Genomic DNA, 107,099 nt, shown 5'->3' on the forward strand with positions numbered 1-107,099 from the left:
GGTGGCCACGTTGCAGATGGTCAGCGTGTGCAACATGCCCAGGGACTGCGCATGGCGCAGCGCGGCCAGCGTGTCGGCCGTCTCGCCCGACTGGCTGATGGTGACCACCAACGTGCGCGGGTTGGGCACGCTGGTGCGGTAGCGGTATTCGCTGGCCACTTCCACTTGCGTGGGGATGCCGGCGATTTCTTCGAGCCAGTATTTGGCGGTGCAGCCGCTGTAGTAGCTGGTGCCGCAGGCCAGGATGAGGACGCTGTCGATCTCCTTGAACACGCGCCAGGCGGCGGCGCCGGGCTCGCCGTGCAGGCCTGCACCGTCGAACAGCTCGGGCACGATGCCTTCCACGCCTTCGAGCGTGTCGGCAATGGCGCGCGGCTGCTCGAAGATTTCCTTTTGCATGTAGTGGCGGTACGGGCCCAGCTCGGCCGCGCCGCTGTGGGCCTGCACGGTGCGCACGGGGCGCTGCGCGGGGGTGAGCGCGGTGCGGTCCTTGCCAACGATCCAGTAGCGGCCCAGTTGCAGGTCCACCAGGTCGCCCTCTTCCAGGTACACGATCTGGTCGGTGACGCCGGCCAGGGCCATGGCGTCGCTGGCCAGGAAGTGCTCGCCCGCCACCGAGCCCGCAGTCCCGGAGCCCACGCCCAGGATCAGCGGCGAGCCGGCGCGCGCGCCCACCACGCGGTGCGGCTCGTCGCGGTGGATCACGGCGATGGCGTAGGCGCCATGCAGCTCGGCCACGGTGGCCTGCACGGCCTCGAACAGGTCGCCGCTGTAGTGGCTGTCCACCAGGTGGGCGATGACCTCGGTGTCGGTCTGGCTGGCAAACACGTAGCCGCGGGCCTGCAGCGCGCGGCGCAGTTCTTCGTGGTTTTCGATGATGCCGTTGTGCACCAGGGCCACGCGGCCAGCGCTGTGGGCGTGGGCGTCAGCCCCCGTGCCGTGGCTGAAGTGCGGGTGGGCGTTGTGCACCACGGGCGCGCCGTGGGTGGCCCAGCGGGTGTGGGCGATGCCGGTGGCGCCGTCCAGGTGGTCGGTCTGCACCTGCTCCAGCAGTTCGGCCACGCGGGCGGTGCTGCGGGCACGCTGCAGGCCGCCGCGCTCGGTGCCGTGGCGGGCAGGGTCCAGGCTGGCGCCGTGCACGGCCACGCCGCAGGAGTCATAGCCCCGGTATTCCAGCCGCTGCAGGCCTTGCACGAGGATGGGAACGATGTTGCGCGTGGAGACTGCGCCGACGATGCCGCACATGGAGATGCCTTTGTGTGAAACGGATGAGGGATGGTAGGCACGCTCCAAAACAATTTCTCATCGATATTTTCACCGTTATGAACTTAAATTTCACCAACCCACCAATGTGAATTTAAGTTTCATAATTGCGGGCAATATGGAATCCATAACACTCGATGCCACCGACCTGCAGCTGCTGAACCTGCTGCAAACCGACTCCGCCCAAAGCAACCAGTCGCTGGCCGAGCAGGTGCATGTGTCCCCACCCACCTGCCTGCGGCGGGTCAAGCGGCTGCAGGAGGCCGGGCTGATCGAGCGCCAGGTGGCCATCCTGCAGCCCGACCGGTTGGCCGCCATCCAGGGCCACGGCCTCTCCTGCATCGTGGAGGTGTCTCTGGACCGCCAGGGCGCCGAGCACCTGGATGCCTTCGAAGCCCGCGCGGTGGCCGACGGGGCGGTGCAGCAGTGCTGGCGCGTGTCGCCGGGGCCGGACTTCGTACTGGTGGCGCACACGCGGGACATGCCGGGGTATCTGGCGCTGTCGCAGCGGCTGTTCACCGGCGACGCGAATGTGCGGAACGTGAAGGCCTTCTTTGCCACACGGCGGGCCAAATTCGATACCAAAGTGCCCGTATCGCTTGATTAGCAAGCGCCAGCAGCTATACAAAATATAGCAAACCAATCGGCAATTGAATCGTGGCTTGAGCCGTGGTGAAGTGGCGGTTGAGTCGTGGGCGTTTCAAGATCGATCCGCGGCCGACCTGTGCAGCGAAGGGTCGACCTGTCCGCCCCGCGTCAGATCTAGGTCATTTCTCTCTGGCCTGCGTCGGCGGCCCACGGTAAGCTCCCCGCCAGCCTTCTTTACACAGACCTCAGCCCCATCGCACGCCGCCCCCGGCGGGCGCGGCCCACACCCCTTCGCCATCGATGCCGACGCCCGAACGCCAGATGCCCCGCCGTATCTACCCGCTGCGCGTGCTGGGCATGGGCCTGGGTGGCGCGGTGGTGGGGGTGGTGCTGTGGGAGCGGCACGCCTCGGTGTACGCCTGGTTGGGCATGGTGCTGCCGGCCTTCGTGTGGCCGCACGTGGCCTATCTGCTGAGCCGGCGCAGCACCGACCCGTACCGGACAGAGATGCGCAATCTGCTGGTCGATTCGGCGGCGGCGGCGGCCTTTGTGCCGCTGATGCACTTCAACCTGCTGCCCAGCGTGCTGCTGCTCACGCTGACCCTGGTGGACAAGGTGACCACCGGCATCCGCGGGCTGTGGGCGCGGTCCATTCCGGTGATGCTGCTGGCGGGCGTGGCCAGCGCGGTGCTCACGGGCTGGCACTGGGCACCCGAAACGTCGTTCGCCGTGCTGCTGGCCTGCCTGCCGGTGATGACCTTGCACACGCTGTCGGTCAGCGTGGTGAGCTACCAGCTCATCCGCCAGGTGTCACGCCAGAACCAAATGCTGGACGAGCTGCGCCGCATCGATTCGCTCACCGGCCTGTTCGGCCGCGGGCACTGGCAGGAGCAGGCCGAGGCCGCGCTGCGGCGCCACCACACCACCGACGAGCCCGCCTGCATGCTGATGATGGACATCGACCACTTCAAAGAGGTCAACGACGAGCACGGCCATGCCGTGGGCGACGAGGTGATCCGTGCGCTGGCCCACGTGGTGCGCGGCCATGTGCGGGCGGGCGACTGTGCGGGGCGCTATGGCGGCGATGAGTTCGCCATCATCCTGCCCGGCATGCGGGCGCAGGATGCGCTGGCCATTGCACAGCGCATTCGCGCCCAGGCCGAAGGCGTGCGGCTGCGCGAGCTGCCCGACCTGCGCCTGACCAGCAGCATCGGCGTGGCCCCGGCCGACCACCGCCACAGCAACCTGCGCGCGTGGATCGAGTCTGCGGACGCCGCGCTGTACGCCGCCAAGAAGGCGGGCCGCAACCGCGTGGCGGGGTGCATGGAGCCGGAGCTGGTGCCTGCGGTGTGATGCCACCCGCATGGGACGGCACCCAGCCCTTTCACGCTGAGCGCGTAGAAGCGCCGCGCAAGGTTTCGACAGGCTCAACCCGAACGGTTTGGGGCGATCCACCGCGGGTCCGTCTCGACCACTGCCTGAACCACTGCCTGAACCACTGCCTGAACCACTGCCTGAACCACGGCATCAACCACCGCCCCAACCACCCGCAGCAGCACCGGGCAGCGCCGCCGGCCATTGCACCCGCACCGTGCAGCCCGCGCCCACCCCCGCCGTAGCGGTGATGGCGCCGCCATGGCGCTGCGCGATCACCCGGCACAGTGCCAGGCCCGCGCCCACGCCGTCGAACTCGGTCTCGCGGTGCAGCCGTTGGAACACGCCAAACAGCTGGCCCGCACGTGCCGGGTCGAACCCCGCGCCGTTGTCCGTCACCGTGAACCCCACCTGACCCGGCGCATCCGCCGCCACGGCCTGCACGCTGATGAGCGCGGGCTGAGCGTTGTTGCGCGTGAACTTGAGGGCGTTGCCCAGCAGTTGCCCGAGCAATTCCTGCAGCAGCTCCGGGTCGGCATTCAACGTGGGCAGGTCGGGGGCGATGCGCCACTGCGCGTCACGACCTGCCTGCGCGCTGGCAAGGGCTGCGCGCGCCTGCGCCACCGCGTCGGCCAGCGGTACCGGCTGCCAGCGCACGGGGGCCTTGCCGGCGCGCGCCAAGGCCTGCAGCGCGTCGATCATCAGGCCCATGCGGCGGGCCGACTGGTCCATGGTGGCCAGGAAGCCCAGCGCCTCCTGCACCTCGGCCCCCTGCACCACGGCGGCAGGCAGGTCGCCCAGCGTCTCGCGCACCAGCGTGCCGTACGACGTGAAGTGCCGCAGCGGCGCACGCAGGTCGTGCGAGACCGCGCGCAGAAAGTCCTCGTGCGCCGCAGCCATGTCGGCCACCTGCTGCTGGCTGCGGGCCAGCTCGGTGCGCAGTTGCAGCAGGGTCTGCGCGGTGTCGTTGTCGCTCATCGTTCACACCCCTTGAAGTTGGCGCGACGCCCGGGCCCGGGCCAGGGCCAGCCAAAGCGCCATCGGCCGCACCGGGCCACCGGGCGCATTCTTGCCCCGCACCATCAGGGCGGAGGAAGGCGCGCAGCGGCTCACAGCGCTCCTCACTTCTTCGGCCGCGCCCAGTTGGCGATGCTGACCTGCTTGCCGCGCGCCACGCTCAAAGCGCCCGGTGCCGTGCTCTTGGTGATGGTGCTGCCCCCGCCCACCGTGCCACCTGCGCCGATGGTGACGGGCGCCACCAGCACGCAGTTGCTGCCGATGTGCACGTCGGCCTCGATCACCGTGCGGTGCTTGTTCGCGCCGTCGTAATTGGCGGTGATGCTGCCGGCGCCGTAGTTCACGCGCTCGCCCACCGTGGCGTCGCCCAGGTAGGCCAGGTGGTTGGCCTTGGCGCCGTCGGCCAGCGTGCTGTTCTTCACCTCGACGAAGTTGCCGATGTGCACCTCGCGGCCCAGTTGCGCACCGGGGCGCAGGCGGGCGAACGGGCCGATGAGCGCACCGGCGCCCACGCTGGCACCGGCCTTTTCGCCGTCGATGTGGGTGTAGGGGTGGATCACCGCGCCCGCGGCGATGGTGGCGTTGGCAATGCAGCAGTGCGCGCCGATGCTCACGCCGTCGCCCAGCTCCACGCGGCCGGTGAAGATGCAGTTCACGTCGATCTCCACGTCCTGGCCGCACTGCAGCTCGCCGCGCGCGCTGGTGCGGGTGTCGTCGCGCACATCCAGGCGTGCCGGGTCGGCCAGGCGCACGCCCTGCTCCATCAGGCTGCGCGCCACGCGCAACTGGTGCGCGCGCTCCAGCTCGGCCAGTTGCAGCGGGCTGTTCACACCGGCCACCTGCAGCGCATCGTTGATGCGGTGCGCCACCACGGGCACGCCGTCGGCCACGGCCATGGCGACGATGTCGGTCAGGTAGTACTCGCCCTGGGCGTTGTCGTTGGTCAGGCGTGCCAGCCAGCCTTTGAGCTGGCGCGTGGGCACGGCCATGATGCCGCTGTAGACCTCGGTGATGGCGCGCTGGGCCTCGCTCGCATCTTTATGTTCGACGATGCCCTGCACGGCGCCCTGGGCGTCGCGCACGATGCGGCCGTAGCCCGTGGGGTCGGCCAGCGTGACGGTGAGCAGCGCCAGTCGCCCGCCGCCACCCTGCGTGCTCGCATCCACCAGCGCGCGCAGCGTGCCGGCCTGCGTGAGCGGCACGTCGCCCGACAGCACCACGGCCGTGCCGTCGTCGGCCAGCAGCGGCGCCGCCTGCTGCACCGCGTGGCCCGTGCCCAGCTGCGGCTCCTGCCGCGCAAATTTCACATCCAGACCACGGCTGCCACTCGCGGCCCCCGTGCAGGCGGCTTCTACTTCGGCAGCACCGTGGCCGGTGATGACCACCGCGCTGCGGGCCTGCAGGTGTGCGGCCTGGTCGAGTACGTGGTGCAGCAGCGGGCGCCCCGCCAGGCGCTGCAGCACTTTGGGTATGCGGCTTTTCATGCGCGTGCCCTTGCCGGCCGCCATGATGAGGATGTCGAGTTGCGTCATGAACGATGAGGGAGAGTGCGGGCCGCGCCACGGTGCGTGCGCAGGCCGGTACGGGATTATCGGCTGCAGCGCACCCCACGCCACATGCTATGTAAAACATAGCGCCTGGCGCTTGCCAGATAAGCGGCAGGGCCGTTTTTGATGCCCATCGGCAGGCTACAGCAGCGGCAGCAGGCGCGGGGGCGTGTCGTAGTACTCGGCGATGCGGGCCAGCGCGCGGGTGTTGAGCAGGCGCAGCCGCCCGTCTTTGAGCTCGTGCAGGCCCAGCATCGACAGGCGCCGCAGCGTCTTGTTGGTGTGCACCAGCGACAGCCCCAGGGCATCGGCGATGTGCTGCTGGGTGAGCGGAAACGCCACGGTGCCGCCCTCGGCCATGCCGATGCGGTCGAGCCGCCGGTACAGGTGCATCAGCAGCATGGCCACGCGCTCGGTGGCGTTGCGCCGCCCGGCGGTGAGCAGGTTGTCGTCCACGTGGCCCTCTTCGTGCGCGGCCAGCCAGGTCATGTCGTAGCCCAGGCGCGGGTGCTCGCGGAACACGGCCCACAGGCTGTCGTTCTGGAACACGCACAGCGAGCACGCAGTCAGCGCCTCCACGCCATGCGCCGAGGCGTCGCCAAACTCCTGCTGCAGGCCCACCAGGTCGCCCGGCAGCAGGAAGTTGAGGATCTGGCGGCGCCCGTCGCTCAGCGTCTTGTAGCGAAACGCCCAGCCCGAATACAGCGTGAACAGCCGCGCATTGCCCTGCCCTTCGCGCACCAGCGCGTCGCCGGGCTGCACCGCCATGGTGTCGCTGCGGAACCCCTCGATGAAGTCCAGCACCTGCGGCTCCACCAGCGTGAACGCGCCGGTCTTGCGCAGTCCGCAGGCTCGGCAGGCAGGAGGGCAGGCGGGGACTACAGGGGGGACAGCGCTCATGGTGCGGCGATTTTAGAAGCGGTCCTTGCGCGCGCAACACCGCAAGAGCGCAGATGTTGCGCAAGTGACGCGCCAATGCCGCGTATGTCTTTTGACATTGCGCGACCGCGCTGCCCCGGCCTACATTGGGGCATCCCTATGAACCTTTCCCCCGCACTGTACGAGGTGCTGTACGTCAGCATGCTCGCGCCCGACCAACCCCTGAGCGTCGTGGCCGAGATCGCCGCCGCCGCCCGCGTGGCCAACACCAGGATGGACATCACCGGGCTGCTCATTTTCGACGGGCAGCGCTTTTGCCAGCAGTTCGAGGGGCCCAAGAAAGCGGTGCTCAAGCTCATCGAGCGCATCCGCAACGACCCGCGCCATGTGAACGTCGAAGTCCTGCACCACGGGCTGCTCGCAGGCCGGCGGTTCCAGAACTTCAACCTGGCCTTCAGCACCGTGGAAGACGTGGACGCGCTGGCGCGCATGGAGCAGCTGGACGGCGAGGCCGCGCTGGCCGCCTTCACCGCCGTGTGCGAAGAGCTGGATTACTGAGACTTACCCTTCCCCGGTCACCCGCGCACGGCCCGGCCGCCTTCCCAACGCGCCGCGCCAGGCCAGGCCAGGCCAGGCCAGGCCTGGCCGGGCCAGTTGCACGGCAACCCGCCCGGCGCTCACGCTGCCATTCAGGCTTGTCGCCAAGGTCTTTTGATCAGGCCTGCCCGTGCGGCCAGCGCCGCAGCACCAAGGTGGCATTCACCCCGCCAAAACCGAAGCCGTTGACCATGGCGTGCGACAGCGCCATCGGCCGGGCGGCCAGCGCGACCATGTCCAGCCCCCCCGCCTGCTCATCGGGCGTGTGCAGGTTGAGCGTGCCGGGCACCACCTGGTCGCGCAGCGCCAGCACCGTGAAGATCGCTGCCACCGCACCTGCCGCACCCAGCAGGTGCCCGGTGGCCGATTTGGTGGAGCTGACGGCGATGCCGCCGTCGGTGCCGAACACGCGGCGGATCGCTGCCAGTTCGCCCCGGTCTCCGACCATGGTGGAGGTGGCGTGGGCGTTGAGGTACTGCACCTCGCCAGCGCGCAGCCCCGCCTGCGCCAGGGCTGCCTCCATGCTGCGGGCCGCCCCATCGCCATCCTCGGGGCCCGAGGTGATGTGGTACGCGTCGGCCGACGTGCCGTAGCCCACCAGCTCGGCCAGCGGCTGCGCGCCGCGGGCCAGCGCGTGCTCCAGCGCCTCGATGACCAGCATGCCCGCGCCCTCGCCCATCACGAAGCCGTCGCGCTGCGCATCGAACGGGCGCGAGGCCTCGTGCGGCGCATCGTTGAACCCCGTGGACAGCGCCTTGGCCGCGGCGAACGCGCCCAGGCTCACCCGGTCGATGGCGGCCTCGCTGCCGCCGCACACGGCGATGTCGGCCTCGCCGCAGCGGATCATGCGGGCCGCATCGCCCAGCGCCTGCACGCTGGCGGCACAGGCCGTCACCGGCGCACCCAGCGGGCCCTTGAGCCCATGGCGGATGGACACATGCCCCGCCGCCAGGTTGACCAGGAACGACGGCACGGTGAACGGCGACAGCCGCTGCGGCCCGCGCGTTTCGGTGGTGCGCACCGCATCGGCAATGGCGCCGAACCCGCCGATGCCCGATGCGATGACGGTGGCCGTGCGCGCGAGCACAGCCGCATCGCCGCCCGCGACAGGCCAGCCGGCCTGCGCCAGCGCCTGCTGCGCTGCGCCCAGCGCGAACGGGATGAAGCGGTCCATCTTGCGCTGGTCCTTGGGCGAGACGATGGCGTCCACATCCCAGCCGCCCTCGGGGTCCTCGGCCAAGCTCAGCACACGCCCTGCGACCTGGGCGGGGACGCCTTCTGCGACCCCGTCCGGCAGGCGGGTGACGCCCGAGCGCGCGGCGAGCAGGCGCTGCCAGGCCAGTTCCACCTGGCTGCCCAGGGGCGAGACCAGACCCATGCCGGTGATGACGACGCGGCGCATCAGCCGATGGCTCCAGGGCAGCGGGCGGCGGTCAGCGCGCCAAGGGGGGTCACAGTGGATTTCATGAAAACATCTCGCTGGTAATGGGCCTGCCCTGCAGCGCCCCTGGTGGCGGCTGCAGCGTCAAAGCGGCGCGGCCCTCACGACCTCACTGCGTGGAGGCCAAGCGGTGCACCGCCCGCGCGGGCCCGAGGGACGGCGCAGCATCACCACCGCATTCACAGGGGCAAGGCTGGATTTCAAAGCCGAGGCTTATGATTGGAGCCGTCATCATAAGCACAAAACAGCTTATTGCGTACGACCGCAATCATTAAAAGGTTTTCCATGAAGGTGTCCAAAGCACAGGCCGCAGAGAACCGCCAGGGCATCCTGGACGCGGCGTCGCGGCTGTACCGCGAGCGCGGCCTGACGGGCGTGGGCGTGGCCGACATCACCCGCGACGCCGGGCTGACGCACGGTGGGCTGTACCGGCATTTCGCGTCCAAGGATGCCCTGGTGCGCGAGGCCTGCGCGCGTGCGTTCGACTGGTCGATCGCGCCGCTGGACGGGCACACGCCCAACGCCAACATGGCGGACCGCATCAAAAGCTATCTCTCGCCACAGCACCGCGACGAACCCGGCAACGGTTGCCCGGCCGCTGCGCTGGCGGTGGACGCGGCCCGCGCGGGGCCCGAGTTGTCGCAGGTGTTTGCCGAAGGCATCGAGCGCAACATCCAGCGCTTCACACAGTTGCTGGCCGACCACGCGCCGGGCGCCCCGCCCTCGGCCCAGCGTGCACGGGCCATGGAAGTGCTGGCCACCATGGTCGGCGGCCTGGCGCTGGCGCGGGCCACGGCTGCGGGGCAGCCCGAGCTGTCGCAGGAAATCCTGGTCACGCTGCAGGCGCAGCTGATTGACCTGCTGGAGACCCCGCCACGCTGACGCAAGGCGCGCACCCCGCTGCCTTGGGCGTATCGCGTCTTGTTTGCTATCAAAAAAAGAGCTTCTGGCGCTTGCGGGACAAGCGGCAGAAGCTCTCAGGGCATTGATTTCCGGGTCGTTCCCTGCCGTGCCGGTGATGGCACGGCGTCGACACCCTGGCGCAGGGTCTGCAGGGCAGCCCCGGGCCGGCGTGCCTCAGGCGCAGCAGGCGTCCGTGGACACGCGCTGGTCGGCGGCTGCGGCACTGCCGAAAGCCGCGCGGCGCCACCAGGGTGCAGCGCCTTCGGCATGCGCCGCTGCGGCGGCCACCGCGGCCACGCGGTACTGCAGGCGCTGCGTGCCCAGGGGCTCGACCACTGCATGCTGGCCGGCAGCGATCTGCAGCGTCTGGCCGGCGTGCAGGAAGACGTCGCCGGCCTCGGCGCCCGTGCCGTACGGGCCGGCATCGAGCGTGACCCAGGCGTGACCTTCGGCGACGCGCAGGGCCAGGGCCGCGCGGGGTGTCAGGCTGACTGCGTTGCCGGGCAGCACGGTGGTGGCGCCCTGGGCGGACTTTGCCGTGGCAGCGGCGGATTGGACTTGGAAGGTGTGCGAGGTGGTGTTCATGGCGTTCTCCGGGTTTACCCTTGATGGACTCTATGGTGCGGCGTGCTAGACACGGCGTCCAATGAAAAGGAATGTGCCGATTGATGCTCTTCTTGCATGTCGCCCTCAAGCCGTGGTGCGAGCACGGGGCGCTGCTATCCGAAAGAGAGCAAACCGCGCGATTCCGACCGCCAGCCGGCTGCCTGCGCCCAACACCTGCACGCCCGCCTGGCCCACGGCACGGCCGCCCTGGCCCAGGGCGTGCATCAGGTCGCGCAGGGGCAAGGCGACGCTGCATTCCCACTCGGCGCCGGGCCGCAGCAGGCGCTGTGCCGGTGCAGCGGGCTGCGCCGCCCACTCGAAGGCCACGGTTTCAGGCAGCGCGCCCGCGGGGCTCCAGGCTTCCATCACCACATGCTGGCCGGGCGCGACCACCAGGCGATCGCCGGCCTGCAGCACGTGGTCGGCCAGGCACAAGGGCAGGTCAGAGCGCAAGTCCGCCGGCAGCCCGGCCAGCGACGCGCCCCGCAGGGTGACCCAGGCGCGGCCCTGCGCGATGGCCAACACGCCGTGCTCGCGCGGGTGCAGCGACAGGGCTCGGCCAGGGTTCAGTTTCCAGCAACCGGCCGCAGGTCGGCCAGCCGATGGGGCTTGGGCGGATTGTTGCGATTCCAGAACGTTGCGGGCTGGCATGACGGACTCCTTCAGGTGCGCTCAATGCGCGTTGATGAGCATCAATGTTGCCGCCAGCGCCCTACACAGTCCAATGAAAACGCGGTACGCTATTCATTCCATCGACGCATGAATCTGGACCTCCTCAGGAACCCGCCATGGCCTCAGCCGAGTACTCTCCCGCCGTCCTTCGCACCCGCGCCGTGGCCACCGGCCACTGGCGCGCCTTTCTGGCCGTGGCGCGGCACCTGAACTTCCGCGCCGCCGCCGACGAGCTGTCGCTCACCCAGTCGGCCGTGAGCCGCCAGATCCAGGCGCTGGAAGAAGAAGTGGGTGTGGCGCTGTTCCTGCGCCACACGCGCGCCGTGGAGCTGACCAGCGCGGGTGCGCAGCTGCAGCGCGCCGTGGCCCCGGCCATCGAGCGCATGGACGCCGCCGTGCGCCTGGTGCGCCAGACGGCCGGCCGGCGCAGCGTGGCCATCACCACCTGGGCCAGCTTTGCATCGATGTGGCTCATCCCGCGCATGGAGGAGTTCCAGCGCGACAACCCGGGCATCGACATCCGCATCGATGCGAGCGATGTGCAGATCGACCTGGACACCTCGGACGTGGACCTGGCGCTGCGCTACGCCATGCCCGGCGGCGCCACGCAGGGCGGCACGCGCCTGTTCGGCGAGCAACTGGCCGTGGTGGCGAGCCCCTGGCTGCTCAAAAGCGGCAAGCCCCTGCGCACGCCGGCCGACGTGGCGCAGTTCACCCTCATCGAGGCGGGCGACGCCCACCGCACGCATTACCTGGAGTACCTGAGCTGGCGCCGCTGGTTCGACGCGCGAGACCTGGCCAAGCTGCAGCCTGAGCGCTGGCTGTACTTCAACTACGCACACCAGATCGTGCAGGCCGCGCTGGCCGGCCAGGGCCTGGCGCTGGCCCGCATGCCGCTGATCGCGGACGCCCTGGCCTCGGGCGACCTGGTGGAGGTGCTGCCCGGCCACCGCATCGACTCGCCCCTGACCTACTGGCTGATGGTGGGCCCCCGCAGCGCCCAGCGCCCGGAGATCAAGGCGTTCTGCGCCTGGCTGGAGCTGCAGGCCCAGGCGACGCGCGAGGCGATTGGCGATGTGCCGGACCCGGATCTCAATGACGACCTGGACGGGGCCGATTAGCTACCAATTGAATAGCTGGCAGCGCCCCTACAGCGAGCGCTGCAGGCCCGTCAAGCCAGCGTCACCCGTGCGAATTTCCGCTTGCCCACCTGCACCACGTAGGTGCCCGCGTCGAGCTTCAGGCCCTTGTCGCTGACCACGCTGCCATCCACGCGCACGCCGCCGCCGTCGATCAGGCGGCTGGCCTCGCTGCCCGACGGCGCGAGGTTGGCCTGCTTGAGCAGCGCACCGATGCCCAGCGGCGCGCCCGACAGGCTCACCTCGGGAATCTCATCGGGCACGCCGCCCTTGCTGCGGTTGATGAAGTCCTGCTCGGCCGCCTCGGCCGCGGCCGCGCTGTGAAAGCGCGTGGTGATCTCCTTGGCGAGCATCACCTTGGCGTCCTTGGGGTTGCGCCCGCCGGCGATCTCGGCTTTGAGCGCGGCGATGTCGGCCAGGCTCTTGAACGACAGCAGCGTGTACCAGTCCCACATGAGCGTGTCGCTGATCGACAGCACCTTGGCGAACATGGTGTTGGGCTCTTCGGTGATGCCGATGTAGTTGTTCTTGGACTTAGACATCTTGTCCACGCCGTCCAGGCCCACCAGCAGCGGCATGGTGAGCACACACTGCGGCTCCTGGCCGTACTCCTGCTGCAGGTGGCGGCCCATGAGCAGGTTGAACTTCTGGTCGGTGCCGCCCAGCTCCAGGTCGCTTTTCAGAGCCACCGAGTCGTAGCCCTGCATCAGCGGGTACAAGAATTCGTGCACCGAGATGGACTGCCCGGTGGTGAAGCGCTTGTGAAAATCGTCGCGCTCCATCATGCGGGCCACGGTGTACTTGGCGGCCAGCTGGATCATGCCGCTGGCGCCCAGGGGCTCGCTCCATTCGCTGTTGTAGCGGATCTCGGTGCGCGCCGGGTCCAGCACCAGGCTGGCCTGGCGGTAGTAGGTCTCGGCGTTGGCCTTGATCTGGTCCTTGGTGAGCGGCGGGCGCGTGCTGTTGCGGCCCGAAGGATCGCCGATCAGGCTGGTGAAATCGCCGATCAAAAAGATCACCTGGTGGCCCAGATCTTGCAACTGGCGCATCTTGTTGAGCACCACGGTGTGGCCGATGTGGATGTCGGGCGCGGTGGGGTCCAGCCCCAGCTTGACACGCAGGGGCTGGCCCGACGCTTCGGAGCGCGTGAGCTTTTGGACCCACTCGTCCTGGGGCAGCAGCTCGTCGACGCCGCGCAGCGAGATTTCGAGCGCCTTTCCTACACCATCGGACACCGGGCTTGTTGTAACAGCAGATTGATTCATAAGGGTTTTTTGGGATGTCTAGACAGCGTGCGCCGCTATACTTGCGCCCACCTTGCCAAGGCGGGATTCTAGTGGGCCCGGTGTTGCGACGCCTTCATCCCGCACCCGCTACCTTGCACCTGACAGCTTGTGACTCCAGCCTCGCCCTGCTTGCGCGCGCAGCAGGGGAGTGTCATGGAGCCACGTTCACCCTGGGGATAGACCTTTGATTCATGGCTTGACCACCGCCAGCACGGCTTTGCTTGACCGGCTGTCCCACACGATTCAGAAACACCCCAAGCGCATCACCGCCGCCATTGCAGCCATCTTGCTGACAGGCGGCGGCGGAGCCTTCGCCGTGGCGTCCTTCGCGCCCGACCCGGCCGAGATGCCGGTGCGCATGGTGACGCTGCCCGTCGAATCGCTGGCCGAAAACCTGGTGCTGGGCAAGCTCGATGCGCCGGGCTTCTCGCTCTACCGCTCCGAACAAGTGCGCAGCAGTGACACCCCCGAATCCTTGCTGCAGCGCCTGGGCGTGGCCGATCCGGCCGCTGCCGCCTTCATGCGCGGTGACACGCCCGTCAGGCAGAACATGCTCGGCCGCACCGGCCGCGTCGTGTCGGCCGAAACCACCGACGACCACCGCCTGGTGCGCCTGACGGCCCGCTGGGTGCCGGACGACAGCGGCAACTTCCGCCGCCTGATCGTGGAGCGCGCAGGCAACAACAAATTCACCTCGCGCGTCGAGACCGCCAAGCTGACGGCCAGCAGCCGCCTGTCGGGCGGCGTCATCAACAGCTCGCTGTTCGCCGCGACCGATGCGTCCAACATCCCCGACGGCGTGGCCGTGCAGATGGCCGAGCTGTTCTCGGGCAACATCGACTTTCGCCGCTCGCTGCGCAAGGGCGACCGGTTCTCCGTGGTGTACGAAACCCTGGAGGCCGACGGCGAACCCCTGTCCAGCGGCCGCGTGCTGAGCGCCGAGTTCGTCAACAACGGCAAGACCCACCAGGCCATCTGGTTCCAGGAGCCGGGCAGCAAGGGCTCGTACTACACCCTGGACGGCGAGAGCATGCGCCGCGCCTACCTGACCTCGCCCGTCGAGTTCTCGCGCGTGACCAGCGGCTTCAAGATGCGCCTGCACCCCATTTTGAAGACCTGGCGCGCCCACCTGGGCACCGACTTCGCAGCCCCCACCGGCACCGCCGTGCGCACCGTGGGCGACGGCGTGATCGAGTTCGCCGGCGTGCAGAACGGTTTTGGCAACGTGGTCTTCGTCAAGCACCGCAACCAGCACGTCACCGTGTACGCCCACCTGAGCCGCATCGACGTGCGCCAGGGCCAGTCGGTCGAACAGGGCCAGACCCTGGGCGCCGTGGGCTCCACCGGCTGGGCCACCGGCCCGCACCTGCACTTCGAGTTCCGCGTGAACGGCGTGCACCAGGATCCGCAGACCATCGTGGCCGCCAGCGACGCTGCCGCCCCGATCTCGGCTGCATCGCGCCCTGCCTTCCAGCGCCTGGCGTCCAACATGCGCGTTCAGCTGAATGCCGCAGCGCTGATCGAGCAAGCCAGCGCAGAGTGATGTGACCCCCCCTGAGTCGCCTGCGGCGCCTTCCCCCCAGGGGGACGACGCCAGCGGCCTGGCAAAGCCAGTTCCGCGGCGTCCCTGGTTGGGTCCGCGCCCATAGCAAACGCCCTCGCCCGTTCGCAGGCCCTCCCATGAGCACCACCACCAACGAGCTGTACATCGGCCTCATGTCGGGCACTTCGCTCGATGGCATCGACGGGGTGCTGGCCGATTTTTCGGGGTCGCGCATGGTGGTCACGCACCACGCCAGCGCGGGCTTCGAACCCGAGCTTCGGGCCGAGCTGCTGGCGCTCAATACCTCTGGCCACGACGAACTGCACCGCGCCGCGCTGGCGGGCAATGCGCTGTCGCGCGCGTATGCCGGGGTGGTGCACACGCTGCTGGCGCAGAGCGGCCTGCCCGCCACCGCCATATGCGCCATCGGTGCCCACGGGCAGACGGTGCGCCACCGCCCGCAGGAGTTCGATGGCACCGGCTACACGCTGCAGCTGGGCAGCCCCGCCCTGCTGGCCGAGCGCACGGGCATTGCGGTGGTGGCGGACTTTCGCAGCCGCGATGTGGCGGCGGGTGGCCAGGGGGCGCCGCTGGTGCCGGCGTTTCACCAGGGCGTGTTCGGCCGGCCCGATGAAACGGTGCTGGTGCTCAACATCGGCGGCATCTCCAACCTCAGCGTGCTGGGCGCAGATGGCAGCGTGCTCGGCTTCGACTGCGGCCCGGGCAACGCGCTCATGGACCACTGGTGCCAGCAGCACACGGGCCAGCCGTACGATGCAGGCGGGGCCTGGGCGGCCAGCGGGCAGGTGCTGCCGGGCCTGTTGGCATCGCTTCTGCAGGAGCGGTTCTTGCACAAGCCCGCGCCCAAGAGCACCGGGCGCGACCTGTTCAACCCCCGCTGGCTGGAGACGCACCTGCACGCCTTGGCGGACGCCCGGCCTGTGGATGTGCAGGCGACCTTGACCGAATTCACCGCTACCGCATGCCAGATGAGCGCAAGCAGCTATCAAAAAGATAGTAAATCGCTGGCGGTGTGCGGCGGCGGCGCACTCAACGCCCACCTCATGGCCCGGCTGCAGGCCCTGTGCCCCGCCCTGCGCGTGGTGGCCACCGATGCGCTGGGCCTGCCCGCCCTGCAGGTGGAGGCCGCCGCGTTCGCCTGGCTGGCCCGCCAGGCGGTCACGGGCCAGCCGGGCAACCTGTCGAGCGTGACCGGCGCAGCGGGGCCCCGCGTGCTGGGCGCCATGTACCCGGCATAGCAGCCCGCCATGGGCCTGCGCGGCGGGTGCCGCTGCAGGCGCAGTGCCCCGCCCCCTTCGTTTCAGCCCGGCTCTGCCGCGTCCGCCGACGCCGCCGCCCGGCTGCTGGCCTTGTCGTGCGGCGACAGCTGCCAGAAGATGCCGGCCGACGCCACGGTGATCAGCCCCATGCACACAAAGGTGGCCTGGAACGCCGCCAGCGCCTGCCCTGCGGCACCCGCCGGAAAGACGTTGGTGAAGGCCGCCAGCACCGCGCCAGCCGATGCCACGCCCATGCCCATGGCGACCATCTGCACCATCGACAGCAGGCTGTTGCCGCTGCTGGCCATGGCGTGCTCCAGGTCCTTGAGCGTGACGGTGTTCATGGCCGTGAACTGCAGCGAGTTGACCGCGCCGAACGCCGCCAGCTGCACGATGTGCACCCACAACGGCTGTGCGGGGCTCGCCAGCCCGAAGCTCGCCATGGTGAGCCCCACCAGCAGCGTGTTGACCACCAGCACGCGCCGGTAGCCGAAGCGGGTGATGAGCGGCGTGGTGAAGCGCTTCATCGACATGCCGGCCATGGCCACGGGCAGCATCATCATGCCGGCCTGCATGGGCGAGTAGCCCATGCTCACCTGCAGCAGCAGCGGGATCAAGAACGGCATGCACGAGCTGCCCAGCCGCGAAAACAGATTGCCCAGCAGGCCGATGCGCAGCGTGTCCACCGTGAACAGACTGGGCGAGAACAGCGGGTCCGGCTTGCGCGCGGCGTGCAGCCAGTACGCCACCAGGCTGGCCAGCCCGAAGATCATCAGCACCAGCACGCTGGCCTGGCGCAGGCCCATGCTCGCCAAGCCGTCCAAGGCAAGCGAGAGCGACACCATGCCGAACGCGAGCATCAGGTAGCCCGACAGGTCGAAGCGCGCGACGAAGGTGACCGGCCCGCCGGGCATGAAGCGCAGCGTAGCCAGGCAGCCCACGATGCCCACCGGCACGTTGATGAGAAAGATCCAGTGCCAGGACGCGACCTCCACCAGCCAGCCGCCCAGCGTGGGCCCGATGAGCGGCCCGATCAGCCCCGGGATGGCCACGAAGCTCATCGCCTGCAGGAACTGCTCGCGCGGGAAGGTGCGCAGCACCACCAGCCGCCCCACCGGCAGCAGCAACGCCCCGCCCAGCCCCTGCACCACGCGCGCGGCCACCAGTTGGCTCAGGTTCTGCGCCAGCGCGCAGAACACCGAGCCCAGCACGAACAGCACGAGGGCCGCCAGGTACACGCGGCGGGAGCCGAAGCGGTCGGCCACCCAGCCCGACGCCGGGATCAGCATGGCCATCGCCAGCGAGTAAGCCACCACCACCGACTGCATGCGCAGGGGACTCTCGCCCAGGCTGCGCGCCATGGCGGGCAAGGCGGTGTTGACGATGGTGGCGTCCAGCGTCTGCATGAAGAAGCCGACGGCGACCAGCCACAGCAGCAGCTTCAGCGACTGCGGTGAAGGCGTCGGCATGGGTGCCGGCATCGGCGTGGTGGACGGTGGCGGGGGCGAGGATGGCTGCTGCATGGACGGCTCACAAGATCGTTGGCAGGCGTGGCGCTGACAGTGGCTGCAAATTCAGGTGGGCGCCAACGAAAAAGCCGCCCGAAGGCGGCTTGTGTCGTCGGCAGGGCAGCTATCGCAGTGCCCTGCTCGCATGCCCGTGCATCGATCAGGCAGAGAAGCTGGAGCCGCAGCCACAGGTGGTGGTGGCGTTCGGGTTCTTGATCACGAACTGCGCACCCTGCAGGTCTTCCTTGTAGTCGATCTCGGCGCCCACCAGGTACTGGTAGCTCATGGCGTCGATCAGCAGCGACACGCCATTCTTGGTCATGGTGGTGTCGTCTTCGTTGGTGATCTCGTCGAAGGTGAAGCCGTACTGGAAGCCGGAGCAACCGCCACCCTGCACGAACACGCGCAGCTTCAGGTCAGGGTTGCCTTCTTCGGCGATCAGGTCCGCCACCTTGGCCGCCGCGCTGTCCGTGAACAGGATGGGGGCTGGCATTTCGGTCTGGATGTTGTCGGCAACTGCGCTCATGGGGTGTCCTTCCGGTTTTCAATTTTGCGGGTAATAGTACTGCAGACCGCTCGGGAATTCAGGTCACTGCCCGTTTGACGCTAACTTCAGTGGGGGCTTTTCCTCCACCAGCACCGCCACCGGGCACATCTGCCCGGCAATCACGGCGCCCTGGTGCATCTCCAGCGCCTTGTAGTGCACGTTTCCTGTGATCTTCGCCTTGGGCTGGAGTTCCAGCAACTCGGTGGCATGCACCGGCCCCTCCACCTGGCCATTGACGATCACATGGGTGGCATGCACCGCGCCCTCGACGCGGGCGGTCTCGGAAATCACCAGGATGCTGGGCTGCTCGGGCGCTGCACGGATATCGCCCACCACCTCGCCGTCGATGCGCATGCCTTCCACGAAGTGCACGTTCCCCTCGATCTTGGTGCCCTGCGCGATCAGGCTCTTGATGGGGGGCTGCTTTTTACGGGAAAACATGGGCAAAACTCCTGGAGAAGCACGCCGGCCCACCGGCACGGCATGCAGCAAAGATAGGGGCCGACGATACCTTGCTCAGGCGTCCTCGCGGCACGAAAACCATGGCACAAAATGCCGAACGGAGCCCCGAGACCCTTCAGGCCGAAGCGCCGGGGCCACAGGCGCCGTGCGCCCGCTGACAAGGCTTGCCGCCAAGGCAGCAGCCCTGCCCTGCATCACTCGATGGTCATGGCCTGCACCGCCCGGACCGTGCTGCCTTCCAGCACGCGCGCGGTCACGGTTTTTACCACGGCGTTGGGCGGCAGATCGAGCACGCCCTCGATGCGCCGGTACTGCTTGACCTGCACCGGCTGGCCCTGCGCTGGCTGGGTCTGCGTCCAGGGCTTGCCGTCCTGCGTGCCTGCCAGCACCAGTTCCAGCCGGCCGTTGAAGTCCGGGGCGTTGCGCGCCGCCTGGATGACCAGCACCTGCCAGCGCAGCTGCATGCCCCCCAGCACTTCGGCCTGCAGGCTGCGGATGGCCAGGCCTTCGGTCTTGGCCGCAGGGATCAGTTTTTCAAAGAAGCCCAGGTCTTCGCGCAGCGTGCGGTTGTCGGCTTCGAGCTGCCGCACCTGGGCCATCAGGTTCTCCTTGGCCGCACGTTCGGCAATCAGCAGGCTGTCCGCGGTGTGGGCCACGGTCTGCTGTTCCTGGCCGGCATCGCGCAGGCGGCTGAGTTCGGCGCGCATCTTGTTCAGCTCGTCGCGGGAGATGCTGTCCAGGCCCGCGATGGACTTGCCGAACTCGAAGGCCCACAGGGCCACCGCAGCGCACAGGCCCAGAACCACGGCCAGGGCCAGCCAGCGAAACGGCCAGGGCAGCGCGCTGCGAATGGCCACCCGGGGGGCACTGATGGTCAACCGGCGGCGCAGCAAACGAAGTCGCATGGCTCAGAGCCCCTGGCACCACAGCCGCTGGCCCCGCGCGGCGCTCTGCACAGCCGCCGTCCGGGCTGCACCCACCGCGGCTTCCTCGGCGGCCACCGGGCAGGTGAGCAGGCTGCGCGCTACCGCGTGGTCATTCAGGGGTTGCAACATGAGAATGGTTCGCAAGGAAAAAGGCGCACCTTAAACGAAAAAACCGCCCTGGGGCGGTTTTTTGATCTGTAAAGAGGCCCCGAAAGACCTCTTTGCAGACGCGAAGGCCACACAGGGCAGCCTTCGGGCAGAGCCGAAGCTTAACGCTTGGAGAACTGCTTGGCGCGGCGTGCGGAGTGCAGACCGACCTTCTTACGTTCCACTTCGCGGGCATCGCGCGTCACGAAGCCGGCTTGGCTCAGTGCGGGCTTGAGCGTCGCGTCGTAGTCGATCAGGGCGCGGGTGATGCCGTGGCGGGCAGCGCCGGCCTGGCCGGATTCACCACCACCGTGCACATTGATCTGGATGTCGAAGGTTTCAACATGGTTGGTCAGTGCGAGCGGTTGCTTGGCGATCATGATCGAGGTTTCGCGGCCGAAATAGGACTGGATGTCCTTGCCGTTCACCGTGATCTTGCCAGTGCCTTTTTTCAGAAACACGCGGGCGACGCTGGACTTGCGACGGCCGGTGCCATTGTTCCATTCACCAATCATCTCAAGGCTCCTTAGATTTCCAGAGCCTTGGGCTGCTGGGCGGTGTGGGGATGCTCTGCACCGCCATACACCTTGAGTTTCTTGATCATTGCGTAGCCAAGGGGACCCTTGGGCAGCATGCCCTTGACAGCCTTTTCCAGCGCACGGCCAGGGTGCTTGGCTTGCATGTCGCGGAAGTTCGTGGCCGTGATACCGCCGGGGTAACCCGAGTGGCGGTAGTACACCTTGTCCAGGGACTTGGTGCCGGTGACCTTGAGCTGGGCGGCGTTGATGATGACGATGAAGTCACCGGTATCGACGTGAGGCGTGTAAATGGCCTTGTGTTTGCCGCGCAAACGGAGAGCAACTTCGCTGGCTACTCGTCCGAGGACCTTGTCGGTCGCGTCAATCACAAACCACTCGTGCACGACCTCAGCGGGCTTGGCGCTGAAAGTAGTAGTCATGAGTTTCTCTCTATGAAGAGGGTTTGGCGGGTCCTTTTCCACGGTCGGTGCTTCTCTGAAGGAAGCCTCTTAGGTGGCAATGAATCTTCGCCGCGGGACCACAAAAGCGCTGCGAAGCCCTCGATTATACGAATTTACGCCTGATGGGCGCAAGCGGCCGTTGCGGCTTCATGGCACCAGGGCCACCACCGCCCCTGCCCCGCCTCAGTTGGGCGTCTGGCGGCGGCGCTGTTCTTCGGCCTCGTAGCGGCGCCGGCTCTCCACGCAGATGGGGTGGGCGGCGTGCGTCGGCTTCTGGCATTCCTGGTGAATGCACATCGGCCGCGCGAGGAAGTTGGCGTCCGCGCAGCTCTCCTGGGGCGACTGCGCCCGGGGCGGCTGCGGGCGGGGCCTGGGCTCGGCCACCACCGGTGGCGGCGGGGGTGCGGGCTCCTCCTGCACGACGATGGGGGCCGGCGCAGGCTCTGCCACGGGGCGCTTGGGCGTGCGTGCCGGCTTGGTCGCAGGTGTCGATGCCGCCGCAGCCGCAGGCGTGGGTGCAGCCGCCGGTGCAGAAGCGGCCGCGGCCACTGCCGCAGCACTGGCCGCGGCGTCCGATGCGGCCGGCTCGGCGGCCGGGGCTGGCGCAGGGTCGGTCAGGGCAGCGTCGACCACCGCCGGGGCGGCGGGCTCGGCCATCTCGGTGATGATGTCGTCCTTGGGGGGCTTGTCGCTCCGGGCCCAGCGCAGGCCGCCCGCAGCGGCCACCACGGCGAAGACGGCCACCGCCAGCCACGCCACGATGGGCACGCGCCGGCCCTTCCTGGCGGGCTTGGCCGCGGCGCGCGCACCGGCGTCCCGCTCGGCCGCAGGCTTGCCATGACCCTGCTCGCCCATGCTGCGGTAGGTGGCAGGGTCGTCGTAGCGCGAGTCATCGGTCGCCACGCTGTCGCCCGCGTCGATGAACACCGTGTCGGCCGCATCGGCGGCCACGGTGTCGGGCCCCAGCATCACGGTATCGCCACCCAGATCGGCATGGGCGTTGGCGTTGGCATGGGCATGCGCTTGGGTGCCCGCGACCTCAGCGGCCAGCGGGGCTGGCGGCGCGGCGGGGGCCTGCGCCGCACGCGGGGTCTGCGCCTGCAGCTCGCTCACGGCCTGTGCCGCCGACGTCACATCCACCGTGGGGGTGAGCAGCCCCGGGCCGGGCCGGTCGGCCGGCTCCACCCAGATGTCGCCCAGGTCGGCCCTGAAATCGAAATGCTCACTGCCCTCCGGGGCGGTGGTCATCTCCATGATCTGCAGGAACTCGTCGATGTTCTGCGGCCGGTCTGCAGGGCGCAGCGCCAGCGACTTGGCGATGGCCGCGACGAAGGGCGCGGAATACTCCACCCCGAATTGGCGCTTGACGGTCCTGGCCACGCGGGAGAACGACACCATGCGGTCGCGGATGGAGCGCAGCGTGGCCGGCAGGGGCGTGTCGTTGCACAGGCAGCCGTGCATCACGGCGGCCAGCGAATACAAATCGCTCCACGGGCCTTGGCGCAGTTCCTCGTCGCCATCGGAATATTGCTCGATGGGGGCGTAGTTCACCTTGAGCACGGCGGTGTGCTTGCGGTCCTGGTCGTTGATGGCGTGCCGGGCGGCGCCCAGGTCCAGCAGCACCGGCGGGCCGTTGTCCTGCAGGAAGATGTTGTCCGGCGAGATGTCGCGGTGCAGCGTCTTGCCCTCGTGCAGCACGCGCAGGGCGCCCAATATGGACCACAGGAGCTTGCGCAGCCAGGCTTCGGACGGGGGCGTGCGCATCTGGGCGCGGGCCTGCTTGAAGGTCATGCCGGTATAGAGCGGCATCACCATGTAGGCGGTGTTGTTGGCCTCCCAGAAGCGGAAGACCTTGACCAGCGAGGGGTGGTCGAACTGCGCGAGCAGCCGCGCCTCCCCCACGAACGACGCCAGCCCGGCCCGGAAGGTCTGCTGGTCGGACGACGACCGCACCCACAGCGACTGCCCCTCGGAGCGCCCTGCCAGCGCGGACGGCATGTATTCCTTGATGGCCACGGCCCGGTGCAGCGAGTGGTCGAAGGCCTTGTAGACCATGCCGAACCCGCCCACCCCCAGCAGCCCCAGGATCTCGAACTCGGCCAGCCGGGTACCGGGCGGCAGCGCATCCGTGTGGCTGATACCGCTGGCAGGGGCAGAGGCGGGGCTGGAGACTGCGTTCATGTTGAAGAGTGCGTGGCGTGCATGCGTGCTTGCATCGGCAACGCCGTGAGGTCAAGGCGGTTGCAGTTGGAATGATGAAGCATGCGGTTACGGTTGCTGAAACAAAAGGCTTTCTGTCTGCAAAAAACATCACGCTTGGGCAAACCACCCGATTGTGCCGCGCCCGGCCACCCCGCACCACCGGCACGCCATGACGATACGTCATCGGGCCATGACTTCGCTGGGTGGTAGCCCGCGGACAGTTCCCCCCTTGCGGGCCGCCGCCTGCACAATCATGCCGCCGGTACCCGCACCCGTTACCATTGGACATGTTCAGTTATCGCCACGCCTTCCATGCAGGCAATCATGCCGACGTGCTCAAGCACACGGTCCTGATCGCCTCCCTGCAGTACCTTATCGAAAAAGACGCGGCCCTGACCGTGCTGGACACCCATGCCGGCGCCGGGCTGTACCGGCTCGATGGCGACTACGCCAACACCAGCGGCGAAGCGGCAGACGGCGTGATGCGCCTGTTCGCGCCCGAGGCCCCGGCCCTCACCCCCGCCCTGCAGGCCTATGTGGACCTGATCCGCGGGTTCAACCAGGGCAACGCGCTCAGGGTCTACCCGGGCTCTCCGTTCATCACCCAGCGCCTGTTGCGCGACCACGACAAGCTCAAGCTGTTCGAGCTGCACCCGACCGACCTGCGCTCGCTGGCGGGCAACGTGGCCCAGCTCGAAGCGGGCCGCCAGGTGGCCGTGCTGCATGAAGACGGGTTCGAAGGCATCAAGAAATTCCTGCCCCCACCGGCCCGCCGCGCTTTGGTGCTGTGCGATCCCAGCTATGAAATCAAGAGCGACTACGCCAAGGTGCTCGACATGGCGGCAGACTCGCTCAAGCGCTTTGCCACCGGCACCTATGCCGTCTGGTACCCCATCATCCCGCGCCCCGAGGCGCACGACCTGCCGCGCCGCCTGAAAACCATGGCCACCAAGGCCGGCAAGAGCTGGCTGCACGCCACGCTCACGGTCAAGTCCAGCAAGATCACCAGCGATGCCGCGGGCGACACCAAACGCCCCGGCCTGCCGGCCAGCGGCATGTTCCTGATCAACCCGCCTTTCACGCTGAAGGCCGCGCTGAAAACCGCGCTGCCCCAGATGGTGGAACTGCTGGCGCAGGACAAGCACGCAACCCACACGCTCGAATCCGGAGGGTAGGACCGCCCATTGGGCCAGCGCCTGCGGCACTGTCTCTCAGAGACTCCGTGGAGCAACCCGGGTGGCCCGGCCCGGCCAGGTCGGCGCTGACACTGTGCCGAAGGGCAGCCGCCCCCCGAGACGGCGGACCGTGCGTGCACCCCTTTCGGTGGGCTATGGCGCCGGGCAGTCGCGCTCCCCGTCGTCCAGTGCAAACAGCTCCACGGGCTTGAGGCCCAGCCCCACCATGCCCAGCACCTCAGCCGCGCCGCGGCTCAGGTCGATCACGCGCTTGCGGGTGTGGGGGCCGCGGTCATTGATGCGTACCACCACCGAGCGCCCCGTGGCCTGACTGCGCACGCATACCAGCGAGCCAAACGGCAGCGTGGGGTGGGCGGCGGTCAGGGCCTTCATGTCGAACAGCTCGCCGCTGGCCGTGCGCCGCTTGTGGAACTTGGCGCCGTACCACGACGCGAGCCCCACCTCATCGGCCGACAACTCCAGCTGCGCGCCCGGGACGATCAGCGGCACGATCAGCGGCGCATCGACCGGGGGGCGCTCGGGACGAACCGGGTCGATCAGCATGGCCTCACCCGGCACGCTCAGCAGGTTGGGCGCCAGGGCATCGGCCTCCGCTGAAAACCCCTGCGCCCACACCGGCGCCGGGCCGCACAGCGCCGCCAGAGCGACCGCGCCACCGAGCACCGGCACGGCCAGCAACGCGTGCGGCCATCGTCGGCGCCACAGCCCTGCAACCGCGGACCACGGGCTCTTGTGCAGCAGCGCGGCGCGGTGCCCCTGCCGCATCAGATCCCCAGCCTGCGGCAAATCTCCAGGGTCGCAGCGCTCTGGTTCATGGTGTAGAAATGCAGCGCCGGCACGCCGGCACTGCGCAACCGGTCGCACAGGTCGGTCACCACATCCAGGCCAAAGGCCTTGATGCTCGCCGTGTCGTCACCAAACGACTGCAGGCGCAGACGGATCCAGCGCGGAATCTCGGCGCCGCAGGCATCCGAGAAGCGCATCAGCTGCGTCGAGCTGCCGATCGGCATGATGCCCGGCACCACAGGCACCTCGGCGCCCAGGCGCTTGGTCTCTTCCACGAACCGGAAGTACGCGTCGCTGTTGTAGAAATACTGGGTGATGGCGGAATCCGCCCCCGCGCGGACCTTGGCCACATACGCCTTCAGGTCTGACTCGGGCGACCGGGCCTGGGGGTGCACCTCGGGGTAGGCCGCCACCTCGATCTGAAAATCGCGCCCCGTCTCCGCACGGATGAAGGCCACCAGGTCGCTGGCGTACTGGAACTCGCCACCGGCACCGTAGCCGCTGGGCAGATCGCCCCGCAGGGCCACCAGGCGCTTCACGCCCATGGCCTTGAGCTGGGCAAGCTCCTCGCGCACCGACTGGCGCGTGGCGCCGATGCACGAGAAGTGCGATGCGGCGCTCACGCCTTCGGCCAGGATCTCGCGCACCGTGCCGAACGTGCCCTCTTGCGTGGAGCCGCCCGCGCCATAGGTCACCGAGCAAAAGTCCGGGTGCAGCGCGTACAGCTGCTGGCGCGCGGCCCGCAGCTTCTCGGCGCCCTCGGGCGTCTTGGGGGGAAAGAACTCGAAGCTCACCGGAAAGCCGGTGCCTTGTGCGCTGGCAGCATTCATGCAGCAGCCCTCCTCGCAGAAACAAAAAATTCCCGATTGCCGTCGCCACCGTCGATCGCGCTGGGGAGCCAGTCGCCCACCGTCAGCCCGACGTCGGCGCAGCAGTCGCGGATGCGCTGTTCGACCACCGCGTACAGGGACTCGTCCCGCACGATGCCGCCCTTGCCCACCTGGCCCGGCTGCAGCTCGAACTGGGGCTTGACCAGCATCAGCAGCGCACCGCCCGGCTTGAGCAGCGGCACCAGGGCCGGCAGCACCAGCGTGAGCGAGATGAACGACAGATCGCCCGTGATGACGTCGAACGCGGGCGTGATGTCCACCTGCTCGAGCCCCGCCCTGCGCTGGCGCTTGGTGGGCACGATGCCTTCGGCGCGCGCGCGGGCCTTGGCAGCGCGCTCGGCCTTGAAGGCCTCGACATCCTGCTCGCGGGCGTCATCGCTGTCGTCGTATGCCTCGTCCACCTGGCCGCCGTTGCGCATCCAGGCATAGGGCGCCACGGGCTGGGTGTCGTTGTCGTCGACATCGGTTTCCACGTGCTCGGAGAGCGCTTCCTCGCTCGCGTCCTGCAGCGATTGGGCCGTCATGGAGCGGGCGTTCAGCCCCTCCACGCCCACCACACGCGGGTCGTTGCGCAGCCGCTCGTGCAACTGGCCATGGCCCACATCCACGCCGATGACCTGGGCGGCGCCGTGCTGCAGCAGGCAGTCGGTAAAGCCCCCGGTGCTCTGGCCCACGTCCAGGCAGCGCAGCCCGGTCACCACCAGGCCCGTGGCCTTGAGCGCGCCTTCCAGCTTCAGGCCGCCGCGCGAGAGGTACTTGGCCTCGGCGCCGTCCAGCAGCTCGACCAGGGCGATCTCGGGAATGTCGTCGCCGTTCTTGGCCACCTTCTGCCAGGGCATGCCCGGCGACAGGCGCCACTGTACGCCCGCGGCAATGAGCCGCTGGGCCTGGGACCGGGTCGCGGCGTGCCCGCGCTCTACCAAATACACATCTGCGCGCATCGCGCCCGTCCTTCTTATGAATAAAAATAGCCGCTACCGCTTGCTCAGCAAGCGCTACCAGCTATATTTTGTATAGCAAACTCACGTGAATCCAGCACTGGCCACTGATACAGCAAGCAGCTACGCTGTGTGCCAGGGGGCGACCCGTGTGATGCCAGACGGCTCCTTGCTGCAGGCAATGCAACAAAGCTGCAAAGCATCAACCCGTCGCTCGACAGCCTGGCTGGCCCGCCCCAGCGCCCAGCGCCTGGCGGAGCTCAGCGCAGACCGGGCCCACGCGCTGGCGCCCCCAGCGCGCAGCGCGCAGCGCCCTACTGTGATCAATACCGGTACGTATCAGGCTTGTAAGGGCCTTGCTTGGCCACGCCGATGTAGGCAGCCTGCGTATCGGTCAGCTCGGTCAGCTGCGCGCCCACCTTCTTCAGGTGCAGGCGGGCGACCTTTTCGTCCAGGATCTTGGGCAGCACGTACACCTTGCCGGCTTCGTAGTCGCCTTGCTTGGTGAACAGCTCGATCTGGGCGATCGTCTGGTTGGCGAACGAGCTGCTCATCACGAAGCTCGGGTGGCCCGTGGCGCAGCCCAGGTTCACCAGGCGGCCCTTGGCCAGCAGCGTGATGCGCTTGCCGTCCGGGAAGATCACGTGGTCGACCTGGGGCTTGATCTCTTCCCACTGGTACTTCTCGATCGACGCGACGTCGATCTCGTTGTCGAAGTGGCCGATGTTGCAGACGATGGCCTCGTTCTTCATCGCGACCATGTGCTCGTGGCGGATCACGTCCTTGTTGCCGGTCGTTGTCACGAAGATGTCGGCCTTGTCGGCAGCGTATTCCATGGTCACGACCTTGAAGCCTTCCATCGCGGCCTGCAGGGCGTTTATGGGGTCGATCTCGGTCACCCACACCTGGGCGCGCAGGGCGGCGAGCGCCTGGGCGCAGCCCTTGCCCACGTCGCCATAGCCGGCCACCACGGCGACCTTGCCGGCGATCATCACGTCGGTGGCGCGCTTGATGCCGTCCACCAGGGATTCGCGGCAGCCGTACAGGTTGTCGAACTTGCTCTTGGTGACCGAGTCGTTCACGTTGATCGCGCGGAACAGCAGCGTGCCCTTGGCGGACATCTCGTTGAGGCGGTGCACGCCGGTGGTGGTCTCTTCGGTCACGCCGATGATCTCGGCCGACTTGCGGCTGTACCAGGTCGCGTCTTCGGACAGCTTCTTGCGGATGGAGGCGAACAGGATGCGCTCTTCTTCGCTGGCGCCGTTGCCGGCCACCAAAGATGCATCCTTCTCGGCGCGCTGGCCCAGGTGCATCAGCAGCGTGGCGTCGCCGCCGTCGTCCAGGATCATGTTGGGGCCTTCGCCCGGCGTGCCCTTCGCACCGAAGTCGAAGATGCGGTGGGTGTAGTCCCAGTAGTCTTCCAGCGACTCGCCCTTGACGGCGAACACCGGCGTGCCGCCCGCAGCGATGGCGGCGGCAGCGTGGTCCTGCGTGGAGAAGATGTTGCAGGAAGCCCAGCGCACATCGGCGCCCAGCGACTTCAGGGTCTCGATCAGCACGGCCGTCTGGATGGTCATGTGCAGCGAGCCGGTGATGCGGGCGCCCTTCAGGGGCTGGGCGGCCGCGAATTCCTCGCGGATCGCCATGAGGCCGGGCATCTCGGTCTCGGCAATGGCGATTTCCTTGCGGCCCCAGGGGGCCAGGCCGATGTCGGTGATGACACAGTCGGTGTTGACGGGTGCGTTGACGCGTGCGTTCATGATGGTTTGCTCCAAAGCATGTTTGAAAAAACCACTGGTCGGGGGATTGCCGAAGGCTCACCACGCGAGAAGTGGTTGAGCGTCGTTGCTGGATGACTCCGAGCCTCACGCCCCGCCTGTGCTGGGGACGCTGCAACGCTCCTCGGATGGGCGGATTATAAAAGCAAGTGCGGTAGCGCGGCCAGAGCAGCGCGGCCCACCCCGGCGCAAACCTGGCAGCATTGCGCCCCGCACATGCCCCGCACATGCCCCGCACATGCCCCGCACACGCCCTGCAGACCGCAGAATCAGGCAGCCCTGCGCCTGGCGGGCGCCAGCGTTGCAGACCCTGCGGCCGCACCGCCGCAAGCGCCGCAGCGGACACCGTTAAAATCCCGCGATTCGGGCGCATGCGCCTGCCGCGCCGCCAGCCGCAGAGCCCTGCCGCAGCGAGCCTCGACTCCCCCTTCTGGAACCCCCTGTGTCCTACGCCCCCGAAACCCGGCGCCGCCGTACCTTTGCCATCATTTCCCACCCCGATGCGGGCAAGACCACGCTGACCGAAAAGCTGCTGCTGTTCTCGGGCGCGATCCAGATCGCCGGCGCCGTCAAGGGCCGCAAGGCCAGCCGGCACGCCACGTCGGACTGGATGGAGATCGAAAAGCAGCGCGGCATCTCGGTGGCCTCGTCGGTCATGCAGATGCTGTACCGAGAGCACGTGATCAACCTGCTCGACACACCCGGCCACAAGGACTTCTCGGAAGACACCTACCGCGTGCTCACGGCCGTGGACTCGGCCCTGATGGTGATCGACGCGGCCAACGGCGTGGAAGCGCAGACGCGCCGCCTGATCGAGGTCTGCCGCCAGCGCGACACGCCCATCATCACGTTCGTGAACAAGATGGACCGCGAAGTGCGCGACCCGCTGGACATCATGGACGAAGTGGAGCGCGAACTGGGCATGCCCTGCTGCCCCATGACCTGGCCCGTGGGCCAGGGCAAGGCCTTCGGCGGCATCATCAACCTGCGCACCAAGACCATGACGGTGTTCGAGTCCGGCAGCGAGCGCCGCCCGCAGGACTTCGAGGCCATCCCCCTGTCCGATGAGACCACGCTGCGCGCACGCTTCGGCGCCGAGTTCGACGCCGCGCTCGAAAGCATGGAACTGGCCGTGGGCGCATCGCCCGCGTGGGACCACGAGGCCTTCCTGGCCGGCAAGCTGACCCCCGTGTTCTTCGGCTCCGGGGTGAACAACTTCGGGGTGATGGAGGTGCTGGACGCCCTGGTCGACATGGCCCCTCCTCCCGGCCCGCGCGTGAGCACGCTGCAGGTGAACAAGCAGCCCGTGGTCAAGACCATCCAGCCCGAGGACGAGGGCTTCGCCGGCGTGGTCTTCAAGGTGCAGGCCAACATGGACGCCAACCACCGCGACCGCATCGCCTTCGTGCGCGTGGCCTCCGGCAAGTACACGCCCGGCATGAAGCTCAAGGTGCAGCGCAGCGCCAAGGAACTGCGCCCGACATCGGTCGTGACCTTCATGTCGCAGCGCCGCGAGGCCGTCGAAGAGGCCTACGCGGGCGACATCATCGGCTTTACCACCCACGGCGGAGTACAGCTGGGCGACACCATCACCGATGGCGCCAACCTGCAGTTCACCGGCCTGCCGTTCTTCGCACCGGAAATGTTCATGACCGTGGTGCTCAAGAACCCACTGCGCACCAAGCAGCTCCAGCAGGGCCTGGCCCAGCTGGGCGAAGAAGGCGCCATCCAGGTCTTCAAGCCCGACGCCGGCGGCAACATGCTGCTGGGCGCCGTGGGCCAGCTGCAGTTCGAAGTGGTGCAGCACCGCCTGAAGGCCGAATACGACGCCGACGTGCGGCTGGAAGGCTGCCAGTACACCGGCGCGCGCTGGATCACGGCCGACAACGCAGCCGACCTGCGCGCCTTCACCGACGCCTACCCGCTGCGCCTGGCGCACGATGCGGCGGACACGCTGGCGTACCTGTGCACGTCGCCGTATGACGTGCGGCTGGCGCAGGAGCGGTTTCCGAAGATTCATTTTCATCCGCTGCGGGAGCATGCGGGGTTGGCTTTGCAGGCAGCAAACTGAGCGAAGACGCAAACGCATGATGAAACAGTCTCTCGCGCAGGCTACCCATCCGGGTAACAACCTCGACGCCATCCGTATCGTCGCAGCCACCATGGTGCTGTTCAGCCACCATCACGCTCTCACCGGCCAGATGGAGCCATCGTTCTTCGGCATCCACAGCATTGGCGGGTTGGCCGTCACGATCTTCTTTGTCATCAGCGGCTATCTGGTCAACGCCAGTTGGCAGAGAGATCCTCATCTGTGGCGCTTCGCGCTACGACGGGTTCTGCGCATTTGGCCAGCGCTAACGGTAGTGCTGGTGCTGACGGCCTATGGTCTCGGCACGCTGATCACGAAGTTACCCGCCGTGGAGTACGTGACACACCGAGCCACCGCCGACTACCTGCAAGGGTTATGGATGAAAATTCATTTTGTCCTCCCAGGGGTGTTTGAGGACAACCCTTACCGTAGTGGCGTCAATGGTTCGCTATGGACAATTCCTATCGAGGTACGTTGCTACATCGTTCTGGGTCTGATGGGAGTGCTGGGACTGCTCAGGTACCGCCCTGTTCTCCTACTGAGCGTGATTTTCTACATGGCGTGGTTTCTGACGCGCAGCAATGCCGACGTAACAGGCGCTGTCAACTACACGCGAGAACTGGGCGCCTTCTTTTTGGCAGGCGCTGCGCTGTATACACTGGAGCCGTACTGGCGCCGCCGGCCTGCAACCTGGGCCGCCATCATCGCCGTGGCAGTCGCCATTGCCTGGGCGGCTAACTGGCGGCATACCGCTTTGCTGATCGGCTTGCCATTCCTGATCGTGTTTGTTGGCACGAGTGCCACGCCCGTCATCCGGCGCGCAGGGCGCTGGGGGGATCCATCCTATGGGATTTATCTCTATGCCTTTCCTATTCAGCAGACTGTTATTCAGTACGCTTGGCCACAAGCTGGGTTCACAGGCACGTTATGCCTGGCTTTGCTGCTGACAGTGCTTGCCGCCTATGCCAGTTGGTATTGGATCGAAAAGCCTGCGCTGGCCTTCAAGCCACGCAAATCTGCCAATCCATTGGTACGTACCGAAACCTCTGCATGACCTCCCCTATGGCATTCCAGCGAATTCTTACCCGCCCTGGCGCCACGGCAATCGCCACCATGCTGCTACTGGCATGCGGTGCGCTACTGCGATTCCATCATCTAGGGGATTTCAGTTTTTGGGACGATGAGCTGTTTTCCGTCAGCAACGTCGTACGTGCGGGGCCGTGGAACGGCCCGCTGTTGGCTGAACGAAGCATGGCGCACTTGGAGATTTCCGACAGTTTCTGGACATGGAAGCTGGCGGATCCACATCCACCGCTTTACGAAATGCTCTTGGTTCCCTGGATTGCACTGTGGGGAATGTCCGAATTCGCCGTACGCAGTCTCAGCGCAGCCTTCGGCATCCTGACGATGCTGTCAGCGCTTGCATTGCCACGCAGCATCACACCACCAACGCGCCTGGTGTATTTGATGCTGCTGGCAATGTCGGGCTGCTTACTGATCTACAGTCAGGAAGCGCGTAACTACGCGCTCAGCGCCTGCCTGTGTGCCTGGATGCTGGTGTGCCTACTGCGGGATATGGAGTATGCCCCCGAGCGATTGAAGGAAGGCCGTGTCTCCATCGGACTGCTGATCCTTGGCGGTATGCTGGCTTTCACGCACTATTACGGCTTGGTGTTCGCGTGCAGCATCGCGTTCTACCTGCTGACGCAGGTGCGCAGCGTGGCAGCTTTCGTGCGCCTGTCTTGGCGCTGGTTGGCGGCGTTGGCAACCACGTTCATATACATTGGTCTGGGCTGGGTGGGCATTCTCACCAAGCTGAATGCAGCACCACCCGAGCCGCTGTCGTTTGCCATGTCATTCAAGCGCAACGTCCTTGGACTGCTGCGCGATTTTTACCCTGCAGCAGTCGGTACTACTGCGTTCTGGGTATTCATGCTGCTGGGACTGGTCGGGATTTGCGCTTATCTGCATAAACGCCCCTCCCCAAGCCTACGCGCAGCCATTCTTATGATTGCGGGTGTGCTGTTGCTGTTTTTTGTGGTGCAAGTCATCGGCACGCGACGCGCTGAGTTCATCCATGAGCGCTACATGATTTTCATGGTGCCCGGATGCCTGCTGCTGGTCTCACTTTTCACGCAACTGCCTGGCTGGCCCAAGGTGGCTGCGGGGCTGCTGGTGATCGCATTGCTACCCGCAGGATTGGGCGTGTGGCAGCAATCACCCAAGCCTATTGGCTTCGGGGATTGGCGCGGTGGAGCGGCACTGGTTTCCAACCTTTACCGGCCTGGCGACGTGATCCTGGTGCCCATGGATCAGCCCGTGCTAATGACCTACTTCCAGCATTACCTGAAAGACCACATTCCTATGGAAGAGCTTGAGCGCAACATGGTGGGCGGACGCCCGATTGCGACGCTGGTGGAGCAGGTGCGCCAACGTGAACGCCTTCCTAACCGCGTCATCATCTTCAGCCATTACGCATTCAGAAACACAACGAGCGCGGTACTGCAGCAGTTGCAAACGGAGCTGCATTGCAAGCCCGGGCCTCTTCAATCGGCCCAGGCCATTCACGTGATTGAAGTTGCTTGCGGTGAAAGCACAGCCACAACGCGGTGAAAGCACTTTTTACGCGGCTCATTGCGACCACTGCATAACATTCAATGCCATGAAAAAGCTCATCTCTATTGTGGTGCCTGCCTACAACGAGGAGCAGGTGCTTCCGCTGTTTCATGTACGCATTGACCAAGTCATCACCTCCCTGGATCGCTATGACTGGGAGATCGTGTTCGTCAACGACGGCAGCAAGGACGGCACGCAGCGCCTGATCGAGGAATTGCAAACGCGCGATCCGCGCATCTCCAGCGTCAACCTGTCGCGCAACTTCGGTAAGGAACCCGCCATGACCGCGGGTTTGGAGCATGCGCGCGGCGACGCCGTGGTCGTGATTGATGCAGACCTCCAGGATCCACCCGAACTGATAGAGCAGTTTTTACAAGCATGGGAGGATGGTTTTGACATCGCCTATGCAGTTCGCACCCATCGCGATGGAGAAACCTGGCTGAAAAAAGCAACCGCCGCGCGCTTTTACCGGGTGATGGGCAAGGTGTCGAACGTTCAAATACCAGCAGACACTGGAGACTACCGCCTGATGAGCCGCCGCACAGTCGATGCCCTGCTGAAGTTACGTGAACACCATCGCTTTATGAAAGGGCTGTTCGCCTGGGTGGGATTTCCCTCCAAAGCCATCGAATATCGGCGGGACCCGCGCGCGGCCGGGATCACCAAGTTCAACTATTGGAAACTGTGGAACTTCGCGCTGGAGGGAATTACCTCCTTCACGATAGCGCCTCTCAAAGTGGCAACCTATTTGGGAATTCTGATCTCGATGTTCGCATTCTTCGCGGGCACATGGATCACGCTCAAAACCCTGCTGCGCGGGGATCCTGTAGCGGGGTACCCCACCCTGATCGTCACGATGCTGTTCCTCGGTGGTGTCCAGTTGCTGTTCATCGGCATTCTGGGAGAGTATCTAGGCCGCATTTACAACGAAACCAAGAATCGGCCACTGTATCTGGTGCAGCAGTACCGGCCGGCCACGACAGCGACGGTCGCCGAGCGCATTCAGCACCAGCAGCTTGAGCCCGACCGTCGGACATGACCAATGCCCCTTCGCCCTCCCTGCGCCAGTTTGGATGGTTTGCAGCCGCTGGCACGTTGGGTTTCATCGTAGATGCCAGTTTGCTGTACGCCACCGCTGGCTTCCTCGGGTGGTATGGAGCACGCGCTCTATCGTTCGTTGGAGCGGCCACGGCAACTTGGCTGATCAACCGCCGATGGACGTTTCGCCCGCCCGCCCCAACCTCAGATTCAACAAACTCCCGTGCGCCTGACACGCCATTGCTGCAGGAGTATGTGCAATACCTGTCATCCATGTTGGGGGGCGCAGCGCTCAACTACGGCACCTATGTAGCCGTATTGCACTACGCCAATGGCAGGGCCATTCCTTATGCACCGATATTGGGCGTCGCGGCAGGCTCCATAGCAGGCCTGTTTGCCAACTTTCTGGTCGCGCGATATTGGGTATTTCGACACAGCCGCGCTCCAACTTGGCGTTGCCTCAAACCCGGCAGTGCCAAAGCGTCCGCAAAGTACCCAATGTTTTCCGCACTGCACCCTTGCACCAGATCCTCCTCTGCGGGGGAAAGTAAGAACGTCCCCCATGAAAGCCATCTCGTGAATCCTCTAGACCAGTGGCCTCATCATGCAAGACGGCACGTCACGGGTATGTTGACAGACATCGACGACACCCTTACCACCGACGGTGCCATCACGACTGAGGCCCTGAATGCCATTGCAGGCCTGAGGTCTGCTGGAATACCCATCATCCCCATCACCGGCCGCCCCGTCGGCTGGAGCGAACCTTTCGCGCTGTCTTGGCCCGTGGACGCCATCGTGGCCGAGAACGGCGCCGTCGCGCTGATCCGGCAAGCCGATGGTTCGCTGAACAAGCTCTACCAGCAGGACGCCACCACCCGCACTGCCAACTTCGCCCGCATGCAGCAGGTATTGGCCCAGATCGAGCACGAAGTCCCCGGCGCGCGCCGCGCCACCGACTCCGCGGGCCGCGAGTGCGACATCGCCATCGACCACAGCGAGTTCACGCAAATGCCGCAGGCGCACATTGATCAATGCGTTGCGCTGATGCAGGCGGCGGGCATGAACGCCACCGTGAGCAGCATCCACATCAACGGTTGGTACGGCACGCACAACAAGCTCGAAGGCGCCCGGTGGATCGTGCGCGAGCTGTTCGGGCGTGACCTGGATGCCGAGATCGACCAGTGGGTGTACGTGGGTGACTCCACCAACGACCAGCTCATGTTCCAGCACTTCCCGCACAGCGTGGGGGTGGCCAACATTGCGCGGTTCGTGCCGCAGCTGCAGCACCTGCCGCGGTACGTGACCGAGGGTGAACGGGGCGCGGGGTTCGCGGAAGTGGCGCGGGCCATTCTGGCCGGCCGGTGAAGCAGCGGGCTTGATGGCGACGCCTGCGGCGGGGCATTCGTTGGATGTCGGCGGGTGCACCCTCCACACCCTCAATATCCCCCAGGCTCCCCATTGAAGGTGCCATCCCATCAAAAATGGCACCTACCGCTTGATAGACAAGCGCAAGCAGCTATTTAATTCATAGCAAACCACTCTGCACATAACGTCGAGCGCAGCGCGTCAAGCCTTCAAGAAAATCTCGTGGTCCGGCGCAAAGCACGCATGCAGCGGCAGCAGCGCACCGCCCAGCGCGCGGGCATCCGAGCCGATGCTGCCCAGCTCCAGCCGGGGCGGCTGGTGCAGGCCTTCCCAGTTGTAGTCGGCCAGCGAACGGCGTGCGCCTTCGCACAGCGCCTGCAACAGCTCCGGTGCGCAGGCGCCGTCCAGCACCACGGCGTCCAGGTCGAGGAAGGCGGTGGCCGACACGATGCAGTGCGCCAGCGCCGCCGCGGCGCTGTCGATCCACGCGCGGCTGTGGGCCAGCCAGGGGGCCTGCAGCACGCGCTTGTCGTAGGCGGCCATGGGGTCCAGGCCGTGGGCGCGAAAGCGCTGCTCCAGCTCCCACAGCGATGCCTGGCTGATGAGCTGCGCGGGGGCCTGGCCCGCCGGGGCGGGCGCCAGGGGCAGCGAGGCCACGGCGCCTGCGTTGCCGTGCAGGCCGCGGTGCAGGTGCGAGTTGATGACCAAGCCACCACCGATGAACGTGTCCATGAACAGGTACAGAAAGCTCGGGATGTCGCGCCCGCGGCCCTGCAGCAGCTCGGCCACGCAGGCGGCCGAGGTGTCCTTGGCAAAGCTCACTGGCAGCTCGGTCATCTGCTGCACCTGCTCGGCCAGGTCGATGTTGTTCCACGCTTCCGATTGCGCCTCGGTCAGCCCCAGCATGCGGTGCCAGCCGCCCAGCTGGAACGGGGCTGCCACGCCCACCCCCACCACGCGCGAGCGCAGCGGGCCCAGGCCGTCGAGCAGCTGGTTCAAGTGACGGCGGATGGCAGGCAGCAGCACATCGATGTCGGGGAACGCATAGTCCAGCACCACGCGCTCGCGCACGTGGCCGGTGAAGTCGACCAGCAGCCAGTCGGCGCTGCGCCGGCCGATCTTGATGCCGATGGCAAACGCGCCGTCCGGGTTCAGGCCGATGGGGACCGAGGGCTGGCCCACGCGGCCGCGCACCGGGGCTTCGCGGCGCAGCAGCTGGTCTTCATCCAGCCGCGCGGTGATGAGGCCGATGGTCTGCGCGGTGAGCCCGGTGACACGCGCCATCTCGGCCTTGGCCAGGCTGCCGTGCGTGCGCAGGGCCTGCAGCACCACCCGCTCGTTGAACTGGCGCAGCCCCACGTGGTTGGAGCCCCGCTGGCGCAGCCGCACCGGCCCGGCGGCTGCGGGCTCGGGTGCGTCTGCAATGGCGTCAGGCAGGTCTGCGGAGTCGAGGCGGATCACGGTGGTGGTGGCAGGAAAATGTGCGGGATCAGGGTTGCAAAGTGTCGCCGATGACGCCCTTGCGCAGCAGAAAGTTTCCCCAGGGCTGCAGCTCGCCGGTCACCACGATGGCGTAGGCGCGCCGGGCGCGGTCGTAGAACGCGAAGCGCTCCACGCCTTCGGCCTGCTCGCTCGCCACACCTTCGCGGGCCAGCACCTGCAGGGTGTCGCGCTGCAGGGCCGAGCGGTACGGCGCCTCGGTGCCGCCCACCTGCATGTAGGCCACAGGGTGCGGCACGTCCTGCGCCAGCGGCAGCACGCTGGCCACGGCCTGCACGGCGCGGGCCATGCCGATGCCGGGCAGGCGCAGCACGGGCTTGCCAGCCCCAAGGCTCATGGCGGTGAAGTTGGCGTCGGCCAGCACGATGGCGTCGTCATGGCCCATCTCGGCCAGCACCTTGAGCAGGTCGGGGGTCAGCAGGGGGTCGATGTTCTTGAGCATGGGTAGGCAACGGAGCGGAAACGTTCAGGCCAGGCATTCAGCGGGCAGCTCCGACGCCGCCATGGCGCCGGTCATCACGGCCACGGTGTCGCTCATGCTGATCTTTTTAGGGTTGACGACGGCCGCGCGCTTGCCCAGGCGGGCGATGTGGATGCGGTCGGCGATCTCGAACACGTGGGGCATGTTGTGGCTGATGAGGATCACGGGCAGGCCCTTGTCGCGCACGCGGCGGATCAGCTCCAGCACCATGTTGCCTTCCTTCACGCCCAGCGCGGCGGTGGGCTCGTCCATGATGACCACGTGCCGCGCAAAGGCCGCGGCGCGCGCCACGGCCACGCACTGGCGCTGCCCGCCCGACAGCGTCTCCACCGCCTGCGTCATGGACCGGATGCCCACCTTCAGCTCGTTCATGCGCGCCACGCTTTCTTCGAGCATGCGCTTCTTGTCCAGCATGCGCAGCACGCGGCCGGCCATGCCGGGGCGCAGCAGCTCGCGGCCCAGGAACAGGTTCTCGGCGATGGTCATGGCGGGGGCCACGGCGAGGTCCTGGTAGACGGTCTCGATGCCCGCGCGGCGCGCGTCGATGGGGCTCCTGAATTGCACGGGGGCACCGTCGAGCAGCACCGTGCCCTCGTCCGGCACGGTGGCACCCGACAGCGCCTTGATCAGGCTGGATTTGCCCGCGCCGTTGTCGCCGATCACGGCCATGATCTCGCCGGCGCGCAGCTCGAAGTCGGCACCATCGAGCGCCACGACCTGGCCGTAGCGCTTGACCAGGCCCTTGGCCTGCATCACCAGCGGTGCGGTGGGTGGAGAAGATTGTTGAGCGGCGTTCATCATCAACGCACTCCTTTGCGCGAGAGTTGGTCGGTGGCCACGGCCAGGATCACGAGGATGCCGGTGACCAGGATCTGGTAGACGGACGACACGCCCATCAGCGTGAGCCCGTTGCGGAACACGCCCACGATGAGCGCTCCCACCAGCGTGCCCAGGATCACCCCGCGCCCGCCGAACAGGCTGGTGCCGCCCAGCACCACGGCGCTGATGGCATCCAGGTTCTCGGTCTGCCCCGCATTGGGGTCGCCCGCGCCGGTGCGTGCCACCGACAGCAGCGCGGCGATGCCGTAGAACACGCCGGCCAGCATGTACACGAAGAGCAGCACGCGGTCCGTCGGGATGCCGGTCAGGCGCGTGGCCTCGGGGTTGTTGCCCACGGCGTAGATGTGGCGGCCGGGCGCGGTTTCGCGCAGGAAGAACCACATCGCCACGTACAGCGCCAGCATCAGCAGCGCGCCCCACACCACGGCCGTGCCGCCGACCTGGAAGGTGTTGCCCAGCACCGTCATGCCGCCCGGGATGTCGGTGATGGTCTGCGCGCCCGAGTACAGCTGCGTGGCAGCGAAAGCGATGTTGAGCGTGCCCAGCGTCACGATGAACGGCGGCAGCTTGACCTTGGTGACCAACAGGCCGTTGACCATGCCGAACAGCGTGGTCACCGCCATGCCGCAGGCGATCGCCACAGGGGCCGACAGGCCATAGTCCGACGCCACCTTGGTCATCACGATGCCGCCGAGCGCCATGACCATGCCGCACGACAGGTCGATGCCCGCGGTCAGGATGACCAGCGTCTGCCCGATGGCGATCACGCCCACGACCATCACCTGCTGCAGGATGAGCGCGAAGTTCTGCGCTGACAAAAAGCGGTCGCTTTGCAGCGCGAAGAAGCCGCAGGCCAGCAGCAGCGCGATGAAGGGCCCGAGCGTGGCCAGCGGGGGGAGCTTGGAGGCGGTGGTGTTCATGGCATTCGGAGGATTCGGTCAGTCAGCGCGCCGGGCCCGGGCCCGGCGCAAAGCGGCCAGCTGTCTGCCGGCCGGTCCACGGCACGTTTACTTCGCGCCCCAGCACAGGTCCGTGCCGGTCTTCACGTCCTTGCTGTCCACGCCCGGCACGGCCTTGGCGGCGATCAGCGTCACGCCGGTGTCGGTGTAGCCACTGACCTTCTTGCCGGTCTTGGCGTGCTCCACGCCAGCCGCCACGCCCAGCGCGGCCATGCGCAGCGGGTACTGCTGGCTGGTGGCGGCGATGGCGCCCTTGCCCACGTCGGCCACGCCGGCGCAGCCGCCGTCCACCGACACGATGATCGTGCCCTTGTCCTTGCCCGCGGCCTTCAGGGCGTTGTAGGCACCGGCGGCGGCGGGCTCGTTGATGGTGTAGACGAGGTTGATGTCGGGGTTCTTCTGCAGGCAGTTTTCCATGCCGGTCTGGCCCTTGGCGCGGTCGCCGAAGCTGTCGGCCATGCACACCACCTCGGCGGGGCGCGACAGCTCATTGCTCTTGGCATCGTTGGCCTGCAGGCCGAATCCCTTGAGGAAGCCGTTGTGGCGCTGGGCACCCACAGGGTGGCCGGGGTGCAGGTCCAGCATGGCGATCACGGGCTTCTTGCCGGCCAGCGCCGCCTTGGCGTACTGGCCGATCAGCTCGCCGGCCTTGTAGTTGTCGGTCGCGAACAGCGCATCGGTGGCGTCCACGGGGTCGGTGGGGCTGTCGAGCGCGATCACCATCACGCCCTTGGCCTGGGCCTTCTTGATGGCCGGCACGATGGCCTTGGCGTCGCTCGGGGTGATCAGGATGGTGGTGGCGCCCGCGGCGATCAGGTTCTCCATGGCCGTGACCTGGCCGGCGTTGTCGCCGTCGGTCTTGCCCGCGGCCGACACCACCTTGGCGCCGAGCTTCTTGGCTTCGGCCGTGGCGCCTTCCTTCATCTTCACGAAGAAGGGGTTGGTCTCGGTCTTGGTGATCAGGCCGATCACGGGCTCGGCAGCCTGGGCCAGGCCACAGGCCAGGGCGCCAGACAAGGCAATGGCGGACAGCACGAAAGCAGGGGCGCGTTGGATCACGGTTGTCTCCTTGGAACGGATGGCTGAAACCCCGGGCGCCACACGGTGCGGCACCTCGGGAACACCACTCTTGTCGGGTGGATGGGATCGAACTATAGTGCGTTGCAATTTAATAAATCAAGTGGATTTAGTTATGGTTTTCCCTAGCCGATCAGCACCTGACACCGCCACCCTCACACCGCCCCCAAGGTCGCGCGCTGCCCTAGAACCAACGGCTTCCACGCCCACCGACGCAGCACCAGCCCTGCGGGTGGCCACCGCGGGAGAGGCCCTGTTCGACCTGATCCAGGAGGCTGACGGACGCCTGCGGCCCTGCGCGGGCGGGGCCGTCTACAACCTCACCCGTGCGCTGGGCCTGCAGGGCGTGGGCACGATGTACCTGAACCCGCTGTCGGCCGACCTGCTGGGCCGACAGCTTTTGCAGGGCCTGCACGACGCCGGCGTGGCCCTGGCATCGCCCGTGCCCGTGCGCGCGCCCAGCGCGCTGGCGGTGGCCGCGCTGGATGCCGAGGGCAAGGCCAGCTACAGCTTCTACCGCGATGGCGTGGCCGACCGCCAGGCCACGGGCGACGCGCTGATCGCCGCCTGCACCGCCCTGCCCGGCCTGCAGGTGGTGGCCACCGGCTGCCTCGCGCTGGTGGCGCAGGACGCAGGCATCTACCTGCCGTGGCTTGCAGCCCAGCGTGCCGCCGGGCGCATGGTGGTGGTCGACGCGAACCTGCGCCTGTCAGCGGTGGACGACGTGCCCGCCTACCGGGCCAACGTGATGGCCGCGCTGCAGCACGCCCACCTCATCAAGGTGAGTGACGACGACCTGGACGCACTGGCCGTGCCGGGCGGCACCGCACTGCAGCGCGCCCACCACCTGCTGGACCACACCCGCGCCCAGTGGCTGGCCCTGACGCTGGGGCCCGGCGGCGCGTGGCTGCTGCAGCGCGACGGCCAGGCCGTGCATGCGCAAGAGCACGCGCCCTTGGCCGTGGCCGACACCGTGGGGGCGGGAGATTGTTTTCTGGCCGGGCTCATCACCGCGCTGCTGGCGGGGCCGGAGCGGGGGCAGGAGGCCCTGAGCGAGCGCCCCGGGGGCCTGGTGGCCCCGCTGGCTACCGAGCGGCTGCACGCCGTGCTGTGGCACGCGCTCGCCAGTGCCAGCCATTGCGTGGAGCAGGTGGGCTGCGTGCCGCCCCGCTACGACACGGTGCGCCAGCGGCTTGCCGCGCAGGCGGGCGCGTCCGCCGTACAGGCAGCCGCCGCATAAGGCCAGCGTTGCATTGGCTGGCGGCGCGTGTCAGCCGTGCGGCAGGCGTTCAGCCCGGCCGGCGGCTGGCACCGCTCACTCAGCGGGCTTGGTGGTCTTGGCCGCGCTGCGCGGCTTGCGGGCGCGGGGCGCTGGGGTCTTTGCAGCGGCCTCTGGAGTTGCCGCTGTTGCAGCAGCCGCGGCGGCCTTGGGTTTGGCCGATGCTGTTCGTGGCTTGGGCGCTGGCTCGGGTTGCGATGCCGCCGCCGGTGCCTCCGAGTCGCCCGTCGCTGCCTTGCGCCCGCTGGTCTTGCGCGCTGCCGATCCGGCGCGGCGGCTGCGGGGTGCAGGGGCGCTGGACTCTTCGGCTGCGTCATCGGGTGCCTCGACCATCGCGGGCGCTGAGGCCTGGTGGTCATCGTCGGCACCCCACTGCTGACCTGGAGCGCCGGACTGGTCCTCGTCATCATTCAACACGGCATCGCGACGCGACGGGGCGTCGACCGCAGCGGGCGCAGGCGCTGGTGCGGCCGCCGGCTGACTGAAGTAGCTGCGGGTCGGGCGCTCCGGCTGATCGTCATCCTGCGCATTGCGCGTATCCCGCGTGTCCCGCGTGTCCCGCGTGTCACGAGCATCTCTAGCCTCACGTGAATTGCGGGAGTCACGCGAATCACGCGAATCACGGCCATCGTGAGCATCCAAGCCGATGTCGGGCTGCTGGTCGCCATGGCCCTCTGCCTGCCCATCGCGGCGCATCTCTGCGTGCTGCGGTGCCGACGAGCGCCCAGCGCCTTCGCCGCGGCGCCCGCGCGAGCGGCCACCGCGGCCATTGCCGCCGCCGCCTTCACCCTGGCCTGCCGAGGTGTCCGGCACCGAAGCCACGGCATGGAAATCGTGGCGGACGTGACCCGCTGCGCCCCCCTGCCGCTCGGACGGTGCGTCGGCGCGGCCCGAGGGATCGGCACTGCCTGCGCCCACTCCGCCGCCCAGCGAGCGGAACACATACGCGCCGGACTTCTCGTCACGGCCGAACTCCAGCAGGCCGCGCGCCTGCGCTTCCTCCAGCAGGTTGCCAAAGGTGCGAAAGCCGTAATAGCTCTCGCTGAAATCGGGCTTGCGGCGCTTGATGGCTTCCTTGAGCACCGACGCCCAGATCTTGCCGCTGTCGCCGCGCTCGGAGGTCAGCGCCTCGAAGGTCTCCACCGCCAGCTCCACGCCCTGGGTGCGGCGCACGTCCTGGGTTTCCTTGCGGTGGCGCTCTTCCTCGGGCGTGCGGCGCGGCGCGGGGGCCGAGCCGGGGTTCTGGCGCCGGGCCATCGCGCGCTGGTTCTCGCGCACCAGGTCGTCGTAGAAGATGAATTCATCGCAGTTGGCGATGAGCAGGTCCGACGTGGACTGCTTCACGCCCACGCCGATCACCTGTTTGTTGTTCTCGCGCAGCTTGGACACGAGCGGCGAGAAGTCCGAGTCGCCACTGATGATCACGAAGGTGTTCACGTGCGACTTGGTGTAGCACAGGTCCAGCGCGTCCACCACCAGGCGGATGTCCGCCGAGTTCTTGCCCGACTGGCGCACATGGGGGATTTCGATCAGCTCGAAATTCGCCTCGTGCATGGTGGCCTTGAAGCCCTTGTAGCGCTCCCAGTCGCAATAGGCCTTCTTGACCACGATGGAGCCCTTGAGCAGCAGGCGCTCCAGGATGGGCTTGATGTCGAACTTTTCATACTGCGCATCGCGCACGCCCAGGGCGACGTTTTCGAAGTCGCAGAACAGGGCCATGCTGATGCTGTTGTCGGAGGGGGATGCCATAAATGCTCGCGGTATTCCGTTCAATGTTGGGACGGATCATCACACGGAACGTCATACGCCCCTCCGGAGGCCATGTCGCGGTACCGATGAATAGCGTGAGGGCGGACCTTCAGTGACAAAAGTTTGGCTGCGAACCGTCGTGACTGGCGCGTCCCGGGCCAGTGCCCCCGCGCAAGGGCCGCCAAGCCGCTTGCGGCGCTTCACTTCCGTGCGCTGGGGGCGTCCCCCTCCCGCCAGCGCAGCGCAGCGAGAGAGGGGGAAGCGGCGCAGCCGCTCAGGGGGTGCTCACTTCAACTCGGCTTGGCCAGGCCCAGTTTTTCCACCAGCGCCTTCTCGCGCGTGAAGGTGTCCTGCGCAAACTTCTTGTACGCCGACGTGCTCATGTACATCGGCACCATGTCGTAGCGGGCCAGCGCGGTCTTGTAGCTGTCCTGCTCCATCGCCTGCTTGAAGGCATCGTGCAGGCGCTTGACCACCGCATCGGGCGTGCCCTTGGGCGCGCCGATGCCGAACGGCGAGTTCTGCACCAGGTTCAGCCCCAGCTCCTTGAGCGTGGGCGCATCGGGGAACTTGGCCAGGCGCTCGGCGCCCCAGGTGTTGAGCACGCGCAGCTTGCCGGCCTCGACCTGCGGTGCAAAGCCGGTGGAGTCGGCAGCCGCCATGATCTGCCCGCCCAGGATGGACTGCATCAGGTCCGCACTGCCCTTGTAGGGCACGTGCAGCAGCTCGATGCCCAGTTGCTGCGCGATCAGCTCCATCGTCAGGTGCGGGCTGGTCATGGTGCCGGTGGAGCCGTAGCTCAGCTTGCCGGGGTTGGCCTTGGCCCAGGCCACGAAGTGCGTCCAGGTCTTGAGCGGCGAGTCGGCGGGCACCACCAGGCCGAACGCATAGCCGGTGACGTTGAGCACGTAGCTGATGTCCTTGACCGGGTCCCAGTTGATCTTGGTGGTGTAGGGCAGGCGAAAGACGCCCAGCGGAATCTGCGCCACGGTGTAGCCGTCGGCCGCAGCGCCCTGCAGCGCCTGCGCGGGCAGCGTGCCGCCGGCGCCGGGCTTGTTCTCCACGATGACCGGCTGGCCCAGGATCTTGCCGGCGCTGTCGGCCAGCGAGCGCATGGTGATGTCGGTGGGGCCGCCCGCCGGGAAGGCGATCACGAGCTTGATGGGCTTGCTCGGAAAGCTCTGGGCCTGCGCCATGAATGCGGGGGCGGCGAGGCTGGCGGCTCCCCATTGGATGATCTGGCGACGTTGCATGGCGGGGCTCCTGAAAAAGCAAAACAAAGACTTCGCCATTGAACTGCAGCCGGCACGACGGCGGTGATGCGGAAACCCCCTAGCCGGTGTCGCCAATGTGGCACCAAGCGCTTCAGGCGCTGCGCTGGCTGGGCGGTCGCGCGCCGAACATCGCCGACCGCCAATCTGCTGCCAACTTTCTGCCGACCTTGGGGCTCAAGCCTTGTAGGTCGACAGCAGGATGCTTGTTTCCGTGTTCGCAATGCCGGGCGTCAGGCGGATGCGTCCCAGCGCCGCATCGAACGCCTCCAGGCTCTCGGCGCGCACTTCGGCCACGATGTCCCAGCGGCCGTTGGTGGTGTGCAGCGTGCCCACCATGGGCTCGCCGCGCAGGGCGCGGATCACCTCGGGCGCGGCGTTGCCCTCCACCGCGATGCTCATCCAGGCGCGGATGCGCTGGGGCTCGGAGTCGGGCCGCAGGCGCACGGTGTAGCCCACGATGACGCCGCTTTCCTCCATCTTGTGCAGCCGGTTCTGCACGGTGCCGCGCGAGACGCGCAGTTTGAGCGCCAGTGTGGCCACAGGCGTGCGCGCGTCGGCCCGCAGGATGCTGAGGATTTCGCGGTCGGTGTCGTCCAGCCTGTTCATAGTGGGCCTCTGGGTGATCAGAACGCCAGATTTTGCTGCATTTCGATCAGTTTGAAGTCTGTTGGTTGGCTGGCACTGTCAGGAAAATTCATGCACCGCCACCTTACCGCCATCTTGCAACCACTGACCGCCATGCCCTCACCCGCCTCTGCCCAAGCCCCGTCCGCCGTCGTGATGGTCCGCCCCCACCGGTTTCACCCCAACCCGGACACCGCCCACGACAACGCCTTTCAGTCCGCACCCACCAACGCCCCGGACGACATCGCGCGCCAGGCATACGCCGAGGTGACCCAGGCCGCCGCGCAACTCGAAGCCGCCGGCGTGCACGTGCACCTGTTCGACGACCTGGGCGAGCGCCACGCGCCCGATGCGGTCTTCCCCAACAACTGGTTCTCCACCCACGCCGGCGGCCACGTGGCCGTGTACCCGATGTACGCACAGAGCCGGCGGCGCGAGCGCCGCAGCGACGTGCTGGACCTGCTCAAGGCCGAGTACCGGGTGCAGGACGTGATCGACTACTCGGGGCTGGAGGCCGACAACATGTTCCTCGAAGGCACCGGCGCGATGGTGCTCGACCACATCGGCCGCATCGCCTACACCGCACAGTCGAACCGCGCCGACCCGGTGGCGCTGGAGCGGTTCTGCACCCACTTCAACTACGAGCCCATGGCCTTTGCCACGGCCGATGGAGAGGGCCGGCCGTGCTATCACACCAACGTGATGCTGTGCGTGGGCACCGACTTCGCGCTGGGCGGGTTCCACCTGATCACCGACCCCTTGCGACGTGAGGCTGTGCGAAGCCGCCTGCGCGAAACCGGCCGCGACGTCATCGAACTGAGCGCCCACCAGATCGGCGAATTCGCGGGCAATGCGCTGGAGCTGACCAGCGCCCGGGGTCGTGTGCTGGCACTGTCGGCGCGCGCCGCCGCCAGCCTGACCGCGGCGCAGAAGGCCGTCATCGAGCGCAGCGCCACGCTGCTGCCGCTGGCCGTGCCGACCATCGAACTGGCGGGCGGGTCGGTGCGCTGCATGCTGGCGGGCGTGCACCTGGCGCGGCGCAGCATGGTAGATGCCCTGGCCAACTGCCCCCCGTAGAGCAGTGTGCGAGCACACGGCGTTGCTGCTGTGCCGCTCTGACACGGGATTTTTGATTAAAACGGCCTCTACCGCTTGATAGGCAAGCGCTAGCAGCTATATTTTTAATAGCAAATACCTTCCATGCGCTGCATAGCGCACCGCCTGCCGCCCCATCCCGCCAACAGTTCCCTGGCAAGTCACCACCCAGCTCACGGGCGCGGCACGTTGGTGGTCTCCACATCCGCATCGCACCCCACGCCCGCCGCAATCCAGCGCCGAGCCAGCCAGGCCAGCGGTGCCGTCAGCCAGCGGTGGTGCAGACCCGTCACTTCGCCCGGGTCGGCCACCATGCCGCACAGGTACCGTGCGTGCGCACCGTCCCACCGCAGCGCCACGCAGGCGCCATGGCGACGGCGCGACACCACCACGCCCAGCGGGCAGGGCTCGGCCAGGCAGCACAGGCCGCAGCCGTTGCAGGGTGCGCCCACGGCCGGCTTGGGCGGCGCGTCGGCGTGCAGCCAGACCACGGCGTGGCGCGGGGGTGGGGTCGTCATCGCGCCATTGTGCCGACCGCCCGCCTCCTTGCGCATCCACCACACCGATGCGCCGCTTTGCAGCGCCCCGCGGCCACTGCTGGCTTTGCAGCAACGGGCGCCAAAGCACGCACGCCCTGCTGCAAACCCAGCAGCCGTGCACAACCCCTCGCACCCCAGCCGTGGCGCCCTCGATTGCTGTCAGCTGTCACACACGTCAACGCCGCAAGGTGCGTTTATCCCGGCGACGCAGCGCACAGGCGGTGCCGACGCAGCGCCCCGGAGCCATGCGCGATTTCCGCATAAGCAGCATCGACGCCGTGGCACGCGGGTTGCGGAAGGCAGGGGGTCTCAGACCGCGGTAACGGCGCCCGGCCTGAGTGAATGCACACGCACTGCGCTGCACACCTCACTGAACCACTGCAATGAAGGGACTCCCCATGCTCGATCTGTCGAAACGCTTCCTGCTGGTCTCCGCGCTGGCGCTGGGCCTGGCGGCCCCTGCCGCCGCGCAGAACCTGGAGAAATCCGAAATCCGCTACCAGGGCTGGGCCGGCCAGGTCGTCTGGATCGAACTGGCCGAAGACCTCGGCTACCTCGCCCCGCTCAAATCCAAATGGGTGGGCAACACCATCAGCGGCCCGCAAGACATCCAGACCGTGGTGACCGGCGACGTGGACATCGGCGGCGCCTTCTACGGCGCCATCATCAAGCTCGCGGCCAAGAAGGCGCCGGTCAAGGCCGTGCTGGGCTACTACGGCTCGGACGACAACACCTACAACGGCTACTACGTCAAGGACGACAGCCCCATCAAGGGCCCGCGCGACCTCATCGGCAAGAAGGTCGCGGTGAACACGCTGGGCGCGCACCACGAGTTCATGCTGCGCGAGTACCTGGAGCGCGGCAAGCTCACCAACGCCGAGGCCAAGCAGGTCACGCTGGTGGCCACGCCGCCCGTCACCGGCGAGCAGGCGCTGCGCCAGGGGCATGTCGAAGTCTCCACGCTCGGCGGCGTGCTGCGCGACAAGGCGCTGGAGCGCGGCGGCATCCGTCCGCTGTTCAAGGACCGCGACCTGTTCGGCAACTTCACCGGCGGCGCGCTGGTGCTGCACAACAAGTTCATCGAGCAGAACCCCAACACCAGCCGCCACCTGGTGTCGGCCCTGGCCCGCTCCATCGAATGGGCGCGCAACACACCGCCGGCCGAAGTGCGGGCGCGCTACACCAAGATCATCGAAGGCCGCAAACGCGCCGAGACCGCCGACGCCATCCAGTACTGGAAGAGCACCGGCGTGGCCGGCAAGGGCGGCCTCATCACCGACAAGGAACTGCAGATCTGGGTGGACTGGCTGGTGAAGGACGAGGTGGTCAAGCCCGGCCAGCTCAAGGCCGCCGACCTGTACACCAACGCCTTCAACCCCTACGCCAACGGCGGCGTGGACAAACTGGCAGTCAGCAAATGACCAGCGCCATTCATCCCCACACCGCGGCCGCTGCCGCGACCAACGCGCCGGCCAAGATCCGCTTCGAGCACGTGACCAAGGAGTTCACCGTGCGGGCGGACGATGGCGGCCCGTCCAAGCGATTCGTGGCCGTGCAGGACGTGACGCTCGACATCCGCCCCGGCGAGTTCCTGGTGCTGGTGGGCCCGAGCGGCTGCGGCAAGTCCACCCTGCTCGACCTGCTCGCGGGTCTCACGCCGCCCACCAGCGGCCAGGTGCTCATCGACGGCAAGGCCATCACCGGCCCCGCGCGGGACCGGGGCGTGGTGTTCCAGCAGTACGCGCTGTTCCCATGGCTTACGGCGCTGGACAACGTGGCCTTCGGCCTGGAAGTCGCGGGCCTGGGCAAGCGCGAGCGCCGCGAAAAAGCCGCGCACTACCTGCAGCTGGTGGGGCTGTCCGACTTCGCGCAGCGCTACCCGCACGAACTGTCGGGCGGCATGAAGCAACGCGTGGCGATTGCCCGCAGCCTGGCGTATGAGCCCCAGGTGCTGCTGATGGACGAGCCCTTTGCCGCGCTGGACGCGCAGACCCGCGAGACGCTGCAGGAAGAGCTGGTGGACATCTGGCAGCGCACCGGCAAGACCATCGTGTTCATCACCCACGGCATCGACGAGGCCGTGGTGCTGGGCCAGCGCGTGGCGGTGATGACCACCCGCCCCGGCCGCATCAAGGAGATCGTGGACATCCCCGAATCGCTGCGCGCAGAGACCGACGACATCCGCTCGCTGCCGCTGTTCGGCGAGCTGCGCCACCGCATCTGGGGCCTGCTGCACGACGAGGTCGCGTCCGCCCGCCACGAACGCCGCAGCCGCATCGCCGCCCAACCCGTGATCAAGGAGTCCCACCATGTCTGACATCGCACTGCCCGCGCACGCTGCGCAGCAACACCCCGCAACCGCCCTGCCCCATGCCGCACAGGCGCTGCCCACCCTGTGGCTGCGCCTGGCCCGCCGCGTGGCCAACGGCGCCTGGCGCTCCGGCCTGGTGCTGGCGCTGGCCGTGCTGTGGGAGCTGGCGCCCCGCCTGGGCCTGACCGACCCGACCTTCCTGCCGCCCCTGACCGAGGTGCTGGCCGCGGGCTGGGTGCTGGCGCAAAACGGCCAGCTGTGGGAGCACACCTCCATCAGCCTGGCACGCTCGCTCGGCGGCCTGTCGATCGCCATCGTGGCCGCGATTCCGCTGGGCCTGGCCATCGGCTGGTACCAGCGGCTGGGCCAGGCGCTCAACCCGCTGATCGAGCTGCTGCGCAACACCGCGCCGCTGGCGCTGCTGCCGGTGTTCCTGCTGCTGCTGGGCATCGGCGAGGTGTCCAAGCTGTCCATCGTGGTGTATGCCTGTGCCTGGCCGCTGCTGCTCAACACCATCGCCGCCGTGCGGCAGGTAGACCCGCTGCTCGTCAAGTCGGCACGCACCATGGGCTCCACACCGCGCCAGCTGTTCGTCAAGGTCATCCTGCCCGCGTCGGTGCCCACGATCTTCGTCGGCATCCGCCTGGCTGCCGCATCGGCCATGCTAGTGCTGATCGCCGCGGAAATGGTGGGCGCGAAGGCCGGGCTGGGCTACCTCATCATCTATGCGCAGTACAGCTTCTTGATCGGCGACATGTACTTCGGCATCATCGCGATCACGGCCATCGGCGTGACGCTGAACTATGCGCTGCAGCGGCTGGAGCGGCACTTCACGGCGTGGCAGGGGGTGGCGCGTTGAGATCCCTTTGCCGTTCACGCTGAGCCTGTCTATGCGCCGCGCAAGGCTTCGACAAGCTCAGCCCGAACGGTGGGAATGGCTCGAACGCTGCCCGTACTGTCCATCACCCAACACCCAGGCCACTGCGCGCAAATGCAGTGGCCTTTTTTCTTCACCATCCACATGCCCCCACCCGTTCACGCTGAGCTTGTCGAAGCGCCGCGCGAGGTTTCGGCAGGCTCAGCCCGAACGGGGGATGAAGAAAACGCAGCCGGTAACGACCATGGGCCTGCCCCTGATCAACGTTGTGCAGCCCCCAGCAGGTGGTAACTCTGGTCCAGCCGCGCCGTGCTGCCATCCCGCACATCCCAGCCCACAGCGCGTCGGTAGCTGCCCCACAGCGGGGCCGCGGGCTGCGCGTGATCGGCCTCGGTAATTGCGGCCACCGGAACGGTCTGCGGCGCCACGTACAGCGCATCCACCGGGCAGTACAGCTCGCACATGAAGCAGGTCTGGCAGTCGGACTGCCGGGCAATGACGGGCAGAAGGCCAGCCGAGCCCACACCAGCCTCCAGTGGCGGCGCGGCATCGAACACGCGGGTCGGGCACACCGCCACGCAGATGTTGCAGCCCGTGCAGCGGGCCGCGTCGATCAACTCGATCATGCGGCCACCGCCTCGCGCTGCACGGCAGCGCCATCGCCCGCCGGGTGCCGCCCTGTCCATACCTGCTGCAGCCCGCCCACCACCACATGGTGCTGCTGGGCCGGGTCCATCTGCGCAAAGTCGGTGCGCCGGTGCATGCCCCGCGTCTCGGTGCGCGCGAGGGCGCTGCGGTACATCCACCGGGCGTGGGCCAGCAGAGCCACAGCCTGGCGGGTGCGCCGCAGTGCCTCCGGCAAGGCCGAGGCACTGCGCTCGGCCTGCGCCCACAGGGCGTCCAGGCGCTGCAGCGAGGGCTCCAGCCCGTCGCGGCTGCGAAACCAGTTGCGCTCCAGCGGGAAGACTTCGGCCTGCACCGCCGCCACCAGAGCCTGCGGATCGATGCGCTCGGTGGCCGTGGTACGGATGTGCGAACACGCCGCCAGCCCCACCTGCCCCGCCCGCCACACCGGCGCAGCGGCAGGCGTGCTGCGGTGCGCCAGCGCGTGGTCGGCCGCGCCCGCACCGGACCAGAACCCCGTAGACAGCGCCCAGGCTGCGTTGTGGCTGCCGCCGCCGGTAAAGCCGCCGCAGATCGGCTCGCGCGAGGCCACGTCGCCGGCGGCGTACAGCCCCGGCACGCGCGTGGCGCCATCAAGCCCCTGCAGCTGCAGGCCGCCGGTGCCGCGCACTGTGCCTTCGAGCCGCAGGGTGATGGGGAACGGCTGGGTGAACGGGTCCAGCCCCAGCCGGTCGAAGGGCAGGAAGAAGTTGGGCTGCGCCTGCCGCATCCAGGAGCGCACGGCGCCGTCGGCCTTGTCGAGCACGGCAAACACCGGCTCGCTGATCAGGCGCCGCGCGATGATGCTGCGGCCCTGCGACGAGCCCGCGCCGTCGATCACGGCGCCGCCCGGGTCGCGAAAACTCGCCCAGTTGTAGAACAGCGATTTCGTCACGCTCGAGAACGTGGGCCCCAGGGCATAGGCGCTTGAAAACTCCATGCCCGAGAACACCGCGCCCGCCTCGGCCGCCATCAGGTGGCCGTCGCCGGTCAGCACATCGGTGCCCAGCGCCTTGCTCAAAAAAGCACAGCCACCGCTGGCCAGCACCACGGCGCCGGCGTGTATGGCCCAGGGCACATCGCCAGGCTCTGCGACGCCCGTTGCACCACGCACCTGGCCGTGGTCATCCACCAGCAGTTCGAGCGCGGGGTGATGGTCCAGAATGCGCACGCCCGCCGCCTTCACCCGCTTGCGCATCAGGCGCATGTACTCGGGGCCCTGCAGCGAATTGCGCCGCTCGTTGCCCGCATCGTCCACCGGAAAGGGATAGCCCCAGTCGGCCAGTTGCTGCAGGTTGTGCCAGGTCTGGTCCAGCACGCGGTCCATCCATTCGTGGCTGGCCAGAAAACCGCCCACAGCCTCGCGCTGCGCCTTGGCGGCGGTGCGGGCCTGCAGGTCGGGCGGCACCCACCAGGTGCCGGTGCCCGACGGTGCGGTGGCGCCCGAGGTGCCGCAAAAGCCCTTGTCCACCAGCAGGACGCGCGCACCGCGGCCCGCAGCGGCAATGGCGGCCCAGGTGCCGGCGGGGCCGCCGCCGATCACCAGCACGTCGGTGTCGTGGGTGGGTGCGGCCAGGCGCTCGGCGCGGCGGATGTCGGCGGACTCATACATTGCAGATCTCCTCGAAAGAAGGGGTGCTGGACCGGTGGGAACTCATACGGATTTGGGTTCCGTCATTCAACATCGTTCGGGCTGAGCTCGTCGAAGCCCCGCGCGGCGCTTCGACAAGCTCAGCGTGAACGGCTTTGTATTTTTGAAAGCAATGGGTATCCGCAATCCATTCGCTGCGCGCCACCCACAACGCATGAAACGGGCGCGGCCCAGGCCAGTGCACCCGTGGAACTGGCTTTGCCAGGCCACCGGGTGCGTCCCCTTCCCGTAGCGCGCAGTGCGTAGGGAGAGGGGCTGAGTGCCGCGGCTCCAAGCCTGCCTGCGCAGGCTTGGACGGCAACGAAGAGCGGTCGCCTCTGGCGAACGCACCGAGGCGCGAAGCGACTCAGGGGGGTTCATTTCAAAACGGCCGGCTGCCCGACAGGCTGATGCGCTTGAGCAGGCGGCGCTCGGTCGCATCGAACGCGGTGCGCGCGTGCAGCGTGGCCTGGTTGTCCCAGTACACGATGTCGCCCACCTGCCAGCGGTGCGTATAGGCAAAGCGGGGCTGCAGCAGGTGTGTGCGCAGCCGGGCCACCAGCGCGGTGCCGTAGGCCGGGTCGACGCCCACCACCTCCACCTCGGTGGCCTCGCCCAGGTACAGGATCTTGCGGCCGGACTCGGGGTGGGTGCGCACCAGCGGGTGCACCTCGAAGGGTGTCACCGGCTCGATGTCGGGCGTGCGGTAGGTTGCGTGGCCGCCCGCCAGCGGCTTCAGGCGGCGCAGGAAGGGGTTGTAGGTAATGAGCTGCAGGGCGTCGATCTCGGCGCGCGTGGCGGCGTCCAGCGCATCGTAGGCGGCGGCCAGGTTGACCCAGGTGGTGTCGCCACCGGCGCGGGGTACTTCCAGCGCGTACAGCAGGGAGCCCGACGAGGGCACGGGCGTCCAGTGGTGGTCCGCATGGGCCGACAGCTCCTGGTGGCCGAGCACGCCATCATCGACGTTCGCCACCTTGACGATGTCGGGTGTGTCGCCGCCGTACGGGTCCGACGAGCCCAGCACCGGCACGTTGGTCGGCGCACGAAACACGCTGCCGAAGTAGCTGGTGAAGCGCTGGAACTGCAGGTCCTCCAGCTGCTGGCCGCGCAGCAGCAGGATGTGGTGCTGCTTGAGCGCCTGTTTGATCGCCCAGACCTGGCTGGCCGCAAGCGGCTGCGACGCGTCGATGCCGTGCACCTCGGCGCCCAGGGGCGCATCGAGCGGGCGGACCGACCAGTCTCCGCCAGGTGCTGCGCTGGCGAGTGTTACGGTGGCGGGCGTGGCGGCCAGGGAGAGATGGCGGGGCTTTTCGGCGAGGACGGTGCTCATGGGAACTCCTTTCGTAGAGAAAACGGGCATGTGCCGGGGTGGGTGGCTTGCTGCGGTAGCAGTGCGGCCTGCGGATCAGGCGGCCTTGCGGGCGGCCTGTGCATAGCGGCTGGGCGGGCGCTGCAGGCCCAGGTTCTCGCGCAGCGTGGTGCCTTCATAGGCCGTGCGGAACAGGCCGCGGCGCTGCAGCTCGGGCACCACCAGGTCCACGAATTCGTCGAGCGACTGCGGCAGCACTGGTGGCATCACGTTGAAGCCGTCGGCCGCGCCGTTCTCGAACCACTCCTGCATGCGGTCGGCAATGGTCTGCGGCGTGCCCACCACCACCCAGTGGCCGCGCGCGCCGGCCAGATATTCGTAGAGCTGGCGCACGGTGAATTTCTCGCGCCGGGCCAGCTCCAGCACCACGTGGGCGCGGCTGTTGATGCCCTTGGGCGGGGTGGGAATGTAGGGTGGCGGGGCATCCAGGTCCCAGCGCGCCAGGTCTTCGGCCGGCCAGAAAGGTGCCAGCGTGGCCAGCCCCACGGCGGGGTGGATCAGCGCCTGCAGCTCGGCCCATTTGGCCTGCGCCTCTTCTTCGGTGCGGCCGATCACCGGCGAGATGCCGGGCAGCACCAGCAGTTCTTCAGGCCGGCGGCCGTACTTGGCCAGGCGTCCCTTCACGTCGCCGTAGAACGCCTGCGCCTCGGCCAGGCTGGTCCAGGCGGTGAAAATGGCCTCGGCCGTGGCGGCGGCCAGCTCCTTGCCGTCCTCGGACGAGCCGGCCTGCACGATGACCGGGTAGCCCTGCGGCGGGCGCTCCAGGTTCAGCGGGCCCTTCACGCGAAAGTGCTTGCCCACGTGGTTCAGGGTGTGCAGCTTGGCCGGGTCCAGGTACACGCCGCTGGCCTTGTCGCGGATGAGCGCATCGTCGTCGAAGCTGTCCCACAGGCCTTTGACCACATCCACGAACTCGGTGGCGCGCTCGTAGCGCACGGCGGGGTCGGGGTGCGCCTCCTGGCCAAAGTTGCCGAATACATTGTCGGCACTGGTGGTCACCACGTTCCAGGCTGCGCGCCCGCCGCTGATGTGGTCGAGCGAGGCGAACTTGCGCGCCAGCAGATACGGGTCTTCGTAGGTGGTGGATGCGGTGGCGACAAAGCCGATGTGCTTCGTCACCGCGGCCAGCGCCGACCACAGCGTGACCGGCTCGAAGTACGACAGGCGGCCCTGGCGGCTCAGCGATTCGTCGTTGCCGTGGTTCTGCACGCCGGGGCTGTCGGCCACGAACACCTGGTCGAACAGGCCGCGCTCGGCCGTCTGGGCCAGCGCGATGTAGTGCTGCAGGTTCACCCCCGCATCCGCCTGCGCGCCCGGGTGGCGCCAGGCGGCGATGTGGTGGCCCGTGGCCATGATGAAGGCGCCCAGGCGCAGTTGTCGTTGGGTCATGTCAGGCTCTCTGATGGTGAAGATGGAGGCGCATCAGATGACGATGCGGCGGCCGTCGAAGCCGGTGAAGGCGAAGCCCTCGAACGGCTCGCGGAAGGTCTGCTTTTGCTCGCGCAGCAGGCTGATGACCAGCGCCTCGCCCTGCGCATAGGCCGCTGCGGCGTCGGAGCGCCAGTGGATGCCCGCGGCGGTGCGGCCCGAGCCGTAGTTGAGCGCGAACTTGTTGAGCTCGCCGCCCACCGTGAGCGGCGGGCCCTGGTACGGGACCAGCCGGGTCGGGTCGCTGGGGTCGGGCTGCACGGGGTTCGGGATGACCAGCGACTCGTCGTAGAAGGCCTTGAGCAGCGTGGCCGTCACCGCCGCGATGATGGCGGCGCCACCGGGGTACGACGAATGGATGGGCGCGCCCTCCGGGTACACATGCGGCAGCAGGTAGCTGCCGTTCTTGGCGCGGCTGCGCTCCAGCGCCTGCGAGCCCAGGAAGGACTCGTGGATGGGGTATTCGGCGACACGGTTCGCCAGGCGGTGGTGCACCAGGCCGCCAAAAGCCTCGGGCCGCAGGATGCGCTGCTCGTACCACTTCTGGTAGTAGTTGATGCGGATGGCGAGCGAGCTGGCCAGCGACAGCAGCGACTGGAAATACGCCGGCCCGAAGGTGCCCGACGCCCCGCCGCTGGTCTTGAGCTTCAGGTACGGGTTGCCGGGCGCCAGGCTTTTGTCGCCCGCGTAGATCCCGCCATAGCCCGGCTGCGCGGCCGACAGCGGCGTGCCCAGCAACTGGTTGGCCGCAAAGCTGAAGGCCACCGCCGCATGCGCATATGCGGCCAGGTCGCGCGTGGTGGCGATGTAGCGCAGCGTGGGGTCGAACGCGATGCGCCCGGCCGGCGCCTTGCCGTTTTGCACGTTCAGCCACTCGTCGTACTGCGTGAGGAACTCGTTGGCCGGCGTGTAGGTGCGGATGCGCGCCGACAGCGACTGCGGGCCGAGCGGCACGTCGCGGTACAGGAACTGCGAGATGTACGGCCCATCCGTCACGCCCGGTGGGGTGGCCCAGCGGCCGGTGCGGCCGCTGCGGTCGTTGCCATCCACGTACCAGGCCGCGCCGCGGAACAGCGTCTGCGGCGTCACGCGGCCGTTGACCTTGGGGCCGTGGAAGTCCGGCGCGCGGCTCAGCTCGTCGGCCGCGGCGATCACATCGGGGTGGCGGGTGCCGTCCTGGAATTCGCTGAAGGGCACGTCGCGCAGCAATGCCACCCAGTAGATTTCGGTGGCCTCACCCGCGCGCTGCGTGCCGGCCAGCGTGGGCGCGGGCGGCAGCGCGAACTGCGCGGCGTTGAGCCCGTCCAGGCTGACCGCCAGCGTGCCGATGGGGTTGACCAGCTTGCGCGCTCCGCCCAGCACGATCTTCTCGAAGTCCGCCGGCTCGCGCGAGGCGAAGGCGGCGGTGGCGAGGTTCCATGCACCCAGGTCCACCTCGCCCCGCGCGTTGTGCGGCAGGCCGCGCGTGTCCGACCCGATCTTGTTTGCGTACAGCGCATCGTCGCCATTGACGGGATGCGGCGGGATGGGCACTGCAGCGCTGGCGCGCGCCAGGTCAATGCGCAGCTGCTCGGCGCGGCGCACAAACTGTGCGTCGTAGCCTGCAGCCGCCGAGGCACCACCCTGCTGCGCCTGCGCCGCTGCGCTGGCGCCGAGCAGCGCCGGCGCCACCGTGGCGCCACCGGCCATACCCGCCAGCCCGGCACCTGCCTGGCCCAGGAAGTGGCGGCGCGGCGTACTGCGCGGGGCGCCGGGTGGCTGGGCGGTGTGGTGTGAATCCGATGTGCTCATTGGCAAACTCCCTGGTGTGTTGTGGTGTGTCGTTGTGGGGTGGGCTTCAGCGGGGCGGCGGCGCATGGCGCGATCGCCCCGGTGGCAACGGACTCATTGCGCGTAGCGCCAAGGGCTCTCCGCGTGCGGCGGCAGGCTGTGGGTGGGGTGGTGGGCCGGGTCGGCCAGCAGGCCGTGGCGCTTGAGCAGGGTGCGCAGCGTGTTGCGGGTCACCCCCAGCAGCCGCGCGGCCTGCACCTGGTTCTCGTGCGCCTGCTCGAAAGCGGAGCGCACCAGCGCTGCCTCGACCGTCTGATACAGCCCGGGAGCGCCCTGCGCCAGCAGGCCGTGCAGCACCGCTTGCAATGAGGAGCTTGCCGACGGTGGCTGCGGCGTGCCGGCCGCCACCGCGACTGTCGAAGCCACGGGCGGCTGCGGCAGCAGGGCCGGCACGAGCTTGAGGTCGCACGGCTCGACCACACCCAGCCGCGCCACGATGAGTGCGAAGTGCACCACGTTCTCCAGCTCGCGGATGTTGCCGGGCCAGGCGTACGACAGCAGGGCGTGCCGGGCCGCGGTGGACAAGCGCGCGGGCGGCTGGCCCAGGCGCTGGGCGTACAGGTCCATGAAATGCTCTGCCAGCGGCAGGATGTCGCCCGGGCGCTCGCGCAGCGGCGGCAGGTCCACGGCCGCCACGTTGAGCCGGTAGTAGAGGTCCGCCCGGAAGTGCTGCGCGCGCACGGCCCGCGCCAGGTCGATGTTGGTCGCGGCTACCAACCGCACATCCAGCGCAATGGGTTTGCGCGAGCCCAGGCGCACCACCTGGCGCTCCTGCAGCACGCGCAGCAGCTTGACCTGCAGCGACTGCGGCAGGTCGCCGATCTCATCGAGGAACAGCGTGCCGCCCTGCGCCGCCTCGAACCACCCCGCGCGTGCCTGCGTGGCCCCGGTGAAGGCGCCTGCCTCGTGACCGAAGAGTTCGGCGTCGATCAGCGATTCGCTGAACGCACCGCAGTTGACCGCCACGAACGGCCCGCGCCGGCCGCTTTCGGCGTGGATGTGCCGCGCTATCAGCTCCTTGCCTGTGCCGGTCTCACCCACCACCAGCACCGACGCGTCGCTGCGCGCAATGCGGTCCACATGGTCCAGCAGCTGCGCGGACCGGGGGTCATGGAACAGCAACGCCTTCGCGCGAATGGTCGGCGCCCCGCCCGCTGGCGACTCGGGCAGGGTCAGTACGCGATGGGTGGACAGGAGGCCTGAAGAGGCGGGCAAACGACTGGACATGCCGCCAGACTAAGACGCGGCGCTCCGGCTGCGAACGCAGGATTTCGCATGTGAATATGCGGCAAACACTTTGTGCCCGGCTGTAGCTCGCGCGCTCGCACACCGGTTCAGTGATGCTTGGGGTGCTTGCTGCGCACTGGTCTGCACACACCTACGCTGCAGACGCAAAAAAGGCCCATGCAGATAAAGCCGCAGGGCCAAATCCGGCCCAAGGGCCGGGGGGAGGGAGACGAGCTACACAAAAACTCGGAGGCCCACGCCCCGCGACCAGCCCTGCTTGTGGGGCAGGTCGCGAGGGTGGGTCACGCGCTTAACAGCCGAAGGGGCGGTTGGGGCGCATGGGGATGACGCCGTTCACGCGCAGCGTGGCATTGGAGCCATCGGAGGCGGTCAGGACCTTGTTGCTGAAACGGACTTGGTTGCTGTCGCGCACCACAGCGGTGTCGGTAGGCTCGCCGCTGCCGTATTCCTTGCCGTCGAACGTGACGAAGACCTGGTGCAGGCCGGTGGCGTCCGGGCGATAGCGGATGTCGCCGAAGGCCAGTGCTGCCGAGCCCACCTTGCCAAGGCCATCGAACTTGAACGAGCACAGTTCGGGCACGGAGCCGACCGGGTTGCGCTTGTCCACATCGGTCAGGTTGATCGTGCCATTGCCGTAAACGCCGTTGAGCGCATCCACGCTCGCACCCGTCACGGTCAGCACACCGGGCTCATTGCTGGGCGTCGGATCGTCGTCGTTGCCGCCGCCGCAAGCGACCAGCAGTACAGAAGTGGCCGCGAGGGCAACACAGGTCTTGAGCAATGATTTCATGGTGATGGATGTCCGTAGGATTTGGTGGAAGTGCTGGGGGCCTTCGCGCACTGGCGGCAAGCCCTGCATCGCATCCTAAAAAATCGGTTCCCCACCCAACGTGCGCAATATTCTGCGCCGTGCGTAGGACACGGCCCGACAGTGGCGTACGCCACGTCGGGTTGTGCACGCAGAACATCCGCACAAACGCTTTACGGCTCTGCCTGGGGCGGCACCGTGAGCCGCCCCTGCCTACCGCGCCAGCACCGCAGCCAGAGCACGCCCGGTGTGCGTGCCCTGCTGCACCACCTGTTCCGGCGTGGCTGCCGCCACGATGCGGCCGCCCTCCTTGCCGCCTTCGGGGCCCAGGTCGATGATCCAGTCGGCTTCGGCGATGACGTCGAGGTCGTGCTCGATCACCACCACGCTGTGGCCGCCGTCCACCAGCCGGTGCAGCACGCGGATGAGCTTGTCCACGTCGGCCATGTGCAGGCCCACCGTGGGTTCGTCTAGCACGTACAGCGTGTGCGGCGCCTTCTGGCCGCGGCGGCCCACTTCGTCGCGCACCTTGGTGAGCTCGGTCACGAGCTTGATGCGCTGCGCCTCGCCGCCGGACAGCGTGGGCGACGGCTGGCCCAGCGTGAGGTAGCCCAGGCCCACATCCTTCAACAGCTGCAGCGGGTGCGCGATGCTGGGCATGCTGGCGAAGAAGTCCACCGCCTCGTCCACCTCCATCTGCAGCACGTCGCCGATGCTCTTGCCGCGCCAGGTGACGGCCAGCGTCTCGGGGCTGAAGCGCGCGCCGTGGCAGGTCTCGCAAGGCACCTTCACATCGGGCAGGAAACTCATCTCGATGGTGCGCACGCCCGCGCCTTCGCAGCTTGCGCAGCGGCCTTCGCCGGTGTTGAAGCTGAAGCGCCCGGCCGCATAGCCACGCGCCTTGGCCTCCAGGGTTTCGGCAAACAGCTTGCGGATGGTGTCCCAGAAGCCGATGTAGGTGGCCGGGCAGCTGCGCGGCGTCTTGCCGATGGGCGTCTGGTCCACTTCGAGCACGCGGTCGATGCTCTCGAAGCCCGCCAGGCCCGTGCAGCCCACCAGGGGCGGCGCCTTGCCCGCGTCCATGGCGTCACGCCCGGCCTTGGTGGAGCGCTGCTGCACCCAGGCCTGCACGTTGGCCAGCAGCACGTCGCGCGCCAGTGTGGACTTGCCCGAGCCGCTCACGCCGGTGACGGCCACCAGGCGGTGCAGCGGCACGGTGGCGGTCACGTTCTGCAGGTTGTGCAGCTGCGCGCCCTGCACGGTGAGCCAGCGGATGGCGGCACGCGCCTTGGCATCGTCCAGCGCCTGCGCGGTGAGTGCGGCCGCCTGCGCGGCACGCTTCTTGACCGCCGCGCTCTGCCGCCCTTTGGGGGCGTCCACGGGATCGCCCAGCGCGGCGTCGGCCGCGCTCAGCGCGCTGGGCAGCATGCTGCGGCGCAGCTGCAGCGGGTGGCGCATGGCGTGCAGCAGGTAGCGGCCCGTCTGCGAGTCTTCGGCCCCGGTGATGTCGGCCACGCTGCCCTGCGCCACCAGGCGCCCGCCGCGTTTGCCCGCGCTCGGGCCGATGTCGATGATGTGGTCCGCGCGGCGGATGGTGTCCTCGTCGTGCTCCACCACCACCAGCGTGTTGCCCTTGTCGCCCAGCTTGTGCAGGGCGTTGAGCAGGATCTGGTTGTCGCGTGCATGCAGACCGATGGTGGGCTCGTCCAGCACATAGCACACGCCCTGCAGGTTGCTGCCCAGCTGCGCCGCCAGGCGGATGCGCTGCGCCTCGCCACCGCTCAAGGTCGGCGCGCCCCGGTCGAGCGTGAGGTACGACAGGCCTACCTCTTCCAGGAACTCCAGCCGGCTCTGGATCTCGGGCACCAGGTCGCGCGCGATGTCGGCCTCGCGCACCGACATGCCGCCGTCGGCGCGCAGGCGCTCCACCCAGCGGCGCACGTCCGTCACGGACATCGCTGCGATGTCGGTGATGCCCACCCCCGCGAACTTCACGGCGCGGGCTGTCGCGTTCAGGCGGGTGCCGTGGCAGGTGGCGCAAGCGGTGTCCTGCAGGTCTTCCACCTCGGGCTCGGCAAAGGTCTGCTCGCGGCCCTTTTCCTTGTCGTCCTGCACCGAGTCATCGAACACCTTGCGCTGCTCCTTGGTGAGCTTGACGCCCGTGCCCACGCAGTCGGGGCACCAGCCGTGCTTACTGTTGTAGCTGAACAGGCGCGGGTCCAGCTCGGCATAGCTGGTGGCGCACACCGGGCAGGCCCGCTTGGTCGAATACGCCTGCAGGTGGCCGATGCCTGCCGTGGGTTGCCCGCCTTCCATGGCTGCGGCCAGGTCCGCGATGCTGCTGAGCACGTGCACCACGCCCTTGCCGTGCGTGAGCGCCTGCGCGAGCGACTCGCGCAGCAGGGCTTCGTTGTCGGGAGAGACGTCGATGCTGGCCACTGGCAGCTCGATGGTGTGCTCCTTGAACCGGTCGATGCGCGGGAAGTTGGTGGTGGGCAAAAAGTTGCCGTCCACGCGCAGGTGCGTGAAGCCGCGGGGCCGCGCCCAGTCGGCCAGCTCGGTGTACACGCCCTTGCGGTTCATCACCAGCGGCGCGAGCAGCCCGATGTGCTGGCCGCGGAACTGCGTGAGCAGCTGGGCGGCGATGCTCTCGGGGGTTTGAGGCTGCACCGCAGCGCCGTCGTTCACGCAGTGCTGGGTGCCCAGCTTGACGTACAGCAGGCGCAGGAAGTGCCACACCTCGGTGGTCGTGCCCACGGTGGACTTGCGCCCGCCGCGCGACAGGCGCTGCTCGATGGCCACGGTGGGCGGGATGCCGTACACCGCATCCACCTCGGGCCGGCCCGCGGGCTGCACGATGGAACGCGCATAGGCGTTGAGAGATTCGAGGTAGCGCCGCTGGCCTTCGTTGAACAGGATGTCGAACGCCAGGGTGGACTTGCCCGAGCCGCTCACGCCGGTGACCACGTTGAACTTGCCGCGCGGAATGTCCACGCTGAGGTTCTTGAGGTTGTGCTCCTTGGCGTTGACGATTTGTATGGCATTTTTGGCCTCCACCGCTTTACCATCCAGCGCCACCAGCTCTCTTTTTCGTAGCGCTGCGGCTTTCTCGTGCACCGAGTGGCCGCCCACGCCCAGCGTGAGTTCGTAGTCGCGCAGCGCCTGGCCGGTGTGCGACGTGGGGTGCTGGCGCACGTCCTCGGGCGTGCCCTCGGCCACGACCAGGCCGCCGGCATAGCCGCCTTCGGGCCCCAGGTCGATGAGCCAGTCGCTCGCGCGGATCACGTCCAGGTTGTGCTCGATGACGATGAGCGAGTGCCCCGCATCGATGAGCTTGCGCAGCGCGCGCATGAGCTTGGCGATGTCGTCGAAATGCAGGCCCGTGGTGGGCTCGTCGAACAGGAACAGCGTGCCCTTGCGCGCCACGGCCTGTCGCGACTTGCTTTGCACCCGCGCCGCCTCGGCCAGGAAGCCCGCGAGCTTGAGGCGCTGCGCCTCGCCGCCGCTGAGCGTGGGCACGGGCTGGCCCAGTGCCACGTATTCCAGCCCCACGTCCACGATGGGCTGCAGCGCACGGATCACGTCGCGGTCGGCGGCGAACAGCGCGGCGGCTTCGGCCACGGTCAGGGCCAGCACGTCGGCCACGTTGAGCGTGCGGCCACCGCGCTCGATGGTGATCTCCAGGATCTCGGGGCGGTAGCGCTTGCCGTCGCAGTCCGGGCAGCGCAGGTACACGTCCGACAAGAACTGCATCTCCACATGCTCGAAGCCCGATCCGCCGCAGGTCGGGCAACGCCCGTCACCGCTGTTGAAGCTGAACTTGGCGGCGGTGTAGCTGCGCTGTTTGGACAGCGGCGCGACGGCGAACAGCTCGCGGATGCTGTCCCATGCGCCCACATAGCTCACCGGGTTGGAGCGCGCGGTCTTGCCGATGGGCGACTGGTCCACGAACACCACGTCCGACAGGTGGTCGGCGCCCAGCATGCGGTCGTGCGCGCCCGGCGAGTCGGTGGCCTTGCCGAAGTGGCGCAGCAGCGCGGGCGCCAGCACGTCCTGGATCAGGCTCGACTTGCCCGAGCCGCTCACGCCCGTCACGGTGACCAGGCGCTGCAGCGGGAACTCGACCGACACGTTCTGCAGGTTGTGCTCGCGCGCGCCTTCCAGGATGAGGCGCGGGGTGGATTCGGTCACCATGCGCTTGAAGCCGAAGCCCACATGCTTGCGGCCGCCCAGGTAGGCGCCGGTGAGCGTGTCGGCATGGCGCAGGTCGGCGGTGGTGCCGTCGAACACGATCTGCCCGCCCAGCCGGCCCGGGCCGGGGCCCATGTCGATCATGCGGTCGGCCGCGAGCATCACCGCCGGGTCGTGCTCCACCACCACCAGGGTGTTGCCCGCGTCGCGCAGGCGCAGCATGGCCTCGGTGATGCGGTGCATGTCGCGCGGGTGCAGGCCGATGCTGGGCTCGTCCAGCACGAAGAGCGTGTTGACCAGGCTGGTGCCCAGCGCGGTGGTGAGGTTGATGCGCTGCACCTCGCCGCCGCTGAGCGTGCGGCTTTGGCGGTCGAGCGTGAGGTAGCCGATGCCCACGTCGCACAGGTAGCGAAGGCGCGTGGTGATCTCTTCGTGCAGCAGCTTCAGCGCCTGCGCATCGCCACCGGCCGCAGCGTCGCCCACGGGCAGCTCCATGCGGTCGAAGAAGCGGCGCAGCCGGTCGATGGGCAGCAGCATCAGGTCGTGCAGGCACAGTCCGGGCAGTGCTTCGAGCTGCGCGCGCGACCACTGCACGCCCTCGGGCATGAAGCGGCGTGCCGGGTCGACCGCGGCGTCCGCGTCGTCCTTGCTGCCCACGCGCCACAGCAGGCTTTCGGTCTTGAGGCGCGCACCCGCGCAGGTGGGGCACGGCGTGTAGCTGCGGTACTTGGACAGCAGCACGCGGATGTGCATCTTGTAGGCCTTGCTCTCCAGGTACTCGAAGAAGCGCTTGATGCCGTACCACTGCTTGCTCCACTGCCCGTCCTTGTAGCCGGGCGCGCCGCCGATGACCCATTTCTTCTGGTCGTCGGTGAGCTTGTTCCAGGGCGTGTCGCGCGGGATGCCGGCTGTTTCGGCATGGCGCATGAGGTCGTCCTGCGCCTCTTTCCACGCGGGGGTCTGGATGGTCTTGATGGCCCCCGCGCGCAGCGTGAGCTTGTCGTTGGGGATGACCAGGCCGTAGTCCACACCGATCACGCGGCCGAAGCCCCGGCAGCTCTCGCAGGCGCCCACGGCGGAGTTGAACGAGAACATCGACGGGATCGGGTCGCTGTAGCGCAGGTCGCTGTCGGGGCAGTGCAGGCCGGTGGAGAAGCGCCAGAGTTCGGGTGCAGGCTCCGTGTGCGCTGAGCCTGTGGAAGCGCTGCCCTGGCCTTCGACAGGCTCAGGCTGAACGGTCTGGGCGGGGGGGAGCACATAGACGTTCAGCCGACCCGTGCCACGCTTGAGCGCGACCTCGATGGCCTCGACCACGCGCGCCTTCTCGGCATTGCCCAGGCGGAAGCGGTCCGCCACCACGTCCAGCACCTTGCGCGGGCCGGTGGGCGTGGCCACTTCGCGCTCGGCCTGCACCTTGGTGAAGCCGCTGGCCGACAGCCACTGCTCCACCTGCTCGGGCGACGTGCCGCCCGGCAGCTCGACCGGGAAGGTCAGCACGATGCGCGGGTCGCCCGCCTCGGCGCTGCGGCGCTGCAGCTCGGCGTAGATGGTCTCGGGCGAGTCGTGGCGCACGGGCTGCGCGGTCTCCTTGTCGAACAGCTGGCCGGCGCGCGCGAACAAGAGCTTCAGGTGGTCGTTGAGCTCCGTCATCGTGCCCACGGTGGAGCGGCTGGAGCGCACGGGGTTGGTCTGATCGATGGCGATGGCGGGCGGCACGCCCTCGACCTTGTCCACCGCCGGCTTGTCCATGCGGTCGAGGAACTGGCGCGCGTAGGCGCTGAAGGTCTCCACGTAGCGGCGCTGGCCCTCGGCGTACAGGGTGTCGAACACCAGGCTGGACTTGCCCGAGCCGCTCGGGCCGGTGACCACCGTGAGCTCGCCGGTGCGGATGTCCAGATCCAGGTTCTTGAGGTTGTGCTGGCGTGCGCCGCGGATACGGATCAGTCCCTGGGTCATGGAAGCGTCTTTCTGGGGTAAGGCGGAACATTCTAGGGACGCCGGGCCGGGTCTGCCGGGCCGCGCGCATTACCCCCGCACCGCGGTGCACGCGGGTTTGACAAGGCGCAAAAGCCCTTGGCAAAGGGGTGTTTTTCTCGGACAAACCCTTTAAAAGCTTCAAATACATGCGCTTAGACTGAACTCTTACGCAAAGACACAAAGAGGAGACAACCATGAACCGATGGCAGATACGGTGGGGCGGGGCCGCCGCCCTGGCGCTGGGCCTGGCCACGGCCGGCCATGCGCAGATCCTGATCGGGCAGACGGCGGGCTTTTCAGGCCAGGTGGCCGCGGGCGTGAAGGAGACCACCGACGGCGCCAAGCTCTATATCGACATGGTCAACGCCAAGGGCGGCGTCAACGGCCAGAAGATCGAGCTGACCTCGCTGGACGACAAGTTCGACCCCAAGATCGCGGCCGAGAACGCCCGCAAGCTGATCGAGGACAACAACGTGCTGGCGCTGTTCCTTACGCGGGGCACGCCGCACACCGAGGCCATGATCCCGCTGCTGGAAAAGCACGGCGTGGCCCTGGTGGCGCCCTCCACCGGCGCCATGGTGCTGCACCAGCCGGTGCGCAAGTACATCTTCAACGTGCGTGCCACCTACCAGCGCGAGGCAGAAAAGGCCATGACCCACCTGGCCTCCATGGGCATCTCGCGCATTGGCGTGGTGTATGCGGACGACAGCTTCGGCGCCGACGGCGTGGCGGGGGCCCAGAAAGGCCTGGCGGGCGCCAAGCTCACGCCCGTGGTGCTGGAGAAGTTCGACCGCGCCAAGCCGGACTTCACGGCCATCGCCGCCAAGGTGGCCAAGGCCGATACCCAGGCGGTGCTGATCATCGCCTCGGGCTCGACCGTGGTGGAGGCGAACACCGCCTTTCGCACCGCGGGCTCGGCCGCACAGATCGTGACGCTGTCCAACAATGCCTCGGGCGGCTTCATCAAGAGCCTGGGCGCCAACGCGCGCGGCGTGATCGTGACGCAGGTCTACCCCAACGAGCGCGCCGTGACCTATCCCATGGTCAAGGAGGCGCAGGAGCTGGCCAAGGCCAAGGGCGCGGGCGACATCACCCCGGCCATGCTGGAAGGCTATGCGGCCGCCAAGGTGCTGGTGGAAGGCATCAGGCGCGCCGGCCCCAAGCCCACGCGCGAGAAGCTCCATGCGGGCCTGGAGAGCATCAAGAAGCTGGACCTGGGCGGGCTGGAGGTGAGCTATAGCCCCGAGGACCACACGGGCCTGGACTTTGCCGATTTGTCCATCATCGGCACGGACGGCAAGTTCCGGCGGTGACGGCTGGCAGAGCTGAAGCGGCAGTGGGCGCGTGCGGGCGCGGGCGGGCGCGGGCGCGGGCGGGCGCGCAGCATGGCATGCCGCCACTACGCGTTTCTACAGATGCCTTGTCATGGTCCGTCCCTAAACTCCCCACCCTTACAAGAAAGAGAGACACCATGACCGTTCCCGGCCCCCTGGCGAAACGCGCGGCCCTGCTGCTGGCCCTGGCACTGGGCATCGCCCATGCCGCCCACGCCCAGATCCTCATCGGCCAGACCGTGGGCGTGACCGGCTCGGCCGCCGCCACCGTGGCCGAGTCCACGCAAGGGGCCGCCCTGTACATCGACCACGTGAACGCGCGCGGCGGCGTGGGCGGGCAGAAGGTGGAGGTGGTGCTGCTCGACGACAAGTTCGACCCCAAGCTCACGCTGGAGAACACCAAGACGCTGATCGAGCAGAAGAACGTGGTCGGCCTGTTCATGACCCGCGGCACGCCGCACACGCAGGGCATCATCCCGCTGCTGGAGCAGCACGGCGTGCCCCTCGTCGGCCCGTCCACCGGCGCCATCGCGCTGCACCAGCCGGTCAGCAAGTACATCTTCAACGTGCGCGCGCCCTACCAGCGCGAGGTCGAAAAAGCCATCACGCACCTGAACACGCTGGGCATCAAGCGCATCGGCGTGGTGCATGTGGACGACACCTTCGGCGCCGACGGCCTGGCCGGGGCGCAGATCGGCTTCAAGGCCAACAACCTCGAAGCCGCGTTCGTCGAGAAGTTCGACCGCGCCAAGCCCGACTACAGCGCCATCGCACCGCGCGTGGCGGGCAAGCAGCCGCAGGCCGTCATTTTCATCGGCACCGGCGCTGCGGTGGTCGACGGCATCAAGGCGCTGCGCGGCGCGGGCGTCACGGGCCAGATCGTCACGCTGTCCAACAACGCCTCGGGCGGCTTCGTGAAGGCGCTGGGCGAACAGGCGCGCGGCGTGGTCGTCACGCAGGTGTTCCCGTCCGAGCGGTCGCTGAACTACGCGGTCATCAAGGAGGCCATGGACCTCGCCCGCGCCAAGAACATCGCCGACCTCACACCCGCCATGGTGGAGGGCTTCGTGACCGCCAAGGTGCTGGTCGAAGGCCTCAAGCGCGCCGGGCCCAAGCCCGACCGCGCCAAGCTGCAGGCGGGCCTGGAGAGCATCAAGAAGTGGGACCTGGGCGGCCTGGAGCTGAGCTACAGCCCCACGGACCACAGCGGGCTGGATTTTTCGGACCTGTCCATCATCGGCAGCGACGGGCGGTTCAAGCGCTGAGCTGGCCTCGCCCGGCCACAAGAAAAAAGCCCGGTGCCTGCATGGCACCGGGCTTTGCTTTCTGGATAGAAATCATGGGGATCTAGCGCGCCGCGCTGTCAGCCAAACCCCACCCCACGATGCGCAGCATCAACGCATCGACGCTCACTGCGCGCTGGCGGCCGACGCAGGCGCTGACGCAGCCGATGCGGCAGCCGGCGTACTGGCCACGGGTTCGGGCGCGTGCACGGCGTCGGCGCCGTGCTTTTCACCGCCCATGTCGGCCTTGTCGCCCGCCTTGATGATCACGTACATCGACAGGGCAGCGAACAAAACGAAGCCAACAGCAATCTTCCACATAAATATCTCCTTGGTTCCCGCGAGGCGGGTTGGGGTTTGAGTTTGGGTTTGTTCAATCAAGGAGCCTGGGCGCTGCGTTGTAGGTTGTGCTGTGTGGCACAAGCCCCTTGATGGAACACAGGGCCCGTCCCTTGCGGGGCGGGCCCTGTGCACTCGTCAATGGCCGGTCAATGGCCGTTGTGGGCCATCAATCGTTGGCGTAGATGTCCACGTCCTTGGTTTCCTTGATGAACAGGCCGCCGATCACCACGGTGGCGCCCGCGATGATGATGGGGTACCACAGGCCGTTGTACATGTTGCCGGTCTGGGCCACGATGGCGAACGCCGTGGTGGGCAGCAGGCCGCCGAACCAGCCGTTACCGATGTGGTACGGCAGGGACATGGACGTGTAGCGGATGCGGGTCGGGAACATTTCCACCAGCATGGCGGCAATGGGGCCGTACACCATGGTCACCAGCAGCACCAGGTAGGTCAGGATCACGACGACCATGACCTTGTCGATGCGGGCGGGGTCGGCCTTGGTGGGGTAGCCGGCAGCCTTCAGGGCGTCGGCCACGGCCTTCTTGAACTCGCCGTCCTTCTTCTTGGCTTCGTCAGCGGGCAGGCCCTTGCTGGTGTACGACGTGATGACCGTCTCGCCGATCTTGATCGTGGCGGGCGTGCCGGCAGCGGCCGTGGCGTTCTCGTAGCTCACCGATGCACCGGCCAGCACCTGCTTGGCGATGTCGCACGAGCTGGTGAACTTGGTGGTGCCGGTGGGGTTGAACTGGAACGAGCACTCGTCGGGGTTGGCCGTCACGACCACCTGGTTCTTGGCCTGGGCTTCGGCCAGGGCGGGGTTGGCCGCCTTGGTCAGCGCGCCGAACACGGGGAAGTAGGTCAACGCGGCCAGCAGGCAGCCTGCCAGGATGATGGGCTTGCGGCCGATCTTGTCGGACAGCGCACCGAACACGATGAAGAACGGCGTGCCGATGAGCAGCGAGATCGCGACGAAGATGTTGGCGGTGGCGCCATCGACCTTGAGGGCCTGCGTCAGGAAGAACAGCGCGTAGAACTGGCCCGAGTACCAGACCACGGCCTGGCCGGCGGTCAGGCCCACCAGGGCCAGGATCACGATCTTGAGGTTCTTCCACTCGCCGAAGGATTCCTTGAGCGGCGCCTTGGAGGTCTTGCCCTCGGCCTTCATCTTCTGGAAGGCGGGCGACTCGTTCATCGACAGGCGGATCCAGACCGAGATGGCCAGCAGCAGGATCGACACGATGAACGGAATGCGCCAGCCCCAGTCGGCAAAGGCTTCTTCGCCCATCACGGTGCGGGTGCCCAGGATCACCATCAGCGACAGGAACAGGCCCAGCGTGGCGGTGGTCTGGATCCAGGCGGTGTAGGCGCCGCGCTTGCCGTGCGGGGCGTGCTCGGCCACATAGGTGGCGGCACCGCCGTACTCACCGCCCAGGGCCAGGCCCTGCAGCAGGCGCAGCACGATCAGGATGACCGGAGCGGCCACGCCGATGGAGGCGTACGTGGGCAGGATGCCGACGATGAAGGTCGACAGGCCCATGATCAGGATGGTGACCAGGAAGGTGTACTTGCGCCCGATCATGTCGCCCAGGCGGCCGAAGAAGATGGCACCGAAGGGACGGACGATGAAGCCCGCGGCAAACGCCAGCAGCGCGAAGATGAACGCCGAGCCGGCATCCAGGCCGCTGAAGAACTGCTTGGCGATGATGGCCGCGAGCGAGCCGTACAGATAAAAGTCGTACCACTCGAAAACGGTGCCGAGCGACGACGCGAAGATGACCTTCCTCTCTTCGGGCGACATCGGCCGCGGTGCGGGATGAACGGTTGCCATGTGTGTGTCTCCTGTTGGTTTTGCAGACCGCGCTTCCGCGGCTGCGCCCATTGTTCGAGATGGCACTGACCACGCTCTGACGCCAAACCAACAAGAGCTTTCACCAAACTGACCGCTCTCTGACAACTTAGGGTGAAACCCGCAGGACCCCTTTCAGCATCCGGAAATCGCTCACGCCTTGCCGGGTAAACCCGATGGGAGCTGGCTGACAGCCTCCCAGCCCGGGCCGTCGAACCACGCGTCGCCATCGAGGTACGCCCGCAGCATCGGCAGGCCGTCGAGGCCCCAGAAAATCTTGCCGTCCACCTCGAACGCCGGCACGCCGAAAACGCCCGCCGCCTGCGCGGCTTCGGTGTTGGCGCGCAGCAGGGCCTTGGGGCCGTCGCTGGCCGCATCCTCGCCGGGACGCAGCTGGTCCGCGAGCTGCGCGGCCAGGTCGGCCAGGCGCGCGGCATCGAGCGCGTCGTGCCCGCCCTGCCACACATGGCGCAGCACCGTGCCCGCCACGAAGCGGTTGATGTGCCCGTCGTCGCTGCACGCCAGCGCCGTGCGCAGCAGGGGCAGCGGGTTGAACGGGTGCCGCGCGGGCATCTGCAGCACCGTGCCCTGCGCATGGCCCAGCCAGGTCACGTGGCGGTAGGTCCAGTCGCGCTTGGGGGCGATGCCTGCGGGGCCAGGGTTGGCATGCTGCTGCAGCAGCGCGCCCAGCAGCACCGGCTTGTAGGCCACGCTATAGCCCAGGCCCTCCAGCACCTCGGGCAGGCGCTCGAACGCGAGCCAGGCATAGGGGGAGACGAAGTCGAGGTAGAACGTGATGCGCTTCATGGCGGGGTCTCCGGGAACGCGTTGTGCGTTCTTATGTGCTTGTCGCGTTCAGATCGATGCCGGCGCGGCCGAGCAGCTTGGCCCAGATGCAGCGCCGCAGGCTGGAGTCCGCGCCCGACCATAGCCGTATCTCATCCAGCGTGCGAAAGCAGCCTTCGCAATGGCTGCGGTCGGGTGACATGCGGCACACCGAGATGCACGGTGATGCCACCGGCTCGGCATTGTCAGCATCAAAATGGCCGCTACCGCTCAACTGGCGAGCGCGAGCAGCTAGCAAATCAATAGCATTCATGCCGCGGGCTGCGTGCCGGCCTCCACGGGCGCCAGCACCACGTCCACCACGGGTGCGCCCGTCAGGCGCTGCAGGTCGCTCGGGTGCAAGGGGAACACGCTGTGCGGATGCCCGGCCGCGGCCCACACCACGTCGAAGCGCAGCAGGTCCTGGTCGATCAGCGTGACGGGCGGCGTGGCATGCGCCACGGGCGAGACGCCGCCGATGGAAAAGCCGGTGCGCGACTTCACGAAGTCGGCATCGGCCCGGCCGATCTTGCCGCCCACGTGGGCCTCGACCTTTTTCTCGTCCACGCGCCGGTCTCCCGAGGTGACCACCAGCACGGCCACGTCGTCGCTCTTGCGCCGAAAGATGATGCTCTTGGCCACCTGCCCCACCAGGATGCCCAGCGCATCGGCCGCCTGCTGCGCGGTGCGCGCGGCGTCGTCCAGCATCTGCGGCATGTGGGGGTGGTTCAAGGTCTGCAGCGCTGCAGCCACGCGCTGCACGCCCTCGGGAAGGTTCTTCAGTTCAGCTCCACACACGGTCGTCATCTCCTGCGCCGATGGCGCTATCCCGCGCGCTTGGTGAGCAATGCATTCGCTGCGCGGGAATGGGGTTTACGGTTCAGGAACCCACTGATGTAGGCCCCGGCATCGATGAGCTTATCAAGATCGATGCCCGTCTCGATACCCATGCCGTGCAGCATGTAGACCACGTCCTCCGTCGCCACATTGCCGGTGGCGCCCTTGGCATACGGGCAGCCGCCCAGGCCCGCCACGGACGACTGGTAGTTCCACACCCCCAGCTCCAGCGCGGCCAGCGTGTTGGACAGCGCCTGGCCGTAGGTATCGTGGAAGTGGCCCGACACGTCGTCGATGCCGAAATGCTTCAGCGTCGCTTCCAGCGCACGCTGCACCTTGCGCGGCGTGCCCACGCCGATGGTGTCGGCCACGTCCACGCGCTGCACGCCGATGCCCTGGAGCAGGCCGGCGAGGTACTCCACCCGCTCGGGCGCGATCTCGCCCTCGTACGGGCAGCCCACGGTGCAGCTCATCGCGCCGCGCACGCCGATGCCCGCCGCCAGCGCCGCCTCGACCACGGGCGCGAAGCGCTCGATGCTCTCGGCGATGGAGCAGTTGATGTTCTTCTGGCTGAACGCCTCGCTGGCCGAGCCGAAGACCACGATCTCGTCGGGCCGATCCGCCACTGCGGCTTCATAGCCCTTGAGGTTGGGCGTGAGCACCGAGTAGCGCACGCCGGCCACACGGTTCACGCCCTGCATCACTTCGTGGTTGTCGGCCATCTGCGGCACCCACTTGGGGCTCACGTAGCTCGTGACCTCGATCTCTTTCAGGCCCGCGTCCTGCAGGCGGTGCACCAGCGCGATCTTGACCTCGGCGGGCACGGGCGATTTCTCGTTCTGCAGCCCGTCGCGCGGGCCGACATCGATGAGTTTGACGCGGGAAGGAATGCTCATGGTGGGGCTACCTGAAAAAAAGGACGTGGAGCGGTGCGGGCCTGGGCCGGCACCCGCAGCGCGCTGTGCGCGAGGCCCGACAGCAGGGTCGGGGTGGGGGCCGGGCGGACGCCTCCCATTGTCCGGGCTTCGGACGCCGGGCACCACCTCATATCCTGCCAGACCACTCCCCGCTCGTGCCATTGCGGCACCCCGGCGCAGCTACTACGCACCAGCTCCCTCGTCCATCTCCTGGCGCAGCAGCGCCACCATCTGCACCGCCGCCAGCGACAGGCGCCGCCCCCGCAGCGTCACGAGGCCGATAGGCCGGCGCAGCGACGGCTGCTTGAGCGGCCGGGTCACCACCTCGGGCCGGCGCACCACCTGCGCGGCCAGCTCGGGCAGCGCGCTCACGCCCAGCTGCGCGGCCACCATGGCCGCGATGGTGGCCAGGTGCTCCACCTCGTAGCGCGGCGCAAAGCGGATGCGGTGCGTGAGCAGCGCCTCGTCGGCATACTGCCGCACGCTGGTGCCCGCCGGCATGGAGATGTGCGGCAGGTCGGCCACATCGGCCCAGGCCAGCGCACCGCGGCCGCGCGCCAGCGGGTGGGCGCGGGCCAGCAGCAGCACGAAGCGGTCGGACGACAGCGGGGTGTAGTCGAGGTCGGCATACGCGGGGTTGGCGGCGGTGAGCGCAAAGTCCACGCGCCCTGCGCGCACCATGTCGAACGCCGGGCCCGCCAGGCTGTCGAACAGCTCCAGGTGCACGCCCGGGTGCCCCGCCGCAAAGCGCGCGAACGCGCGGGGCACCACCCCCGCCGCCAGCGACGGCAGCGCCGCCAGCGCGAGCCGCCCCACCTGCACCTGCGCCACGGCCTGCACGCGGCGCACCGTCTCATCCATCTGGTGGCGCAGAAAGCGGGCCTGCTCGGCAAACACCTCGCCCGCCTGCGTGAGCTGCACCGTGCGCGTGGTGCGATCGAACAGGCGCGCACCCAGCATCTCTTCGAGCCGCGCGAGCGTGCCCGACACCGCCGACTGCGACAGGTGCATCTGCAGCGCGGTGCGCCGAAAGCTCAGCGTGTCGGCCAGCGCCAGGAACACATCGACCTCGCGGGCCGACCAATTGATCTTCATGGCCGATCAGTCTATCGAAAAATACGTCTGGACCGCGCAATGCGGCCTGCCTAGACTGCACCGCAAGACAACACAAGGAGACGACAGCATGGACATCTGTTCGCCGCGCAATGCACGCACGGTGGTCGTGGGCGGGGGCACCATGGGCGCCGACGTGGCCGTGGTCCTGGCCCGTGGCGGCGCCCGGGTCACGGTGGTGGACCCGCACACCGCGCGGCGCGACCTGCTCTTGCCGCACATTGCCGCCGAGCTCGACGCCGCCGGCCTGGCCGCGGCCGCAGGCCCTGTGGAGGTGTGCGCCAGCCTGCAGGACGTGGCCTGGGACGGCGTGGTGCTGGTGGTCGAATGCATCACCGAGCAACTGGCCGCCAAGCAGCAGCTGTTTGCCGAGCTGGTGGCCCTGGCGCCGGCCAGTGCGGTGCTGGCCAGCAACAGCTCGGGCTTTCCGATCAGCGCCATTGCGCAAGGCCTGCCCTCTGCGCAGCGCATGCTGGGCCTGCACTTCTTCATGCCGGCGCACCTGGTGCCGCTGGTGGAAGTGGTGCTGGGCGAGCGCAGCGACCCCACGCTGGGCCAGTGGCTGCACGGCTTCATGCGCCGCTGCGGCAGCGTGCCGGTGCTGGTGAAGAAGGACAAGCCGGGCTTTCTGGCCAACCGCATGCAACATGCGCTGTCGCGCGAGGCCTTTGCGCTCATCGACGAAGGCATCGCGTCGCCCGAAGACGTGGACGCCGCCGTGCGCTTTGGCTTCGGCTTTCGCTTTCTGGCCGCAGGCCCGGTGCTGCAGCGCGACCACGCGGGCATCGAGGTGCACTGCGCGGCCGCGGCCACCATGTACCCCACGCTGTCCAACACCGACGTGCCCGCCCAGGCGCTGCGCGACCGCGTGGCCCACGGCGATCTGGGCATGAAGACCGGCAAAGGCTTCTTCGACTGGCCCGAGGACCGCAAGCGTGCAGAGCGCACCCGCTACGACACGCTGCTGCGCCAGGGCCTGGCCCTGCTGGCCAGCGAGCTGCCTGCCATCGAGCCCGCCAGCACACCCACCACGCCGGGAGCCACGCCATGAGCGCCACCAGCCAATGGACCGACCCGCTGATCGTCACCGTGGCGCCCAACGGCGCGTACAAGCTGCCCAGCGACCACCCCGCCGTGCCGACCACGCCGGCCACGCTGGCCGCCACCGCCAAGGCCTGCCTGGAGGCGGGCGCGGCCATGATCCACATGCACATCCGCGACGCCCAGGGCCGCCACAGCCTGGACGTGGAGGGCTACCGCGAAGCCCGGCGCGTGGTGCAGCACGCCGTGGGCGATGCGATGGTGGTGCAGATCACCAGCGAAGCGGCAGGCGTGTACCGTGCCCCGGCGCAGATTGCGATGGTCGAGGCGCTGCAGCCCGAGGCCGTGTCCATCGGCCTGCGCGAGATCGACCAGCCCGAGATCGGCGAGGCCGGCCTGCAGCGCTTCTTCACGGGCCTGGTGCGGCGCCGCTGCATGGTGCAGGTCATCCTCTACGACGTGGCCGACCTGCGCCGCTGGCAGGCGCTGCGCGCCAGCGGCGTGGTGCCGGATGCACCGTGGTTCCTGCTGTTCGTGCTGGGCCGCTACAGCGCGGGCCAGACCTCGAGCCCGCGCGACCTGCTGCCCTTCCTGGCCGCCCACAACGGGCCCGAACCCTGGGCCGTGTGCGCGTTCGGCGCGGCCGAGAACACCTGCATCACCGCCGCCGCGGTCTTCGGCGGGCATGCCCGCGTGGGGTTCGAGAACAACCTTCTGCGCAAGGACGGCAGCACCGCACCGGACAACGCGGCCCTGGTGCGCCAGGCCGTCGAGGCCGCTGCCGCGCTGGGGCGGCCGCTGGCCACGGCGCAGGACATCCGCCAGCGCTTCGGCGCGGGCTGAGCCTCGGCCCGGCTCTGCCCATTCTCATCACGCCATCAAACCCATCAGCCCGCGCCAGACGGGCCTTCATCCATCCGCAGGAGACACCATGCAACAACACCCCACCGCCCACGCCCCCGTATCCCAGGCCCGCCAAACCACGCGACGCACGGCCATCCGCCTGGCGCTTGCCGTCCCCGCCACCTGGGCCCTGGCCCTGGGCACGGCCGGCCACGCCGTGGCCCAGACCGCAGCCGCAGCCTTCCCCACCAAGACCATCCGCTTCGTGGTGCCCTACCCGCCCGGCGGCCCCACCGACCTGATGGCGCGCATGCTGCAGCCCGAGCTGCAAAGCCGGCTGGGCGTGACCGTGGTGGTGGACAACAAGGGCGGCGCGGGCGGCAACTCCGGCAGTGCCGAGGTGGCCAAGCAGGCGCCCGCCGACGGCCACACCCTGCTGCTGGCCGCCAGCGGCCCGATGGCGGTGAACCCGTCGCTGTACGCCAGCATGCCGTTCAACCCGCTGACCGACCTGGTGCCCGTGGTGCAGCTGTCGGCCTTTCCGCTGGTGCTGGAGGTGCACCCCTCGCTGGGCGTGAAGACCCTGCCGGAGCTCATCGCCATGGCCAAGGCGGGCAAGCCGGTGCTGAGCTTTGCATCGGCCGGCAACGGCACGCCGCAGCACCTGGCGGGCGAGCTGTTCAACACCACCGCCCACGTGAAGATGGGCCACATCCCGTACCGCGGCGCGGGCCCCGCGCTCAACGACCTGCTGGGCGGGCAGGTGAACGTGATGTTCGACATCGTGGGCAGCTCGCTGCCGCACATCCAGTCGGGCAAGCTCGTCCCGCTGGCGGTCACCTCGGCCGAGCGCGCCAAGGTGCTGCCCAACGTGCCCACCATGGCTGAGGCGGGCCTGCCCGGCTACCAGATCACCGGCTGGCACGGCATCGCCGTGCGCGCGGGCACGCCGCAGGCCACCGTGGACAAGCTCAACGCTACGGTGAATGCGATCTTCAAGGAGCCCGCCTTCCGCGCCAAGTGGGAGGCCATCGGCACGCCGGTGGTGGCGGGCACGGCCGCGGACTTCGGCGCGCTGATCAAGTCCGACGCGCAGCGCCTGGGCAAGCTGGTGCGCGATGCGGGCGTGACGATGGATTGACTGAATGACTGGCTGACTGGCTGACGCCGGGCGATCCCTCAGCGGCAGCGCGCGGCCGCAGGCGCAGCAGCAACAGCCCGCCGACAAGACCGAAAATGCGGCGAAAGGATGTGGAGCTCATGCCCGCGATGGCAGAGGTTGGTGCCGCCAGCGGCGCGCCGGATCAGTACCCCCGCCCGGGGTCCACGGTGCCTGCCACCGCCTCGCCGCGCTCCATGGCCGCCATCTTGCGCGTGATCTGCGCAATGCTCTCTTCCCGCAGGGTGCGGGCCGAGGTGTGCGGCGTGGCGGTGATCTTCGGGTGCAGCCAGAACGGGTGGCCCACCGGCAAAGGCTCGGTACGGAACACGTCCAGCGTGGCGCCTGCGATGTGCCCGCTGTCGATCAGTGCCAGCAGGTCTTCTTCGACCAGGTGCGCGCCCCGCGCCACGTTGACCACATAGCCGCCGGGCTGCAGGCGCGACAGCGTGTCGCGGTTGATGATGTCCTGCGTGTCGGGCGTGAGCGGCAGCAGGTTGACCAGCACGCGGCTGGCGGCCAGGAAGTCGTGAAAGCCCTCGGCGCCGCTGAAGCCGCGCACGCCGTCCACCACCTTGGGAGACCGGCTCCAGCCGTTCACCGGAAAGTCGAAATGCGCCAGCGCCCGCGCCACCCGCTCGCCCAGCACACCGAGGCCCATCACGCCCACCGGGAACTCCGAGCGCACCCGCGGCCGGCGAAAGCCCCAGCGGCCGGCGCGCATGTCGCCCTCGTACGCGTCCAGCTCGCGGAAATGGCGCACCACCGCGTGGCACACGTATTCGGCCATCTGCACGGCCATGCCCCCGTCGTCGATGCGCACGATCTGGCAGCCCGGCGGCATGCGCAGCTTGAGCAGCGCGTCCACCCCGGCGCCGATGTTGAACAGCGCGCGCAAGGCGGGCTGCTCATCCAGGAACTGCTGGGGCGGCGCCCACACCACGGCGTAGTCGGCCTGCGGTGCCCCCGGCTGCCACAAGCTGATGTGGGCATGGGGCAAGGCAGCGGCAAGCCCCTGCAGCCAGGGCTCGATCTTGGTGTCGGTACAGCAAAGGGTGATGTTCACTATGTCACAGCCTTCAGAAGAATTTCGGAATTGCGAGACCACTCTGTGCAGAGTTTTCGAAATGATCGGCTTCGATCAAAAGCCTGCTGCAAATCCATGCGCGCAGAGAAGCCAGGCTGATCCGTCGTTTCGCGATATGCCCCACTTGCCATACGGTCGCGCAACCAACCTTTTGCATTACGTGGCACTTCGGGCTCTACTTTTCCATCATCCTGCCGACACACAAACGATCGAACTCCGTCCAAGGACTGCGCTGCTGCAATGAACCATGCTTCGTACTCGCGATTGGCCAACACCACTCCAACAGCCCTGTGAGGAACCACTGTGGAAGCACGTCGCGCAATGTCACGGCCTTTCGACATTGGGCAATCATCGTCAGCGTCCAACAGAATCAGTATCCAGCCCATGTCCCCTGCTTTCGCAGCGGCAAGTTTTAGATGCCGATTGAATTCATCTTCTCTGTTGAGAAAACGATCTTTGTAGACACGAATGGGAGCCAGAACATCGACATAGACCTCAGGTGTGCGCCACTCGGCTATCCGCCGCAGGAGCACGGGCAACGCAGCAACTTCGCCATCCCCCTCAACAATCGCGGAAAGGGAGATCATGAGGAGATGCTTCCAAACAGATCTGTTTGACGCTGGGCTTCAAGAAACGCACGATCAGGAGCTAATTGATTCAGACGCAGTAGCTCCCCAGCAGAAAAGAGATGGTTCCGCATCACTGATTTAGACGCCTCATCCAATGGCGCTATCCGCGTTTCCCCCCCTTCTGAGACCACAGCCAGCAATTGCTCTGGCGAAATGTTGGGTGAATCAAGAAGATCAGGGCTATGGCTGGTAACGATAATTTGCGTTTGCTCGGCTGCTTTTGATAGTGCCTCGCGCAGTGCCGCACTAGCAGCCGGGTGCAAGGCGGTTTCAGGCTCCTCGATACCAATAAGTACTGGCGCATAGTCCCTATTGCCTTGAAAAAGTGCTGTCAGTACGCCTAACGCGCGCAACGTGCCATCAGACATATTCTGAGCAGGAAAGCTCCAAGGGTGCTTTGACCCTGCCATATCCTGGCGAAACTCTAGCGTTTCCAATGGCCCAATTTGCTTACGCTTTACGCCATGCACCATAGGTACGACTGTCTGCAGATAGCTCTGAATTTCTTCCATACGGTCCGGAGCAACACGTTCCAAGTGGCCTAGAACACTCACAATGTTTTCACCCACCGGCTTCAGCAGCCTGCCATCTTGTGGCTTCTGAGGTTCACGCATTAACTTAGGGTTCAAGTTATAGAAACCCATGGAAGTGAGGGCATCAAAAACCGGCCGAAACACAGACATACCCGAAACACTGACCAGTGCCAGCCTGTCGGATGTTATCGCTGGAAAGGTCGCTTCGCTGCTGGAGTGCAAAACGCCGCGTTCAACACGAAAATAGGGGCCTTTGCCTTTCGCGTTGACGACGCACTCTTCTGCCTGCACCTCATACCCACGCCCTGGAAGGGCGCCTACGTTAAAGACGTAATAACCTGGCATGCCTCCGGCAAGGGTAAATTCAAGTCGAATTCCAAAATTAGTTGGGTGCCCACTCGACCGCCTACGGACTTCCGTCAACCCTCCGCGTTCATTCAGTGCGTTATCCAACGATCCTGACAGTGCATCACGCACCAGGTGCAGCGCATCCAGAAAATTACTTTTTCCAGAGCCATTCGCACCGACCAAGTAGGTCAGCGCACCTAAGCGAACATCACAGCTACCAATGCTCTTGTAGTTTCGTAAAACTATCCGATGAAGAAAAACAGGAAGATTCATTCGAACCTCGTGTAGAAGCCCCGACTGCGAAGCAGATTTTTTTGAGGGGGCACGAGGCGCTTGATGGGGACTAGGGAGCGATTCAGCATGCCTCTATTCTGAATCAACCCTCCGTACAGGCACTACACAACGAGTTTTAGGAGCTCCGCCCCCTCGGTCACCTGGTCCCCGGGCGCATACAGCAGCTCCTGCACCACGCCATCGGCCGGCGCCGCAATCGTGTGCTCCATCTTCATGGCTTCCATCACCGCCAGCGGCTGGCCCTTGGTGACGGCATCGCCCGCCTTCACGGCAAACGACACCACCTTGCCGGGCATGGGGGCCGTGAGCCGCCCGCCCTCGGCCGCCGACTCGCCCGCATGCGCGAGCAGGTCGATGGCGGTGATCTGCGTGGCGCCGCGGGGCGTGAACACATGGTCCACCTCGCCCTGGGCGTACACCGCAGCGCGGGTGCGCTGGCCGGCGAACTGCAGTTCGATGCCGCCGGATTGTTCCGCAAACACCAGCGGCCCGGCCACGGCCGCGTCGCCCTCGCCTACCACCAGGTGCAGCGCGCCATCACGCTCGTAGGTGAGCCAGGCCTTGGCGTGCTCGCCGCCGAACTCGAACTCGAAGCGGCGGCGCGTGAGCGCGTGCGAATGGAATCCGTCGCGGCGGCTGAAGGGGTCTGCGCCTTCGCTGGCGCGCTCGTTCAGCAGCGTCTGCGCCACGGCGGCGGCGGCAGCCAGCGGCAGGCCCACCGGCTCCTGGTGGAACAGCACCGCTTGCTCGCGCGGGATCAGCGCGGTGTCGAGCTGGGCGTTGGCAAACGCACCGGTGCGCGCCACGCGGCGCAAGAACTGCACGTTGGTTGCCAGGCCCACGATGTGCGTCTGCGCCAGGGCCTCGTCCAGCCGCGCCAGCGCCTGCTCGCGCGTGTCGCCGTGCACGATGAGCTTGGCCACCATGGAGTCGTAGAACGGGCTGATCGCATCGCCCTGGCGCACGCCGGAGTCCACGCGCACCGCGCCCCTCTCGAACGTCACGCACTCGGGCAGCGCATACACGTTGAGCGCGCCGGTGGCGGGCAGGAAGTTGTTGTCGGGGTTCTCGGCGCAGATGCGGGCCTCGATGGCATGGCCGGTGATGCGCAGGTCTTGCTGCTTCACCGGCAGCGGCTCGCCCGAGGCCACGCGCAGTTGCCACTCCACCAGGTCCAGGCCGGTGATGGCCTCGGTCACCGGGTGTTCCACCTGCAGGCGGGTGTTCATTTCCATGAAGTAGAACTTCATCTGGTCGGGCCGCTCGTAGCCACCCGGCTGCTCGACGATGAACTCCACCGTGCCGGCGCCCACGTAGTTCACCGCCTTGGCGGCGGCCACGGCGGCTTCGCCCATCTGCTGGCGTAGCGCGGGCGTCATGCCGGGGGCGGGGGCTTCTTCCAGCACCTTCTGGTGGCGGCGCTGCACGGAGCAGTCGCGCTCGAACAGATACACCACGTCGCCGTGCGTGTCGCCGAACACCTGGATCTCGATGTGCCGGGGGCGCTGCACGTACTTTTCGACCAGCACCGCGTCGTCGCCAAAGCTGTTGATCGCCTCGCGCTGGCAGGATGCGAGCGCGGCGGCGAAGTCCTCGCTCTTGTCCACCGCGCGCATGCCTTTGCCGCCACCGCCGGCGCTGGCCTTGATGAGCACGGGGTAGCCGATGCGGTCGGCCTCGCGCTGCAGCAGCGCCGGGTCCTGGTCGCTGCCGTGGTAGCCGGGCACCAACGGCACGCCGGCTTTTTCCATGAGCTGCTTGGACTCGGCCTTGAGGCCCATGTCCTTGATGGCCGAGGGTGGTGGGCCGATGAAGACCAGGCCTGCTGCCGCGCAGGCGTGGGCGAAGTCTTCGTTCTCGGACAGGAAGCCGTAGCCGGGGTGGATGGCCTGTGCACCCGTGGCCTGCGCGGCTTCGATGATGCGCTCCCAACGCAGGTAGCTGTCCTTGGGCGCGCTGCCACCGATGTGCACGGCCTCGTCGCACACGGCCACGTGCTTGGCATTGGCGTCGGCATCGGAGTACACGGCGACGGTCTTCACGCCCAGACGTTTAGCGGTCGCCGCTACACGGCAGGCGATCTCTCCGCGATTGGCGATCAAGATTTTTTTGAACATTTAGGCCACCTTGGCAGAACCAGAAAAGAAAGAAGACAAGCGCCGCACCACGGCGCGCAAAAACTTGAACAGCACCACCAGCAGCAGCACCGACACGGCCACCATCACCACCAGTGCGATGCCGAAGGCCACCGGGTGTTGCGTGGCCAGCCACACCACGGCCACCACCAGGCCGTCTTCGAAGAAGGACAGCAGCCAGTTGGAGAACGGCTCGGGCGAGGTGTTGGCCGCCGCGCGCGTGGTCATCTTGGTGGCCATCGACGTGGCGGCCAGCGACCCGCCCAGCAAGCCCGCCACCACGCCCATGGTGGCGTTGTCGGCACCGAACACGCCCGCGGCCAGCAGGGCCCCGCCGGGCACGCGGATGACGGTGTGCACGGCGTCCCAGGCGCTGTCGATCCACGGGACCTTGTCCGCAAAGAACTCGACCAGCATCAGGCCGCCCGCCACCAGCAGCACCAGCGGGTTCTGCAGCACGTGCAGACCGGGGGGCAAGGGCATCCAGCCCAGGGCCCCCATCCCGCCGACGATGAAGACCACCGCGTACAGACGGAATCCGCTGGCCCAGCCCAGCGCGGCGGCCAGCGCCAGCAGGCTGGGCATGTCGAGCCGCGCGGTGGCCGTGGCCGCCGCATCGCCCACCGCGCGCGCCGTGCCGCCATCCACGTGGAGCCCCAGCGTGTGGAGCCACTGCACGATGTTGAGCCAGAGCTGGTCCATGGTCGTGTGTCCTCAGACGTCAGGCCAGAAGCCATGCCGGTTTGCGTTTGTTCAGGAACGACTGCACGCCTTCCTTGCCTTCGTCGCTGGCGCGGATGTCGGCGATGCCCTGCACGGTGGCGGCGATCAGCCCCGCATTGATCTCGCGCTCGGCCACGTCCAGCACCAGCTTCTTGCAGGCGCGCACGGCGTGGGGGCTGGCGCTGGTCAGGGCCTTGAGCAATTCGTCGACCTTGGCGTCAAGTTGGTCTGCAGACACCACCTCGTGCACGAAGCCGGTGCGCAACGCCTCGGCCGCGCCGAAGCGCTCGGCCGTGAGGAAGTAGCGGTGCGCTGCGCGGGGCCCCATGGCGCGGATCACGTAGGGGCTGATGGTGGCGGGGATGAGGCCGAGCTTCACCTCGCTCAGGCAAAAGCCCGCCGTGTCCACCGCCACCGCCATGTCGCACGCGGCCACCAGGCCCATGCCACCGGCGTACACATCGCCCTGCACACGCGCGATGGTGGGTTTGGGACATTCGTAGATCACGCGCAGCATCTCGGCCAGCTTGCCCGCGTCGGCCACGTTCTCGTCGCGGGTGTAGTCGGCCATGCGGCGCATCCAATTGAGGTTGGCGCCCGCGCAGAACGCGGGGCCCTCTGCGGCCAGCACCACGGCGCGCACGTCGGCGCGCGCGCCCACTTCGGTGAAGGCCGCCGTCAGCTCGGCGATGACCTCGTCGCTGAAGGCGTTGCGGATCTCGGGCTGCGTGAGCGTGATGCGCGCCACGGCGCCGATGTAGGTGATGGACAGGTTCTGGCTCATGGCGTGGGCGGGTTTTGCAGGAAGTAGACAAGGTCCAGCTCGGGGCTGGGCTGGCCCAGGGCGGTCAATGCGGCGGTGATCTGGCCCCGGTGGTGCGTGCCGTGATTGAACACATGCGCCAGCGTGGCGGCAAACGGCAACGATGCCTGCGTGCCCCGCATGGTGGTGTAGTCGAGCGTGCCGTCCCAGCGGTCTGCCGGCAACGAGGCGATCAACGGTGCCCAGCGGGCAGCGCCCGCGCGCAAGCGAGCATCGAGCCGCGCGCGGTCGCTCTCCAGCTCGGCGTCCAGCGCCACCTTGGGCGAGGTGCCTTCTGCAAACCGCACGAACCACAGATGGTGCTCGCCCACCAGCAGGTGGTTGAGCGTGCCGTGGATGCTTTTAAAGAACAGGCCCGCATCGTGCCGGTAGGCCTCTTCAGGCAGTGCCCGCACGGCGTCGAGCAGGCGCGCCGTGGCCCACGCGTTGTAGCGTGCAAGCTGTGTGAAGTGGGCGACGGCGTCCATGGCGGCTCCCGGCACGGTCACATGCGGAACAGGCCGAACCTGGTGTCTTCGATGGGTGCATTGCGCGTGGCGGCCAGGCCCAGCGCCAGCACACGGCGGGTGTCGGCCGGGTCGATCACGCCGTCGTCCCACAGGCGCGCGGTGGCGTAGTAGGGGTGGCCCTGGTCTTCGTACTGGCGGCGGATGGGGGCCTTGAAGGCTTCTTCTTCCTCCATGCTCCACTGCCCACCCTTGCCCTCGATGCCGTCGCGCTTGACGGTGGCCAGCACGCCCGCCGCCTGCTCGCCGCCCATCACGCTGATGCGCGCGTTGGGCCACATCCACAAAAAGCGCGGGCTGTACGCGCGGCCGCACATGCCGTAGTTGCCGGCACCAAAGCTGCCGCCGATGATGATGGTGAACTTGGGAACACTCGCGGTGGCCACGGCCGTGACCATCTTGGCGCCGTTGCGCGCAATGCCCTCGTTCTCGTACTTGCGCCCGACCATGAAGCCGGTGATGTTCTGCAGGAACACCAGCGGGATCTTGCGCTGGCAGCACAGCTCGATGAAGTGCGCGCCCTTCAGGGCCGACTCGCTGAACAAAATGCCGTTGTTGGCGATGATGCCGACCATCATTCCCTCGATGCGCGCGAAGCCCGTGACCAGCGTGGTGCCGTAGCGGGCCTTGAACTCGTCGAACTCGCTGCCATCGACGATGCGGGCAATGATCTCGCGCACGTCGAAGGGCTTGCGCGTGTCCACCGGGATCACGCCGTACAACTCTTCCGCTACAAATTTAGGAGCTATTGGCGCTTGATCAGCCGGCGCCGGAGCCTTGTTTTTATTCAAATTGCGCACCGCATTGCGTGCCAGTTGCAGCGCATGCAGGTCGTTTTGCGCCAGGTGGTCGGCCACGCCCGACAGGCGCGTGTGCACATCGCCACCGCCCAGGTCCTCGGCCGTGACGACCTCGCCCGTGGCGGCTTTGACCAGCGGCGGGCCGCCCAGAAAGATGGTGCCCTGGTTCTTGACGATGATGGACTCGTCGCTCATCGCCGGCACGTAGGCGCCGCCCGCCGTGCAGCTGCCCATGACCACGGCGATCTGCGAGATGCCCATGGCGCTCATGTTGGCCTGGTTGAAGAAGATGCGGCCGAAGTGGTCGCGGTCCGGAAAGACCTCGTCCTGGTTGGGCAGGTTGGCGCCGCCGGAGTCCACCAGGTAGATGCAGGTGAGGTGGTTCTGCTGCGCCACTTCCTGCGCGCGCAGGTGCTTCTTGACGGTGAGCGGGTAGTAGGTGCCGCCCTTCACCGTGGCGTCGTTGCACACGATCATGCAGTCCACACCGCTCACGCGGCCGATGCCGGCAATCAGCCCCGAGCTGGGCGCATCGTTGTTGTACATGTTGAGCGCGGCCAGCGGCGCCAACTCCAGGAACGGTGTGCCCGGGTCGAGCAGCATCTGCACGCGTTCGCGGGGCAGCAGCTTGCCGCGCGCGGTGTGCTTGGCGCGGGCGGCCTCGCCGCCGCCCTGGGCGACCTTGTCCAGCTGGGCGCGCAGGTCGTCGACCAGCGTGCGCATGGCCGCGGCGTTGGCCAGAAAATCCGCCGAGCGGGCGTTGAGTTGGGTGTCGAGAATCATGCAGGCTCCGTCGAATGTCGTATGGGTGGTGTGGTGCCACCGGCTGGCCGGTGGCACTGAAGGCCGCGGAGCAGGCCATGCGCGTGCCGCCGTGGAACCGGCTTTGCCGGGCCAGGGGCGGCGTCCCCCTCGGGGGAAGGCGCGAAGCGGCTCAGGGGGGTCATAGGTTCACGCGGTCTTGGCTTCGACCAGACCGAGCTGATCCTTCATCTCATCGCGGATCTTGAACTTCTGGATCTTGCCCGTCACCGTCATCGGGAAGCTGGTGACGAAGCGGATGTAGCGCGGCACCTTGTAGTGCGCGATCTGGCCTTTGCAGAAGGCACGAATGTCGTCTTCCGTCGGTGTGGTGCCCGGCTTGGCGATGATCCAGGCGCACAGCTCCTCGCCGTACTTGGCATCGGGCACGCCCACCACCTGCACGTCCTGCACCTGCGGGTGGCGGTACAGGAACTCCTCGATCTCGCGCGGGTAGATGTTTTCGCCGCCGCGGATCACCATGTCCTTGATGCGGCCGACGATGTTCACGTAGCCTTCGTCGTCCATGGTGGCCAGGTCGCCGGTGTGCATCCAGCCTTCGGCGTCGATGGCCTCGCGGGTCTTGGCCTCATCCCCCCAGTAGCCGTGCATCACCGAGTAGCCCCGCGTGCAGAACTCGCCGCGCTGGCCGATGGGCACCACGGCGCCGCTGTCGGGGTCCACGATCTTGACTTCCAGGTGCGGCTGCACCTGGCCCACGGTGGAGACGCGTTTGGCCAGCGGCGTATCGGTGCTGCTCTGGCAACTGACCGGGCTGGTCTCGGTCATGCCGTAGGCGATGGTGATCTCCGACAGGTGCATCTGCTCCACCACGCGCTTCATGACCTCGGTGGGGCATGGCGATCCGGCCATGATGCCGGTGCGCAGGGTGGACAGGTCGAACTCGGCAAAGCGCGGGTGGTCCAGCTCGGCGATGAACATGGTGGGCACGCCGTGCAGGCCGGTGCAGCGCTCATCCTGCACCGTCTGCAGCACGGTGAGCGGGTCGAACCCGTCGCTCGGGTAGACGATGGTGGAGCCGTGCGTGAAGCACGCCAGGTTGCCCAGCACCATGCCGAAGCAGTGGTACAGCGGCACGGGGATGCACAGGCGGTCTTCGGGCGTGAGCTGCATGCATTCGCCGATGAAGAAGCCGTTGTTCAGGATGTTGCGGTGCGTGAGCGTGGCACCCTTGGGGAAGCCCGTGGTGCCGCTCGTGAACTGGATGTTGATGGGGTCGGTGGCCTTGAGCGTGGCGGCGATCTGCGCCAGGCGCGCATCCTGCGCATCGCCGCGCGCCAGCAGGTCCGAAAACCGCAGCAGGCCGGGCTCGTCGGCGCCCTGCCCTGCCCCGTCGTCGATCCACACCACGGTGTTCAGGTGCGGCAGCTTCACGGCGCCCAGCTGGCCGGGCTGCTGGTGCTGCCACTCGGGCGCCAGCTCGCGCAGCATGCCCAGGTAGTCGCTGGTCTTGAAGCGCGCCATGCTCACCAGCAGCCGGCAGCCCACCTTGTTGAGCGCGTATTCGACCTCGGACGTGCGGTAAGCCGGGTTGATGTTGACCAGCACCAGGCCCACCTGCGCGGTGGCCAGCTGCATCAGCACCCATTCGGCGTTGTTGTGCGACCAGATGCCCACCCGGTCGCCGGGCACCAGGCCCTGGCCCAGCAGCGCGCTGGCCAGGCGCTCGGCCTCGGCCTGCAGCTGGGCATAGGTGTACCGGCGGCCCTGGTGCACGCTGACCAGCGCCTCGCGGCCGGGCTGGCGGGCCGCCATGTCGGCAAAGAAGCTGCCGATGGTCTGCTCGATCAGCGGGACGCTGGTGGCGCCACGGGCGTGGCTGCCGGTGAGGGGTGCTGGCGCTGCAGCGGTGGCGGGGCTCGTCATCCTTGTGTCTCCTTGCGGGGCCTGCGCGGTCCATGTGGCGACAAGCGGCGGCAGGCGGTGGCGCCCGTGGACCGGGCTGCGATCCGTAAGCATAGAAGCGCCAACCCGCCCCCGGTTGCCACAATGGTTGCAAATCGTGCCACGCCTGAGGCACACTGGCCCGCGTGAAATCCCTTGCACCGACCCCTGAGCCCGCCTGGCAGGCCTTGCCCCCCACCGCCGCCCCAGCCGTCACGCCGATCGCGTTCGTGCGGGCCATCGTACTGGCGTACGAGCAGCGCGGCCTGCGCCCCGACCAGGCCCTGGCGCAGGCACAGATTGCGCCGCAGCTGCTGCACGACGACCAGGCGCGCATCACGGCCTGGCAGATGGAGCGCATCTCGGACGCCGCCATGCAGGAGCTGGACGACGAGGCCCTGGGCTGGTTCAGCCGCCGCCTGCCCTGGGGCAGCTACGGCATGCTGGCACGCGCATCGATCAGCTCGCCGCACCTGGGCGTGGCGTTGGCGCGCTGGTGCCGGCACCACGGCCTGCTGGCGGACGATATCGCGCTGCACCTGACCACCGAAGGCGACACCGCCACGCTGCGCATCACCGTGGCGCGCGACCTGGGGGCGCTGCGCGAGTTCTGCCTGGTGTCGGTGCTGCGCAATGCGCACGGCCTGGCCTGCTGGCTGGTGGACTCGCGCATACCGCTGACCGCGGCGGAGTTTGCCTTTGCCGCGCCGCCGCATGCCGATGCCTATGCGGTGCTGTTCCGCGGCCCGGTGGCCTTTGGCGCGGCGCAGACGGCGATCCACTTCGATGCGCGCTACTTGAGCCTGCCGCTGCGGCGCGACGAGGCCGCGTTGCGGCAGATGCTGCAGCACGCGCTGCCGCTCACGGTGCTGCAGTACCGGCGCGACCGCCTGCTGGTGCAGCGCGTGCGGCAACTGCTGGGCGCCACGGTGGCTGGGCACGCCGCGCCCGCGCTGGCACAGCACAGTGCCGAGTCGCTGGCCGCGCTGCTGCACGTGTCGCCGCGCACCCTGCACCGCCAGCTCAAGGAAGAAGGCGCCACGCTGCAGGGCCTGAAGGACGAGGTGCGCCAAAGCCGCGCGGTGGACCTGCTGCACCGCACCGACCGCCCCATCAAGCAGGTGGCCGAGGCGGCGGGCTTCGTCAACGAAAAGAGCTTCATCCGCGCGTTCCGCAGCTGGACGGGGCACTCGCCCGCGGAGTTTCGCCGCCAGTCCCGCGATGCCTGACAGCCGTTGGGCGCATGCGGCGGTCGGCACGATCTGCACCCTGCATGGCACCTGTCCGACAGCCCCGCCCGCGGTGCGCCACTACACTGCATTCCACTTGTTTGCCTGACCACTGCCTGCCGCCCTGGCGGGCCCGCTCTGCCCATGATCCATCTCTACCACTGCGTCAGCGCCCGGTCTTTCCGCCCCTTGTGGATGCTCGAAGAGTTGCGCCTGCCGTACACGCTGCACATGATGCCGTTCCCGCCGCGCGCCAAGGCGCGCTGGTTTCTGGAAGAGAACCCACTGGGCACCGTGCCACTGCTGGTGCAGGGCGAGGGCACGCGCCAGGTGCGCATGACCGAGTCCGCCGCCATCTGCCAGTACCTGGCCGCCGCGCACCCCGATGCAGGGCTGGAGGTGCGCCCGCCCGACCCGGCCTTCGGCGCCTACCTGAACTGGCTGCACCTGGGCGAGGCCACGCTCACCTTTCCGCAGACGCTGGTGCTGCGCTATGGACGCTTCGAGCCTGCCGAGCGCAAGCAGCCGCAGGTGGTGGAGGACTACAGCCGCTGGTTCCTGGCGCGCCTGCGCGCGGTGGAGTCCGCGGTCGCCCGCCAGGACTACTTGTGCGCGGGCCGCTTCACCGCGGCCGATGTGTCGGTGGGCTATGCACTGCTGCTGGCCGACCATCTGGGTCTGGAGCCGCAGTTCGGCGAGGCCACCCAGGCCTATTGGCAGCGGCTGCAGGACCGCCCGGGCTACCAGCGGGCCCACGCCGCGCAGATCGAGGCGGCCGAGGACCAGGACGTGCCCACCACCCCGGCGCCCGACACGCGGCCTTGATGCGCCGCTGATACGACGACCCGCCCGCACTGTGACGCGGGCGGCGCCGCGTCCACGGATACGGGCCAGCGCCCGTTACTGCGGCGACGGGGGCGGCGGCGCACTGCGCAGCAGCGACTGCACCAGCGCGCGGAACTCGGGCGAGTGCCGCAGCACGCTGCCGCCCGCCTCGATCAGGTCCGTGACTTCTTCGTGCGCGATGGAGAACGCCGTGGGCACCTGCAGCAGGCGGCGGCGCGCCACGTCGTCCGGCGCGTCGCGCAGGTTCACCGGGATGACGTGGATCTCCGCATCGGGAGCGAACGCATCGCTCTCGCCCTTGGAGCCTTCGGCCAGCGACTGGCGCCACTGGCGGGTGATGTCGCGCAGAAACTCCTGCGTCTCGCGCGTGGCGCGGGCGCCGGTGCCAAAGAGCAGCGAGTCCACCACCTGCGCCATGTTGGGCACCTTGTCACTCATGTCGATGTTGACCGACGGGTCGCGCTCGGCGTTCACGGTGATGAGCACCAGCTTGCGGATGGTGGCGGGCGGTATGCCCACCTCGCTGAAGGTCTGGCGCAGCCCGCCGCCGGCCAGGGCCCGGTCCAGCAGGCGCTGCACACCCAGGTTGTCGGCCAGGCCGCCATCGACCAGGTGGATGTAGGGCTTGCGCTGCGCGTCGGTGTAGCTCAGCTCGTGGGCGCGGTACAGCCGGGCGCGGTAGTCGCCCCCGGCGGCGCGCGCGCCCACGGTGGACGCCGCGCGGTGGGCCGGGCACTGGTCGGCGTAGTTCTTGAGCGTCATGGGGCTGAGCAGCAATGGCACGGCCGACGAGGACGCCACCGCGAACGACAGCGGCACCTTGCGCAGGTCCGAGCAGATCAGCGAGAACTGCTCCCAGGTGAACTCGAAGCCCGTGCCCAGCGACATGTCGGTGGCGGTGATGAACAACTGCGGGTGGCGCGGGCGCCGCTCCACGTCGCCGAAGGTCAGCCCACCATACAGATCGTCGAGCCGCCGCGCCAGCAGGTGCGTGCGGCCCAGCCAGGGCGAGGTCAGGTCAACCAGGTTGCCCGGGCGCAGGGCCTGGCTGATGAGGCTGTTCTGGAAGTTCTGGCGCAGGAAGTCGTGCTCGAAGCGCGGCAGGCCGTCGATGCCATGCGCCGCGAAGTACGCCGCCACGATGCTGCCGCCCGAGACGCCGCTCACCACGTCGGTGGCATCGAGCAGGGTGGTGTCGCGGCCGTTCCACTGGAAGCGGGTCTGCTGCATCTCCGTCAGCACACCAAAGCCGAAGGCTGCTGCACGCGCACCGCCTCCCGAGAGCGTGACGGCCACGAGGATGGTCGGGTCGCGCTCGGACTTGCGCACCGGGATGTTCTGGTCTTCGAGCGGCAGCGGCTCGTTGATCCAGGGGCGCACCGACGAGCAGCCCATGAGAATGCCGACGGCGGCGAGGGCGGCGCAGTGCCGCAGCCACCGCGGCAAGCGGCGGCGCTTCGGGGAGATGGGCATCGTCATGGGCACGCGCTTCCTGCAGCGAAAACGTCAGCAGCCCAGCAGCGCCGGCAACTCGGCCATGCTGCCAAACACCCGCGTCGCGCCCGCGGCGAGCAGGGCCTCGCCATCGCCCAGCGGGGCATACGCGAACACCGTGGCACCCGCGGCCACGCCGGCCGTGACGCCGGTCACCGTGTCCTCCACCACCGCGCAGCGCAGCGGCTGCGCCTGCAGGGCGGCTGCGGCGGCCAGGTACACGTCCGGCGCAGGCTTGGTGCGCGGCATCTCGTGGCCGCTGAAGATGCGGCCTTCGAAGTACGGCGTGAGCCCCACCTTGGCCAGCTGCATCTCCACCTTGTGCCGGTCCGCCCCCGAGGCGCAGGCAATGCGCCCGCCGTGGTGCGCATGCACCCGCTCGATGGTGCCGTGGATGTGCTCGATGGCGGTGAGGCGCAGGTCCAGCTCGGTGTTGCGCCGGGCATAGAAGTCGGCCATCCACGCATCGGTGAGCGGCCGCCCGGTGTGCGCTTCGATGCGCGCGGCTTCGCTGCGCACCGTCTTGCCGATGAAGATGCGCATGCATTCCTCGGGTGTCAGCGCCCACCCGGCCTCGGCCAGCATGTCGCGCAGCACGCCGTTGGTGATGGGCTCGCTGTCAACCAGCACGCCGTCGCAGTCGAACAGGATGGCTTCGAATCGGTTCATTGAATGGTCACTCACTTTTCGTTCAGATGTTCGTTGGGCGTGGTTGCGTGGGCTGGGTCATCGATTCTCTACCGGGCTCTTGACCGCAGCGGAGCTGGCGCTAGCGCACAGCCCGGTGGCCTGCGCGGCCTCACGGCGGGCTCGCTCACGCACATCCTGCGCAGCCTCAGCGGTACCTGTACCGAGGGGACCACACCAGCGTTCCACCCAGTACCCGCCGCGCTCGGCGTCCCGCAGGACATGTGCGCGGGCCTCGTCGGCCTGTCCGCCCAGCCCCAGGCGGTGGGTGACCACCCACCTGTCCAGCTGCGCCACCAGATCACGCCGCGGCTGTACGGTATTGCGCACGGACGATTGCCACGCCTTCCAGCTTTCAAGAAGCTCGCCAGTACTCGGCCCTGACAGATCGGCCCACACCCTGGTTTCGAGGGCTCGGTCCTGCACATGCACCCAACTGATGGTGACGCGTGCAGGAATCATCGTCATGACCTGCTGTGCGATTTGCCGCGACGTCTCGGCCTGCCCATGCTCCAGCGCGAACCATGCCAGGTCCAGCATCGCTGAAGTCCGGCGGATGCGGTTGCGCAGGGCGTCCGGGCTGCGGTCGGAGGGCGCAGGCCATTCCCAAGCGTCCACATTGCGTTGCAGCAGCAGGCGCGCCTCGTCCACGTCTGCGGGTTGTCCACGCTGATCGTGCCAGCGCGACAGGCTGGACCGTGCATACGACGCCTGCTGGGCGGCCCCTTCATGGTCCGCAGCGTGATCCGAAGCCCCCTGCGCCAGCGCTTCCCAGTGCATCAGCGCACGCTGCATGTGCTCGATTTGCGCCGTCACCGTGGGCGCGTTGTACGCCAAGTCCCGCTCGGCCTCTGCCCGCAGGGTGTCGAGCACAGGGCCCGCACCGGTGGGCACGTCCGCCAGCAGACGCAGGCCCCAGGCCCTCGCGGCTTCCGGATCGCTGGTAGCGCGCAGCAGGCCCAGTTGCGCGCGGGCCCGGTCCGGTTCGGTGGCGGGCGGCAGGTCCTCCGCCAGCGCCCAGGCCTGCTGATACCGCTCCAGAGCTGTCTGCGTGTCTTCCATATCGAGCGCGTCGCCCGCGGCGCCCAGGTAGGTTTGCAGGCGTTGGCTGGCGGGTTGCTCCGACGCACGGGCGAGCCTGCGGCTCCACTCTTCGGACGTTATCGATAGAGCTTTGTCTGGCGCGGGACGGGATGCCGAAGGTTTCTGCATGTCGTCGGGCGGGTACTTCGGTGCAGACCTCACTGGCCACCGTCCGCTCGCAGCACCCGATGCCACCAAGGCCACCACGGGAAGAGCCAGACAAGCGGCATAAATGACCAGCCCTGCCAACGTGCCCACCACACCCAGGCGCGCGCCCTGAAACTCTGGCAGCAGGGCCCGGACGGCGGCCAGGCGCTGCGTGAACGACCAGCGAGAAAACCGGGGATGCTGCGTGGCCTTGAAGATGCGGGCGGCAGCGTCGCGCTCCGACAGTGCCTGCCCGTCGGCGGGTCGGGCCACCAACTGATCCACCCGCATCAGGCGCCAGTGGTGTGTCAGCCCCAACGCCAGCAGGCCTGCCAGCGCCAACGTCACCGCATCGCCCAAGAACCAACCCAACGCCGCCAACGCAAATACCCCGATCAGTACGAACGCAAAGCGCAGCACCGGCCAGCGCACGAAGAGCAGGGATTCGACCACCCTGCCTCCATCCAGAGGGTGCACGGGCAGCAGGTTGAGGTAGTTGATCGCGAGGCACATGATCGCGAAGTCGGATACCCATCCGGAACCGGGGAGCCAGCCCCGGGCGACCGCCAGCAACAGCGCCACCCCCAGGAACAGCCCGGGCATCGGGCCTGCCAGGTACACGCCCAGCTTGTTCCAGGTCGAGGCCTCGGGCTTGTGCCCCATGGCGACGCCGCCAAGACCGGGGATGAAGAGCACCGAGAGATTGCGATAGCCGAAACACCGCATGGCCCACCAGTGGCCGCCTTCATGCAGGGCAATGGCCACCAGCACCAGCAGTGCGCTGCGCCAGCTCATCAGGAGTCCCCCCACCACCATGAACAAGGCAGCCGTGACACCCAACGCCAGCCATTTTCGCCGAGGGCGGGCTGCGACCTCGGCCATGTGCGACTGGTGCTGCTCAAAGGCTTGCAGGTCGTTCTGCAACGCCACTTCCGCGTTCGACGGCGTGGAGGCGGCAGCCGCCGGATGGCCCGAAAGCACCCGGCCGGACCGGCGCACACCGCGCAGCAACGCCGGTGCGAGCCGCAGCGCCGCCGGCCAGCGGATACGCCACAGCGGCACGCCAACGGATCCGGGCTCGGCGGCGAGCGCCCCTGGCAGGGGTGTGAGGTAGCCCTGGGCTACGCCATGCGGCAGCATCTCTTGCGACCAGGCGATCGCCGCGTCACGAACCGTGCCGATATCCGTCACGGGCTGCCGGCCAGCGGCACATCCCGCGTCCACGCGGCGCTGGTGACCTTGCCAGGCTTCGCGCACGGAGGCAACGTAGTCGTCGTGGACCTGCCACGTAGGCGGCCACCAGAGCAAGAAATGCCGGTAGCAGTGCAGCGTCACGTCATGGGGGCGGCCGTCCTCCCACACCGTGACCCACTGGAAGACGCAGGGCCGGGCTGCATCGGGCAAGTTGGAGGGAGACACCTGCAGCTGCGAGCGCTCATCGGCAGACACATACACGTCGCTGTAGATCCACGGCATTCCAGAAATGTGCGCGATCGGGGAGGATTTCAGGCTGTAAACGTAGGCAAAGCCCAGTGCTGCAGCTTCCGCTTCAGCGCCGTCCAGAATGGCGCGGTAGGGGGCGGGAACCTCCGCGCGCTCCACAGTCGTCGACTGTGTCTGCTGCATCCGCAGGGCGGCCAAGCCGCGCGCCACAGCCACCCACATCCAGAGCGGCACCGCTGCCAGCAGCAGTGCGGCGGCGGTCGCCAATGTTGTCCATCGCTCCATGAATCACCCTCTCCTTGATGTCGACCGCGCCCGTGTCCCCGGGCTGCGCCATGTTGCTCAGTGCCAGTGCGTCTGCTTGTGCATGCAGGGCATTCCGTCGGCGCTTGCTGCGTGTCAGGACGAATCCCCATCCACATAGAACCACCGCCCCTGCTCCCGCACGAAGCGGCTGGTCTCGTGCAGGCGCACCGCGCGGCCGCCCACGCGGTAGCGGGCGACGAATTCCACGACGGCGCGGTCGTCGCTGGTCGCACGGTGGCCGCGCACCTCAAGGCCCAGCCATTTGGTGCCGGGCTCGAAGTCCAGCGCGGCCGGGCGGGTGCCGTCATGCCATGTGGCCTGCAGATAGTCGCCACGTTCCAGGACAAAAGCGGTGTAGCGCGACCGCATGAGGCTCTCGGCGTCGGGCGCGGGAGCGTCGTCCCAGTGGTCGAGGTAGCGTCCGCAGCAGTGGGCATACGCCAAGGCTGCCGCCCTGGCGCCCTTGCCGGGTGGGGCCTGGGTGCGTCCGCAGGGGCAGGGGTCGGTGTTCTTCAAAGGCATGGGATGGCCGCGGGGCGGTGGCTGCGCGTCACCGCAAGGCTCCGAAGACTTTCTTGGCGATCGCGCTGCCGGCGCTCGCCGGGTCCTGGCGGATGCGGCGCTCTTCCTCGCCGATCATGAAGTACAGGCCGTCGAGCGTCTTGCCGGTCACGTACTGCGCGAGGTTGGACTCCTCGGGCTTGAGCAGGCCGAAGCCTGCGGCCTTGCCGGCGAACGCGTTGTACTTCTGCGTGAGGCCGACCTTTTCGGTGGCCTGGTTCACCACGGGCAAGAAGCGCTCGCCCAGCGGGGCGCGCGTCTTGTCGGCGAAGAACATCGTGACCGAGGTGCTGCCGCCGGTGAGGATGTTCTTGGCGTCGGTCACCGTCATGCTTTGCACCGCACCGACCAGCAGGTCCTTGCCCATGGGCACGGCGGCCTCGGCGGCGCGGTTGATGGAGGTGACGAGCTCGTCGATGCGTTTGCCCTGGCCCAGGGACTTCATGACCTTGGCGGCATCGGCCAGGTAGCCCGGCAGGCCGATGCGCACCTGCGGGTTGCCCAGAAAGCCGTCGGGCCGGCCCAGCAGTGCCACGGCAGCCTGGGCGCCCTGCCCGAGCGCAGCCTTGAGGCCGCCGGACGCATCGGCATTCGTCAGGTCGCCCAGCGACAGCGCCAGCGCGCGCTGGTGGGCGGCCAGCAGCAGGAGCCCGCCCAGGGTGGCCGCGGTGGCATGGTGAAACTGGCGACGCAGCATGTGAAGCTTCTTTCAGGATGGAATGGGTGGCGGTGCGCCGGGCGGCGGCCCCCACGGTGGCGTGGCGCGCTCGCTCTGGCGGACACGTGTCGCCAAAGCCGATTTTCACCTACGCGCGCTGGGGCGAACCTGTTTACGATCTGGCGGCAACTGCAATAAGGAGTGGGGCCATGTGGACAACAAGCGTGCCTTGGTGGGAGTTCGTGCTGCGCGGGGTGGTGGTGTATGTGTTTTTGCTGATCTTCCTGCGGCTGACCGGCAAGCGGCAGACGGGACAGTTCGCGCCGTTCGACCTCGTGCTGCTGCTCATCCTGTCGAACGCGGTGCAGAACTCGATGAACGCGGGCGACAACTCGCTGGTGGGCGGGCTGGTGTCCGCCACCACGCTCATTGCCTGCCATGTGGTGCTGGCGCACATGACTTTTCGCGTGCGGTGGCTGGAGCGCCTGATCGACGGCACGCCCCAGGTGCTGGTGCGCAACGGCCAGGTGAACGAGACGCTGATGCACAAGGAGCTGCTCTCGGCCGAGGACCTGGAGGCGGCCCTGCGCGCCGGTGGCTGCCTGCACGTCCACGAGGTGGAGCGCGCCACCATCGAGACCAACGGGCAGATCACGGTGGTGCTGCGGCGGCGGGACAGTGCGCAGTGAATGTGCAGAAGGCCGTGGCGTGGCGCGGCAGGTCGCCGTGGGCTGCGGCCACGGCGCGGTATACCCCGAAGCGCGCTACGCCAGCGCGCGCTGGATGATGATCTTCTGCACGTCGCTCGTGCCTTCGTAGATCTGGCACACGCGCACGTCGCGGTAGATGCGTTCCACCGGGAAGTCGTTGACCACGCCGTAGCCGCCCAGCGTCTGGATGGCGGCGCTGCACACGCGCTCGGCCATCTCGCTGGCGAAGAGCTTGGCCATGGCGGCCTCCTTCAGGCAGGGCTTGCCGGCATCCCGCAGCGCTGCGGCGTGCCAGATGAGCTGGCGGGCGGCCTCGATCTGGGTGGCGCAGTCGGCCAGCCTGAAACCCACGGCCTGGTGGTTGAAGATGGCGGTGCCGAAGCTCTCGCGCTCCTTGGAATACGCCAGCGCCACGTCGAAGGCGCTGCGCGCCATGCCCACGCTTTGGGCGGCGATGCCGATGCGGCCGCCTTCGAGCGCGCCCAGGGCGATCTTGTAGCCCTCGCCTTCGGCGCCGATGAGGTTCTCGGCCGGGATGCGGCAGTTGTCGAAGTTGATCTGCGCGGTGTCGCTGGAATGCTGTCCCAGCTTGTCTTCGAGCCGTGCGATGACATAGCCGGGGCTGCTGGTGGGCACGAGGAAGGCGCTCATGCCCTTCTTGCCCGCGCCCTTGTCGGTGACGGCGATGACGATGGCCACCTGGCCGTTCTTGCCGCTGGTGATGAATTGCTTGACGCCGTTGATCACGTATTCATCGCCCTGCTTCACCGCCGTGGTGCGCAGTGCCGATGCGTCGGAGCCCACATGCGGCTCGGTCAGGCAGAAGGCGCCCAGCATCTCGCCGCGGGCCAGCGGCGTGAGCCAGTCGCGCTTTTGCTGGGCGTTGCCGTAGCGCATGAGGATGGCGTTGACGGGGCAGTTGGTCACGCTGATGGCGGTGCTGGTGCCGCCGTCGCCTGCGGCGATCTCTTCCAGCACCAGGGCGAGCGTGAGGTAGTCGAGGTTGGCGCCGCCGAACTCTTCGGGCACGCAGATGCCGTAGGCGCCCAGGGCGGCCAGGCCCTGGTGCACGTCGTGGGGGAAGTGGTGCTCCTTGTCCCAGCGGGCGGCGTGGGGCCAGATCTGTTCCTGGGCAAAATCGCGCACCGCGTCGCGGATCATTTCCTGGTCTTGGGTCAGCAGCATCGGGGTTGTCTCCGGAGGTCGTTGTGTTCGGTCGAAAGAATTACCAGTGGGCGGCGCGTCGGCCGTCGTGGTGCAGCAGGCGGCCCTTGTCGGCGGCCGTGACGCCCGCCACGGTGGCGCGCAGGCCGCGCACGCTGTCCTGCACCGTGAGCGCAGCGCCTTCGCCGCCCATGTCGGTCTGCACCCAGCCGGGGTCGATGGTGATGAGGGTGGCGCCGGGGTAGTCGTGCTGCGCCGAGGCCACGGCCATGTTCAACGCGGCCTTGCTGGTGCGGTACAGCCACGAGCCGCTGTCGGGCACGCTGCCGATCTGCGACATGGACGAGGACAGGAACGCGAACACGCCCTGTGCGTCGGCCACCAGGGGCGCGACCTGCGGCAGGGTCTGCATGGCGCCCAGCACGTTGGTGTGCATGACGGCGTCGAAGTCTTGCTGCGTGGGCGGCGTGAGCGCGTTGGGCCGGCGGATGACGCCGGCCACGTACCAGGCGGTCTCGATCTTTTCGCCGTCGAGCTGCCAGGCCAGGCCGCTCACGCTGGCGGGGTGGGCGACGTCGATGGTCAGCACCTCGGCGCCCAGGGCCTGCACCCGCTCGCGCCCGGCGTCGTCGCGCACGGTGGCGATCACGCGGCGGCCCGCGTCGGTGTACTGGCGCACCAGCTCCAGCCCGATGCCGCGCGATGCGCCGATGATGAGGATGGACTTCATTTTCAAGACCTTTCAGGGCTCTACCGCTTGATGGACAAGCGCAAGCAGCTATTGAATTGATAGCAATGCAGATGGCGCGTTGTACAAAGCCACTTTTTACAGGTGCACGGCGAATTCGAAGTAGCCCGACCACGTGGGGTCGAAGCGCGTGGTCAGCTCCAGCGAGGCGGCTTCGTCGCGCAGCAGCAGCGGCGCCAGCGCCTGGCGTGCCATCTGGGTGTCGCCCACGTAGTACACGGCCTTGCGGCGGCCGGCGCGGGTCATGGTGTAGGCCAGGATGCCCAGCTGCGGCAGTTCGAGCAAGGTGGCGGCCTGGTCCTGCAAGGCCTGCACGGCGGCCAGCTCTTCGCGGTTTTCGACGGCCAGGTCCAGCTCGAGCGCGTAGGCGAGGTCGGCCCGCATCGCGACGGGCTGCGCGCTGCGGTTGACCATGACGATGGCGGTGTCGTCGGAGTCGCCGTCGCTTTCACTCTCGCTTTCGCCGTCGATCTCTTCATCCTCGTCGCCGCTGCCGTCGGCGCCTGGGCCGAAGGCGAGCGTCATCCCTGCCCAGTCGTGCTCGCCCTGGGGAAACTCTCCCGTGCGGCCCAGAAAATTGATCCAATGGCGGTCGAACACCGGAGGCAGTTGGCTGAGCGGGGTCCACTGCGCGTCGGGGTCCTGCGGCATCTCGACGAAGTCCACCGCGCCCACCTTCACCGCAAAGTCGTACTCGCCCAGCACATGGTCGAGCATGATGAACGCCATGTTGCGCGCGTGGTCCTGGTAGTCGCTCGGGATCTCGCGGCCGAAGCGGATCTCCAGCGCGGCCTGTCCGTCATCGCGGCTGCAGGCCACCAGCACGTCGGAGGTCTCGAGTTCGAAGCCGTCCATGCCGATGGGGAAGTCGGGCTGGGTGGTGCGTTCGCGGAAAGCTCGCAGCCGGTAGTGCGCGAGCGCGGGCGCAGCGGCCACCAGTTGCATGAGCAGCGGAAAGTTGGCGACGCTGCCATGCGCGGTGGCGATCAGGTCCACCACGGCGTCATCGTCGCCGCCGGACATCTCGAGCGCCAGGCCTTCCAGGTGGCGCTCGAGGATGGTGTTGGCCGCTTCCACGCGGTCGCGCAGGGGCAGCGCCTGCAGCGTGGGCTGCGCGGCGCTGAACTCTGCCCAGAACGCGGTGATCTCGGGCGATGCGGGCGCCGCCATCAGACGAGTTCCAGCGCCACGGCCGTGGCCTCGCCGCCGCCGATGCACAGCGTGGCCAGGCCCTTGGTCAGACCACGGGCCTTCAGCGCATACATCAGCGTGACCATGATGCGGGCGCCGCTCGCGCCGATGGGGTGGCCCAGGGCGCAGGCACCGCCGTTGACGTTGACCTTGTCGTGCGGCAGGTCCAGCTCCTTCATCAGCGCCATGGGCACCACGGCGAAGGCTTCGTTGATCTCCCACAGCTGCACGTCGCCGACCTGCCAGCCGGCCTTGGCCAGCGCCTTCTGCGTGGCGCCCAGCGGGGCGGTGGCAAACCATTCGGGCTCTTGCGCGTGGGTGGCGTGGCTCACGATGCGGGCCAGGGGCGTGGCGCCGAGTTTTTGGGCCGTGGACTCGCGCATCATCACCAGGGCGGCCGCGCCGTCGTTGATGCTGGAGCTGGACGCGGCGGTGATGGTGCCGTCCTTCTTGAAGGCGGGCTTGAGGGTGGCGATCTTCTCGAGCTTGACCTTGCCCGGGCCTTCGTCGGTCGACACCACGGTCTCGCCCGCACGGGTCTTGACGGTCACCGGCACGATCTCGGCCGCGAATGCGCCGGACTCGGTGGCCGCCTTGGCGCGCTGCACGCTGGCGGTGGCGAAGGCGTCCTGCTGCTCGCGGGTGAACTGGTACTTGGCAGCGCAGTCTTCGCCAAACGTGCCCATGGAGCGGCCGGCCTCGTACGCGTCTTCCAGGCCGTCGAGCATCATGTGGTCGAAGATGCGGTCGTGGCCCAGGCGGTAGCCGCCACGGCCCTTTTGCAGCAGGTAGGGCGCGTTGGTCATGCTCTCCATGCCGCCGGCCACCATGACGTCGTGCGTGCCGGCCAGCAGCATGTCGTGCGCCATCATCGCGGCCTTCATGCCGGAGCCGCACATCTTGGACAGCGTGACCGCGCCCGCTCCCTTGGGCAGGCCGCCCTTGAAGGCCGCCTGCCGCGCGGGCGCCTGGCCCTGCCCTGCCATCAGGCAGTTGCCGAACAGCACTTCATCCACGGCGTCGGGCGATACGCCTGCGCGCTCCATGGCCGCCTTGATCGCGGCACCGCCCAGGTCATGGGCAGACAGGCTGGCAAAGTCGCCCTGCAGCGACCCCATGGGGGTGCGCGCTGCGCCGACGATGACGATGGGGTCTTGGGTGGCTGTGGTCATGGTGTGGATCTCCTGGGTTGCTGTCGGTGTTGTGTGAACGAAAGATGCGGGAGCGTGGAGGCAGCGTTTGCAGCAGCGCCGCGCGCTAGGGAGCTGCGCCGCGCGCAAAGCGCCGGTCGCTGTCGTACGGAAAGACATCGAGCATGTGGCCGGCCTGGATGCGCTCCTTGTGCGACTGCCAGAACGCGGCATCGAGCAGGTCCGCGTGGTGCTTCATGAAGACCTCGCGCACGGCGTCGTTGCCCAGCAGGAATGGGCCGAAGGTTTCGGGGAACACATCGCGCGGGCCGACGCTGTACCAGACCTCGCCGCTCATCTCTTCTTCCTCGTTGCGCGGCGCGGGCACGCGGCGGAAGTGGCAGTCGGTGAGGTATTCGATCTCGTCGTAGTCGTAGAACACGACCTTGCCGTTGCGGGTGACGCCGAAGTTCTTCCAGAGCATGTCGCCCGGGAAGATGTTGGCGGCGACCAGGTCCTTGATGGCGTTGCCGTATTCGATCACGCTGCGCTCCATCCGCTGGTGGGCGCGCGGGTCGGACAGGCCTGCATCGAAAGCTTCCTGCAGGTAGATGTTGAGCGGCACCATGCGGCGCTCGATGTACAGGTGCTTGATGATGACCTCGGTCTGGCCGTCACCGTCGCGGTCGCTGATCTCGAGCTGGCTGGGGGCGAACTTTTCGATCTCGGCGATCAGCGCATCGTCGAAGCGGTCGCGCGGGAAGGCGACCTCGCTGTATTCGAGCGTGTCGGCCATGCGGCCCACGCGGTCGTGCTGCTTGACGAGCAGGTACTTGCCCTTGATCTGCTCGCGCGTGGTTTCCTTCTGGTGCGGGAAGAAGTCCTTGATGAGCTTGAACACGAACGGAAAGCTCGGCAGGTCGAACACCAGCATCACCATGCCCTTGATGCCCGGTGCGATGCGGAACTTGTCGCTGGAGTGCTTGAGGTGCGAGAGGAAGTCGCGGTAGAACAGCGTCTTGCCCTGCTTGGCCAGGCCCAGGGCGTTGTAGATTTCGGCGCGGGGCTTGCGCGGCATGAGGCTGCGCAGGAACTGCACGTAGGCGCTGGGGATCTCCATGTCGACCATGAAGTACGCCCGCGCAAAGCTGAAGAGCGCGAGCAGGTCGTCCTCGCCGAACAGGGCGGCATCGATGGCGAGCTTGCCCGCGTCGGTGTGCAGGATGGGCAGCGCGAACGGCACTTCGCTGAAGCCGTTGATGATCTTGCCCACCACGTACGCGCCCTTGTTGCGGTAGAACAGGCTGGCCAGCACCTGGATCTGGAAGTTGGCGCGCAGCGTCATGTGCGCGATGCGCGGCTCGATGGCGGCCAGCACATGGGCGGTGTCGCGCGCGAGGTCTTCGAACTCGCGCTGCAGCCGGAAGTTGTCGATGACGGCCTGCAGCGTGCTGTGCAGGTTGCTGCGCGAGGGGTAGTACGCGCGGTAGGTGGGCAGCGCCGCGGGCTCGTCGTTCTCGATGTACTCGGTGCTGACGGCCGGTCGCACGAAGATGAAGTCGTTGTGGAAGTGCGTGCGGTGCAGGATCTTGGTGGTGACCGAGTTGAAGAAGGTCTCGGCCAGCTCGGGCTGGTGGTGGTTGACCAGCAGCCCGATGTAGTGGAGCTTGATCTGGTGCCACACGTCCATGGGCTGCGAGCCGGCGCCGAACTCTTTTTCGAGCCTGCGCACGCACTCCTTGACCCGAAGGTCGTAGAACTCGATGCGCTCGCGCTGGGCCCGCTGCTGGCCCGGCCAGTCGGCCGTCTCGAAGCGGTGCTTGGCGCGCGCGGACTCGGTGCGAAACAGCCGGTAGTGGCGGTTGAAGCCGTCCATCATCGCCTTGGCGATGCCGTAGGCCTCGGGGGCATCGAGCCGCTGGGGAAACATGGCGCGCCGGGGCTGGCTGGGGGCCTGGTGCGGGGCCGGGCTATTCGCGGTGCTTGGAAGCGACACCGGCGATGGCGGCCTTGTAGATCGCATCCAGGCCTTCGGTGCTGTCCACCGTCATGTGCAGGTTGTTGATGAGGCCGTCCTTGAGGCCGTAGCACCAGCCGTGCAGCGTGACTTTCTGGCCGCTGCCCCAGGCGTCGAGCATGACGGTGGTCTGCGCGATGTTGACCACCTGTTCGATGGCGTTGAGCTCGCACAGCACGTCGTGGCGCCACTGGGGGGCGGTAGCGGCGATGAGGTCGCGGTGCCGGTCGCGCACGTCCTGCACGTGGCGGATCCAGTTGTCGGCCAGGCCCACGCGGATGCCTTCGAGCGCGGCCAGCACGCCGCCGCAGCCGTAGTGGCCCACGACCATCAGGTGCTCGATGCGCAGTTGGTCGACTGCGTACTGGATGGTGGACAGGCAGTTGAGGTCGGTGGGCACCACCACGTTGGCCACGTTGCGGTGCACAAACACCTCGCCGGGCTCCAGGCCCGTGATCTGGTTGGCCGGCACGCGGCTGTCCGAGCAGCCCACCCACATGTACTTGGGCTTTTGCTGGGCCAGCAGGCCGGTGAAGAAGCCGGGGCGCTCGCGCTCCATCTGGGCGGCCCAGGCGCGGTTGTGTACGAAGAGGTCGTCGATGGAGGTCGTCATGGGGTCCTTGAAGTCAACGTGCCGCCAGGGGTTGGCTGGGGCGGCGGGCTCAGCAGGTCTCGGCGAACAGTTCGCGGCCGATCAGCATGCGGCGGATCTCGCTGGTGCCGGCGCCGATCTCGTAGAGTTTCGCATCCCGCCACAGGCGGCCCAGGGGGTACTCGTTGATATATCCGTTGCCGCCGTAGATCTGCACGCCTTCGCCGGCCATCCAGGTGGCTTTCTCGGCGCACCACAGGATGACGCTGGCGCAGTCCTTGCGCACCTGGCGCACGTGGTCGGTGCCCAGCATGTCGAGGTTCTTGGCCACGGTATAGGCGAACGAGCGGCCGGCCTGCAGCACGGTGTACATGTCGGCCACCTTGCCCTGGATGAGCTGGAACTCGCCGATGCTCTGGCCGAACTGCTTGCGGTCGTGGATGTACGGGATCACGTTGTCCATGACGGACTGCATGATGCCCAGCGGGCCGCCGGTGAGCACCGCGCGTTCATAGTCCAGGCCGCTCATCAGGACTTTGGCGCCCTGGTTGAGGCCGCCGAGCACGTTGGCCGCTGGCACTTCGACATTGTTGAACACGAGCTCGCCCGTGTGGCTGCCGCGCATGCCCAGCTTGTCGAGCTTTTGCGCAATGCTGAAGCCCGGCATGCCTTTTTCGATCAGGAAGGCCGTGACGCCGCGTGCACCCAGCTCGGGCTCGGTCTTGGCGTAGACCACCAGCGTGTCGGCGTCGGGGCCGTTGGTGATCCACATCTTGCTGCCGTTGAGCAGGTAGTAGCCGCCCTTGTCCTCGGCCTTGAGCTTCATGCTGATCACGTCGGAGCCCGCGCCCGGCTCGCTCATGGCCAGGGCGCCCACGTGTTCGCCGCTGATGAGCTTGGGCAGGTATTGGGCCTTTTGCGCTTCGTTGCCGTTGCGGTTGATCTGGTTCACGCACAGGTTGCTGTGCGCACCGTAGGACAGCCCGACCGAGGCGCTGGCGCGGGAGATTTCCTCCATCGCCACCATGTGCGCGAGGTACCCCATGGACGCACCGCCGTACTGCTCGGACACGGTGATGCCCAGCACGCCCAGGTCACCCATCTTGCGCCACAGATCCATGGGGAACTGGTCGCTGCGGTCGATCTCTGCGGCACGCGGGGCGATCTCGGCCTGGGCGAAGTCGCGCACGGCGTCGCGCAGTGCGTCGATGTCTTCGCCCAGCTGGAAATTCAGGCCGGGAAGGTTGGCGGGAATGCTCATGGATGTCTCCTCGAAGGTGAAGGGGAAAAGGCTTGTGTTCAGCCCTGGATGTGGTCGCGGCCCGTGACGGCCATGAGCGTGCAGCCCATGGTGGCGATGAGTTTTTCCTGCCCGCCCTCGATGGCGAAGGCCCGGCCCTCGCACACCGTGATGGTGCGGCCGGGCTTGAGCACGCGGCCTTCCATGCGAAAGCGCTCGCCCTGGGCGGGCGCGAGCAGGTTGATCTTGAATTCGATGGTGAGCACGGCCGCATCGGCCGCCATCAAGGTGAAGCCGGCATAGCCGCAGGCGGAATCCAGCGCCGTGGCGACCATGCCGGCATGCAGGAATCCGTGCTGCTGGGTGAGCGCCGCGGCCCAGCCGAGCTCGATGTCGACCGCCCCAGGGGCCACCAGCGCCAGGCGCGCGCCGAGGGTCTGCATCGCGCCTTGGCGCGCAAAGCTGTCGGTCACACGGGCTGCGTACTCTGCGCAGCGGGGCTCGAAGGGGCTCGTTGGCACGACGGTCTCCAGATTTACGTTTACGTAAACGTCAATTATGGCTCATTTTTGTTTTTCGAGCTGCAGCAGAAGGGCACGGGCGTCGCTCTCGTGCTCTTGCACCTCTTCGAGGTTGGCCTTCAGATCCGCCATCTGCTCTTCCAGCTGCTTGCGGTGCACCACCAGCACGTCCAGGAATTTGCGCAGCTGTACGCCGGTATCGCGGGGGCTGTCGTAGAGGTCGATGATTTCCTTGGCCTCGGTGAGCGACAGGCCCAGGCGCTTGGCGCGCAAGGTCAGCCGCAGCCGGGTGCGGTCCCGCGCGCTGTACACCCGGTTGCGGCCTGCGGCGCCAGTGCGCTCGGGCTGCAGCAGGCCCATGTCTTCGTAGAACCGGATGGCCCGCGTGGTGAGATCGAACTCTTTGGCGAGGTCGCTGATGCTGTAGGTGTTGGCCATGGTGCTTGTGGGGTGCAGCGCAGGTGGTTTCGCCCAGGAGACAGCCCTGGGGCTGCCAATCCCTACAATGCCTGGATGCATGACGTTTACGTTAACGTCAATGCTAACCCATCCGGTAGCCGCCATGAATCCCCTTGAACACCAAATCCACTACCCCTTGGGCGACGCCCTCCCTGGCGAGGGCTCCGTGTTGGAAGTCGCGCCGGGCATTCGCTGGATACGGATGGGACTGCCGTTCGCCCTGGACCACATCAACCTGTGGCTTCTGTGGGACCGCCAACCCGACATCCACGGAAACTGGGTCGACGGCTGGACGGTGGTGGATTGCTGCATCGACAGCGCCACGACGCGCGCGCAGTGGGAGCAGGTCTTTGCGAACTGCCTGGAAGGGCTTCCCGTTTTGCGTGTGATCGTGACGCACATGCACCCCGACCACATCGGCCTGGCGCACTGGATCTGCGACCGCTGGCAGGTGCGCCTGTGGATCAGCGCGACAGACTACAACACCGCCAGGATCGCGGTGTACGACCGGGACGGCTTCGGGGGTGAAGCCAATGCGGATTTCTATGCATTGCACGGCATGCGGGACGAGGAATTCTTGCAGCACGTTCGTGCCCGCGTGTCTTATTTCCCGACCCTGGTCCCGGCGCTTCCGTCGACGTTTCGCAGGTTGCTGGACGGTGGAACGGTGGACATAGGCGGGAGGGTCTGGCGATGCATCAGTGGCTATGGCCACGCGCCCGAACACATGGCTCTGTGCTGCGAGGATTTGGGTGTTCTCTTGAGTGGCGACATGGTTTTGCCACGCATTTCAACGAACGTGAGCGTGCATGCCACGGAGCCGGAGGCGGACTCCCTGCGTTTGTTTCTGACGTCGCTGCGCAGGTATGTGGACCTGCCCGCGGATACCCTGGTGCTGCCGTCACACGGCAAGCCTTTTACCGGGCTGCACCAACGCATCCAGCAACTGGAAGACCATCATCGGGATCGTCTCCAGGACATCATGGATGCCGGCGGAGGAGCCGGCTTGTCGGCCGCCGATGCCCTTCCGATCCTGTTCAAGCGTTCGCTGGACGCCCACCAGATGACCTTTGCCATGGGCGAGGCGTTGGCGCATTTGCACTGTCTGTGGTTCGGCGGGCAGATGGAGCGTCTGCTGGACTCGGACGGCGTGCACCGCTTCAGGATGCGGTCCGTCGGTTGAATCGGCTGTGTATTGACCGGCCTAGCGATTGATCAGAGGATGATGTGGACTTAGTGCTTGGGTTGCTCCAGGCTTGCGGTGGCGCGGAAGCCATAGACCTTGCTGACCTGATCGTCAGGAGGAGCTCGGCGGGTCGTTCGTCGATCCACCTATTCACCTCTTCACTTATCGACTGATATCGCTTTCCGTGCTTCTATGGTTCAAAGCAAAGCGGA

The 107,099-nt window shown here is 67.6% G+C and carries 94 protein-coding genes, 1 pseudogene and 1 riboswitch (1 of these 96 cut by a window edge); of the genes and pseudogenes, 28 read left to right on the plus strand and 67 right to left on the minus strand.

Annotated features, from left to right (window positions below):
• On the minus strand, nt 1-1,245 hold the 5' portion of the coding sequence (gene glmS / locus ACSQ3D_RS12725) for a glutamine--fructose-6-phosphate transaminase (isomerizing) (RefSeq protein ID WP_436127140.1). It extends 696 nt beyond the left edge of the window; only the first 1,245 of its 1,941 coding nucleotides appear in the window; its start codon is at nt 1,243-1,245; its stop codon lies beyond the left edge, outside the window.
• A 136-nt stretch (nt 1,246-1,381) separates the two neighbouring features.
• Between glmS and ACSQ3D_RS12730 the strand changes: the two genes are divergently transcribed.
• Complete coding sequence (locus ACSQ3D_RS12730; RefSeq protein ID WP_436127141.1) at nt 1,382-1,870, plus strand: Lrp/AsnC family transcriptional regulator; 489 nt, start codon at nt 1,382-1,384, stop codon at nt 1,868-1,870.
• Between the two features lie 281 nt (nt 1,871-2,151).
• The gene (locus ACSQ3D_RS12735) at nt 2,152-3,204 is read left to right on the plus strand and encodes a diguanylate cyclase (protein ID WP_436127142.1); all 1,053 of its coding nucleotides are present in this window, start codon (nt 2,152-2,154) and stop codon (nt 3,202-3,204) included.
• Nucleotides 3,205-3,378: 174 nt separating this feature from the next.
• Here the strand turns inward: ACSQ3D_RS12735 and ACSQ3D_RS12740 are convergent, their stop codons facing one another.
• The 3 genes from ACSQ3D_RS12740 to ACSQ3D_RS12750 all read right to left on the minus strand — a co-directional run bounded on the left by ACSQ3D_RS12740 (nt 3,379) and on the right by ACSQ3D_RS12750 (nt 6,689).
• Complete coding sequence (locus ACSQ3D_RS12740) at nt 3,379-4,203, minus strand: sensor histidine kinase (RefSeq protein ID WP_436127143.1); 825 nt, start codon at nt 4,201-4,203, stop codon at nt 3,379-3,381.
• A gap of 143 nt (nt 4,204-4,346) precedes the next feature.
• Nucleotides 4,347-5,774 carry a bifunctional UDP-N-acetylglucosamine diphosphorylase/glucosamine-1-phosphate N-acetyltransferase GlmU gene (gene glmU / locus ACSQ3D_RS12745; RefSeq protein ID WP_436127144.1) on the minus strand — a complete coding sequence of 476 codons (1,428 nt, stop codon included), beginning with the start codon at nt 5,772-5,774 and terminating at the stop codon, nt 4,347-4,349.
• A gap of 156 nt (nt 5,775-5,930) precedes the next feature.
• Nucleotides 5,931-6,689 (minus strand): Crp/Fnr family transcriptional regulator, encoded by a 759-nt coding sequence (locus tag ACSQ3D_RS12750; RefSeq protein WP_056162864.1) that lies wholly within the window; start codon nt 6,687-6,689, stop codon nt 5,931-5,933.
• Between the two features lie 138 nt (nt 6,690-6,827).
• Between ACSQ3D_RS12750 and ACSQ3D_RS12755 the strand changes: the two genes are divergently transcribed.
• Nucleotides 6,828-7,226, plus strand: a complete 399-nt coding sequence (locus tag ACSQ3D_RS12755; RefSeq protein WP_056162862.1) for a BLUF domain-containing protein — start codon at nt 6,828-6,830, stop codon at nt 7,224-7,226.
• A 157-nt stretch (nt 7,227-7,383) separates the two neighbouring features.
• Here the strand turns inward: ACSQ3D_RS12755 and fabF are convergent, their stop codons facing one another.
• A complete protein-coding gene (gene fabF / locus ACSQ3D_RS12760) occupies nt 7,384-8,667 on the minus strand; it encodes a beta-ketoacyl-ACP synthase II (protein WP_436127145.1) in 1,284 nt (427 codons plus the stop codon).
• A 324-nt stretch (nt 8,668-8,991) separates the two neighbouring features.
• Here fabF and ACSQ3D_RS12765 point away from each other — a divergent pair, with 324 nt between their 5' ends.
• Nucleotides 8,992-9,588 (plus strand): TetR/AcrR family transcriptional regulator, encoded by a 597-nt coding sequence (locus tag ACSQ3D_RS12765; RefSeq protein WP_056414268.1) that lies wholly within the window; start codon nt 8,992-8,994, stop codon nt 9,586-9,588.
• Nucleotides 9,589-9,783: 195 nt separating this feature from the next.
• Here the strand turns inward: ACSQ3D_RS12765 and ACSQ3D_RS12770 are convergent, their stop codons facing one another.
• Nucleotides 9,784-10,194: a DUF2917 domain-containing protein gene (locus ACSQ3D_RS12770; protein WP_436127146.1), complete on the minus strand. Its 411-nt coding sequence runs from the start codon at nt 10,192-10,194 to the stop codon at nt 9,784-9,786.
• Between the two features lie 105 nt (nt 10,195-10,299).
• Nucleotides 10,300-10,866, minus strand: coding sequence for a DUF2917 domain-containing protein (locus ACSQ3D_RS12775; RefSeq protein WP_436127147.1), 567 nt, complete (start codon nt 10,864-10,866; stop codon nt 10,300-10,302).
• Between the two features lie 137 nt (nt 10,867-11,003).
• Here ACSQ3D_RS12775 and ACSQ3D_RS12780 point away from each other — a divergent pair, with 137 nt between their 5' ends.
• Nucleotides 11,004-12,008, plus strand: coding sequence for a LysR substrate-binding domain-containing protein (locus ACSQ3D_RS12780; RefSeq protein WP_056422755.1), 1,005 nt, complete (start codon nt 11,004-11,006; stop codon nt 12,006-12,008).
• Nucleotides 12,009-12,058: 50 nt separating this feature from the next.
• On the opposite strand, the gene tyrS is transcribed toward ACSQ3D_RS12780, so the two are convergent.
• Nucleotides 12,059-13,291 (minus strand): tyrosine--tRNA ligase, encoded by a 1,233-nt coding sequence (gene tyrS / locus ACSQ3D_RS12785; RefSeq protein ID WP_396506751.1) that lies wholly within the window; start codon nt 13,289-13,291, stop codon nt 12,059-12,061.
• 205 nt (nt 13,292-13,496) lie between these two features.
• Here tyrS and ACSQ3D_RS12790 point away from each other — a divergent pair, with 205 nt between their 5' ends.
• Together ACSQ3D_RS12790 and ACSQ3D_RS12795 are read left to right on the plus strand one after the other, a co-directional pair.
• On the plus strand, nt 13,497-14,855 hold the full coding sequence (locus ACSQ3D_RS12790) for a peptidoglycan DD-metalloendopeptidase family protein (RefSeq protein ID WP_436127148.1): 1,359 nt from the start codon (nt 13,497-13,499) through the stop codon (nt 14,853-14,855).
• Nucleotides 14,856-14,992: 137 nt separating this feature from the next.
• Complete coding sequence (locus tag ACSQ3D_RS12795) at nt 14,993-16,114, plus strand: anhydro-N-acetylmuramic acid kinase (RefSeq protein WP_436127149.1); 1,122 nt, start codon at nt 14,993-14,995, stop codon at nt 16,112-16,114.
• Between the two features lie 62 nt (nt 16,115-16,176).
• On the opposite strand, the gene mdtD is transcribed toward ACSQ3D_RS12795, so the two are convergent.
• From mdtD to ACSQ3D_RS12835, 8 genes are all read right to left on the minus strand, one after another.
• Nucleotides 16,177-17,604 (minus strand): multidrug transporter subunit MdtD, encoded by a 1,428-nt coding sequence (gene mdtD / locus ACSQ3D_RS12800; RefSeq protein WP_436127150.1) that lies wholly within the window; start codon nt 17,602-17,604, stop codon nt 16,177-16,179.
• Nucleotides 17,605-17,803: 199 nt separating this feature from the next.
• Nucleotides 17,804-18,169: an iron-sulfur cluster insertion protein ErpA gene (erpA, locus tag ACSQ3D_RS12805; RefSeq protein WP_056414289.1), complete on the minus strand. Its 366-nt coding sequence runs from the start codon at nt 18,167-18,169 to the stop codon at nt 17,804-17,806.
• A 63-nt stretch (nt 18,170-18,232) separates the two neighbouring features.
• Nucleotides 18,233-18,631: a bactofilin family protein gene (locus tag ACSQ3D_RS12810; protein WP_056162836.1), complete on the minus strand. Its 399-nt coding sequence runs from the start codon at nt 18,629-18,631 to the stop codon at nt 18,233-18,235.
• Nucleotides 18,632-18,846: 215 nt separating this feature from the next.
• Nucleotides 18,847-19,557: a DUF6776 family protein gene (locus tag ACSQ3D_RS12815; RefSeq protein ID WP_436127151.1), complete on the minus strand. Its 711-nt coding sequence runs from the start codon at nt 19,555-19,557 to the stop codon at nt 18,847-18,849.
• 3 nt (nt 19,558-19,560) lie between these two features.
• Nucleotides 19,561-19,707, minus strand: a complete 147-nt coding sequence (locus ACSQ3D_RS12820; RefSeq protein WP_436127152.1) for a hypothetical protein — start codon at nt 19,705-19,707, stop codon at nt 19,561-19,563.
• Between the two features lie 140 nt (nt 19,708-19,847).
• The gene (gene rpsI, locus ACSQ3D_RS12825; protein ID WP_007856955.1) at nt 19,848-20,240 is read right to left on the minus strand and encodes a 30S ribosomal protein S9; all 393 of its coding nucleotides are present in this window, start codon (nt 20,238-20,240) and stop codon (nt 19,848-19,850) included.
• 11 nt (nt 20,241-20,251) lie between these two features.
• A complete protein-coding gene (gene rplM, locus ACSQ3D_RS12830; RefSeq protein ID WP_056414298.1) occupies nt 20,252-20,683 on the minus strand; it encodes a 50S ribosomal protein L13 in 432 nt (143 codons plus the stop codon).
• Nucleotides 20,684-20,887: 204 nt separating this feature from the next.
• Nucleotides 20,888-22,885, minus strand: a complete 1,998-nt coding sequence (locus ACSQ3D_RS12835) for a serine/threonine protein kinase (RefSeq protein WP_436127153.1) — start codon at nt 22,883-22,885, stop codon at nt 20,888-20,890.
• 308 nt (nt 22,886-23,193) lie between these two features.
• Between ACSQ3D_RS12835 and ACSQ3D_RS12840 the strand changes: the two genes are divergently transcribed.
• Nucleotides 23,194-24,081, plus strand: coding sequence for a 23S rRNA (adenine(2030)-N(6))-methyltransferase RlmJ (locus ACSQ3D_RS12840; RefSeq protein ID WP_436127154.1), 888 nt, complete (start codon nt 23,194-23,196; stop codon nt 24,079-24,081).
• A 153-nt stretch (nt 24,082-24,234) separates the two neighbouring features.
• Here the strand turns inward: ACSQ3D_RS12840 and ACSQ3D_RS12845 are convergent, their stop codons facing one another.
• The 4 genes from ACSQ3D_RS12845 to ahcY form a co-directional block, all read right to left on the minus strand.
• Nucleotides 24,235-24,867 carry a septal ring lytic transglycosylase RlpA family protein gene (locus tag ACSQ3D_RS12845; RefSeq protein WP_436127155.1) on the minus strand — a complete coding sequence of 211 codons (633 nt, stop codon included), beginning with the start codon at nt 24,865-24,867 and terminating at the stop codon, nt 24,235-24,237.
• On the minus strand, nt 24,867-25,718 hold the full coding sequence (gene metF / locus ACSQ3D_RS12850) for a methylenetetrahydrofolate reductase [NAD(P)H] (RefSeq protein WP_056414307.1): 852 nt from the start codon (nt 25,716-25,718) through the stop codon (nt 24,867-24,869). Before metF ends, ACSQ3D_RS12845 begins: the two co-directional genes overlap by 1 nt.
• A complete protein-coding gene (locus ACSQ3D_RS12855; protein ID WP_436127156.1) occupies nt 25,715-26,719 on the minus strand; it encodes a TlyA family RNA methyltransferase in 1,005 nt (334 codons plus the stop codon). Before ACSQ3D_RS12855 ends, metF begins: the two co-directional genes overlap by 4 nt.
• Nucleotides 26,720-27,039: 320 nt before the next feature.
• The gene (gene ahcY / locus ACSQ3D_RS12860) at nt 27,040-28,476 is read right to left on the minus strand and encodes an adenosylhomocysteinase (protein WP_056414449.1); all 1,437 of its coding nucleotides are present in this window, start codon (nt 28,474-28,476) and stop codon (nt 27,040-27,042) included.
• A 70-nt stretch (nt 28,477-28,546) separates the two neighbouring features.
• A riboswitch (S-adenosyl-L-homocysteine riboswitch) is annotated at nt 28,547-28,626 on the minus strand.
• A gap of 310 nt (nt 28,627-28,936) precedes the next feature.
• On the opposite strand from ahcY, the gene ACSQ3D_RS12865 reads away from it, so the two are divergent.
• The 6 genes and pseudogenes from ACSQ3D_RS12865 to ACSQ3D_RS12890 all read left to right on the plus strand — a co-directional run bounded on the left by ACSQ3D_RS12865 (nt 28,937) and on the right by ACSQ3D_RS12890 (nt 35,602).
• Nucleotides 28,937-30,565 (plus strand): peptide chain release factor 3, encoded by a 1,629-nt coding sequence (locus ACSQ3D_RS12865; RefSeq protein ID WP_396506766.1) that lies wholly within the window; start codon nt 28,937-28,939, stop codon nt 30,563-30,565.
• A 16-nt stretch (nt 30,566-30,581) separates the two neighbouring features.
• Nucleotides 30,582-31,637, plus strand: a complete 1,056-nt coding sequence (locus tag ACSQ3D_RS12870; RefSeq protein WP_396506768.1) for an acyltransferase family protein — start codon at nt 30,582-30,584, stop codon at nt 31,635-31,637.
• Entirely contained in the window at nt 31,634-33,196 is a 1,563-nt protein-coding gene (locus ACSQ3D_RS12875; RefSeq protein WP_436127157.1) for a glycosyltransferase family 39 protein, read from the plus strand. The genes ACSQ3D_RS12870 and ACSQ3D_RS12875 overlap by 4 nt, the downstream gene beginning before the upstream one ends.
• A gap of 49 nt (nt 33,197-33,245) precedes the next feature.
• Nucleotides 33,246-34,238, plus strand: a complete 993-nt coding sequence (locus tag ACSQ3D_RS12880; protein ID WP_396506772.1) for a glycosyltransferase family 2 protein — start codon at nt 33,246-33,248, stop codon at nt 34,236-34,238.
• Nucleotides 34,235-34,654 (plus strand): annotated as a pseudogene (locus ACSQ3D_RS12885) (GtrA family protein); the annotation flags it as partial. The gene ACSQ3D_RS12880 and the pseudogene ACSQ3D_RS12885, both read left to right, overlap by 4 nt.
• Before the next feature lie 159 nt (nt 34,655-34,813).
• Nucleotides 34,814-35,602 (plus strand): HAD-IIB family hydrolase, encoded by a 789-nt coding sequence (locus ACSQ3D_RS12890; protein ID WP_436127214.1) that lies wholly within the window; start codon nt 34,814-34,816, stop codon nt 35,600-35,602.
• Between the two features lie 201 nt (nt 35,603-35,803).
• On the opposite strand, the gene ACSQ3D_RS12895 is transcribed toward ACSQ3D_RS12890, so the two are convergent.
• From ACSQ3D_RS12895 to ACSQ3D_RS12915, 5 genes are all read right to left on the minus strand, one after another.
• A complete protein-coding gene (locus tag ACSQ3D_RS12895) occupies nt 35,804-37,039 on the minus strand; it encodes an ROK family transcriptional regulator (protein WP_056414452.1) in 1,236 nt (411 codons plus the stop codon).
• 52 nt (nt 37,040-37,091) lie between these two features.
• Entirely contained in the window at nt 37,092-37,544 is a 453-nt protein-coding gene (locus ACSQ3D_RS12900; RefSeq protein WP_436127158.1) for an RbsD/FucU family protein, read from the minus strand.
• Between the two features lie 24 nt (nt 37,545-37,568).
• Nucleotides 37,569-38,381 carry an ATP-binding cassette domain-containing protein gene (locus ACSQ3D_RS12905; RefSeq protein ID WP_056414330.1) on the minus strand — a complete coding sequence of 271 codons (813 nt, stop codon included), beginning with the start codon at nt 38,379-38,381 and terminating at the stop codon, nt 37,569-37,571.
• Nucleotides 38,382-38,383: 2 nt separating this feature from the next.
• Nucleotides 38,384-39,343: an ABC transporter permease gene (locus ACSQ3D_RS12910; protein WP_436127159.1), complete on the minus strand. Its 960-nt coding sequence runs from the start codon at nt 39,341-39,343 to the stop codon at nt 38,384-38,386.
• Between the two features lie 87 nt (nt 39,344-39,430).
• Nucleotides 39,431-40,438, minus strand: a complete 1,008-nt coding sequence (locus ACSQ3D_RS12915) for a sugar ABC transporter substrate-binding protein (protein ID WP_396506843.1) — start codon at nt 40,436-40,438, stop codon at nt 39,431-39,433.
• A 253-nt stretch (nt 40,439-40,691) separates the two neighbouring features.
• Between ACSQ3D_RS12915 and ACSQ3D_RS12920 the strand changes: the two genes are divergently transcribed.
• Nucleotides 40,692-41,699 (plus strand): PfkB family carbohydrate kinase, encoded by a 1,008-nt coding sequence (locus ACSQ3D_RS12920; RefSeq protein WP_436127160.1) that lies wholly within the window; start codon nt 40,692-40,694, stop codon nt 41,697-41,699.
• 75 nt (nt 41,700-41,774) lie between these two features.
• Here the strand turns inward: ACSQ3D_RS12920 and ACSQ3D_RS12925 are convergent, their stop codons facing one another.
• The 3 genes from ACSQ3D_RS12925 to ACSQ3D_RS12935 form a co-directional block, all read right to left on the minus strand.
• The gene (locus ACSQ3D_RS12925; protein ID WP_436127161.1) at nt 41,775-43,487 is read right to left on the minus strand and encodes an NYN domain-containing protein; all 1,713 of its coding nucleotides are present in this window, start codon (nt 43,485-43,487) and stop codon (nt 41,775-41,777) included.
• A 290-nt stretch (nt 43,488-43,777) separates the two neighbouring features.
• Nucleotides 43,778-44,740: a Bug family tripartite tricarboxylate transporter substrate binding protein gene (locus ACSQ3D_RS12930; protein WP_056414341.1), complete on the minus strand. Its 963-nt coding sequence runs from the start codon at nt 44,738-44,740 to the stop codon at nt 43,778-43,780.
• A gap of 195 nt (nt 44,741-44,935) precedes the next feature.
• On the minus strand, nt 44,936-45,367 hold the full coding sequence (locus ACSQ3D_RS12935) for an Lrp/AsnC family transcriptional regulator (protein WP_056162782.1): 432 nt from the start codon (nt 45,365-45,367) through the stop codon (nt 44,936-44,938).
• A gap of 132 nt (nt 45,368-45,499) precedes the next feature.
• Here ACSQ3D_RS12935 and ctlX point away from each other — a divergent pair, with 132 nt between their 5' ends.
• Nucleotides 45,500-46,462: a citrulline utilization hydrolase CtlX gene (ctlX, locus tag ACSQ3D_RS12940; protein WP_436127162.1), complete on the plus strand. Its 963-nt coding sequence runs from the start codon at nt 45,500-45,502 to the stop codon at nt 46,460-46,462.
• 191 nt (nt 46,463-46,653) lie between these two features.
• Here ctlX and ACSQ3D_RS12945 read toward each other — a convergent pair whose 3' ends face one another.
• Nucleotides 46,654-46,998 (minus strand): hypothetical protein, encoded by a 345-nt coding sequence (locus ACSQ3D_RS12945; protein ID WP_436127163.1) that lies wholly within the window; start codon nt 46,996-46,998, stop codon nt 46,654-46,656.
• A gap of 404 nt (nt 46,999-47,402) precedes the next feature.
• On the opposite strand from ACSQ3D_RS12945, the gene ACSQ3D_RS12950 reads away from it, so the two are divergent.
• The 3 genes from ACSQ3D_RS12950 to ACSQ3D_RS12960 are packed head-to-tail and all read left to right on the plus strand — an operon-like array spanning nt 47,403 to nt 50,189.
• Nucleotides 47,403-48,440 (plus strand): ABC transporter substrate-binding protein, encoded by a 1,038-nt coding sequence (locus ACSQ3D_RS12950; protein ID WP_436127164.1) that lies wholly within the window; start codon nt 47,403-47,405, stop codon nt 48,438-48,440.
• Nucleotides 48,437-49,336 (plus strand): ABC transporter ATP-binding protein, encoded by a 900-nt coding sequence (locus ACSQ3D_RS12955; protein ID WP_436127165.1) that lies wholly within the window; start codon nt 48,437-48,439, stop codon nt 49,334-49,336. Before ACSQ3D_RS12950 ends, ACSQ3D_RS12955 begins: the two co-directional genes overlap by 4 nt.
• Nucleotides 49,329-50,189 (plus strand): ABC transporter permease, encoded by an 861-nt coding sequence (locus tag ACSQ3D_RS12960; RefSeq protein ID WP_436127166.1) that lies wholly within the window; start codon nt 49,329-49,331, stop codon nt 50,187-50,189. Before ACSQ3D_RS12955 ends, ACSQ3D_RS12960 begins: the two co-directional genes overlap by 8 nt.
• Nucleotides 50,190-50,467: 278 nt before the next feature.
• Here ACSQ3D_RS12960 and ACSQ3D_RS12965 read toward each other — a convergent pair whose 3' ends face one another.
• From ACSQ3D_RS12965 to uvrA, 8 genes are all read right to left on the minus strand, one after another.
• Entirely contained in the window at nt 50,468-50,833 is a 366-nt protein-coding gene (locus ACSQ3D_RS12965) for a 4Fe-4S dicluster domain-containing protein (RefSeq protein WP_436127167.1), read from the minus strand.
• Entirely contained in the window at nt 50,830-52,482 is a 1,653-nt protein-coding gene (locus tag ACSQ3D_RS12970) for an FAD-dependent oxidoreductase (protein ID WP_436127168.1), read from the minus strand. The genes ACSQ3D_RS12965 and ACSQ3D_RS12970 overlap by 4 nt, the downstream gene beginning before the upstream one ends.
• A 400-nt stretch (nt 52,483-52,882) precedes the next feature.
• Complete coding sequence (locus ACSQ3D_RS12975; RefSeq protein ID WP_436127169.1) at nt 52,883-53,830, minus strand: TauD/TfdA dioxygenase family protein; 948 nt, start codon at nt 53,828-53,830, stop codon at nt 52,883-52,885.
• A gap of 75 nt (nt 53,831-53,905) precedes the next feature.
• Nucleotides 53,906-55,258 (minus strand): LLM class flavin-dependent oxidoreductase, encoded by a 1,353-nt coding sequence (locus ACSQ3D_RS12980; protein WP_436127170.1) that lies wholly within the window; start codon nt 55,256-55,258, stop codon nt 53,906-53,908.
• 33 nt (nt 55,259-55,291) lie between these two features.
• A complete protein-coding gene (locus tag ACSQ3D_RS12985; protein ID WP_436127171.1) occupies nt 55,292-57,088 on the minus strand; it encodes a twin-arginine translocation pathway signal protein in 1,797 nt (598 codons plus the stop codon).
• A 93-nt stretch (nt 57,089-57,181) separates the two neighbouring features.
• Nucleotides 57,182-58,354, minus strand: coding sequence for a sigma-54 interaction domain-containing protein (locus ACSQ3D_RS12990; protein ID WP_436127172.1), 1,173 nt, complete (start codon nt 58,352-58,354; stop codon nt 57,182-57,184).
• A gap of 310 nt (nt 58,355-58,664) precedes the next feature.
• Entirely contained in the window at nt 58,665-59,165 is a 501-nt protein-coding gene (locus ACSQ3D_RS12995) for a hypothetical protein (RefSeq protein ID WP_056163001.1), read from the minus strand.
• A gap of 231 nt (nt 59,166-59,396) precedes the next feature.
• The gene (gene uvrA / locus ACSQ3D_RS13000) at nt 59,397-65,330 is read right to left on the minus strand and encodes an excinuclease ABC subunit UvrA (protein WP_436127173.1); all 5,934 of its coding nucleotides are present in this window, start codon (nt 65,328-65,330) and stop codon (nt 59,397-59,399) included.
• 215 nt (nt 65,331-65,545) lie between these two features.
• On the opposite strand from uvrA, the gene ACSQ3D_RS13005 reads away from it, so the two are divergent.
• On the plus strand, nt 65,546-66,664 hold the full coding sequence (locus tag ACSQ3D_RS13005; RefSeq protein ID WP_396506798.1) for an ABC transporter substrate-binding protein: 1,119 nt from the start codon (nt 65,546-65,548) through the stop codon (nt 66,662-66,664).
• A 158-nt stretch (nt 66,665-66,822) separates the two neighbouring features.
• Nucleotides 66,823-67,950 carry an ABC transporter substrate-binding protein gene (locus ACSQ3D_RS13010; RefSeq protein ID WP_396506799.1) on the plus strand — a complete coding sequence of 376 codons (1,128 nt, stop codon included), beginning with the start codon at nt 66,823-66,825 and terminating at the stop codon, nt 67,948-67,950.
• A 144-nt stretch (nt 67,951-68,094) separates the two neighbouring features.
• Here the strand turns inward: ACSQ3D_RS13010 and ACSQ3D_RS13015 are convergent, their stop codons facing one another.
• The 7 genes from ACSQ3D_RS13015 to ACSQ3D_RS13045 form a co-directional block, all read right to left on the minus strand.
• On the minus strand, nt 68,095-68,289 hold the full coding sequence (locus tag ACSQ3D_RS13015; RefSeq protein WP_056414360.1) for a hypothetical protein: 195 nt from the start codon (nt 68,287-68,289) through the stop codon (nt 68,095-68,097).
• A 187-nt stretch (nt 68,290-68,476) separates the two neighbouring features.
• Nucleotides 68,477-70,138, minus strand: coding sequence for an MFS transporter (locus ACSQ3D_RS13020; RefSeq protein ID WP_056414363.1), 1,662 nt, complete (start codon nt 70,136-70,138; stop codon nt 68,477-68,479).
• A gap of 171 nt (nt 70,139-70,309) precedes the next feature.
• Nucleotides 70,310-70,963: a 2-hydroxychromene-2-carboxylate isomerase gene (locus ACSQ3D_RS13025; RefSeq protein ID WP_436127174.1), complete on the minus strand. Its 654-nt coding sequence runs from the start codon at nt 70,961-70,963 to the stop codon at nt 70,310-70,312.
• A gap of 31 nt (nt 70,964-70,994) precedes the next feature.
• The gene (locus tag ACSQ3D_RS13030; RefSeq protein WP_436127175.1) at nt 70,995-71,255 is read right to left on the minus strand and encodes a DUF1289 domain-containing protein; all 261 of its coding nucleotides are present in this window, start codon (nt 71,253-71,255) and stop codon (nt 70,995-70,997) included.
• Nucleotides 71,252-71,779, minus strand: coding sequence for a YbaK/EbsC family protein (locus ACSQ3D_RS13035; protein WP_056414459.1), 528 nt, complete (start codon nt 71,777-71,779; stop codon nt 71,252-71,254). Before ACSQ3D_RS13035 ends, ACSQ3D_RS13030 begins: the two co-directional genes overlap by 4 nt.
• A gap of 26 nt (nt 71,780-71,805) precedes the next feature.
• The gene (locus ACSQ3D_RS13040) at nt 71,806-72,714 is read right to left on the minus strand and encodes a hydroxymethylglutaryl-CoA lyase (RefSeq protein WP_056414368.1); all 909 of its coding nucleotides are present in this window, start codon (nt 72,712-72,714) and stop codon (nt 71,806-71,808) included.
• 204 nt (nt 72,715-72,918) lie between these two features.
• Nucleotides 72,919-73,830: a LysR family transcriptional regulator gene (locus ACSQ3D_RS13045; protein WP_010466723.1), complete on the minus strand. Its 912-nt coding sequence runs from the start codon at nt 73,828-73,830 to the stop codon at nt 72,919-72,921.
• Nucleotides 73,831-73,918: 88 nt separating this feature from the next.
• Here ACSQ3D_RS13045 and ACSQ3D_RS13050 point away from each other — a divergent pair, with 88 nt between their 5' ends.
• The 3 genes from ACSQ3D_RS13050 (at nt 73,919) to ACSQ3D_RS13060 (ending at nt 76,873) form a co-directional block, all read left to right on the plus strand.
• A complete protein-coding gene (locus ACSQ3D_RS13050) occupies nt 73,919-74,899 on the plus strand; it encodes a 3-hydroxyacyl-CoA dehydrogenase family protein (protein ID WP_436127176.1) in 981 nt (326 codons plus the stop codon).
• Nucleotides 74,896-75,732, plus strand: a complete 837-nt coding sequence (locus ACSQ3D_RS13055) for a 3-keto-5-aminohexanoate cleavage protein (RefSeq protein WP_056414377.1) — start codon at nt 74,896-74,898, stop codon at nt 75,730-75,732. The genes ACSQ3D_RS13050 and ACSQ3D_RS13055 overlap by 4 nt, the downstream gene beginning before the upstream one ends.
• 88 nt (nt 75,733-75,820) lie before the next feature.
• Nucleotides 75,821-76,873, plus strand: coding sequence for a Bug family tripartite tricarboxylate transporter substrate binding protein (locus ACSQ3D_RS13060; RefSeq protein ID WP_436127177.1), 1,053 nt, complete (start codon nt 75,821-75,823; stop codon nt 76,871-76,873).
• Nucleotides 76,874-77,036: 163 nt separating this feature from the next.
• Here the strand turns inward: ACSQ3D_RS13060 and ACSQ3D_RS13065 are convergent, their stop codons facing one another.
• The 9 genes from ACSQ3D_RS13065 to ACSQ3D_RS13105 all read right to left on the minus strand — a co-directional run bounded on the left by ACSQ3D_RS13065 (nt 77,037) and on the right by ACSQ3D_RS13105 (nt 87,457).
• Nucleotides 77,037-77,957 carry a 2-hydroxyacid dehydrogenase gene (locus tag ACSQ3D_RS13065; protein WP_436127178.1) on the minus strand — a complete coding sequence of 307 codons (921 nt, stop codon included), beginning with the start codon at nt 77,955-77,957 and terminating at the stop codon, nt 77,037-77,039.
• Complete coding sequence (locus ACSQ3D_RS13070) at nt 77,957-78,565, minus strand: DUF4276 family protein (protein WP_436127179.1); 609 nt, start codon at nt 78,563-78,565, stop codon at nt 77,957-77,959. The genes ACSQ3D_RS13065 and ACSQ3D_RS13070 overlap by 1 nt, the downstream gene beginning before the upstream one ends.
• On the minus strand, nt 78,562-79,761 hold the full coding sequence (locus tag ACSQ3D_RS13075) for an AAA family ATPase (RefSeq protein WP_436127180.1): 1,200 nt from the start codon (nt 79,759-79,761) through the stop codon (nt 78,562-78,564). Before ACSQ3D_RS13075 ends, ACSQ3D_RS13070 begins: the two co-directional genes overlap by 4 nt.
• A 122-nt stretch (nt 79,762-79,883) precedes the next feature.
• A complete protein-coding gene (locus ACSQ3D_RS13080; protein WP_436127181.1) occupies nt 79,884-81,899 on the minus strand; it encodes an acetyl-CoA carboxylase biotin carboxylase subunit in 2,016 nt (671 codons plus the stop codon).
• A complete protein-coding gene (locus ACSQ3D_RS13085; protein ID WP_396506814.1) occupies nt 81,900-82,619 on the minus strand; it encodes a DUF4126 domain-containing protein in 720 nt (239 codons plus the stop codon).
• A gap of 19 nt (nt 82,620-82,638) precedes the next feature.
• Entirely contained in the window at nt 82,639-83,424 is a 786-nt protein-coding gene (locus ACSQ3D_RS13090) for an enoyl-CoA hydratase/isomerase family protein (protein WP_056162706.1), read from the minus strand.
• Nucleotides 83,421-83,930, minus strand: a complete 510-nt coding sequence (locus ACSQ3D_RS13095) for a DinB family protein (RefSeq protein WP_436127182.1) — start codon at nt 83,928-83,930, stop codon at nt 83,421-83,423. The genes ACSQ3D_RS13090 and ACSQ3D_RS13095 overlap by 4 nt, the downstream gene beginning before the upstream one ends.
• A gap of 17 nt (nt 83,931-83,947) precedes the next feature.
• A complete protein-coding gene (locus tag ACSQ3D_RS13100; protein WP_436127183.1) occupies nt 83,948-85,552 on the minus strand; it encodes a carboxyl transferase domain-containing protein in 1,605 nt (534 codons plus the stop codon).
• 168 nt (nt 85,553-85,720) lie between these two features.
• On the minus strand, nt 85,721-87,457 hold the full coding sequence (locus ACSQ3D_RS13105; RefSeq protein ID WP_436127184.1) for an AMP-binding protein: 1,737 nt from the start codon (nt 87,455-87,457) through the stop codon (nt 85,721-85,723).
• A gap of 164 nt (nt 87,458-87,621) precedes the next feature.
• Between ACSQ3D_RS13105 and ACSQ3D_RS13110 the strand changes: the two genes are divergently transcribed.
• Nucleotides 87,622-88,704, plus strand: a complete 1,083-nt coding sequence (locus tag ACSQ3D_RS13110) for an AraC family transcriptional regulator (protein WP_436127185.1) — start codon at nt 87,622-87,624, stop codon at nt 88,702-88,704.
• A 144-nt stretch (nt 88,705-88,848) separates the two neighbouring features.
• Entirely contained in the window at nt 88,849-89,529 is a 681-nt protein-coding gene (locus tag ACSQ3D_RS13115) for a glutathione S-transferase family protein (protein WP_436127186.1), read from the plus strand.
• Nucleotides 89,530-89,604: 75 nt separating this feature from the next.
• Here the strand turns inward: ACSQ3D_RS13115 and ACSQ3D_RS13120 are convergent, their stop codons facing one another.
• The 5 genes from ACSQ3D_RS13120 to ACSQ3D_RS13140 all read right to left on the minus strand — a co-directional run bounded on the left by ACSQ3D_RS13120 (nt 89,605) and on the right by ACSQ3D_RS13140 (nt 95,968).
• Nucleotides 89,605-91,029, minus strand: coding sequence for a patatin-like phospholipase family protein (locus ACSQ3D_RS13120; RefSeq protein WP_436127187.1), 1,425 nt, complete (start codon nt 91,027-91,029; stop codon nt 89,605-89,607).
• A gap of 27 nt (nt 91,030-91,056) precedes the next feature.
• The gene (locus ACSQ3D_RS13125; RefSeq protein ID WP_396506825.1) at nt 91,057-91,713 is read right to left on the minus strand and encodes an HAD family hydrolase; all 657 of its coding nucleotides are present in this window, start codon (nt 91,711-91,713) and stop codon (nt 91,057-91,059) included.
• A gap of 57 nt (nt 91,714-91,770) precedes the next feature.
• Nucleotides 91,771-94,689, minus strand: coding sequence for a hypothetical protein (locus ACSQ3D_RS13130; RefSeq protein ID WP_436127188.1), 2,919 nt, complete (start codon nt 94,687-94,689; stop codon nt 91,771-91,773).
• A gap of 114 nt (nt 94,690-94,803) precedes the next feature.
• Nucleotides 94,804-95,232, minus strand: coding sequence for a YchJ family protein (locus ACSQ3D_RS13135; protein ID WP_436127189.1), 429 nt, complete (start codon nt 95,230-95,232; stop codon nt 94,804-94,806).
• 28 nt (nt 95,233-95,260) lie between these two features.
• Complete coding sequence (locus tag ACSQ3D_RS13140) at nt 95,261-95,968, minus strand: DUF4197 domain-containing protein (protein WP_436127190.1); 708 nt, start codon at nt 95,966-95,968, stop codon at nt 95,261-95,263.
• Nucleotides 95,969-96,138: 170 nt separating this feature from the next.
• Here ACSQ3D_RS13140 and ACSQ3D_RS13145 point away from each other — a divergent pair, with 170 nt between their 5' ends.
• Nucleotides 96,139-96,618, plus strand: coding sequence for a DUF421 domain-containing protein (locus ACSQ3D_RS13145; RefSeq protein WP_056414414.1), 480 nt, complete (start codon nt 96,139-96,141; stop codon nt 96,616-96,618).
• 75 nt (nt 96,619-96,693) lie between these two features.
• Here the strand turns inward: ACSQ3D_RS13145 and ACSQ3D_RS13150 are convergent, their stop codons facing one another.
• The 9 genes from ACSQ3D_RS13150 to ACSQ3D_RS13190 form a co-directional block, all read right to left on the minus strand.
• Nucleotides 96,694-97,824: an acyl-CoA dehydrogenase family protein gene (locus ACSQ3D_RS13150; RefSeq protein WP_396506830.1), complete on the minus strand. Its 1,131-nt coding sequence runs from the start codon at nt 97,822-97,824 to the stop codon at nt 96,694-96,696.
• 40 nt (nt 97,825-97,864) lie between these two features.
• A complete protein-coding gene (locus ACSQ3D_RS13155; RefSeq protein WP_056414420.1) occupies nt 97,865-98,533 on the minus strand; it encodes an SDR family oxidoreductase in 669 nt (222 codons plus the stop codon).
• Between the two features lie 96 nt (nt 98,534-98,629).
• Nucleotides 98,630-99,721: a DUF695 domain-containing protein gene (locus ACSQ3D_RS13160; RefSeq protein ID WP_436127191.1), complete on the minus strand. Its 1,092-nt coding sequence runs from the start codon at nt 99,719-99,721 to the stop codon at nt 98,630-98,632.
• Nucleotides 99,721-100,914, minus strand: a complete 1,194-nt coding sequence (locus ACSQ3D_RS13165; protein ID WP_436127192.1) for an acetyl-CoA C-acyltransferase — start codon at nt 100,912-100,914, stop codon at nt 99,721-99,723. The genes ACSQ3D_RS13160 and ACSQ3D_RS13165 overlap by 1 nt, the downstream gene beginning before the upstream one ends.
• Before the next feature lie 85 nt (nt 100,915-100,999).
• Nucleotides 101,000-102,802, minus strand: a complete 1,803-nt coding sequence (gene aceK / locus ACSQ3D_RS13170; protein WP_436127193.1) for a bifunctional isocitrate dehydrogenase kinase/phosphatase — start codon at nt 102,800-102,802, stop codon at nt 101,000-101,002.
• Between the two features lie 40 nt (nt 102,803-102,842).
• A complete protein-coding gene (gene can / locus ACSQ3D_RS13175; protein ID WP_396506835.1) occupies nt 102,843-103,502 on the minus strand; it encodes a carbonate dehydratase in 660 nt (219 codons plus the stop codon).
• Between the two features lie 49 nt (nt 103,503-103,551).
• The gene (locus tag ACSQ3D_RS13180; protein ID WP_436127194.1) at nt 103,552-104,742 is read right to left on the minus strand and encodes an isovaleryl-CoA dehydrogenase; all 1,191 of its coding nucleotides are present in this window, start codon (nt 104,740-104,742) and stop codon (nt 103,552-103,554) included.
• Between the two features lie 38 nt (nt 104,743-104,780).
• Entirely contained in the window at nt 104,781-105,164 is a 384-nt protein-coding gene (locus tag ACSQ3D_RS13185) for a PaaI family thioesterase (RefSeq protein ID WP_200912402.1), read from the minus strand.
• A gap of 120 nt (nt 105,165-105,284) precedes the next feature.
• Nucleotides 105,285-105,680, minus strand: coding sequence for a MerR family transcriptional regulator (locus ACSQ3D_RS13190; protein WP_056414436.1), 396 nt, complete (start codon nt 105,678-105,680; stop codon nt 105,285-105,287).
• Between the two features lie 124 nt (nt 105,681-105,804).
• Here ACSQ3D_RS13190 and ACSQ3D_RS13195 point away from each other — a divergent pair, with 124 nt between their 5' ends.
• Entirely contained in the window at nt 105,805-106,884 is a 1,080-nt protein-coding gene (locus tag ACSQ3D_RS13195; RefSeq protein WP_436127195.1) for an MBL fold metallo-hydrolase, read from the plus strand.
• The last annotated feature ends 215 nt before the right edge of the window (nt 106,885-107,099 follow it).

It is taken from the genome of Acidovorax sp. LjRoot117 (genome assembly GCF_964252695.1).
Classification (GTDB): Bacteria; Pseudomonadota; Gammaproteobacteria; order Burkholderiales; family Burkholderiaceae_C; genus Acidovorax.

Bases quoted from the DNA above. Each gene is read 5' to 3' on its own strand.
- ahcY (WP_056414449.1), bottom strand. From the start codon at position 28,476: ATGAACGCACGCGTCAACGCACCCGTCAACACCGACTGTGTCATCACC.
- ACSQ3D_RS13155 (WP_056414420.1), bottom strand. From the start codon at position 98,533: ATGAAGTCCATCCTCATCATCGGCGCATCGCGCGGCATCGGGCTGGAG.
- ACSQ3D_RS13085 (WP_396506814.1), bottom strand. From the start codon at position 82,619: ATGGACCAGCTCTGGCTCAACATCGTGCAGTGGCTCCACACGCTGGGG.
- ACSQ3D_RS12930 (WP_056414341.1), bottom strand. From the start codon at position 44,740: ATGCAACGTCGCCAGATCATCCAATGGGGAGCCGCCAGCCTCGCCGCC.
- ACSQ3D_RS12755 (WP_056162862.1), top strand. From the start codon at position 6,828: ATGAACCTTTCCCCCGCACTGTACGAGGTGCTGTACGTCAGCATGCTC.
- ACSQ3D_RS13190 (WP_056414436.1), bottom strand. From the start codon at position 105,680: ATGGCCAACACCTACAGCATCAGCGACCTCGCCAAAGAGTTCGATCTC.
- ACSQ3D_RS12965 (WP_436127167.1), bottom strand. From the start codon at position 50,833: ATGATCGAGTTGATCGACGCGGCCCGCTGCACGGGCTGCAACATCTGC.
- aceK (WP_436127193.1), bottom strand. From the start codon at position 102,802: ATGTTTCCCCAGCGGCTCGATGCCCCCGAGGCCTACGGCATCGCCAAG.
- ACSQ3D_RS12875 (WP_436127157.1), top strand. From the start codon at position 31,634: ATGACCTCCCCTATGGCATTCCAGCGAATTCTTACCCGCCCTGGCGCC.
- ACSQ3D_RS12780 (WP_056422755.1), top strand. From the start codon at position 11,004: ATGGCCTCAGCCGAGTACTCTCCCGCCGTCCTTCGCACCCGCGCCGTG.
- ACSQ3D_RS12870 (WP_396506768.1), top strand. From the start codon at position 30,582: ATGATGAAACAGTCTCTCGCGCAGGCTACCCATCCGGGTAACAACCTC.
- ACSQ3D_RS13070 (WP_436127179.1), bottom strand. From the start codon at position 78,565: ATGATCTCCCTTTCCGCGATTGTTGAGGGGGATGGCGAAGTTGCTGCG.
- ACSQ3D_RS13045 (WP_010466723.1), bottom strand. From the start codon at position 73,830: ATGAAGATCAATTGGTCGGCCCGCGAGGTCGATGTGTTCCTGGCGCTG.
- ACSQ3D_RS13140 (WP_436127190.1), bottom strand. From the start codon at position 95,968: ATGCTGCGTCGCCAGTTTCACCATGCCACCGCGGCCACCCTGGGCGGG.
- uvrA (WP_436127173.1), bottom strand. From the start codon at position 65,330: ATGACCCAGGGACTGATCCGTATCCGCGGCGCACGCCAGCACAACCTC.
- ACSQ3D_RS13100 (WP_436127183.1), bottom strand. From the start codon at position 85,552: ATGATTCTCGACACCCAACTCAACGCCCGCTCGGCGGATTTTCTGGCC.
- ACSQ3D_RS13150 (WP_396506830.1), bottom strand. From the start codon at position 97,824: ATGCTGCTGACCCAAGACCAGGAAATGATCCGCGACGCGGTGCGCGAT.
- ACSQ3D_RS12935 (WP_056162782.1), bottom strand. From the start codon at position 45,367: ATGAACAGGCTGGACGACACCGACCGCGAAATCCTCAGCATCCTGCGG.
- ACSQ3D_RS13160 (WP_436127191.1), bottom strand. From the start codon at position 99,721: ATGGCGGCGCCCGCATCGCCCGAGATCACCGCGTTCTGGGCAGAGTTC.
- ACSQ3D_RS12795 (WP_436127149.1), top strand. From the start codon at position 14,993: ATGAGCACCACCACCAACGAGCTGTACATCGGCCTCATGTCGGGCACT.
- rplM (WP_056414298.1), bottom strand. From the start codon at position 20,683: ATGACTACTACTTTCAGCGCCAAGCCCGCTGAGGTCGTGCACGAGTGG.
- ACSQ3D_RS12945 (WP_436127163.1), bottom strand. From the start codon at position 46,998: ATGACGACCCCACCCCCGCGCCACGCCGTGGTCTGGCTGCACGCCGAC.
- tyrS (WP_396506751.1), bottom strand. From the start codon at position 13,291: ATGAATCAATCTGCTGTTACAACAAGCCCGGTGTCCGATGGTGTAGGA.
- ACSQ3D_RS13050 (WP_436127176.1), top strand. From the start codon at position 73,919: ATGGACATCTGTTCGCCGCGCAATGCACGCACGGTGGTCGTGGGCGGG.
- glmU (WP_436127144.1), bottom strand. From the start codon at position 5,774: ATGACGCAACTCGACATCCTCATCATGGCGGCCGGCAAGGGCACGCGC.
- erpA (WP_056414289.1), bottom strand. From the start codon at position 18,169: ATGAGCGCAGTTGCCGACAACATCCAGACCGAAATGCCAGCCCCCATC.
- ACSQ3D_RS13130 (WP_436127188.1), bottom strand. From the start codon at position 94,689: ATGGAGCGATGGACAACATTGGCGACCGCCGCCGCACTGCTGCTGGCA.
- ACSQ3D_RS13165 (WP_436127192.1), bottom strand. From the start codon at position 100,914: ATGACCACAGCCACCCAAGACCCCATCGTCATCGTCGGCGCAGCGCGC.
- ACSQ3D_RS12985 (WP_436127171.1), bottom strand. From the start codon at position 57,088: ATGAGCACATCGGATTCACACCACACCGCCCAGCCACCCGGCGCCCCG.
- ACSQ3D_RS12960 (WP_436127166.1), top strand. From the start codon at position 49,329: ATGTCTGACATCGCACTGCCCGCGCACGCTGCGCAGCAACACCCCGCA.
- ACSQ3D_RS13115 (WP_436127186.1), top strand. From the start codon at position 88,849: ATGATCCATCTCTACCACTGCGTCAGCGCCCGGTCTTTCCGCCCCTTG.
- ACSQ3D_RS12970 (WP_436127168.1), bottom strand. From the start codon at position 52,482: ATGTATGAGTCCGCCGACATCCGCCGCGCCGAGCGCCTGGCCGCACCC.
- ACSQ3D_RS12835 (WP_436127153.1), bottom strand. From the start codon at position 22,885: ATGAACGCAGTCTCCAGCCCCGCCTCTGCCCCTGCCAGCGGTATCAGC.
- ACSQ3D_RS12975 (WP_436127169.1), bottom strand. From the start codon at position 53,830: ATGAGCACCGTCCTCGCCGAAAAGCCCCGCCATCTCTCCCTGGCCGCC.
- mdtD (WP_436127150.1), bottom strand. From the start codon at position 17,604: ATGCCGACGCCTTCACCGCAGTCGCTGAAGCTGCTGCTGTGGCTGGTC.
- ACSQ3D_RS12765 (WP_056414268.1), top strand. From the start codon at position 8,992: ATGAAGGTGTCCAAAGCACAGGCCGCAGAGAACCGCCAGGGCATCCTG.
- ACSQ3D_RS12740 (WP_436127143.1), bottom strand. From the start codon at position 4,203: ATGAGCGACAACGACACCGCGCAGACCCTGCTGCAACTGCGCACCGAG.
- ACSQ3D_RS12820 (WP_436127152.1), bottom strand. From the start codon at position 19,707: ATGTTGCAACCCCTGAATGACCACGCGGTAGCGCGCAGCCTGCTCACC.
- ACSQ3D_RS13020 (WP_056414363.1), bottom strand. From the start codon at position 70,138: ATGGCAACCGTTCATCCCGCACCGCGGCCGATGTCGCCCGAAGAGAGG.
- ACSQ3D_RS13075 (WP_436127180.1), bottom strand. From the start codon at position 79,761: ATGAATCTTCCTGTTTTTCTTCATCGGATAGTTTTACGAAACTACAAG.
- ACSQ3D_RS12810 (WP_056162836.1), bottom strand. From the start codon at position 18,631: ATGTTTTCCCGTAAAAAGCAGCCCCCCATCAAGAGCCTGATCGCGCAG.
- ACSQ3D_RS13060 (WP_436127177.1), top strand. From the start codon at position 75,821: ATGCAACAACACCCCACCGCCCACGCCCCCGTATCCCAGGCCCGCCAA.
- ACSQ3D_RS13095 (WP_436127182.1), bottom strand. From the start codon at position 83,930: ATGGACGCCGTCGCCCACTTCACACAGCTTGCACGCTACAACGCGTGG.
- ACSQ3D_RS13180 (WP_436127194.1), bottom strand. From the start codon at position 104,742: ATGAGCATTCCCGCCAACCTTCCCGGCCTGAATTTCCAGCTGGGCGAA.
- ACSQ3D_RS12980 (WP_436127170.1), bottom strand. From the start codon at position 55,258: ATGACCCAACGACAACTGCGCCTGGGCGCCTTCATCATGGCCACGGGC.
- ACSQ3D_RS12845 (WP_436127155.1), bottom strand. From the start codon at position 24,867: ATGCGGCAGGGGCACCGCGCCGCGCTGCTGCACAAGAGCCCGTGGTCC.
- ACSQ3D_RS13125 (WP_396506825.1), bottom strand. From the start codon at position 91,713: ATGAACCGATTCGAAGCCATCCTGTTCGACTGCGACGGCGTGCTGGTT.
- ACSQ3D_RS13015 (WP_056414360.1), bottom strand. From the start codon at position 68,289: ATGTGGAAGATTGCTGTTGGCTTCGTTTTGTTCGCTGCCCTGTCGATG.
- ACSQ3D_RS12775 (WP_436127147.1), bottom strand. From the start codon at position 10,866: ATGCCAGCCCGCAACGTTCTGGAATCGCAACAATCCGCCCAAGCCCCA.
- ACSQ3D_RS12910 (WP_436127159.1), bottom strand. From the start codon at position 39,343: ATGAACACCACCGCCTCCAAGCTCCCCCCGCTGGCCACGCTCGGGCCC.
- fabF (WP_436127145.1), bottom strand. From the start codon at position 8,667: ATGCGCCGCGTCGTCATCACCGGCATGGGTCTGGTCTCGCCCCTGGGC.
- ACSQ3D_RS13025 (WP_436127174.1), bottom strand. From the start codon at position 70,963: ATGAAGCGCATCACGTTCTACCTCGACTTCGTCTCCCCCTATGCCTGG.
- ctlX (WP_436127162.1), top strand. From the start codon at position 45,500: ATGCCCTCACCCGCCTCTGCCCAAGCCCCGTCCGCCGTCGTGATGGTC.
- ACSQ3D_RS13005 (WP_396506798.1), top strand. From the start codon at position 65,546: ATGAACCGATGGCAGATACGGTGGGGCGGGGCCGCCGCCCTGGCGCTG.
- ACSQ3D_RS12750 (WP_056162864.1), bottom strand. From the start codon at position 6,689: ATGAGCGCTGTCCCCCCTGTAGTCCCCGCCTGCCCTCCTGCCTGCCGA.
- ACSQ3D_RS13090 (WP_056162706.1), bottom strand. From the start codon at position 83,424: ATGAGCCAGAACCTGTCCATCACCTACATCGGCGCCGTGGCGCGCATC.
- ACSQ3D_RS12905 (WP_056414330.1), bottom strand. From the start codon at position 38,381: ATGAACGCCGCTCAACAATCTTCTCCACCCACCGCACCGCTGGTGATG.
- ACSQ3D_RS13105 (WP_436127184.1), bottom strand. From the start codon at position 87,457: ATGACGAGCCCCGCCACCGCTGCAGCGCCAGCACCCCTCACCGGCAGC.
- ACSQ3D_RS12855 (WP_436127156.1), bottom strand. From the start codon at position 26,719: ATGCGCGCAGATGTGTATTTGGTAGAGCGCGGGCACGCCGCGACCCGG.
- ACSQ3D_RS13030 (WP_436127175.1), bottom strand. From the start codon at position 71,255: ATGAATGCTATTGATTTGCTAGCTGCTCGCGCTCGCCAGTTGAGCGGT.
- ACSQ3D_RS12840 (WP_436127154.1), top strand. From the start codon at position 23,194: ATGTTCAGTTATCGCCACGCCTTCCATGCAGGCAATCATGCCGACGTG.
- ACSQ3D_RS13010 (WP_396506799.1), top strand. From the start codon at position 66,823: ATGACCGTTCCCGGCCCCCTGGCGAAACGCGCGGCCCTGCTGCTGGCC.
- ACSQ3D_RS12990 (WP_436127172.1), bottom strand. From the start codon at position 58,354: ATGTCCAGTCGTTTGCCCGCCTCTTCAGGCCTCCTGTCCACCCATCGC.
- ACSQ3D_RS12730 (WP_436127141.1), top strand. From the start codon at position 1,382: ATGGAATCCATAACACTCGATGCCACCGACCTGCAGCTGCTGAACCTG.
- ACSQ3D_RS13145 (WP_056414414.1), top strand. From the start codon at position 96,139: ATGTGGACAACAAGCGTGCCTTGGTGGGAGTTCGTGCTGCGCGGGGTG.
- ACSQ3D_RS13055 (WP_056414377.1), top strand. From the start codon at position 74,896: ATGAGCGCCACCAGCCAATGGACCGACCCGCTGATCGTCACCGTGGCG.
- ACSQ3D_RS12735 (WP_436127142.1), top strand. From the start codon at position 2,152: ATGCCGACGCCCGAACGCCAGATGCCCCGCCGTATCTACCCGCTGCGC.
- ACSQ3D_RS12995 (WP_056163001.1), bottom strand. From the start codon at position 59,165: ATGAAATCATTGCTCAAGACCTGTGTTGCCCTCGCGGCCACTTCTGTA.
- ACSQ3D_RS12815 (WP_436127151.1), bottom strand. From the start codon at position 19,557: ATGCGACTTCGTTTGCTGCGCCGCCGGTTGACCATCAGTGCCCCCCGG.
- ACSQ3D_RS12955 (WP_436127165.1), top strand. From the start codon at position 48,437: ATGACCAGCGCCATTCATCCCCACACCGCGGCCGCTGCCGCGACCAAC.
- ACSQ3D_RS13080 (WP_436127181.1), bottom strand. From the start codon at position 81,899: ATGTTCAAAAAAATCTTGATCGCCAATCGCGGAGAGATCGCCTGCCGT.
- rpsI (WP_007856955.1), bottom strand. From the start codon at position 20,240: ATGATTGGTGAATGGAACAATGGCACCGGCCGTCGCAAGTCCAGCGTC.
- ACSQ3D_RS12900 (WP_436127158.1), bottom strand. From the start codon at position 37,544: ATGCTCAAGAACATCGACCCCCTGCTGACCCCCGACCTGCTCAAGGTG.
- ACSQ3D_RS13185 (WP_200912402.1), bottom strand. From the start codon at position 105,164: ATGCAGACCCTCGGCGCGCGCCTGGCGCTGGTGGCCCCTGGGGCGGTC.
- ACSQ3D_RS12950 (WP_436127164.1), top strand. From the start codon at position 47,403: ATGAAGGGACTCCCCATGCTCGATCTGTCGAAACGCTTCCTGCTGGTC.
- metF (WP_056414307.1), bottom strand. From the start codon at position 25,718: ATGAATGCTGCCAGCGCACAAGGCACCGGCTTTCCGGTGAGCTTCGAG.
- ACSQ3D_RS12880 (WP_396506772.1), top strand. From the start codon at position 33,246: ATGAAAAAGCTCATCTCTATTGTGGTGCCTGCCTACAACGAGGAGCAG.
- ACSQ3D_RS12770 (WP_436127146.1), bottom strand. From the start codon at position 10,194: ATGAACACCACCTCGCACACCTTCCAAGTCCAATCCGCCGCTGCCACG.
- can (WP_396506835.1), bottom strand. From the start codon at position 103,502: ATGACGACCTCCATCGACGACCTCTTCGTACACAACCGCGCCTGGGCC.
- ACSQ3D_RS13040 (WP_056414368.1), bottom strand. From the start codon at position 72,714: ATGAGCATTCCTTCCCGCGTCAAACTCATCGATGTCGGCCCGCGCGAC.
- ACSQ3D_RS13135 (WP_436127189.1), bottom strand. From the start codon at position 95,232: ATGCCTTTGAAGAACACCGACCCCTGCCCCTGCGGACGCACCCAGGCC.
- ACSQ3D_RS13195 (WP_436127195.1), top strand. From the start codon at position 105,805: ATGAATCCCCTTGAACACCAAATCCACTACCCCTTGGGCGACGCCCTC.
- ACSQ3D_RS12925 (WP_436127161.1), bottom strand. From the start codon at position 43,487: ATGGCATCCCCCTCCGACAACAGCATCAGCATGGCCCTGTTCTGCGAC.
- ACSQ3D_RS13120 (WP_436127187.1), bottom strand. From the start codon at position 91,029: ATGACGATGCCCATCTCCCCGAAGCGCCGCCGCTTGCCGCGGTGGCTG.